At 44.0% G+C, this 115,343-nt stretch carries 94 protein-coding genes, 14 tRNA genes and 9 rRNA genes (2 of these 117 cut by a window edge); 28 read left to right on the plus strand and 89 right to left on the minus strand.

The features are described 5' to 3' along the window. The 7 genes from arsJ to JKJ11_RS14560 all read right to left on the minus strand — a co-directional run. Nucleotides 1-767 carry the 5' portion of an organoarsenical effux MFS transporter ArsJ gene (arsJ, locus tag JKJ11_RS14530; RefSeq protein ID WP_252038379.1) on the minus strand. The gene continues 454 nt to the left of window position 1, outside the view, so the window shows 767 of its 1,221 coding nt (coding positions 1-767); its start codon is at nucleotides 765-767; its stop codon lies off the left edge, out of view. Nucleotides 768-953: 186 nt separating this feature from the next. Continuing rightward, the gene (locus tag JKJ11_RS14535; RefSeq protein WP_038222618.1) at nucleotides 954-1,448 is read right to left on the minus strand and encodes a cyclin-dependent kinase inhibitor 3 family protein; all 495 of its coding nucleotides are present in this window, start codon (nucleotides 1,446-1,448) and stop codon (nucleotides 954-956) included. A 2-nt stretch (nucleotides 1,449-1,450) separates the two neighbouring features. After that, nucleotides 1,451-2,455 carry an ArsJ-associated glyceraldehyde-3-phosphate dehydrogenase gene (locus JKJ11_RS14540; protein WP_252038380.1) on the minus strand — a complete coding sequence of 335 codons (1,005 nt, stop codon included), beginning with the start codon at nucleotides 2,453-2,455 and terminating at the stop codon, nucleotides 1,451-1,453. A 53-nt stretch (nucleotides 2,456-2,508) separates the two neighbouring features. Continuing rightward, the gene (locus JKJ11_RS14545) at nucleotides 2,509-2,832 is read right to left on the minus strand and encodes a metalloregulator ArsR/SmtB family transcription factor (RefSeq protein ID WP_006072614.1); all 324 of its coding nucleotides are present in this window, start codon (nucleotides 2,830-2,832) and stop codon (nucleotides 2,509-2,511) included. Nucleotides 2,833-3,013: 181 nt separating this feature from the next. After that, entirely contained in the window at nucleotides 3,014-3,874 is an 861-nt protein-coding gene (locus JKJ11_RS14550) for an SIS domain-containing protein (protein ID WP_231892984.1), read from the minus strand. An 83-nt stretch (nucleotides 3,875-3,957) separates the two neighbouring features. Then, nucleotides 3,958-5,367 carry a glycoside hydrolase family 32 protein gene (locus JKJ11_RS14555; RefSeq protein WP_252038381.1) on the minus strand — a complete coding sequence of 470 codons (1,410 nt, stop codon included), beginning with the start codon at nucleotides 5,365-5,367 and terminating at the stop codon, nucleotides 3,958-3,960. A 46-nt stretch (nucleotides 5,368-5,413) separates the two neighbouring features. Then, nucleotides 5,414-6,850 carry a sucrose-specific PTS transporter subunit IIBC gene (locus JKJ11_RS14560; protein ID WP_231892981.1) on the minus strand — a complete coding sequence of 479 codons (1,437 nt, stop codon included), beginning with the start codon at nucleotides 6,848-6,850 and terminating at the stop codon, nucleotides 5,414-5,416. A gap of 215 nt (nucleotides 6,851-7,065) precedes the next feature. Between JKJ11_RS14560 and rpiB the strand changes: the two genes are divergently transcribed. The 3 genes from rpiB (at nucleotide 7,066) to JKJ11_RS14575 (ending at nucleotide 9,083) form a co-directional block, all read left to right on the plus strand. After that, entirely contained in the window at nucleotides 7,066-7,518 is a 453-nt protein-coding gene (rpiB, locus tag JKJ11_RS14565) for a ribose 5-phosphate isomerase B (RefSeq protein ID WP_038225066.1), read from the plus strand. After that, complete coding sequence (rpe, locus tag JKJ11_RS14570; protein WP_006075705.1) at nucleotides 7,511-8,188, plus strand: ribulose-phosphate 3-epimerase; 678 nt, start codon at nucleotides 7,511-7,513, stop codon at nucleotides 8,186-8,188. The genes rpiB and rpe overlap by 8 nt, the downstream gene beginning before the upstream one ends. A 145-nt stretch (nucleotides 8,189-8,333) precedes the next feature. Then, a complete protein-coding gene (locus JKJ11_RS14575) occupies nucleotides 8,334-9,083 on the plus strand; it encodes a metalloregulator ArsR/SmtB family transcription factor (RefSeq protein ID WP_006075704.1) in 750 nt (249 codons plus the stop codon). Between the two features lie 15 nt (nucleotides 9,084-9,098). Here the strand turns inward: JKJ11_RS14575 and JKJ11_RS14580 are convergent, their stop codons facing one another. Next, nucleotides 9,099-9,767, minus strand: a complete 669-nt coding sequence (locus JKJ11_RS14580; protein WP_096442808.1) for an HAD-IA family hydrolase — start codon at nucleotides 9,765-9,767, stop codon at nucleotides 9,099-9,101. Between the two features lie 534 nt (nucleotides 9,768-10,301). Here JKJ11_RS14580 and pykF point away from each other — a divergent pair. Both pykF and JKJ11_RS14590 read left to right on the plus strand, forming a co-directional pair. Further along, entirely contained in the window at nucleotides 10,302-11,714 is a 1,413-nt protein-coding gene (gene pykF, locus JKJ11_RS14585) for a pyruvate kinase PykF (RefSeq protein ID WP_006075666.1), read from the plus strand. A 154-nt stretch (nucleotides 11,715-11,868) separates the two neighbouring features. Continuing rightward, nucleotides 11,869-12,552 (plus strand): GntR family transcriptional regulator, encoded by a 684-nt coding sequence (locus JKJ11_RS14590; RefSeq protein WP_031493684.1) that lies wholly within the window; start codon nucleotides 11,869-11,871, stop codon nucleotides 12,550-12,552. Nucleotides 12,553-12,965: 413 nt separating this feature from the next. On the opposite strand, the gene JKJ11_RS14595 is transcribed toward JKJ11_RS14590, so the two are convergent. From JKJ11_RS14595 to JKJ11_RS14645, 11 genes are read right to left on the minus strand one after another with little or no spacing between them, the layout of a single operon-like run. Continuing rightward, complete coding sequence (locus tag JKJ11_RS14595) at nucleotides 12,966-13,601, minus strand: hypothetical protein (protein ID WP_252038382.1); 636 nt, start codon at nucleotides 13,599-13,601, stop codon at nucleotides 12,966-12,968. Next, nucleotides 13,561-14,340, minus strand: a complete 780-nt coding sequence (locus JKJ11_RS14600) for an EAL domain-containing protein (RefSeq protein WP_252039127.1) — start codon at nucleotides 14,338-14,340, stop codon at nucleotides 13,561-13,563. Before JKJ11_RS14600 ends, JKJ11_RS14595 begins: the two co-directional genes overlap by 41 nt. A gap of 25 nt (nucleotides 14,341-14,365) precedes the next feature. After that, complete coding sequence (locus JKJ11_RS14605) at nucleotides 14,366-15,376, minus strand: type II secretion system F family protein (RefSeq protein WP_038225048.1); 1,011 nt, start codon at nucleotides 15,374-15,376, stop codon at nucleotides 14,366-14,368. Nucleotide 15,377: 1 nt separating this feature from the next. After that, on the minus strand, nucleotides 15,378-16,910 hold the full coding sequence (locus JKJ11_RS14610; RefSeq protein WP_198558320.1) for a GspE/PulE family protein: 1,533 nt from the start codon (nucleotides 16,908-16,910) through the stop codon (nucleotides 15,378-15,380). Further along, the gene (locus tag JKJ11_RS14615; protein WP_198558321.1) at nucleotides 16,907-17,458 is read right to left on the minus strand and encodes a hypothetical protein; all 552 of its coding nucleotides are present in this window, start codon (nucleotides 17,456-17,458) and stop codon (nucleotides 16,907-16,909) included. The genes JKJ11_RS14610 and JKJ11_RS14615 overlap by 4 nt, the downstream gene beginning before the upstream one ends. Next, nucleotides 17,451-18,251, minus strand: a complete 801-nt coding sequence (locus JKJ11_RS14620) for a hypothetical protein (protein ID WP_198558322.1) — start codon at nucleotides 18,249-18,251, stop codon at nucleotides 17,451-17,453. The genes JKJ11_RS14615 and JKJ11_RS14620 overlap by 8 nt, the downstream gene beginning before the upstream one ends. Further along, complete coding sequence (locus JKJ11_RS14625; RefSeq protein WP_252038383.1) at nucleotides 18,248-18,760, minus strand: hypothetical protein; 513 nt, start codon at nucleotides 18,758-18,760, stop codon at nucleotides 18,248-18,250. Before JKJ11_RS14625 ends, JKJ11_RS14620 begins: the two co-directional genes overlap by 4 nt. Next, nucleotides 18,757-20,187 carry a type II secretion system protein GspD gene (locus JKJ11_RS14630; protein WP_198558324.1) on the minus strand — a complete coding sequence of 477 codons (1,431 nt, stop codon included), beginning with the start codon at nucleotides 20,185-20,187 and terminating at the stop codon, nucleotides 18,757-18,759. Before JKJ11_RS14630 ends, JKJ11_RS14625 begins: the two co-directional genes overlap by 4 nt. Then, nucleotides 20,150-20,890 carry a TcpQ domain-containing protein gene (locus JKJ11_RS14635; RefSeq protein WP_252038384.1) on the minus strand — a complete coding sequence of 247 codons (741 nt, stop codon included), beginning with the start codon at nucleotides 20,888-20,890 and terminating at the stop codon, nucleotides 20,150-20,152. The genes JKJ11_RS14630 and JKJ11_RS14635 overlap by 38 nt, the downstream gene beginning before the upstream one ends. A gap of 11 nt (nucleotides 20,891-20,901) precedes the next feature. Further along, nucleotides 20,902-21,948: a hypothetical protein gene (locus tag JKJ11_RS14640; protein ID WP_252038385.1), complete on the minus strand. Its 1,047-nt coding sequence runs from the start codon at nucleotides 21,946-21,948 to the stop codon at nucleotides 20,902-20,904. A 55-nt stretch (nucleotides 21,949-22,003) separates the two neighbouring features. Further along, the gene (locus JKJ11_RS14645) at nucleotides 22,004-22,534 is read right to left on the minus strand and encodes a prepilin-type N-terminal cleavage/methylation domain-containing protein (RefSeq protein WP_198558327.1); all 531 of its coding nucleotides are present in this window, start codon (nucleotides 22,532-22,534) and stop codon (nucleotides 22,004-22,006) included. A 331-nt stretch (nucleotides 22,535-22,865) separates the two neighbouring features. Here JKJ11_RS14645 and JKJ11_RS14650 point away from each other — a divergent pair, with 331 nt between their 5' ends. Continuing rightward, nucleotides 22,866-23,363, plus strand: a complete 498-nt coding sequence (locus JKJ11_RS14650) for a winged helix-turn-helix domain-containing protein (RefSeq protein ID WP_198558328.1) — start codon at nucleotides 22,866-22,868, stop codon at nucleotides 23,361-23,363. Nucleotides 23,364-23,461: 98 nt separating this feature from the next. Further along, complete coding sequence (locus JKJ11_RS14655) at nucleotides 23,462-25,057, plus strand: winged helix-turn-helix domain-containing protein (protein ID WP_198558329.1); 1,596 nt, start codon at nucleotides 23,462-23,464, stop codon at nucleotides 25,055-25,057. On the opposite strand, the gene JKJ11_RS14660 is transcribed toward JKJ11_RS14655, so the two are convergent. The 9 genes from JKJ11_RS14660 to zapE all read right to left on the minus strand — a co-directional run bounded on the left by JKJ11_RS14660 (nucleotide 25,054) and on the right by zapE (nucleotide 31,860). Beyond that, nucleotides 25,054-25,305: a hypothetical protein gene (locus tag JKJ11_RS14660; protein WP_198558330.1), complete on the minus strand. Its 252-nt coding sequence runs from the start codon at nucleotides 25,303-25,305 to the stop codon at nucleotides 25,054-25,056. The genes JKJ11_RS14655 and JKJ11_RS14660 overlap by 4 nt on opposite strands. Nucleotides 25,306-25,447: 142 nt before the next feature. Continuing rightward, nucleotides 25,448-25,933 carry a ClpXP protease specificity-enhancing factor gene (gene sspB, locus JKJ11_RS14665; protein ID WP_198558331.1) on the minus strand — a complete coding sequence of 162 codons (486 nt, stop codon included), beginning with the start codon at nucleotides 25,931-25,933 and terminating at the stop codon, nucleotides 25,448-25,450. 6 nt (nucleotides 25,934-25,939) lie between these two features. Next, the gene (gene sspA, locus JKJ11_RS14670; protein ID WP_006075657.1) at nucleotides 25,940-26,575 is read right to left on the minus strand and encodes a stringent starvation protein SspA; all 636 of its coding nucleotides are present in this window, start codon (nucleotides 26,573-26,575) and stop codon (nucleotides 25,940-25,942) included. An 88-nt stretch (nucleotides 26,576-26,663) separates the two neighbouring features. After that, the gene (locus JKJ11_RS14675) at nucleotides 26,664-27,401 is read right to left on the minus strand and encodes a cytochrome c1 (protein ID WP_006075656.1); all 738 of its coding nucleotides are present in this window, start codon (nucleotides 27,399-27,401) and stop codon (nucleotides 26,664-26,666) included. Further along, nucleotides 27,398-28,663 (minus strand): cytochrome b, encoded by a 1,266-nt coding sequence (locus JKJ11_RS14680; RefSeq protein ID WP_252038386.1) that lies wholly within the window; start codon nucleotides 28,661-28,663, stop codon nucleotides 27,398-27,400. Before JKJ11_RS14680 ends, JKJ11_RS14675 begins: the two co-directional genes overlap by 4 nt. Next, complete coding sequence (petA, locus tag JKJ11_RS14685) at nucleotides 28,663-29,253, minus strand: ubiquinol-cytochrome c reductase iron-sulfur subunit (protein ID WP_038224352.1); 591 nt, start codon at nucleotides 29,251-29,253, stop codon at nucleotides 28,663-28,665. The genes JKJ11_RS14680 and petA overlap by 1 nt, the downstream gene beginning before the upstream one ends. Nucleotides 29,254-29,717: 464 nt before the next feature. Continuing rightward, nucleotides 29,718-30,110 carry a 30S ribosomal protein S9 gene (gene rpsI, locus JKJ11_RS14690; RefSeq protein WP_006075740.1) on the minus strand — a complete coding sequence of 131 codons (393 nt, stop codon included), beginning with the start codon at nucleotides 30,108-30,110 and terminating at the stop codon, nucleotides 29,718-29,720. 15 nt (nucleotides 30,111-30,125) lie between these two features. Further along, nucleotides 30,126-30,554 carry a 50S ribosomal protein L13 gene (gene rplM / locus JKJ11_RS14695; protein ID WP_006075739.1) on the minus strand — a complete coding sequence of 143 codons (429 nt, stop codon included), beginning with the start codon at nucleotides 30,552-30,554 and terminating at the stop codon, nucleotides 30,126-30,128. A gap of 202 nt (nucleotides 30,555-30,756) precedes the next feature. Next, nucleotides 30,757-31,860 (minus strand): cell division protein ZapE, encoded by a 1,104-nt coding sequence (zapE, locus tag JKJ11_RS14700; protein ID WP_252038387.1) that lies wholly within the window; start codon nucleotides 31,858-31,860, stop codon nucleotides 30,757-30,759. Between the two features lie 140 nt (nucleotides 31,861-32,000). On the opposite strand from zapE, the gene zapG reads away from it, so the two are divergent. The 3 genes from zapG (at nucleotide 32,001) to degS (ending at nucleotide 35,248) form a co-directional block, all read left to right on the plus strand. Continuing rightward, nucleotides 32,001-32,459, plus strand: coding sequence for a Z-ring associated protein ZapG (zapG, locus tag JKJ11_RS14705; RefSeq protein WP_038224349.1), 459 nt, complete (start codon nucleotides 32,001-32,003; stop codon nucleotides 32,457-32,459). A 115-nt stretch (nucleotides 32,460-32,574) separates the two neighbouring features. After that, nucleotides 32,575-33,942 carry a Do family serine endopeptidase gene (locus JKJ11_RS14710; protein ID WP_006074467.1) on the plus strand — a complete coding sequence of 456 codons (1,368 nt, stop codon included), beginning with the start codon at nucleotides 32,575-32,577 and terminating at the stop codon, nucleotides 33,940-33,942. A gap of 241 nt (nucleotides 33,943-34,183) precedes the next feature. Further along, nucleotides 34,184-35,248 carry an outer membrane-stress sensor serine endopeptidase DegS gene (gene degS / locus JKJ11_RS14715; protein WP_038222997.1) on the plus strand — a complete coding sequence of 355 codons (1,065 nt, stop codon included), beginning with the start codon at nucleotides 34,184-34,186 and terminating at the stop codon, nucleotides 35,246-35,248. Between the two features lie 100 nt (nucleotides 35,249-35,348). On the opposite strand, the gene parC is transcribed toward degS, so the two are convergent. From parC to nudF, 6 genes are all read right to left on the minus strand, one after another. After that, entirely contained in the window at nucleotides 35,349-37,625 is a 2,277-nt protein-coding gene (parC, locus tag JKJ11_RS14720; protein WP_006074464.1) for a DNA topoisomerase IV subunit A, read from the minus strand. A 2-nt stretch (nucleotides 37,626-37,627) separates the two neighbouring features. After that, complete coding sequence (gene parE / locus JKJ11_RS14725; RefSeq protein ID WP_038224343.1) at nucleotides 37,628-39,508, minus strand: DNA topoisomerase IV subunit B; 1,881 nt, start codon at nucleotides 39,506-39,508, stop codon at nucleotides 37,628-37,630. Between the two features lie 237 nt (nucleotides 39,509-39,745). Continuing rightward, entirely contained in the window at nucleotides 39,746-40,333 is a 588-nt protein-coding gene (gene yqiA, locus JKJ11_RS14730) for an esterase YqiA (RefSeq protein WP_252038388.1), read from the minus strand. Continuing rightward, complete coding sequence (cpdA, locus tag JKJ11_RS14735; protein ID WP_252038389.1) at nucleotides 40,333-41,157, minus strand: 3',5'-cyclic-AMP phosphodiesterase; 825 nt, start codon at nucleotides 41,155-41,157, stop codon at nucleotides 40,333-40,335. The genes yqiA and cpdA overlap by 1 nt, the downstream gene beginning before the upstream one ends. Nucleotides 41,158-41,185: 28 nt before the next feature. After that, nucleotides 41,186-41,632: a DUF1249 family protein gene (locus JKJ11_RS14740; protein WP_006074454.1), complete on the minus strand. Its 447-nt coding sequence runs from the start codon at nucleotides 41,630-41,632 to the stop codon at nucleotides 41,186-41,188. 9 nt (nucleotides 41,633-41,641) lie between these two features. Next, complete coding sequence (nudF, locus tag JKJ11_RS14745) at nucleotides 41,642-42,265, minus strand: ADP-ribose diphosphatase (RefSeq protein ID WP_124940283.1); 624 nt, start codon at nucleotides 42,263-42,265, stop codon at nucleotides 41,642-41,644. A 236-nt stretch (nucleotides 42,266-42,501) separates the two neighbouring features. Between nudF and tolC the strand changes: the two genes are divergently transcribed. Further along, nucleotides 42,502-43,815, plus strand: a complete 1,314-nt coding sequence (gene tolC / locus JKJ11_RS14750; RefSeq protein ID WP_038224336.1) for an outer membrane channel protein TolC — start codon at nucleotides 42,502-42,504, stop codon at nucleotides 43,813-43,815. Between the two features lie 65 nt (nucleotides 43,816-43,880). Here the strand turns inward: tolC and hldE are convergent, their stop codons facing one another. The 5 genes from hldE to JKJ11_RS14775 form a co-directional block, all read right to left on the minus strand. Next, on the minus strand, nucleotides 43,881-45,311 hold the full coding sequence (gene hldE, locus JKJ11_RS14755; protein ID WP_006074448.1) for a bifunctional D-glycero-beta-D-manno-heptose-7-phosphate kinase/D-glycero-beta-D-manno-heptose 1-phosphate adenylyltransferase HldE: 1,431 nt from the start codon (nucleotides 45,309-45,311) through the stop codon (nucleotides 43,881-43,883). 121 nt (nucleotides 45,312-45,432) lie between these two features. Continuing rightward, a complete protein-coding gene (gene glnE, locus JKJ11_RS14760) occupies nucleotides 45,433-48,282 on the minus strand; it encodes a bifunctional [glutamate--ammonia ligase]-adenylyl-L-tyrosine phosphorylase/[glutamate--ammonia-ligase] adenylyltransferase (protein WP_252038390.1) in 2,850 nt (949 codons plus the stop codon). 91 nt (nucleotides 48,283-48,373) lie between these two features. Continuing rightward, entirely contained in the window at nucleotides 48,374-49,144 is a 771-nt protein-coding gene (locus tag JKJ11_RS14765) for an ABC transporter permease (protein WP_006074443.1), read from the minus strand. Nucleotides 49,145-49,149: 5 nt separating this feature from the next. Continuing rightward, nucleotides 49,150-50,070, minus strand: a complete 921-nt coding sequence (locus JKJ11_RS14770) for an ABC transporter ATP-binding protein (RefSeq protein WP_038223002.1) — start codon at nucleotides 50,068-50,070, stop codon at nucleotides 49,150-49,152. Nucleotides 50,071-50,235: 165 nt separating this feature from the next. Next, the gene (locus JKJ11_RS14775; RefSeq protein ID WP_006074439.1) at nucleotides 50,236-51,882 is read right to left on the minus strand and encodes a SulP family inorganic anion transporter; all 1,647 of its coding nucleotides are present in this window, start codon (nucleotides 51,880-51,882) and stop codon (nucleotides 50,236-50,238) included. A gap of 232 nt (nucleotides 51,883-52,114) precedes the next feature. On the opposite strand from JKJ11_RS14775, the gene can reads away from it, so the two are divergent. After that, nucleotides 52,115-52,774: a carbonate dehydratase gene (gene can / locus JKJ11_RS14780; RefSeq protein WP_006074438.1), complete on the plus strand. Its 660-nt coding sequence runs from the start codon at nucleotides 52,115-52,117 to the stop codon at nucleotides 52,772-52,774. 64 nt (nucleotides 52,775-52,838) lie between these two features. Here can and hpt read toward each other — a convergent pair whose 3' ends face one another. Then, nucleotides 52,839-53,369 carry a hypoxanthine phosphoribosyltransferase gene (gene hpt, locus JKJ11_RS14785; protein WP_006074437.1) on the minus strand — a complete coding sequence of 177 codons (531 nt, stop codon included), beginning with the start codon at nucleotides 53,367-53,369 and terminating at the stop codon, nucleotides 52,839-52,841. Nucleotides 53,370-53,896: 527 nt separating this feature from the next. On the opposite strand from hpt, the gene JKJ11_RS14790 reads away from it, so the two are divergent. Further along, nucleotides 53,897-54,517: a LuxR/HapR/OpaR family quorum-sensing transcriptional regulator gene (locus JKJ11_RS14790; RefSeq protein WP_252038391.1), complete on the plus strand. Its 621-nt coding sequence runs from the start codon at nucleotides 53,897-53,899 to the stop codon at nucleotides 54,515-54,517. Nucleotides 54,518-54,617: 100 nt separating this feature from the next. Here the strand turns inward: JKJ11_RS14790 and lpdA are convergent, their stop codons facing one another. From lpdA to ampD, 5 genes are all read right to left on the minus strand, one after another. Further along, a complete protein-coding gene (gene lpdA, locus JKJ11_RS14795; RefSeq protein WP_006074435.1) occupies nucleotides 54,618-56,045 on the minus strand; it encodes a dihydrolipoyl dehydrogenase in 1,428 nt (475 codons plus the stop codon). A 273-nt stretch (nucleotides 56,046-56,318) separates the two neighbouring features. Beyond that, on the minus strand, nucleotides 56,319-58,226 hold the full coding sequence (gene aceF / locus JKJ11_RS14800; RefSeq protein ID WP_252038392.1) for a pyruvate dehydrogenase complex dihydrolipoyllysine-residue acetyltransferase: 1,908 nt from the start codon (nucleotides 58,224-58,226) through the stop codon (nucleotides 56,319-56,321). Between the two features lie 30 nt (nucleotides 58,227-58,256). Next, the gene (gene aceE, locus JKJ11_RS14805; RefSeq protein WP_006074433.1) at nucleotides 58,257-60,920 is read right to left on the minus strand and encodes a pyruvate dehydrogenase (acetyl-transferring), homodimeric type; all 2,664 of its coding nucleotides are present in this window, start codon (nucleotides 60,918-60,920) and stop codon (nucleotides 58,257-58,259) included. A 56-nt stretch (nucleotides 60,921-60,976) separates the two neighbouring features. Then, a complete protein-coding gene (gene pdhR, locus JKJ11_RS14810) occupies nucleotides 60,977-61,744 on the minus strand; it encodes a pyruvate dehydrogenase complex transcriptional repressor PdhR (RefSeq protein WP_006074432.1) in 768 nt (255 codons plus the stop codon). A 384-nt stretch (nucleotides 61,745-62,128) separates the two neighbouring features. Next, the gene (ampD, locus tag JKJ11_RS14815; protein ID WP_006074431.1) at nucleotides 62,129-62,713 is read right to left on the minus strand and encodes a 1,6-anhydro-N-acetylmuramyl-L-alanine amidase AmpD; all 585 of its coding nucleotides are present in this window, start codon (nucleotides 62,711-62,713) and stop codon (nucleotides 62,129-62,131) included. 135 nt (nucleotides 62,714-62,848) lie between these two features. Between ampD and nadC the strand changes: the two genes are divergently transcribed. From nadC to yacG, 8 genes are all read left to right on the plus strand, one after another. Then, nucleotides 62,849-63,739, plus strand: a complete 891-nt coding sequence (gene nadC, locus JKJ11_RS14820) for a carboxylating nicotinate-nucleotide diphosphorylase (protein WP_006074430.1) — start codon at nucleotides 62,849-62,851, stop codon at nucleotides 63,737-63,739. Between the two features lie 241 nt (nucleotides 63,740-63,980). Then, nucleotides 63,981-64,460: a pilin gene (locus tag JKJ11_RS14825; RefSeq protein WP_006074427.1), complete on the plus strand. Its 480-nt coding sequence runs from the start codon at nucleotides 63,981-63,983 to the stop codon at nucleotides 64,458-64,460. After that, on the plus strand, nucleotides 64,460-66,151 hold the full coding sequence (gene pilB, locus JKJ11_RS14830) for a type IV-A pilus assembly ATPase PilB (RefSeq protein ID WP_038222999.1): 1,692 nt from the start codon (nucleotides 64,460-64,462) through the stop codon (nucleotides 66,149-66,151). Before JKJ11_RS14825 ends, pilB begins: the two co-directional genes overlap by 1 nt. Before the next feature lie 10 nt (nucleotides 66,152-66,161). Then, nucleotides 66,162-67,388, plus strand: a complete 1,227-nt coding sequence (locus JKJ11_RS14835) for a type II secretion system F family protein (protein ID WP_006074424.1) — start codon at nucleotides 66,162-66,164, stop codon at nucleotides 67,386-67,388. Between the two features lie 42 nt (nucleotides 67,389-67,430). Next, complete coding sequence (locus JKJ11_RS14840; protein ID WP_124940291.1) at nucleotides 67,431-68,300, plus strand: prepilin peptidase; 870 nt, start codon at nucleotides 67,431-67,433, stop codon at nucleotides 68,298-68,300. Nucleotides 68,301-68,302: 2 nt separating this feature from the next. Continuing rightward, complete coding sequence (gene coaE / locus JKJ11_RS14845) at nucleotides 68,303-68,911, plus strand: dephospho-CoA kinase (protein WP_252038393.1); 609 nt, start codon at nucleotides 68,303-68,305, stop codon at nucleotides 68,909-68,911. A gap of 31 nt (nucleotides 68,912-68,942) precedes the next feature. Beyond that, on the plus strand, nucleotides 68,943-69,683 hold the full coding sequence (zapD, locus tag JKJ11_RS14850) for a cell division protein ZapD (protein ID WP_006074420.1): 741 nt from the start codon (nucleotides 68,943-68,945) through the stop codon (nucleotides 69,681-69,683). 21 nt (nucleotides 69,684-69,704) lie between these two features. Next, the gene (gene yacG, locus JKJ11_RS14855; RefSeq protein WP_006074419.1) at nucleotides 69,705-69,899 is read left to right on the plus strand and encodes a DNA gyrase inhibitor YacG; all 195 of its coding nucleotides are present in this window, start codon (nucleotides 69,705-69,707) and stop codon (nucleotides 69,897-69,899) included. Between the two features lie 199 nt (nucleotides 69,900-70,098). Here the strand turns inward: yacG and rplS are convergent, their stop codons facing one another. From rplS to ffh, 5 genes are all read right to left on the minus strand, one after another. Continuing rightward, the gene (gene rplS / locus JKJ11_RS14860) at nucleotides 70,099-70,452 is read right to left on the minus strand and encodes a 50S ribosomal protein L19 (RefSeq protein ID WP_006074418.1); all 354 of its coding nucleotides are present in this window, start codon (nucleotides 70,450-70,452) and stop codon (nucleotides 70,099-70,101) included. 42 nt (nucleotides 70,453-70,494) lie between these two features. Then, nucleotides 70,495-71,244 (minus strand): tRNA (guanosine(37)-N1)-methyltransferase TrmD, encoded by a 750-nt coding sequence (trmD, locus tag JKJ11_RS14865; RefSeq protein WP_038224311.1) that lies wholly within the window; start codon nucleotides 71,242-71,244, stop codon nucleotides 70,495-70,497. Between the two features lie 34 nt (nucleotides 71,245-71,278). Then, nucleotides 71,279-71,836 (minus strand): ribosome maturation factor RimM, encoded by a 558-nt coding sequence (rimM, locus tag JKJ11_RS14870; protein ID WP_031494889.1) that lies wholly within the window; start codon nucleotides 71,834-71,836, stop codon nucleotides 71,279-71,281. A gap of 20 nt (nucleotides 71,837-71,856) precedes the next feature. Beyond that, nucleotides 71,857-72,105 carry a 30S ribosomal protein S16 gene (gene rpsP, locus JKJ11_RS14875; RefSeq protein WP_031494887.1) on the minus strand — a complete coding sequence of 83 codons (249 nt, stop codon included), beginning with the start codon at nucleotides 72,103-72,105 and terminating at the stop codon, nucleotides 71,857-71,859. A gap of 221 nt (nucleotides 72,106-72,326) precedes the next feature. Beyond that, nucleotides 72,327-73,706: a signal recognition particle protein gene (ffh, locus tag JKJ11_RS14880; RefSeq protein WP_006075530.1), complete on the minus strand. Its 1,380-nt coding sequence runs from the start codon at nucleotides 73,704-73,706 to the stop codon at nucleotides 72,327-72,329. A 172-nt stretch (nucleotides 73,707-73,878) separates the two neighbouring features. Between ffh and JKJ11_RS14885 the strand changes: the two genes are divergently transcribed. Both JKJ11_RS14885 and JKJ11_RS14890 read left to right on the plus strand, forming a co-directional pair. Next, nucleotides 73,879-74,673 (plus strand): cytochrome C assembly family protein, encoded by a 795-nt coding sequence (locus JKJ11_RS14885; RefSeq protein ID WP_198558340.1) that lies wholly within the window; start codon nucleotides 73,879-73,881, stop codon nucleotides 74,671-74,673. Between the two features lie 104 nt (nucleotides 74,674-74,777). Then, nucleotides 74,778-76,046 carry an HlyC/CorC family transporter gene (locus JKJ11_RS14890; protein ID WP_006075528.1) on the plus strand — a complete coding sequence of 423 codons (1,269 nt, stop codon included), beginning with the start codon at nucleotides 74,778-74,780 and terminating at the stop codon, nucleotides 76,044-76,046. A 64-nt stretch (nucleotides 76,047-76,110) separates the two neighbouring features. On the opposite strand, the gene metH is transcribed toward JKJ11_RS14890, so the two are convergent. Further along, the gene (gene metH, locus JKJ11_RS14895) at nucleotides 76,111-79,788 is read right to left on the minus strand and encodes a methionine synthase (protein WP_198558341.1); all 3,678 of its coding nucleotides are present in this window, start codon (nucleotides 79,786-79,788) and stop codon (nucleotides 76,111-76,113) included. 300 nt (nucleotides 79,789-80,088) lie between these two features. Here metH and JKJ11_RS14900 point away from each other — a divergent pair, with 300 nt between their 5' ends. Next, nucleotides 80,089-81,411: a cation:proton antiporter gene (locus JKJ11_RS14900; RefSeq protein WP_240207103.1), complete on the plus strand. Its 1,323-nt coding sequence runs from the start codon at nucleotides 80,089-80,091 to the stop codon at nucleotides 81,409-81,411. A gap of 259 nt (nucleotides 81,412-81,670) precedes the next feature. Here JKJ11_RS14900 and JKJ11_RS14905 read toward each other — a convergent pair. The 7 genes from JKJ11_RS14905 to mutY form a co-directional block, all read right to left on the minus strand. Further along, nucleotides 81,671-81,746, minus strand: a tRNA-Asn gene (locus JKJ11_RS14905). Between the two features lie 55 nt (nucleotides 81,747-81,801). After that, a tRNA-Phe gene (locus JKJ11_RS14910) sits at nucleotides 81,802-81,877 on the minus strand. Between the two features lie 7 nt (nucleotides 81,878-81,884). Further along, nucleotides 81,885-81,960: transfer RNA gene (locus JKJ11_RS14915), tRNA-Thr, on the minus strand. A gap of 58 nt (nucleotides 81,961-82,018) precedes the next feature. After that, nucleotides 82,019-82,094, minus strand: a tRNA-Phe gene (locus JKJ11_RS14920). A gap of 125 nt (nucleotides 82,095-82,219) precedes the next feature. Beyond that, nucleotides 82,220-83,353, minus strand: coding sequence for a membrane-bound lytic murein transglycosylase MltC (gene mltC, locus JKJ11_RS14925; protein WP_038224375.1), 1,134 nt, complete (start codon nucleotides 83,351-83,353; stop codon nucleotides 82,220-82,222). A 54-nt stretch (nucleotides 83,354-83,407) separates the two neighbouring features. Beyond that, entirely contained in the window at nucleotides 83,408-83,680 is a 273-nt protein-coding gene (locus JKJ11_RS14930) for an oxidative damage protection protein (protein WP_038224304.1), read from the minus strand. Nucleotides 83,681-83,694: 14 nt separating this feature from the next. After that, nucleotides 83,695-84,741: an A/G-specific adenine glycosylase gene (mutY, locus tag JKJ11_RS14935; RefSeq protein WP_252038395.1), complete on the minus strand. Its 1,047-nt coding sequence runs from the start codon at nucleotides 84,739-84,741 to the stop codon at nucleotides 83,695-83,697. A 153-nt stretch (nucleotides 84,742-84,894) separates the two neighbouring features. Here mutY and trmB point away from each other — a divergent pair, with 153 nt between their 5' ends. Next, complete coding sequence (gene trmB, locus JKJ11_RS14940; protein WP_006075540.1) at nucleotides 84,895-85,614, plus strand: tRNA (guanosine(46)-N7)-methyltransferase TrmB; 720 nt, start codon at nucleotides 84,895-84,897, stop codon at nucleotides 85,612-85,614. 85 nt (nucleotides 85,615-85,699) lie between these two features. Beyond that, the gene (glsB, locus tag JKJ11_RS14945; protein ID WP_062459974.1) at nucleotides 85,700-86,620 is read left to right on the plus strand and encodes a glutaminase B; all 921 of its coding nucleotides are present in this window, start codon (nucleotides 85,700-85,702) and stop codon (nucleotides 86,618-86,620) included. Between the two features lie 38 nt (nucleotides 86,621-86,658). Here glsB and JKJ11_RS14950 read toward each other — a convergent pair whose 3' ends face one another. The 8 genes from JKJ11_RS14950 to JKJ11_RS14985 form a co-directional block, all read right to left on the minus strand. Further along, the gene (locus JKJ11_RS14950; protein ID WP_252038397.1) at nucleotides 86,659-88,518 is read right to left on the minus strand and encodes an LTA synthase family protein; all 1,860 of its coding nucleotides are present in this window, start codon (nucleotides 88,516-88,518) and stop codon (nucleotides 86,659-86,661) included. 105 nt (nucleotides 88,519-88,623) lie between these two features. Next, nucleotides 88,624-89,778 carry a radical SAM family heme chaperone HemW gene (gene hemW, locus JKJ11_RS14955; protein ID WP_252039128.1) on the minus strand — a complete coding sequence of 385 codons (1,155 nt, stop codon included), beginning with the start codon at nucleotides 89,776-89,778 and terminating at the stop codon, nucleotides 88,624-88,626. Between the two features lie 16 nt (nucleotides 89,779-89,794). Beyond that, nucleotides 89,795-90,397, minus strand: coding sequence for an XTP/dITP diphosphatase (locus JKJ11_RS14960; protein WP_252038398.1), 603 nt, complete (start codon nucleotides 90,395-90,397; stop codon nucleotides 89,795-89,797). A 48-nt stretch (nucleotides 90,398-90,445) separates the two neighbouring features. Further along, nucleotides 90,446-90,877, minus strand: a complete 432-nt coding sequence (locus JKJ11_RS14965; protein ID WP_062459978.1) for a DUF4426 domain-containing protein — start codon at nucleotides 90,875-90,877, stop codon at nucleotides 90,446-90,448. 24 nt (nucleotides 90,878-90,901) lie between these two features. Further along, a complete protein-coding gene (yggU, locus tag JKJ11_RS14970) occupies nucleotides 90,902-91,189 on the minus strand; it encodes a DUF167 family protein YggU (RefSeq protein ID WP_006075534.1) in 288 nt (95 codons plus the stop codon). Continuing rightward, nucleotides 91,189-91,746 (minus strand): YggT family protein, encoded by a 558-nt coding sequence (locus JKJ11_RS14975; RefSeq protein WP_006075533.1) that lies wholly within the window; start codon nucleotides 91,744-91,746, stop codon nucleotides 91,189-91,191. Before JKJ11_RS14975 ends, yggU begins: the two co-directional genes overlap by 1 nt. 31 nt (nucleotides 91,747-91,777) lie before the next feature. Then, nucleotides 91,778-92,596, minus strand: a complete 819-nt coding sequence (gene proC / locus JKJ11_RS14980) for a pyrroline-5-carboxylate reductase (protein WP_006075532.1) — start codon at nucleotides 92,594-92,596, stop codon at nucleotides 91,778-91,780. 46 nt (nucleotides 92,597-92,642) lie between these two features. Beyond that, the gene (locus tag JKJ11_RS14985) at nucleotides 92,643-93,353 is read right to left on the minus strand and encodes a YggS family pyridoxal phosphate-dependent enzyme (protein WP_252038400.1); all 711 of its coding nucleotides are present in this window, start codon (nucleotides 93,351-93,353) and stop codon (nucleotides 92,643-92,645) included. 25 nt (nucleotides 93,354-93,378) lie between these two features. Between JKJ11_RS14985 and JKJ11_RS14990 the strand changes: the two genes are divergently transcribed. Further along, nucleotides 93,379-94,419 (plus strand): type IV pilus twitching motility protein PilT, encoded by a 1,041-nt coding sequence (locus tag JKJ11_RS14990; protein WP_252038401.1) that lies wholly within the window; start codon nucleotides 93,379-93,381, stop codon nucleotides 94,417-94,419. 9 nt (nucleotides 94,420-94,428) lie between these two features. Then, nucleotides 94,429-95,538 carry a PilT/PilU family type 4a pilus ATPase gene (locus JKJ11_RS14995; RefSeq protein ID WP_252038403.1) on the plus strand — a complete coding sequence of 370 codons (1,110 nt, stop codon included), beginning with the start codon at nucleotides 94,429-94,431 and terminating at the stop codon, nucleotides 95,536-95,538. Nucleotides 95,539-95,677: 139 nt separating this feature from the next. Here JKJ11_RS14995 and JKJ11_RS15000 read toward each other — a convergent pair. The 23 genes from JKJ11_RS15000 to JKJ11_RS15100 form a co-directional block, all read right to left on the minus strand. Then, a tRNA-Asn gene (locus JKJ11_RS15000) sits at nucleotides 95,678-95,753 on the minus strand. A 19-nt stretch (nucleotides 95,754-95,772) separates the two neighbouring features. After that, nucleotides 95,773-95,848 (minus strand) — tRNA-Thr (locus tag JKJ11_RS15005). Between the two features lie 32 nt (nucleotides 95,849-95,880). Next, nucleotides 95,881-95,956: transfer RNA gene (locus JKJ11_RS15010), tRNA-Asn, on the minus strand. An 18-nt stretch (nucleotides 95,957-95,974) separates the two neighbouring features. Continuing rightward, nucleotides 95,975-96,050: transfer RNA gene (locus JKJ11_RS15015), tRNA-Thr, on the minus strand. Nucleotides 96,051-96,106: 56 nt separating this feature from the next. Next, nucleotides 96,107-96,182, minus strand: a tRNA-Phe gene (locus tag JKJ11_RS15020). Between the two features lie 233 nt (nucleotides 96,183-96,415). After that, nucleotides 96,416-96,556 (minus strand): hypothetical protein, encoded by a 141-nt coding sequence (locus JKJ11_RS15025; RefSeq protein WP_252038404.1) that lies wholly within the window; start codon nucleotides 96,554-96,556, stop codon nucleotides 96,416-96,418. A 120-nt stretch (nucleotides 96,557-96,676) separates the two neighbouring features. Then, a complete protein-coding gene (locus JKJ11_RS26105; protein ID WP_309245327.1) occupies nucleotides 96,677-96,856 on the minus strand; it encodes a methyl-accepting chemotaxis protein in 180 nt (59 codons plus the stop codon). Continuing rightward, a complete protein-coding gene (locus JKJ11_RS26180) occupies nucleotides 96,852-97,151 on the minus strand; it encodes a cache domain-containing protein (RefSeq protein WP_503060941.1) in 300 nt (99 codons plus the stop codon). Before JKJ11_RS26180 ends, JKJ11_RS26105 begins: the two co-directional genes overlap by 5 nt. Before the next feature lie 445 nt (nucleotides 97,152-97,596). Then, nucleotides 97,597-97,673 (minus strand) — tRNA-Asp (locus JKJ11_RS15030). Nucleotides 97,674-97,729: 56 nt separating this feature from the next. Continuing rightward, nucleotides 97,730-97,845, minus strand: a 5S ribosomal RNA gene (gene rrf, locus JKJ11_RS15035). Nucleotides 97,846-97,974: 129 nt separating this feature from the next. After that, a 23S ribosomal RNA gene (locus JKJ11_RS15040) occupies nucleotides 97,975-100,861 on the minus strand. 316 nt (nucleotides 100,862-101,177) lie between these two features. After that, a tRNA-Ala gene (locus JKJ11_RS15045) sits at nucleotides 101,178-101,253 on the minus strand. 79 nt (nucleotides 101,254-101,332) lie between these two features. After that, nucleotides 101,333-102,885: ribosomal RNA gene (locus JKJ11_RS15050) — 16S ribosomal RNA — on the minus strand. A 351-nt stretch (nucleotides 102,886-103,236) separates the two neighbouring features. Continuing rightward, a 5S ribosomal RNA gene (rrf, locus tag JKJ11_RS15055) occupies nucleotides 103,237-103,352 on the minus strand. A 127-nt stretch (nucleotides 103,353-103,479) separates the two neighbouring features. Then, nucleotides 103,480-106,366 (minus strand): 23S ribosomal RNA (locus tag JKJ11_RS15060). A gap of 291 nt (nucleotides 106,367-106,657) precedes the next feature. Continuing rightward, nucleotides 106,658-106,733: transfer RNA gene (locus JKJ11_RS15065), tRNA-Ala, on the minus strand. A gap of 40 nt (nucleotides 106,734-106,773) precedes the next feature. Then, nucleotides 106,774-106,850, minus strand: a tRNA-Ile gene (locus JKJ11_RS15070). Between the two features lie 64 nt (nucleotides 106,851-106,914). Further along, nucleotides 106,915-108,467: ribosomal RNA gene (locus JKJ11_RS15075) — 16S ribosomal RNA — on the minus strand. A gap of 351 nt (nucleotides 108,468-108,818) precedes the next feature. Next, nucleotides 108,819-108,934 (minus strand): 5S ribosomal RNA (gene rrf, locus JKJ11_RS15080). A gap of 129 nt (nucleotides 108,935-109,063) precedes the next feature. Next, a 23S ribosomal RNA gene (locus tag JKJ11_RS15085) occupies nucleotides 109,064-111,950 on the minus strand. 317 nt (nucleotides 111,951-112,267) lie between these two features. Continuing rightward, a tRNA-Glu gene (locus tag JKJ11_RS15090) sits at nucleotides 112,268-112,343 on the minus strand. A 122-nt stretch (nucleotides 112,344-112,465) separates the two neighbouring features. Then, a 16S ribosomal RNA gene (locus JKJ11_RS15095) occupies nucleotides 112,466-114,018 on the minus strand. Together the 16S, 23S and 5S rRNA genes with 5 tRNA genes alongside form the textbook arrangement of a ribosomal RNA operon. A 562-nt stretch (nucleotides 114,019-114,580) precedes the next feature. After that, nucleotides 114,581-115,343 carry the 3' portion of a phosphoadenylyl-sulfate reductase gene (locus JKJ11_RS15100; protein ID WP_124940299.1) on the minus strand. 11 nt of this gene lie beyond the right edge of the window, so the window shows 763 of its 774 coding nt (coding positions 12-774); its start codon lies off the right edge, out of view — the gene reads right to left on this strand; the stop codon is at nucleotides 114,581-114,583.

Genomic DNA, 115,343 nt, shown 5'->3' on the forward strand with positions numbered 1-115,343 from the left:
GCCAGAAAACCACCGACTAATGTATGATCCCAACCGAACACTGAACCAAGGTAAATAGGTAATGCCACGACAAACCAGACATCACGAGCACCAAATAGGAACATGCGTGCCGCTGACAGAATATTGATGCTCTCCGATTTAGAGAAAATCTGCTTAAACTTAGGCTTCGCTTTCGCTTTACCCATATCACTTTCTAGGCTAAGTACGCTGCCGATAAACACCAAACTAAGCACAGCTGCCATGGCAGCAACGGCATATTGGAAACCGAGCACAGAGAGCAGTAATCCACCGATAAAGAAGCCGGCCCCTTTCAGTGCATTCTTAGAGCCAGTTAGAATCGCCACCCACTTGTAGAGTGCACCTTGCTGTTCGTCAGGCACTAACGTCTTAATGGCACTCTTCGCACTCATTTTATTCAGATCTTTGGCGATTCCAGATAGCGCTTGTGCAGCCATCACCCAAGGGATGGTTAGCCAGACACTCGGCACGGCCAACATCAACAAAGCGAAGATCTGCATCCCAAGGCCGATATTCATGGTTCGATTTAGCCCCAAGCGAGCCCCAAGCCAGCCACCAATTAAGTTAGTGACAACACCAAAGAACTCATAGAACAAAAACAGAGAAGCAATAGCTAAGGTGCTATAACCTAGATCATGGAAATACAGCACCACCAACATGCGTAGCGCACCATCAGTAATAGTGAAATTCCAGTAGTTAAAAGTGACCAGCATATACTGGCGAACGCTTTTGCTAAGGTTAGACAACATAATTCTTCTGCCTGAGTAGGGTTTAATTACTCGTGTAAAGTTGAGTGACTTGCGTAAAGCAGAGCCACTCAGTAAAGCAACGTCATCCCTGCTCAAGCAGGGGTCTACCCAATTACTGTTTCAGCGAAAACGAGGCTCCCACTTTCACTAATACAATAATTAGGATAGAAGTTAAACTAGCGACAACTAGAACGTCGCCGCTAACTTCTCTACATAGTCGATTTGTGGCTGTTTGGTAAATGCGCCTGGACGTAATGCCTGCACTTCACGGCGAATCGTCTCAAGATCCCAACCTTTTTCTAGCAGCAAATTGGCCGCTAGAAGACCAGTACGTCCGGAACCACCCATGCAGTGCATTGCAATCTTTTCACCCGCCTCAACCGCTTGATGTAATTCTGGCGAAATTGCTTTCCAATCTGCTGCAAATTCAACACTTGGCGCGCGATCATCTTCAATCGAAGTTTGAAACCATTTGATTCCTAATGACCTTGCTTTCGCACCAAGCTCTGCAACTCCTGCTTCCGCCATCTCGTGATTATCGAGAGCCGTCACGATCACAGTCACACCTTGAGTTTTAAGTTGCGCTAATGAATCATCCAGAGACACATCTTTAGTACCAGGACAAGGCGTTAATACAAGCGCTGCGTTATCTACTTTAAGTTCCCATGTTGGATGCATCATCATTACCCCGCTAGACCGACTTTACGAACCAATTCTGCAGTGCGCGTTGCATAGCCCATTTCATTGTCATACCACGCATAGATTTTCACCATACGAGAGCCGACCACCATTGTAGATTGAGCATCGACAATCGTTGAACGCTGGTCACCTTTATAATCGATGGACACCAATGGTCGTTCTTCAAAGCCAAGAATTCCCTTCAGCTCACCCTCTGACGCTTCTTTCAGTAGCGCGTTAACCTCTTCTGCAGTGGTGTCACGTTTAACGTCAAAGATAATGTCAGTCAAAGATGCATTCGCTAACGGGACACGAACAGCGTGGCCATTAATCTTGCCCTTAAGCTCTGGGAAAATCTCAACGATAGCAGTTGCACTACCTGTCGTTGTTGGAATAAGGCTCATACCACAGGCGCGAGCACGACGTAGATCTTTGTGTGGTGCATCTAGGATAGTTTGCGTATTAGTCAGGTCATGAATCGTAGTAAACGATGACTGCTCAATACCCAATTTTTCGTGAATCACTTTCACAACTGGTGCAATACAGTTAGTCGTACACGATGCTGCCGTAACAATACGATGTGCTTCAGCGTCGAAAATATCGTCGTTAACACCGACGACAATATTAGCAATACCGGCTTCTTTCACTGGCGCAGAAACCACAACACGCTTAACGCCTTGATCTAAGTATTTGTCCAAGAATTCAGTTTTGCGGTGCACACCTGTTGCTTCAATCACCACATCACAGTCAGACCAATCGATCGCGTCGATATCGCGCTCTTGCGTGGTTTTAATGCGTTTACCATCGATGACAAGCTCATTACCTTCGACTGTAACACCATGATGCCAGGTACCTTGAACTGAATCGAATTCAAGCAGGTGACCTAGTGTGGTTGCATCGCCTGCGACATCGTTGATCAATACAAATTCTAATTCTTGCCAATCGAAAGCAGCACGCAGCGCCAAACGACCAATTCGACCAAATCCGTTAATACCTACTTTAATAGCCATAACTCAATCTCTTAATTACTTAATACATTCGGTGATGAACTAACGCCTAATACCTACTTAGAAGGTGGCACAAGTTCGTTAAAGTTTAGTTGATAAGCGCTTTGCAAGCAGTTCGATTGCTCAAGCCCTTTCAAGGTTCTGTATAACCAGCCTGGCAGCCCTTCCGCCAAGCTATAAAAAACATGCTGCCCTTTACGAGTATCTTTTAGTACACCAGCTTGCCTTAACATTGCCAAATGTCTTGAGACTTTTGGTTGGCTCTCTTCCAAGGCCTCAACAAGACTATTCACACAGACTGATTCATTCGCAGACACCCACAACAAGGTTCGGATACGTGTTTCATCAGACATCAATTTGAAAAACTCATGTGGAAGCATAATTAAATACTCATATATGGATATGCGTATATATTAATTTTTACATACTAAGAGTCAAGGATCTTTTTGACCTGTCATAAAACCTTCATAATTAAATGGATAGGGATACATAGAAAAGCCCATCAACTTCTTACGGTCGATGGGCTCAGTTGGCAGAATAAACTATTTATTTAACAAAAATTTAGCGATGTAGCCGTTCTACTGCTCTGATGGTTTTGCTCAAGCTCTCTTCCGCTAAAGATGGCATTTTGCTTGCCATGGTGGCATACAAGCTGTCGATCATCGCCAATTTAACCAAACGTGCAGTGCCGTTTTTGCCAAGTACAGGCTCAGGCGACGCTGGGGCATAAAGTGGGATATCCGACAAGGATGACAGCTCTGCGTGATAGTTATTGGTAATAGAAATCACGGTCGCACCAGACTGTTTTGCCTGACGCACAGCATCCATGAGATCAACCGTCTGGCCAGAGTGAGAGACCACCAATACAACGTCTTGGTCTGTCATAATGCTCGCTGACATCAGCATTAAGTGACGATCTTTAGGCACCGATGATTTAATACCAATACGTAGCAGCTTATGCTGAAAATCTTCACAGATGATGCTTGAACCACCAACTGCAAAAAGCTCGATATTTCTAGCCTTTAGCAGGGCCTCTGCAGCCGCATCGACCATGCTTACATCCACAAAATTGAGGATCTCAGTTAGGGCATTTATGGAGTTTTGCAGTACCTTTGACACAATCTTCTCGGCGCTATCATCAGGCAACAAACGCTCACTTGGCGCATAGGACTGAGTTTCGCTCTGCGCATATAACGACTCTTTCAGTTGTTTAAAGCCGCTAAACCCCAACTTCTTCGATACTTTGACAATCAGCGCCGGAGAGACGCTTAATCGTTCGGCAACCTCATTTATCGAGGTCGACTTTTGCAAAAAATGCGGCTGCAAAAAGTTTTCCGCTATCGACTGTTCCGTCTTAGTCAGCGACGGCATCATCATACGTATATTGGGGATTACCTGATTCGAGTTCACAACTTTCAACACAGCTCTCAAAGTATTTCCTTCATTATAACCCTAAAACTACTGGATTTTCTGCACCTGTCGGTGACGAGTGTGCACTTGAATCGCTAAACTTCTAATGTCCAATGCTGGTAGCTGACTGCTTTATCACTTTCGAACCGGAAACCACATTGCAGCTCACTGCTACTTGCTTGTCCAAACAATCGACTGGTCATTACAGCTTTTCCATCATTGATAAAGACTTCAACGCATGAGTGGTCACGCATCAGCTGCAACGAAGAGGCTTTTCCCTTCCATGCTCTATCTTCCCATAAACCTGTTTTAAGGTTCTTTCGTCGAGTTGTGATACTCGAAGGCGTGACTAACAGTGATAAGTCGTCGGACAGCTCAATCGTGATAGTGGCTCCGTCAATATCTTGCAGCAACAATTCTGCACTTAATCCAACCAAAGAGGTGGATAAGCAGGTGCCCGATTGTGGGTTGCGGCGCAACGTCGTCAATTCTTCAACAGGTTGTTGTAACAGCTCACCGTTGAGAATGGTTAATCTGCGCGGGCAGGTCATTTGGTGAATCCAACCATATTCAATAGTTGGTTGATAAGGTTCAAACTCATCCGGTTTGCCCATCCAACCAAACAAAATACGACGTCCCTTGTTATCTTCGAAGGTTTGGGGCGCATAGAAATCGAACCCGTGGTCCATCAAACGGCTGCCAGTAGCGTTGTAAAGCGCTTGATGGTAATCGAGCTCACCCAAAGTGACCTCAACATCAAATGTTTCTGTCGCTTTGCCTTCTATATCTATCCAAGTCTTTGGACAAGTAATCATGACATCGCAACCATCAAGAGCAAAGAGATCTGGACACTCCAGCATAAAGTTAGCATCTTGCTTGCCGTTAATGTCAGTACCGTAAATGTCACCACATTTCTCCCACTGATACAGGTCAGTAGAACGATACAGAATCACCACGCCACGCCGCTGCAGATCTTCTGCTCCAAGCACCATGTAATAATGATTGCCACGTTTCCAAACTTTAGGATCGCGAACATGACCGCTATAACCATCAGGCAATGACAATACCGGCCCAAGTTTAGTTACCGTGCCCTGCTCATCTAGCTGTGCTCTACATTGATAGGCAGTTCGACCACCCTCTGGGTATTTAACATTACCGGTGTAAAACAGCTCAAGCTTACCATCGACTTCAATAGCGGAACCGGAATAACAACCCGATATCTCATAGTCTTCAGTCGGTGCCAAAGCTAAGGGTTTATGTTGCCAATGGATAAGGTCTGAAGACGTTGCTAGCCCCCAAGCCTTTGCACCATGTTCACATTTGAGTGGGTTCCACTGATAAAACAAATGGTATTCACCATTAAAAAACGACAAGCCGTTGGGATCATTCAATAAACCAACACGTGGAGCGAAGTGCCACACTGGACGATATGGATCACGCTCTCCATGTTTAGGGGCATTAAGCAAAGATTGGATGGTTCGCAGGAAATATTGAGAATCTGTCATAAAAACTCCAAAGCCTCCCATTAAGGGAGGCTTATCATTAAATCGCTTATTTCTTTTCAAGCATCTTGTCAGAGAAGCCCATGGTGTAAGTCAACGAGAACGCCACACCACAACTTACCGCGTGAACGAGTAAGTAAGAGAGAATCTGACCATCTAAATAAAGTAGCGTGCCTGGGATAACGGTTACTGCCATACCGCTCGCTGCTAGACCAAGAATTTGCGCCACAAAACCACCAGCAGCACCACCAACTAGGGCGAATACGAATGGACGATAGTAACGAAGGTTCACACCAAAGATTGCGGGTTCAATAATGCCTAGGAAAGCAGATACCGTTGATGGGAAACACAGCGCTTTAAGCTTCTTACTCTGCGTCTTCATACCAACTGCTAGACACGCTGCACCCTGAGCTGAGATAGCACCAGTGATAAGTGCGTTGAAAACGTTGCTACCTTCGTTCGCTAGTAGCTGGATTTCTAGCAGGTTAAACACGTGGTGAACACCAGTGATAACAATCAAATCCCACACGAAACCGATAATCAGACCACTCAAGCCAAATGGTAGGTCAAGCAAGTACTTAGTTGCCTCTACCATAGTCACTTCAACGATGTGGAACAATGGACCTACAGCAAGAAGTGCAACAGCACTCATAATAAGCAGCGTTAGGAACGGAGTCATCACCAAATCAAACGCTTCTGGCATGATTGAGCGAATGCGGCGTTCCAACTTCGCGGTTAGGAAACCTGCAATAAATGCTGGAATAACAGAACCTTGGTAACCAACGACTGGAATAAAGCCAAAGAACATCAATGGATTTGCTTCACCGAAACCAACCGCCCATGCATTAGGTAATGCAGGAGAAACCAGCATTAGACCAAGCACCAAACCTATCAATGGAGTCCCTCCGAATACGCGGCTTGCCGACCAAGCCACCATCGCAGGTAAGAAAATAAACGCCGTATCCGTGAGAATTTGGGTATAAAGGATAAAGTTTGCAGGGATAGAATCAGGCGTTAGGCCAAATATAGCCAACACTTCAGGTCGCGTCACAAGTCCACGAAGCCCCATGAACAATCCTGTTGCTACCAAGGCAGGTATCAGTGGGACGAATACATCACTGAATGTGCGAATCGCTCGTTGTAGCGCCGTACCTTGTTGGTTTGCTGCTTGTTTAATTTCTGACTTTGAAGACGTCGATAAATCGAGATTCTGAACCGCTTCAAACACACGGTTAACCGTCCCAGTTCCGAAGATAATTTGGTACTGACCACTGTTAAAGAACGCGCCCTTTACCTTGTCTGTATCTTCAATCCTCTCTTTATCGATTTTGGCTTCATCCGCCACCATCACACGTAAGCGTGTTGCACAGTGCGCAACCGATACTATGTTTTGTTCACCGCCTAACGAGTTAACCAACTCTTCTGCAATCAACGAATAAGACATCATTTCATCCTGCGATTTGTTTATTGAGTAATTGCTTTTCAATCTATCACCCCTTTACGTGCTAGACGACGATCTTTATCACAAAATAAATTATTTTATGAAATTTGCACTATTGTGAATTTTATTGTGAATTTTTAATCCTCTATTTTTCAATTGCTTATATTATTATTGGCGATTTTAATGAAATTTAAATATTTACAGGAGTGAATTTTATCGTAAAATTAAAGCCATATTCATCGGTTAAGGTACAGACAAACATGATCATTTCTATTGGTTGTGACCACGTAGGTTTCGAACACAAAGCTCTCGTTATTAGTCACTTAGAACAAAAAGGTCATCAAGTGATCGACTTAGGTGCTCAATCTGCCGAGCGAACAGACTACCCTCAATACGGCAAAGCGGTTGCAAACTCAGTAATTTCAGGTCAAGCCGAGCGCGGTATTTTGATTTGCGGTACAGGTGTTGGCATTTCGCTAGCCGCTAACAAAGTTCCAGGAATTCGCGCAGTGGTTTGCAGCGACCCATACACCGCCCAGCTTTCTCGCGAGCACAACGACACCAACATTCTTTCGTTTGGCTCTCGCGTCGTAGGAATTGAGCTCGCTAAAATGATTGTAGACCGTTGGCTAGAAGGTGAGTTTGAAGGTGGCCGTCACCAGAATCGTATTAACCAAATTGCTGACATCGAAAAGGAGCTCACTCATGGCTAAGTTTTGTCCTTCAATGATGTGTGTGGATTTCTCTAAATTACCTCAAGAGTTGGCTGAGCTAGAGAAAGCCAAAGTAGATATGCTTCATATTGATGTAATGGATGGACACTTTGTTCCTAACTTCGCCCTAGGCCCGGAAGATATTAAGGCTATCCGCAATACAACCGATATTGAATACGATGTGCACCTAATGTTGTCCAATCCAGATCAGTACATTGATATGTTTGCTGATCTCGGTGCAAGCCTAATGTATGTTCATGCGGAGGCACCACCGCACCTACATCGTACGCTTGGTAATATTCAAGCTAAAGGTATTAAATCAGGTCTGGCTATCAATCCAGGCACACCACTGAGTGTGATTGAAGATGTACTTGATGTCACAGACGTAATTTTGGTGATGTCAGTTAACCCAGGATTTGCGGGGCAGAAGTTCATTGCCAATGCTTTCAATCGAATTGATCGCATTATTGACATGATCAACAAACAAGGTACCGATACTAAGCTGGCTATTGATGGTGCGATCAGCCCTGAAGTCATCGATTTGCTTAAGGATAAAATCGAATACTTTATCCTTGGTACTGCTGGCTTATTTGGTAAACCAACTAGTTATGCGGAAACCATGGATAACTTGAGAGCAATTGCAGATGGCAAGCTAGCCACCGCAGCTTAACCCCTACTTTAAAACCGCTCCTGCTATAAAACTCGCGTATAGCTTGATAAGACCTTTCAATGATGAAAGGTCTTTCTTTAGCTGCAAATAACTCTCATAATATTGCCTGTAACCACACCGTGATGCTCAATCTCTTGAGGAAACCATGACTAAAAAGATTCTCTTTGTCTGCCGAGGCAATTCAGCACGTTCGCAACTAGCGGAAGCGATTATAAATCGCGATTATGCTGAGTTTTATCAAGCCTTTAGTGCAGGGAGCAGTCCAAGTCAGGTTGACGCAAGAACAATATCGACATTAAACGATGCAGATTTTCCTACCGATGAACTGTATTCAAAGTCCATCGACGAGTTTAAAGACACGCATTTTGACTATGTAATTACGCTCTGCTCTTCAGCGAAGCGTGAATGTGGTGTATTCGAGAACACTGAAGAAAGTATTTATTGGGATCTTCCTGCGCCAACGTCACTCTCTGATATCTCCTTCGAAGCGTCTTTATATGATCTGCAAAAGCGCATCGACTTGTTTGTTACCGTTCATCAACCGACTAACGATTTAGATTTTGATCCTTTAGTACTACATAAGTGCTTAGGCGATCAGACTCGCCTCATGATCACTTTATTGATCTTTACAGAGGTTGAATTGAGTGTTGGGGAGCTGTGTGAAGCATTACAAGAATCACAGCCTAAGATTTCCCGAGCGCTCGCAGTACTCAGAAATTGCGGGATCGTTTCAGATAGAAGAAAAGGTCAATGGGCGTTTTACTCCATTTCAGGCAAACTACCACTATGGGCAATCGACATTCTAGACGCATCTGTGGTCAGTATGAGAGGAGCATTAGTGGCGGCTAATCAGCTACTCAACCAATCGACCATCCGCCCAGAAAAACATAATTAGCCACTCATTTTCGTATCATCGAATAAAGGTCAGCAGTTGGTGCATTTCAGTAATGCTATGTAAATATGAGCTATTGATTGTGGTCTCTTTATGCGGTTCGGCATGGGAAAAGTACAACGTGGTTACATTGGCTTCAACGCCAGCTTGAATGCCAACCAGAGAATCATCTATGAATAAACACTCTTCTGAGCTCACTTGCATTTTGTCCATCACGTAGTGCAACAGTTTGGGATCGGGCTTCCATGCATTGGCATCCAAAGCACTGAAGACAGTGCCTTCAAAGTACTGGTCTAGTTTAGCCAGCGGCAACGTAAACGCCATCTTTTCATGGGGAGCATTTGATGCGATACATACCGCAATATTATTCGCCTTCAGCTCATCCAATACTTCATAGACACCATCGATAACCGTTAATTGTTCAGCAAACAGCTCCTTACAACGCAGTCGATAGTGGCTAATAAGCTTAGCTAAACCATCATTAGCAAGCTTGGAGTTGTCGTCGACCAGTGCCCCGAAGATCTTTTCCAGTTTCACGCCTTGAAACTGATCTTTGACATCATCATAGTTTACCTCGACGCCAATACTGCTTAGCACCTCTACAATAGCTTGCAAACACAAACGTTCACTATCGATCAGTGTTCCATCACAATCAAAAATCACGCATTTGATTCTCTTTGATGCCATATTTTATTTCACCACCTGATTTCAGTCTGTTGTCTTCGAACAACAAATCGCCATAAAAAGCACACAATATCATCAGGGTTTATTGGCTTCAATGAAGGAAGAACTTGTACCGTATGGACTACTATTTTGAAAAAAAGTTACCAAATGGTGCCCATTCATCCGGATTATTTATTTTGATCCAAAAATTAAATACTAAGCGCCGAAACCTTGCTCTAAAACAAGTTATGCACAGTGAAATCTGATCAATTCGGTGGTAGAATTCGTGCCCGAAAAGAAAAAAAATTACAGAATTAGCGGTTATTTTTTTGCAATCTTACTGAAATATAGTGGATTAGCTCAAAAAAAGTGGCCTAGAAAGCGCCTCAGTTGGTCATAAAATGACTAAACTTGTTGAAAGACTTTCATTTCTAGAAGAAGCAAAATAGGCAAGACATTTGATAGCTCATGTGAATTATTTATGGGCATCCCTAGCCTTCTAGAGAGACTAATACTAACTTTCAAATTGTAATAATATTTACCCGGAGAGTATCTTCCATGAAAAAGACCAAAATCGTATGTACGATTGGCCCTAAAACTGAATCAGTAGAGAAGCTAACTGAACTAGTAAACGCAGGCATGAACGTTATGCGTCTTAACTTCTCTCACGGTGACTACGAAGAGCACGGCACTCGTATTGCTAACTTCCGTGAAGTTATGGCAAACGTTGGTAAGCAACTTGCAATTCTTCTAGACACTAAAGGTCCAGAAATTCGTACTATCAAACTAGAAGGCGGCAATGACGTTGATCTAGTAGCTGGTCAAGAATTCACTTTCACAACAGATATCTCTGTTGTTGGTAACAAAGACACTGTTGCTGTTACTTACGCTGGTTTTGCACAAGACCTTTCTGCTGGTAACACTATCCTAGTAGACGACGGTCTAATCGAGATGGAAGTTATCTCTACTACTGAAACTGAAGTTAAGTGTAAAGTTCTTAACAACGGTGCTCTAGGCGAAAACAAAGGTGTTAACCTACCGGGCGTTTCTGTTCAGCTTCCAGCTCTATCTGAAAAAGATAAGAACGACCTAAAATTTGGTTGTGAGCAAGGCGTTGACTTTGTTGCAGCTTCTTTCATTCGTAAAGCTTCTGACGTTAAAGAAATCCGTGACGTTCTAAACGCAAACGGTGGCGAGAACATCCACATCATTTCTAAGATCGAAAACCAAGAAGGTGTAGATAACTTCGACGAGATCCTAGAGCTTTCTGACGGTATCATGGTTGCTCGTGGTGACCTTGGTGTTGAAATCCCAGCTGAAGAAGTAATCTTCGCTCAGAAAATGATGATTGAGAAGTGTAACCGTGCTCGTAAGACAGTTATCACTGCAACTCAAATGCTTGACTCTATGATCAACAACCCACGTCCAACTCGTGCTGAAGCGGGTGACGTTGCGAACGCAATCATGGACGGTACTGATGCAGTAATGCTTTCAGGTGAGACAGCTAAAGGTAAATACCCTGTTGAAGCGGTAACTATCATGGCTCAAATCGCTAACCGTACTGACGGCGCACTAAAAGCTGAGCTAGGTTCTCGTCTAGACAGCCCGCGCCTGCGCATCACAGAAGCAGTATGTAAAGGTGCAGTAGACACCGCTGAGAAGCTAGCTGCTCCACTAATCATCGTTGCTACTGAAGGTGGTAAGTCTGCACGTTCTGTACGTAAATACTTCCCAACAGCAAGCATCGTTGCGCTAACAACTAACCCTAAGACTGCTGCACAGCTAGTTCTTACTAAGGGTGTTCGCCCAGTTCTTGTTGATTCAATCGACAGCACTGATGAGTTCTACAAAAACGGTAAAGAGTACGCTCTAGAGTCTGGTTTTGGTAAGAAAGGCGACATCGTAGTAATGGTTTCTGGTGCTCTAGTAGCTTCAGGCACAACTAACACAGCTTCTGTTCACGTACTATAATTCTTACAGTACATTCAGAACATCTATAAAAAGAGGGCATACGCCCTCTTTTTTTTATAATTATCTTGCCCAATTTTTCAACACGCTGTACTATCCTTACGTTTTTACAACACAGCATACTGCTGAGTTGCTTTTAGGTAATTCTATTAAGTTAATGAGGTGCATTGTGTCTAGCCCAACTTTGACAGACAAAGTAGCGAAGCTAATCTGTCAGGATATTCTTTCCGGAGAGCTTAAACCAAACCAAAAGCTGGTTGTTGCGGAGCTTAAAGAAAAATATAACGTAGGAGCATCCCCTATCCGAGAGGCACTAATTCAGCTTTCGTGGATTAAGTACGTAAAGCTTGAACCGCAAAAAGGATGCTGGGTTGCACCTGTTTCTAAGGTCGAACTCTACGACCTATATGAAAGCCTCAAGGTTGTGTCCTCTGTGTTACTAGAAAAATCAATCAAAGAAGGCAGTGAAAGCTGGGAGCTGGAAATACTGACTGAGTTCCATAAGCTATCGCGCTTTAAGTTCCAAGCAGAAAACTTCAATTGGCAAGAGTGGGAAGAGCGTCAAGAAGCCTTCTACAGTTCTCTATTAAGTGGTTGCTTCTCTAAGAACATGCTTGAGTTTTTTAGCGATATTATCAGGCAGGTTAAACGTTATCGACGTATCTCGTTAACCCATTCACCAAAAAACTTCTCACAGCTATTCAACCTCGATGAACATGAGAAGATCATGAAGCTAACGCTAGACAAAGATCTTGATGGTGCGAAACAGCAACTTGCTGAACAGCTATATCGAATGATGAAAGAGATTGAGTCAACGGTTGATGAGATAGAAATGGCATAAAAAAATCGGGGCTAGCCCCGATTTTTACCATCCAAAAAACTCTTTGTGGTGCGTATTCAATAGTAGCACCATAGGCAAAAAGTATAATGCACTCAGCTTAATACCTAAAACAACGAGAGTCCCAATGGTAAGTCTTACCAAAAAGTGATTGTACATAACGAACCTCTACCACCCAACTATTTGACTTCCTTGATATATTTTGTCAAAAACTTGAAGAATTCCGTTCTTGAAATAAGAAAAAGTGTTTGTAAAAAAGTGTGACTTATATTCAAGAACTGGTAGTTTACTGATTATTCCTTTTAGGTCAAGTTTTAACCAGCATTAGACTTTAGTCTAATGCTTAGGCACGAATTTTTCCACTCGATCCGAGACGAATCTCAATTTTGAATCTCTCTTACAAATGCATACTCGCTCTAAAAGAAATAGACCGATTCTGTACGCCAAAGTGCTGTTGGTTGTTGTCTTAGCCGAAATCCATAAAAGTTAGGATCCAAAGACAAGTCCTTATAGTACTGACGGTACAAATGTTCGCATTTCATCATCGAAATCTCGTTATCTTGCAAAGGCTTTCCACTGAAAAATCCAATGCGGGAACCCGTTTCAAGCCGAGATGTATTGCCTGCAAGAAAAATGTCCATACCATCAGAAACAGCCACACCACCTTCTACAACGATTATCTCCAACTTGTGTCTATAAATACTGTTAAAAAGCTGGAACTTACTTTCGTTACATTGCTTACCATCAACTTCATATATTTCCAGTATTTTTAGTTCAGGGTACTCTTTTAGTAAGGATAGAAATGCATCTAGAGTACCACGGCAAACCGTGCCATCTAGTGTGGCGACATTGGGGTTCATTACATAAAATGTTGCCGGCTTTTTACGTTGATCAAAATAGTTATTATCACATTCAGAAATAAAGCTATTTTTTAGCCCTGTGGATGAAGCAATCACTAAAGAAGATGAGCACATAAATATAAGCCCTAGAATACGAGCTAATAGTTTATCGCTAGAACCTATTGTTGAAGTAAAATCCTTGAAAGTAAACATTGTCCATTTCCTCATATTTCTCAAGTTGTTCCAGAGACTCAATACCTTCAATAACTAAAGTACAACCAAAAAAAGAACATAGATGAGCTATTGTAAAAGTTATATTGCTACCTTCATTGTCTTTGTCCAACTTTTGAGATATTTTTTTATCTACCTTTATTATATGTGGAAGTATCTTATCTACCAGAAAAATATTGTTATTACCTATACCAAAGTCGTCAACAACAATCACCTTTCCCTTATTTTTTAAAGAAAGGATATTATCTATCACCTGAGGGGTGTAATCGACACTTGAGTCTTCAGTAATTTCTATATATTTTATATTCTCTGCATTTGATAATGTCTTTAGTAGGAACTGACAATACCAACTTCTTAACAAAGATGGGCAAATATTTATACCTACATCTAAGCTTGCATTCATTCTTTGCAAACGTCTAATCTGAAGAAAAGTATGGAAGTATAAAAAACCATTACGGCGAAATAACTCAATCACTTGTATTGGTGTTTTACTAGAACAAAACCTAGAGAGTATTTCAAAATAGACCACTTTGTTTTCTTGGTAGTCTACTACAGGCTGAAGATGATACTTGCAAGTAACCACCAAATAGAATAAATAACTGTAGAAAACTAGCACTATTGATGAAAAAATTATCGAAGACAGCAATATAGCATATTGATATTCCTCTGAAGAAGTATAGAAAGTTAGCAATAACAACATTAGTAGAAAATAGTTTTTCATTATATTCACTATATGTTCCTTTTATCTAGGGAGCTAGGTTATTACTTAGCATCATAATTGATAAGTAGATCCAAACTGCAAAAAGAGAGATTATAATAGTCGCTATAGTTTTCAGCTTCGCAGATAAATTATCTAAGTCCTTACTTAAATGAGTTTGTGAGTTAATGAATATTTTATCTGCTGCCATTGATAGGTCGGCAGACTCCGCATATAACGCTAATTTAGAAACTAATTGTATGGGTAAGAAACCAGTATTCAAAACATCGCCCAATGGAAGGCCTTCGGCTTGCCGATCCTGCATACTGGCCATATGTTTTTGAATCCACCTGGAATTTGTCGTACTTTTAAAATTCATAAAAGTATGTCCAACTGGGACGTTTAATCTTATCATCAAAGATAATACCCCTAAAAATACAGATGCGTAATTTAGAGTAAGGATAGAAACAATAGGCAAATTACTTAACTTTTCTCTAAAGTTGCCAATTCCATTTTTCAAGTACCTATTAAATATAAACAATGATATTACAACTGAGAAAATCAAAACCGGAAACCCGAAGCTAAATATAAAACCACCTAGAGCATATAGTGTCGATGAGACTTTCGGCCATTGTTCAACTGGAAGAACTGCTTCAAACTCTGGAAAAACCTTTATTGAATATCCGCCAATCATCAATAGTACTAAACCAACCATTACAATCGGACCAATCAAAGCAGAGAACATTTTATCAACTGATTTTTTCTTCAGTACGCATATATCATAAGCACGCTGAATACCTATCACCATATCGCCAGCTTCTGAAGAAAGCTTAAGAATTAGCATTTCATCATCTGGAATCTTACCCTCTAATAGTAAAACCAGATCGCCCTTAATATTGTACACCTCAAGTAAATCTGTGTATAACTTCACCATCTCTTTGTTCTTTATGCTTTTGTTGATGGTAATATTACTTTCCAAAAAGCTAACTACCGATACATTATTTTTCAAACAATCAATAAATGCTTCATATATCTCTACTCGTATTTTTGAATTATACATATCAATTTACCCCGTAGATTCGCTCATACTCTTGCGGACAAAGTGTGCCTGCAACAATCTTTGAAAATGCGTTTTCAGACATAGTGTAACCACTTACTCCATCTTCATATCTCTTCCAAGTAGCGAACAGCTCTTGCGTACCAACTGAATCGATTACTTCGTTATAAGGGAATAAGAACTCGACACAAATTTGGCGACCTTTGTAGCCAGAGTAACTACATTTTTCACAACCAGACTCACTCGATATATGAATATCAGCATTCTTATCAATAAGTCTTGTATATAAGCCATGAGAAACACGTGATTTAAGAGTTTCGTCATCAAAGTTGAACGGTAGGGAGCAGTGAGTACAAGTCCTCCTTAGAAGTTTTTGAACAATAATTCCGGCCCAGAAGTCATATGACCGAAGCTTATCCATTTCTATCCCTAGTGAATTTAGGCGAGATATAACACCTGTGACGCTACTAGCATGTAATGTAGTTACAGCTAAATGCCCACTTTCAACAACGTCAGTTAGTGCTTTAGCGGTAGCTGGATCACGAGTCTCTCCAATTAACAACACGTCAGGATCTCGTCTCATTGCCGAATAGATATAACGCATAAATGGGTTCGTATCGTCCCCTTTTAGTTCATTCCTCTTTACGTTTGTCTGAACTGCCCCTCTTATTGAGTACTCTACAGGATCTTCCACAGTTAGGACTGAGATAGACTTATTATGAAAACTCAGATATAGCCACTCCAAAAAACCTTTAATCGTTGTGGACTTTCCGGAGCCGGTTGTTCCAGCAACAACTACTAACCCGAATGGTCTACTTACCATTTTTTTTATCAGATCAGATTCTTCGGGGGAAAAGCCTAAATCTGTTAAATCAGAAATTTCTCCGACGCCTCCGTCTTGAAGCACTCGAAAGACGGCATGATAACCTTGCTCGGTGCGCGTTTTAAGCGGTGAGTGCGCATAACGTAGATTTAGTATCTTCCCTTTAAGGCTAGGAATCGGCCCCATAGCATCCTGAGGAACCTTTCTATTCCATGCACTACCTTTGCTAATTGCTTCTACATTGTAAAAAGTTGATATAGCAGCATCCGCACTATCTGTATCCAATGTCTTGTAAAAACTCTTATTTCCATCTACTCGGAAATAGATGTCACACTGTTGGTCATTTCTAACAAAGTGAATGTCGCTAGAACCATACTCATCAGCGTCACTGAAAACAGAGACTAAAGTTTGTTTAGCTTCGGTAGAGTCTACATGAAGTAAATCTTTAGTAGCCAAACGATCTATTTCAGAAATAACTTTTAAAGGAACAAAATAAGAAAAATTAAAACTGTTTTGAAGAATAAATTTATTTAAACTATCAATGGCTAGTCCCATTCTGCCACTGTCTTCAGGCAGGAATAGATATTTTTCGTTTGATTTAGTTAACTTGCATACGTAGATATTATAGCTGTCTAGATCCGTAGAGTATTTCGTAACAGACAAATCTTCTCTCTCTAATATGTCTTGATAGTCAATGATTACATTGGTAGTCACTTTTTGTACCTCAGTTCTACTGTGCCATTTGATGAAACTACATAACTATACCCACCACCGAAGATCCTGTTTGGCTTAATTCTACTAAATCTGGCACCGTTACTTCTGTTAAGAAAATCAGCGTATGTAGTACCATCTATTACATATATAGTAGAAAGGGTTATTTCATAGTTTGATGTTTTTGGAGACTCTGTAGTCTTAATAGAACTGTTATTTTTAACCTTGATGCTTCCTTTAATAGATGCTTGCTTAGATGTTTCATTCAACTGCTCTAGTATTTTCTTTTGTTCAAGTTGAAGCCTTTTAATCTCAATATTCTGCTCTATTCCCTTAATTAAAATTTGGTTGTCAATGCTTCTTTTTTGGAATTTTCTAAGTCGCTGTTCAATCTCACTGACAGGAGCAACCTCTTCTTGCAAGGTGGTAGTCTTTGATTTTGACTTATCATCAATATTGCTAGCGTAGGATAAAGAAGAAAATAGAGAGCATACCATTATTATTAAGATTTCTGTAACCGTGTGCCTACTATTTATAATAGAATTACCCATTATATATCACTCCTATATCTGCTATATATTTAGAATCTTTAAAAGATAGTTTCTCAAAGAAGACATTAGATGACTCAGGGAATATATCAATCAAAGAGTAGAGTGAATATATATCCCCTTCATAAGATAGATTAATTTTATATATATTCATATCTTCAGAGATATAAATCTCATTCTGAGTAGTCGCTAAAGTGACCTTAATATTGTTATCCATATTTCTATAAAGCTCAGTATAATTATTAATAAGATTTGCCATATCTGATATTGAGTGAGTCTCTTTGACTTTGATGTGTTCAAAATTCATGATCGGTATTGGTTCTGAGGGTATTGGTTCCAACATTAAAGTAGCAATCTTATTTGAGTCACTAAAATTAACCGTATCTTCCTTTTTCATTAACCCTAACCCTACAATTTGATTGACAATATGTTCTATGAAGAATACCTGAGAACCGTTAACATTCTGATAAATGACTGATATTTTAGGTGGAGAACCGCTATCAATACCATAGTCGACACTTTTAATTCTCCAATTAGATATTTCGTTAAAAATTCCGATATTGACGATTGTATGAAAATATAGTGCGGCATCCTTAGCATTAAGTAAGTTTAAATAGGTCAGAACTTGACGTTTTTTGGAGCTTTGACTAGCAATAGCTTCTATACGTTGATTTTCGAGTAATTGTAGATCTTGCTTTTCTTTGTAATCAACATAATTACTGACCGATATATATATGGTACTTAGTAACCCGATAACTATGAAAACCATTAAGAAAGCATTAATTGATAGCTTCATAAGTATATAGACCTAAATATTAAAGATGCTATTAAGGACAAAGAGATTATCAAGCATAAAGCTACCAATTTATAATCTAGCAGAGTTACCTTTTTTAACCTAACTGAACCTTCAATTTTACTACTAATAGCGCTAATTTCATGAAGTTGCCCGCCTAATTTTTCGCACATCCTGACAATCTTATTTATATTTTCAATCGTCATTTTTACTGGTTGAGGAAACATACTCGCTGTATTTAGAAATCTGCCACTTATGTAGATTGCTATATATCCTTCATCTGTTTCCTTGTTATGATAAACCGCAAAATGAGGCTTAGAATTATCGAAATCTTTATTACTTTCTAACAATCTAATTAACTCAGTCTCCAAATTATAGTCGGAATTGCTCCTTACTATATATCTACTTTTTTTATCAATTAAAGAAGAACCTATCATTCTATAGAAGTGACTAAAATTCTTCTTTTCTGACTTTCCTATACCATTATTCGTCCAATATCCAATGTCCATCATATTACCTTCGGTGATATTAAAATGGCAATTTTCCTATTAGCCTTATTCTTATCAATACTTCCCCCTAGTGCGAGAATACCGGGGATAGTACTACCTCTATTATCATTCAAACGATTCTCATCAAATCCTGTTAATACTAAAGTATCACCAGACTGAAGGCGCATTCTTTGAAAAGAGGAGTTCTCCGTTGTTTCCGGCAACTGGATATTTTCATATTTGGTAATTTTCAACAGCTCCTTCTGTTTAATCATTATAGTCATTTCAATATTGTTAAGCTCATCAATTGTTGGAAGCATTAATAATTCAAGTCCCGACTCAACACTATCTATTTCATAACTCTTCGTTTCTGTATTTTTGTCTTTATCATACTCTGACTCAATCGAGCGTACATAATTTCTTTTTGTTGACACATTAAAGGGCAAAGGTGAACCATTTATACCGACAAGATTTATTGAACTGGTAATTGACACGTTTTTATTTCCGTATAAGCTGGACAGTAATATATCTGTTCCATTGAACTTTCCTGATACAATAGTTCCCTTTATCTCGCCTACTGGAGAGTCAGAATTAGTATTTGGTGAAGTTACTGAGTTAGAAAATTCATTATCTTTATATGCTAACTTTCCGGATAATCCAAAAACAGAACTTTCATCCCCTGAGTATTGCACAATCTTAACGTCAATAGAGGTTTGCTTTTCTTGATTCTTTAGTAATCTATCTATAAACCCTCTAACTGAATCTATTTTGTCTGGTCTTGATGTAACTCGTATGTGTCCAGTACGTTTTGATAGTATGATGTCACCTTCCCCTTTTAAGATAGATTCGATTGTAGATACAATAGAGTCCATATCATCCTGATTATGTACCCCAGAAATTGGACTACTAGAAACTACATTTACAGACATATTCATATTGGATGTAAAAGTGTTCCCTGGCAACTGAGCGTTATACACAGAACACTTGTTAAGTCGCAGGTTTTTCCCATCAAAAAGAGCATCATAGTTATAGATTTCTTTAAGATAGTTTAGATACCCAACAATATTACCTTTATAGTTAATTGTTGACTTATGTTCTTCCGAGGGAAAATTACAATTATCCATAACCTCTACTCTTATCCCTTTTGATTTAATAGGGTTTGTTGCCTCTATTAGCGAGATGTCATACATAGAAAACATGGCCACATTGATGCTTTGGTACTTTACTTCGCGATCTAATGCTATCTGCTCACCTCTAAATAAGAAGTCATCAACAAATGAAACGTTGTTTTTTTTCCTAGTATTAGTTTTTGATGAGAGCTGTTCCAATTGCTTTTTTACATTATTTATATCTGCTTTCGTTTCAACATTGCTTGTATTTGAGCATCCAGAAGCAATAAACAAAAATAGAATGTTAATTATTAGTAACCTCAAGCACATTATTCTTCTCATAATATGTAAACCTATATTCTCCGTAGTAGGAAGACAGCTTCTTAAGCGCCACTCTAAAATCATTACCAAAGCTTATATCACTGATAATTCGACTATCCACCTCTGAATTCCACCGTAAAGTACCGTTTATACTATTCATCCATTCTGTAATGTTGTAATACAAGGTCTTATCCTTGTAAATATTAAAACTATTTTTATCCATACTATTTTTATTCGATGTATTTTGGCTATAGCTTTCACTTTTACGCTTCTGATTTTTTCCAGCGAAACCACAGTTAAACCCTTCTGTGTTGGCATAATTATCTGCATTCTTAGGCAATGTGTAGCTACATGTAATTTTAACTTCATCGCGATTCCTATTATTATTTTCTTCATTAAATTCAGTAAATTTAGAATCGTTATTTTCCACATAAGGGAATTCAAAAGTTCCTATAACATCAGGAGCAACACTCGCCATCGATTTACATGTAATAATACTCGGTAAAGATAACCTAGTGCCAACCTTAATGTCTCTAACGTTAGGTATTTTATTAATAGCCACCATGCAAGAAACATTATTAGCGTCACTTCTTATTCCGTTATCCCTAAGTATGCTATAAAGAGTATCTCCATTGCTAACAATTACCACTTTAGAGAGAGCTTTCAAGGGTAATATTATAGCGAACAAGGAAATTATCGATATTCTTATTACTTTTTTACGCATTAAATATAGCCTTATTCATCACACCATATTAACGCCATTGCCAATATCTTAGATTTATCTACGTCTGGGTTATTTGATGCAATATTAATATTCCACTCACTGCCACTAGTTGTCCAACCTAGAGAAAACGCTCCTGGTACCGTGACATTACTGATTATTGGCGAATATCGATCACGACTAGGTAGGCTGCCACTAATACCATATGAGGCCAATGAAAGTGATATATTTGGCCTTAGTCCTGTTGGACAGGTTGGCTTCAATAGTTTATCACCGTCTTGTACAATCCTACTCTCGATAGTTGAACGTTTATTGCCACTTGTATCTTTAGTTATAACAGTGCCTACACTGATGTTTCTTGGATTATTACTTCCATCTAATATTGATATTCCTTCGTCATCACCTTTAAGACAAACATTTAAACCCGAGCTATTCTTCCAACAAATAGTGCCACCGGATTGCATTTTAGTACTGCCGTCTGACGCTAGATACTGTCTTGCTATGGTTGAAGCAGTTAATATTGTTTTGCTACCGTTTTTTACAAAATTGATTGATAAATCATTTGCGTCAAAACCATGTACTCTTATCGTGTTTCTAATCGCTCTTTCTATTAATGATTCATTAACTTTATTTGATATTACTTTTGAATTGATAGGCTGATATTCAAGCTGATACTCAAATTCACTTGAAGTTTTTCTGTTTATTTTCCATGAGAAAAACTCTACTAAACGACTTGAGTCAAATGACAGAGAACAATTAAGGCCTTTTTTCCACGATGCTTCATTTCTCTCTCCTGATGGACAATCTGTGGATTTAAGCTGCTTAAACGATACATCAGTAAACGTTTGGCTATCAGATATATTAAGATCATTTCCTTTTAGGTCTATGTAGTCCAGAATATAACTACTAACCAAGCCTATTGTTTGTCCAACCGATTTTAGTTTTTCTTCCTCAGATTTTCGCATTGCATAATATGAACTTCCGATCATTAAAATGCTAGCAATCATTATTGCTATCATTGTGTCAAGTAAAGCGAACCCCTGATTTAGTTTTCTGCTCATATCTCTTACCAACTATTGCCCCTAGTAACAAGTACTAGAGGCAATAACCATAAAACTAGCGATCGCCTAACCACAGAGGATTTGTAGCAGCATCTTTACATTCAACTGTTTTAAGGTTGCTCGGAGAAAAATCAGAGATACCTCCTGTTCCAATGTCTGAAGGGGCTGCAGCAGCTACCTTAGCAAAGTAATAGTTTTTTCCGATCGATTGAAGTAGATCTACGCATGTATCTACATCCAATCCACCAATGCCTATAGTAAAACCAGCATCAGCATTCGAACCTATCGCAGATTTACTGATATTGAAGGAACCGCCATATGGGTTTTTCTTTAGATCATCAGAAAAATCTGCTGCAGCTAATCCGTTGTATGAGTTTGCATTACTATAAGCTCTTTGAATAGTTGTAGTTAGCTGAGATATATTCGAAATTGTATCCTTCATTTTCTGTTCAGCAAACGCAGATGACGATAAAGCTACTACTGCAGCTGTAATGATTCCTATAATACCGATTGCAATTATCATCTCTAATAATGCAATCCCTTTCTGTTTATTTTTGTGTTGCTTACCTTTGTGAGTAAGTTTCATCGCTGCTCCTAATATATTAGATTTTACTTATCATTGGCTAAAGAGTTGGCCACCGAATTTTTCTATCGCAATTGAATAACTCTACTAAACTAGACTATCGACTGAATAGAAGTTAACTCTTCTTCCGGACACTGCTTTAGTCGGTAGGACATTACACCAACCTACGCAGTTACACCTAAAAACAATACTTAATAAAAGCTAACAGAAAAATCACACGACATAACAAATCTACACATTAGTTAATCAACTTATAATTTAAGACTGACACCAGTATTATTTTCGTAGTTATCTGATAACAATAGAGTTTCTTTTTAAGTTATAAGGATAAGTAATGAAAAATGTATTGGATCAAGCATTGCAGTTAGAATGTGATATAACAATGGGGGAACTAGTCTATAATCCATCAACAAGAGTACTTAAAAATTCTACAGACAAAGTTATCGCTATCGATCAACGTTCATTAGAGGTATTAGAGATTCTATTATCTAATGTCGGTACTCCAGTAGATTCCGAAACAATGTTGTGTCGCGTCTGGAAAAATAAGTTTATATCGAAAAATGTTGTTACAAACCGAGTTTGTTTTCTTAGAGGTATTGTTAGAGAGAATGTTGTGAGCATAGAACCACGAGAATTACTCAAAACATATCCTAAAAAAGGTTACTATTTGTCACCTAACTACGTGGAACTTAGAGTCGAGGATGATGTTAACCGCGTACCTTTAGACTGCACTAGTACTAAAAAACTTTGGATATCCAATATAAGGCATATTTATTATCTCGCCTTGTTTCTTTTTATGCTATGTTCTTACTTAGTATATAGGAACATATAGCTTATAAGTCAGTTGGCTAGTTACATATGAAACAAATTTAATAACTATAGTTTCATAAATCACTATTACATAAATACAGCTGAAATGTATAAAATCTAATGTTAACATTGGGTTATTATCTTGCTCATCTCCTTTGTCATATGACCGATTTACTTCATACAGCGAAAGCCGAAGACTCCTCTATTAGAATTGGAGAGTTAAACTATAATCCTAATTCTAGAGAACTTTCATTCTCAGGGAATGTGGTAAATTTAGAACAACGCACCTTAGATATATTGGAATTGCTTCTTCAAAATGTAGGTAAACCCACATCAGCTGAAGAAATAATCGATGTAGTTTGGGGCAATAAATATATCTCTAAGAATGTAATTTCCAACCGAATTAGTACACTGCGCTCTATTTTAAGAAACTTGGATACTGTCAATGAAGCACATAAATTGTTAGTTACTTATCCTAAAAAGGGTTATTTTTTAAACCGAGAGTTTGTCTCATTAGTTCCAAATAGAACTGATTTAGATATCGCCCCCACTAAGCCTGAAGTATCTCAATTCAAACTTAGAGACTTAGCAAAATTTAACAAGAATGCCATACTCGTGACATTAATTATCGCCGCATTATTTACTTATTATTTTCTTCATATGACCATTAATCAGACTGGATTTTCAGAAAACAATCATGCTAATAGCGAGTATATAAGCACCGCGGACATAGATTTATTGCTGTATAGTATATTGGCAAGCGACGATTATTCAAAACGTTATTTGAAAAACTTGAAATTCCTATTGATGCAATCACAACTGTATAACCCTCAGATAAATGTAGTGAATAAAGAATCTCCTTCTTTCTATCTTTCAGCATTTCAAGAAGACCGATATTGGCCAGGAGCAAAAGATATTAAACATTCAGAATATACTCTTAATGTCAACATTAATCGTTATAAAAGAACAAACGAACTAGTAATAGTAATTAATATAGTAGACAATATGAGTAAAAAATTATCATATCGTTACAAATCAATCATTGACCCTAGAGATATAAAGGAATCCGTTAAGAAAATAAACGCTCATATTGTAAATTTTTTTAGTATAAAGAATGGTAACTGTTATACTCCTCAGTCAAACCTTTATGAACTTACAAATAACCCTCATCGATATTCTATCGATAAAATTCTACAGAGAGGATATGCTGACATTGACGAGATAAATTATCTCACTCCTTATGTGCTTTCTAATACAACTATTTCAAATAAAATTGTTCGTAGATGGGCATATCTACTCGAAGCTAGCAATACTGAATTCCAAAGAGATGTCGATATTTGGCTATCTTTGCTATTTTATCGAGTTAATGACTTCTATAATTCTGAACGTTACTTTATCAAATCTGAATCGATAAAAATGATCGACAATTCATTTTTATATTTAGTCCGGTCAGATATATCAATCCGTTTAGCTGATGAAAACAAGTTCTTGGAGTATTATATGAAATCTCTAATGTCGCTTATCAATGTTGTTTCCGCCAAATATGTTTATCATAGAATCGCTAACTTGAATAATAGCGCTGAATGTCTTTCTCCTTGGAAGGAATTAGATTCTGTATTAGCACTTAATCAAGTGAACCCTTTTTGGATAAATTCTTTCACTAGTTATTGCAAACGCGCTTCACCTTACTTGAACTATTACTCCAAGCCTACTTAACGATATGACAAAGCAATAAGCTTTAGCTCTTTATCAGAAAACGCCACACAGTATGATTGTTCATACTCTTTTTTATCCAGAAAATTTACTTCAATCCAAATCAACTTTTCTTGGATAGCAATAACTTTAGTGAGAAGTTTCCCTCTAATAAGATATTTAATCGCTTTTGCGAGTTCAAAGAACTCAGAAGAGTGATCGAATAAGTCTCTCTGGAGATCTCTTGGCATTTTAATTACTTGAGCATACATGACCACACCTAGTACAATAATCAGCTGGTATAAATTTACTCTATCAGCTTTTATTCCAACTAGCGAATACATCAGAGCCAGTATTTTCTTTTATTATTTTTCGTTTAAGTATTAAAAAAAAAGCTGCCTTTGGCAGCTTTTTTTATTTGATAACACGTAGGCTTGGTCTGCCTTTAGGTTTTGGAGGCTGACTATCATCACCCTCTGATTCATTTGCTTCCTCTTCTACTGAAGCATCTGAAGCAACTGTCAAACCAACCGATGGTGCTGTATCAATATCTTCTTCCTCAATTGAAAGATAAGCATCTTCTGGCTCGAACATTGTTCCAGCACCATTCTCACGAGCATAAATAGCTTGTACAGAATAGAGAGGCACGATGACCGAGTGTGGTCGGCCACCAAATCGAGCGTGGAAGGTAATCGCTTCATTGCCTAATTCGAGTTGACCTACTGCTCTAGGAGCAATATTCAGGATGATTTGACCATCTTGAATAAACTCTTGAGGAACGCGAACACCAGGCAACATTGCATCGACAACAATATGTGGTGTTAGATCATTTTCCACCAGCCAATCATAGAATGCACGCAGCATGTATGGTCGGCGAGGTGTCATTTTTTCAATATCCATGGTCACTTAGCGAACCAAACGCATCTCACGTTCAGCTTCAGTCAGTGAAGCAAGGAATGAATCACGTTCAAATACACGATTCATGTAAACTTTGATCTCTTTAGATCCAGGACCAATTAGCTCGATACCCATTTCAGGTAAGCGCCATAGTAGTGGTGCTAGGTAGCAATCGATCAAGCTGAATTCTTCACTCATGAAGTATTCGTACTCAGCAAAAATCGGTGCAAGAGTCAGAAGATCATTGCGTAGTTTATTGCGAGCCGCCTCAGATTCTTCTGCAGAACCTTTCATAACTTTCTCCGCAAGCGTGTACCAGTTACGCTCAATACGGTAGATCATTAGTCGGCTATTACCACGTGCAACTGGGTAAACAGGCATAAGTGGTGGATGAGGGAAACGCTCATCAAGATATTCCATAATGATCTTTGAATCGTAAAGGGCTAGCTCACGATCAACCAAAGTAGGAACGGTCTTATATGGGTTTAGCTCAGCAAGCTCAGCAGGGATGTTCATTTCATCCACTAACTCAACTTCAACACTGACACCTTTTTCTGCTAGAACGATTCGAACCTGGTGGCTATATAAATCGGTAGCACTTGAGAAAAGAGTCATCACAGAACGTTTATTGGCAGCTACAGCCATGGAGCCCTCCGGGATACTTACAAAAAAACAATGGAGGCAACGCCTCCATTGTGAACAAATTTGGAATTAGCGCGAGATTATAGCACAATTAGTGAACATCACGCCAATACTCTTTCTTGAGCAACACTACGACAATAGTGAAGATGACTAGGAAACCCATCACCCACCAACCTAGCGCATGACGCTCAAGTTTCACTGGGTCACCAGAGTATTCTAGGAAGTTCACCAAGTCTCGAACGGCATCATCATACTCACTCGAACTCAGTTCACCGCGGCCATCAGTTTCTGTACCAACAACCACTTGGACTTCTTGACCATCAACAACTTGTGTCTCATAGATTGGAGTTGGAATGCCTTGAAGCTCTTCAAGAACGTGTGGCATACCTACGTTCGGGAACGTAACGTTATTCACGCCAAATGGACGGCTTGGGTCCACATAGAATGAACGCAGATAGGTATATAGCCAATCAACACCACGAACACGTGCAACAAGTGTTAGATCAGGTGGCGCAGCACCAAACCAAGCCGCAGCTTGCTTCTGTGGCATTGCATTTACCATCAAATCACCAATCTTCGCTTCTGGGTCGAAAACAAGGTTTTCTTTTGCGAGATCTACTGGGATACCTAAGTCATTCGCGACACGCTCATAACGTTGATATTGCGTCGAGTGACATGCAAAGCAGTAATTCATAAACAGCTTTGCGCCATTTTGAAGTGATGCTTGGTCACTAAGATCGTTGTTTGCTTTATCTAGATGTACATTACCACCAGCAGCTAGCGCTAGAGATGGTAGCAATGCGAAAAGTACTACAATCCACTTTTTCATTTGAAAGTCACCCTCTCTGGTAATGGCTTAGTTTTTTCATTCTTACTGTAGAAGTACAACAGAACGAAGAACATGAAGTAACCTAAACTGAAGATCTGAGCCAGCAGCGTATACGTTGGTGTTGCAGGTAGCGCACCAAGAATACCCAAAGCAATGAAGCTGATGGTGAACTGGATGATGTTCATTAGGTGAATCTTACTTCTGTAGCGATAAGAGCGTACTTTACAACGGTCGAACCATGGCAATAGGAATAGGAATACAATCGATAGTCCCATTGCAACAACACCCAGTAACTTGTCCGGTACAGCACGAAGAATCGCGTAGAACGGGGTGAAGTACCATACAGGAGCAATATGCTCAGGCGTTTTCAGAGGGTTTGCTGCTTCAAAGTTAGGTGGCTCAAGGAAATAGCCGCCCATTTCTGGATTGAAGAACAACACGTAACAGAACAAGAAGAAGAAACCTGCGATACCCACCATATCCTTAACAGTTCCATAAGGGTGGAATGGAATGGAATCGATGATGTCATATTTCTTGCTGTAGTAATCGTGGAACTTAAACTGCGTCTTATAATCGTCGCCCATTGTGCCTTTCGGTAGCTTAGTCTCGATACCATCAGGGTTGTTCGAACCCACTTCGTGAAGTGCTAAAACGTGTAAAACGATAAGAAGAAGTAGCACGATAGGCAGAGCAATAACATGCAGAGCAAAGAAGCGGTTGAGCGTCGCTCCAGAGATGATGTAGTCGCCACGAATCCAAAGAGTAAGGTCGTCACCAATAACAGGAATCGCACCAAATAGTGAGATAATAACCTGAGCACCCCAGTATGACATTTGTCCCCATGGTAATAGATAGCCCATGAAAGCTTCTGCCATTAATACTAGGAAGATGAGCATGCCGAATACCCACAGTAGCTCACGAGGCTTTTGGTATGACCCATAAATCAGGCCACGGAACATGTGAAGATATACGACAACAAAGAATGCTGAAGCACCCGTAGAGTGCATGTAACGAAGTAGCCAACCGTATTCCACATCACGCATGATGTATTCAACAGATGCAAATGCACCTTCGCCAGAAGGTACGTAGTTCATAGTTAGCCAAATGCCTGTAAGGATTTGGTTAACCAGGACAAGCATGGCTAGTGAGCCAAATAGATACCAAAAATTAAAGTTCTTTGGCATCGGGTATTCAGATAAATGCTTTTTATAAGCATTCATTGCTGGTATACGTTTTTCTACCCAATCAAGTAACGCTTGCATTATGCATCCCCCTCATCAACACCAATGAGTATTTTCGTGTCACTCAAATACATATGTTTAGGGACCACTAGGTTAAGTGGCGCAGGAACACTCTGGAATACACGTCCCGCCATGTCGAACTTAGAACCGTGGCATGGACAGAAGAATCCAGAACGTACACCTTGAACTTGTTCACTAAAAGTGTCTGGTAGATAAGTAGGTGAACATCCTAGGTGGGTACAGAAACCGACGGCAACAAAATACTCAGGTTTAATTGAGCGGAATTCATTTTGTGCATATTCAGGTTGCTGTTCTTCAACAGATTTAGGATCTCGTAACTGACCATCGATAGTAGTCAGGTTGTCCAAAACTGATTGAGCTCGACGTACGATCCAAACGGGCTTACCCTGCCATTCGACACGGACCATTTGGCCTTCTTCGAGCTTACTGACTTCCACCTCTACAGGGGCACCAGCAGCTTTAGCTTTGGCACTTGGGTTCCAAGATTTAATAAAAGGAACGGCGACTGCAGCTGCCCCCAGACCACCAACAACCGCAGTTGTAGCAGTTAGGAAACGCCTGCGACCGTTATTTAAAGGCGCATTGCTCATCCAACATTTCTCCCATTTGCTCCTTTGGGTCAATACCGAGCGAATCCAAGTTGCTCTTTCATGTTAAATAACCTTACGGGGAACCATTCCTTGGGTTATTTTCCTTGAATTGAACGAGCCAAATCTAGTTTATTATTTTGGCTACTTGAGTCAGCTCAGACATCGATTCCGACCAGCAGAGCATGGCTAACAAAGTACAAATTTTTGTTGTATTTATTTGATAGCAAATGATAAAGAAAACCCTACTTTTTGACAAGATAAAGCTACCTTTTCGTAACATCTATAGCAGGAAATCGCTTGCTAGTTCACAAAAGGGAGGAAAAGGACAGTCTGTTATGAGGAGTTGAGCAATTTTCAGAGGTTAGATAAACGCAATAAACAAAAAAGCCCAGCCATAAGGCTGAGCTTTTTGATCCACAATCCAGTCGAAACTGGAAAGCATAATCTTCTCGATAAGGAGAAAATTAACGCTTAGAGAACTGTGGACGACGACGTGCTTTACGTAGACCAACTTTCTTACGCTCAACGCAACGAGCGTCGCGAGTAACGTAGCCAGCTGCACGTAGAGCAGGACGTAGAGTCTCATCGTATTCCATTAGCGCGCGAGTGATACCGTGACGGATAGCACCTGCTTGACCAGAAATACCGCCACCTTTAACAGTAACGAATAGGTCTAGCTTCTCAGTTAGTTCAGTTAGCTCAAGAGGCTGACGAACTACCATGCAAGAAGTTTCGCGACCGAAGTAAGTTTCTAGATCACGCTTGTTAACTACGATGTTGCCAGTGCCTGGTTTGATGAAAACACGAGCAGCTGAGCTTTTGCGACGGCCAGTGCCGTAGTATTGATTCTCTGCCATTTTCGAAATCCCCGATTAGATGTCTAGTACTTGTGGTTGTTGAGCAACATGGTTGTGCTCAGCGCCAGCGTAAACTTTAAGCTTACGGTACATAGCACGGCCTAGAGGACCACGTGGTAGCATACCTTTAACCGCTAGCTCAAGAGCCATTTCAGGCTTACGATCAATCAGCTTTTCGAAAGTGATTGATTTTAGGCCACCTGGGAACTCAGAGTGACGGTAGTAAACTTTGTTTTTAGCCTTGTTACCAGTTACAGTAACTTTCTCCGCGTTTACAACGATGATGTAATCACCAGTGTCAACGTGTGGAGTGTATTCAGCTTTATGTTTGCCACGTAGGCGAGATGCAATTTCACTTGCTAGACGGCCAAGAGTTTTACCTTCAGCGTCTACAACGTACCAGTCGCGTTTTACAGTTTCTGGTTTAGCAACGAAAGTTTTCATGCTAATAATAACCCGTTAATTAAATTTACACTTAAGGAGCTTTCGCTCCCACTGTCTAAGAGCCCATACATCACCCCTTCGAGTGTTGAAACTCTCGGCTATTTGTTTCAAAGAAACTAGCCTGCAGTAACGGTGGGTCGCAGGATTATAGAGAAGCTCGAAGAAAAAATCATCTATTTTTTGGACAAAATTGGCAAAAACCTCAAGCTAAGTGCTCTGATGCCAAATAGTCATGGCTTTGCATTTCCGTTAATCGCGAAATACAGCGCTTAAATTCAAACTCCAGCTGACCTTTAGTATAGATATTCTCAAGGGCTACCTCAGCAGAAATGATAAGTTTTACCCTTCGCTCGTAAAATTCATCAACTAAGGCAATAAAGCGCCTCGCCGCATCATCTAACTTGGCATCCATCTGCTTAACATCAGCCAGCAATACAGTGTGATAAATTCTCGATATCTCGATGTAATCATTTTGGCTGCGCATGGTTTGACAAAGCTGTGCAAAACTGGCGTAGAGTACATCATCGGCAGAGGCAATCACTTCGATGTCTCGATGATTAATCTCTATTGATTGCTCTTGAACTCGCTCCTCTGTTACTAACTGACCAAAATAACGCTTTAGATTGGCATGCGCAGCGGCATCTAACGGGTAATGATAGATCTCTGCCTGTTCTAATGTTCTCAAACGGTAATCAATACCACTATCGACGTTCAGTACATTACAGTTTTTCTGAATCATAGTAATAGCAGGAAGGAACCTTGCTCGCTGCAAACCGTTTCGATATAGGTTTTCTGGAGGAATATTCGACGTCGCTACCAGTACAACACCACGTTGAAATAGAGCTTGCAATAAAGTGGCTAGAATCATGGCATCCGTAATATCAGAAACATAAAACTCATCAAAGCAGATGATTTTCGCTTCAGAAGCAAACGTATCTGCGACCTGTTCTAGAGGGTCTTGCACATCACCTAAGCGCTTTAGCTCATCATGAACTCGATACATAAAACGGTGGAAATGAACTCGCATCTTTTGAGACGTCGGCAGACTGTCGAAAAATGCGTCCATTAAGTAGGTTTTCCCTCGACCTACCCCACCCCAAAAGTATAACCCTTGTGGCGGAGTAGCTTGCTCGGGTGATTTTCCTAGCAGCTTCTGCATCATACTTAACGCAGGGGCTTCGAAGTTCAAATAATCGACGTACTCATGATGCAAACGGTCTAAGGCTTCAACGGCAGCCCTCTGCGCGGGGTCGCTTTGGAAACCATTTGTTTCAATATCATTATTGTATTTTTCTATGGGCGTCATGGATAACTCGCAACACTGATCCAACTGTTATTATTAGCGTATTTTGCTTTATTGGCTTGAATTCTCATAGTAACATGGCTAAACGACGTGTGTAACCGCTTGGTAACGCACATGTTAATAAACATTATAAAGGAGCTGTTATGCCTTGGATATATGCCATTGTCGGCTTGCTAGTTGGTGCTATTCTAGGAATTGTGATTTCTCGACTGACTACTCCACAATACAAGAAACAAAAGACCATCCAAAAAGACCTTGAGTCCGCGAAGTTTGCACTTGAGCAACAGCGTCAAGAATTGTCTGATCATTTCGCACAAACCGCTGAAATGCTTGATACATTGGGGAAAGACTACACTAAGCTTTATCAACACATGGCGAAGACCTCTTCGGAGCTGCTGCCAAACCTACCCGAGCAAGATAACCCGTTTGTCAAAAAGATTGCTGAACACAATGTAGAAACGATAAACGATGTTAACACTACAGAAGAACCGCCAAAGGATTATGTTAATGGCGCGACAGGACTTCTTAGAGAAGAGAAGAAGGAAGTGATTGAAGCTCCAGAAGCTGTCTCACAAGAGCCCGTCACCGCTAAAGCTTCGTAGCATCCTCATCTATTGGCCAGCAATTACACAAATTGCTGGCTAATTCACCACCCCAAGTGAACTTTATAGAATTCGTTGAGTCATAACCCTTACTGATCCATAGAGGAGTTTTATGATGAAAAAACCATTGCTTGCATTAACTGTTCTATCGTTAAGCTTGAGTTCAATCATCGCCCCACTACCTGCAACCGCTGCTTTACCTTTATCTGTCGATGGCGAACAGCTTCCAAGCCTTGCTCCTATGCTAGAGCAAGTTACGCCCGCAGTTGTTAGTATTGCTGTTGAAGGTACTCAGGTTTCCCGTCAAAGTTTGCCTGAGCAATTCCGTTTTTTCTTCGGCCCTGACTTCCCAACAGAGCAATTACAAGAAAGGCCTTTTAGAGGGTTAGGATCTGGTGTTGTCGTAGATGCGGACAAAGGCTATATCGTTACTAACTATCACGTCATCAATGGCGCAGAAGATATCCGCGTTAAACTTCATGACGGTAAAGAGTACGATGCTGAACTTGTCGGTGGTGATGAAATGTCAGATGTGGCGTTACTAAAAGTTGATGGCGCTAAAAACCTCACAGAAATCAAAATTGCCGACTCAGATCAGCTGCGCGTCGGTGACTTTACGGTAGCAATCGGTAACCCGTTTGGGTTGGGTCAAACTGTTACCTCTGGTATCGTCTCTGCATTGGGTCGTAGTGGACTGAATCTAGAAAATTTTGAGAACTTCATTCAAACCGATGCCGCAATTAACAGTGGTAACTCTGGTGGCGCATTAGTGAACCTGAAAGGTGAACTCATCGGTATCAATACCGCGATCCTTGGCCCTAACGGCGGTAACGTCGGGATAGGCTTCGCAATCCCTTCAAATATGATGAAGAACTTAACCGAACAAATCATCGAGTTTGGCGAAGTAAAACGCGGCATGCTGGGAGTTCAAGGTGGAGAAGTCACTTCGGAACTTGCGGAAGCACTAGGTTACGATTCCAGTAAAGGTGCTTTCGTAAGTCAAGTTGTCCCTGACAGCGCAGCAGATAAAGCTGGACTTGAAGCGGGTGACATCATTGTGTCTGTTAACGGTAAGAAGATCTCGACCTTCAGCGAGCTCAGAGCCAAAGTGGCAACGCTTGGTGCTGGTAAAACAGTTAAGCTCGGCATTATACGTGATGGCAAAGAAAAATCCTTTAATGTCACCCTTACTGAAGCTGCTAAAACCATTACCAAGGCCGATAAACTTCATGAAGGGCTAACAGGCGCGGAATTCGCAAACACTGATAAGAGCGACCCTGTTGAAGGGGTCAAAGTGAAATCGGTAGCGGAAGGGTCTCCAGCTGCTCAATATCAACTTGAGCAAGGCGATATCATTATCGGAGTGAACCGTACTCGAGTGAAGAATGTTGGCGAACTACGTAAGATACTTGAGAAGAAACCTGGCGTTTTAGCTCTCAATATCCAGCGTGATGACCGAAGCATTTACTTAGTTGTACGCTAGAAGCTCACAAAATTGTAAATTCTAAGTGAAAGAGCAGCTCTGATTAGGGCTGCTCTTTTATTATTTAAGTTTTAAATGATATCCTCTGGCTTTATAGCTGTCGTTTCATGTACACGAGTTTTTTAGTTAATATCATGAAATTAACTCGTTTGAGTCGCCTCTCAATACTATGCTTGCAAAGTAGAAGTCATTGAAAGAACACGTTAACGACATCGGTTTTTGCGTTTGAATAGAGGAAATGATGCTGAATTTTCTAATCCGATCGGTATCTATGGGTCTAGTAACCGCACTATTAGTACTATTGGCCGTCCCTTCTCTAAGACAGAACATCATACCTCAAAACTTGACTGCTCAACCTGCAGACAATAGCAGCCTACAGATTTCATTTAACCAAGCTGTGCGTAAAGCCGCTCCTGCGGTTGTGAATATCTACAGTCGACAGTATAAAGAAAATGACCGCACCACTCTATCCACACAAGGACTGGGATCTGGCGTTATTGTTAGCGACAAGGGCTACATCATTACCAACTATCATGTGGTCGCGAATGCCGACCAAATCATAGTCGCGCTGCAAGATGGCCGAGTGGCAGCAGCACAACTGGTTGGTAAAGATCAACGCACGGATATTGCGGTTCTGCGCATTGAAGGTGGTAACCTACCCGTAATCCCACTCAACCCCAATTATTCCCCTAAAGTTGGCGATGTTGTCTTAGCGATTGGTAACCCTTATAACCTGGGACAAACCACTACTTTTGGTATTATTTCGGCAACAGGACGCTCTTCTATTAGTGCCGGTGGAATTCAAGCGTTCATCCAGACAGATGCAGCGATAAACCAAGGTAATTCAGGTGGAGCTCTAGTCAACACACTTGGTGAGCTAGTTGGCATTAATACGGCTTCTTTCCAACAAGCAACCGACCTTGAAACCTATGGTATTTCTTTTGCAATTCCTTACCAGTTAGCCAGCAAAATCATGGAAAAGATTATTGCCGATGGTCGAGTGATCCGTGGCTATATTGGTATCGATGGGCAGGACATAAACTCGGTAACCGCTCGGTTACTAGGAAATGAACATATTGGCGGTATTATTGTTCTTGGCTTAGACCCCGAAGGCCCAGCGGCAAAAGCAGGAATCAAAGTTCAAGACATCGTCCTCATGATAGATGGCAACAAACTCAATGGACGTCAGGGAGTGCTAGATTTAGTAACAGATCTAAGACCTGGCACCACCGTTGACGTTAAGCTACTTCGTGATGGCAAAGAGCTTACCGTACCTGTTACAGTAGGCGAAGATACTCGCGAGTAAAAGGGATTCGTTTAACGACCAGACTATGGATTAATCCTTTGAACTCAAAAAAATCTCCGAGCGAGCTCAGAGATTTTTTTATTTGGTCGTAAAGTTCGAGTTATTCTTGAACTTCTTCTGAGGCACTCTCACCCGAGTCGACTTCAATGCGCGTGACACGCTGCAATCCACGAGGCAACAGACCACCTCTTCTACCGCGCTCACCACGGAAGTTCTCTAAGTCGGCAGGCTTCAAGCCGAGCTTGCGTTTACCTGCATAGAGCGTGATAGTTGCGCCTTGTGGCAACGCCATGAGATGGGAAACAAACTCTTCTCGGGCTTTCGCTTTGGCGGAAGGAATGTTGATGATCTTGTTCCCTTTACCCTTACCAAGTTGAGGTAAGTCTTTAATCGGGAACAGTAGCATACGCCCTTGGTTAGTGATGGCAAGAATCTCGTCTGACTCTAGGTCACCGATCATTGACGGCGTTATCACTTCAGCTCCTTGTGGAAGCGTGACAAGTGCTTTACCGCTACGGTTCTTAGAAAGCAAATCTGAACCCTTACAAACGAAGCCATAGCCTGCATCAGACCCCACAAGCCATAACTGAGACTCTTCACCCATCACTACTTGGCGAATGTTCGTGCCAGCATTAATGTTCAAACGACCAGTAATTGGTTCGCCCTGACTTCTTGCTGATGGCAACGAATGTGACTCAAGCGAATAACTTCGGCCATCACTGCCCAGGAATACCGCAGGCTGGTTGCTCTTACCTCGCGCGCTGGCCAGATACTTATCACCAGCTTTGTAGTTCAAGCTGCTAGCATCCACGTCATGCCCTTTAGCATGACGAATCCAGCCTTTTTCAGACAGTACAACCGTAATTGGTTCACTAGGAACAAGGTCTCGCTCGGTCATTGCTTTTGCTTCTGCACGCTCAACAATTGGCGAGCGGCGGTCATCGCCGTATTTCTCTGCATCCGCTTGAATCTCTTTCTTGAGCAAAGTATTCATGCGACGCTCAGAGCCCAGAAGTTTTTCTAGCTTCTCACGTTCTTTTTCTAATTCTTCTTGCTCGCCACGGATTTTCATTTCCTCAAGCTTAGCAAGATGACGAAGTTTGGTGTCTAAAATAGCATCAGCTTGAATATCTGTGATTCCGAAACGTTCCATAAGCACAGCTTTCGGCTCGTCTTCGGTACGAATGATTTCAATCACTTCATCCAAGTTTAGATACGCGACCAACAAACCTTCTAAGATGTGCAAACGAGCTAGGATTTTATCTAGGCGATATTGAAGGCGTTTACGTACTGTCTCGCGACGGAATTGAATCCATTCAGATAGGATTTGAACCAAACCTTTCACTTGTGGACGATTGTCCAGACCAATCATATTGAGGTTAACTCGGAAGTTCTTCTCAAGATCGGTCGATGCAAACAAGTGATTCATTAGCTGATCACAATCGATGCGGTTTGAACGTGGCACCACGACAATACGAGTCGGGTTCTCATGGTCTGATTCATCGCGCAGATCATCGACCATAGGTAGCTTCTTAGCACGCATCTGGTTGGCAATTTGCTCTAGCAGTTTTGCGCCCGAAACTTGGTGTGGCAAGGCAGTGATAACAATATCAGAGCCCTCTTTATGCCATACAGCGCGCATCTTCACGCTGCCACGACCGGTACGATAAATTTTCTCTAAGTCAGCACTTGGCGAGATAATTTCCGCTTCCGTTGGATAGTCTGGACCTTTAACAAAGTCCATCACTTGCGGCAAATCGGCTTTAGGATTGTCGATAAGATGAATGGTCGCATCCGCAATTTCACGAACATTATGTGGCGGAATATCGGTTGCCATACCAACGGCAATACCGGTAATACCATTGAGCAAGATATGCGGTAAACGAGCGGGAAGAATCTTTGGTTCCTTCATGGTGCCATCGAAGTTTGGTTGCCATTCAACCGTGCCTTGACCAATTTCACCTAACAGGACTTCCGCGAACTTAGACAGTTTTGCTTCGGTATAACGCATTGCAGCGAATGACTTAGGATCGTCAGGCGCACCCCAGTTCCCCTGACCATCAACTAAAGGGTAACGGTAGGAAAACGGCTGAGCCATCAATACCATAGCTTCATAACAAGCCGAGTCGCCGTGCGGGTGATATTTACCTAGAACGTCACCAACGGTACGAGCAGACTTTTTGTACTTGGCTGCGGCTGACAAACCAAGTTCTGACATCGCATAAATAATACGACGTTGAACTGGTTTTAGGCCGTCGCCAATATAAGGCAATGCACGATCCATAATGACGTACATTGAATAATTCAAATAGGCGTCTTCGGTGAACTTTCGCAGAGGCAGTTGTTCTACGCCATCAAAAGACATTTCAGTGGACATTGTTATACCTCAGCCATATCACCGTTGTTTTGCAGCCAACTACGGCGATCATCTGCTCGTTTCTTACCTAGCAGCATATCCATCATTTCGTCGGTCGCTTCATCGTCATCAATTGTCAACTGAACCAGACGACGAGTGTTTGGATCCATCGTAGTTTCGCGAAGTTGAAGCGGGTTCATTTCACCCAGGCCTTTGAATCGCTGTACATTAATTTTCGCTTTCTTCTTACTTAAGCGCTCAAGAATGCCATCTTTTTCATCATCGTCTAGGGCATAGAACACTTCTTTGCCACAGTCGATACGATACAAAGGAGGCATCGCTACATAGACATGGCCAGCAGCAACGAGAGAACGGAAATGCTTGGTGAACAGAGCACACAACAGTGTCGCAATGTGAAGTCCATCCGAGTCCGCATCGGCAAGGATACAGACTTTACCGTAACGCAACCCGTCAAGATTTTCGGTGTCAGGGTCAATGCCCAGTGCTACCGAGATATCATGTACTTCTTGCGATGCTAGCACTTGGTCCGCAGACACTTCCCAAGTATTGAGAATCTTACCACGCAATGGCATCACCGCTTGGAACTCACGGTCACGTGCTTGCTTAGCACTACCACCCGCAGAATCCCCTTCCACAAAGAAGATTTCTGTACGATTTAGATCTTGTTGCGAACAGTCTGTAAGCTTACCCGGAAGCGCTGGGCCTGAAGCCACCTTCTTACGCACGACCTTTTTGCTCGCTCGCATACGGCGGTGCGCATTGGCAATGCAGACTTCCGCTAACTGTTCTGCTAGCTGAGGCTTTTCATTTAGCCATAAGCTGAACGCATCTTTAACGACACCAGATACAAATGCTGCACATTGACGTGAAGAGAGACGCTCTTTAGTCTGCCCAGCGAATTGCGGGTCTTGCATCTTGATAGAGAGAACGTATGAACAACGCTCGAACACGTCATCACCCGTTAGCTTCACACCGCGAGGCAATAAATTACGGAACTCACAGAACTCGCGCATTGCGTCAAGCAAACCTTGGCGAAGACCATTAACATGCGTACCGCCTTGAGCCGTTGGGATCAAGTTGACGTAGCTTTCAGTGATCATCTCACCGCCTTCTGGCTGCCAAATTACTGCCCACGTTGCCGCTTCAGTTTCTGCGGAAAACTCGCCAGTAAATGGTTGCTCAGGAAGAACCGCATAACCTTTTACGCCTTCTGCCAGATAGTCTTTTAAACCATCCTCATAAAACCACTTATAGTCCTTGTTATTCACCTTATCGGTAAAGGTGATTTCAAGACCTGGGCAAAGCACCGCTTTAGCGCGTAGGTTATTGATAAGTCTTGTAACAGAGAAGTTAGCCGAATCAAAATAGCTAGCGTCTGGCCAGAAGTGGACACTGGTGCCTTTATTGCGACGACCACATGTGCCAGTCACGGTCAGTTCTTCAACTTTGTTGCCGTTTTCAAAAGCCATTTCATAGACTTGACCATCACGACGGACAGTAACTTCAACACGCTTGGACAGGGCATTTACAACCGAAATACCTACACCATGTAGACCACCAGAGAACTGGTAGTTTTTGTTTGAGAACTTACCACCCGCGTGCAGCTTACAAAAAATCAGCTCTACGCCTGAAATCTTCTCTTCTGGGTGGATATCAACTGGCATGCCTCGACCATCATCGATGACTTCCAAAGATTGGTCTGCGTGCAGAATTACTTGTACCTTAGAGGCATGTCCGGCTAGCGCTTCATCGACACTGTTATCGATGACTTCTTGGCCCAAGTGGTTTGGGCGCACTGTATCCGTATACATCCCTGGTCGGCGACGTACTGGCTCAAGCCCATTGAGTACCTCAATGGCTCCAGCATTATATTGTTCTGTCATAATACGGAAATTTTACTCAAATAAAGATTGATACTTAGCAGCAAAAATAGAGATTGTGGCTTTATACCACGCCTGTTAGAAGACACTTTACTGTCAAAATATGACAAACTTCCAAGGCTTACGCGTAAGTACAGACACATCATACTCTGGCTCTGAGGAAGTGTTGTCAAGTTTCAAGCCAAAGTTGGGGATAAATTTATGACTGTCTCCTCAAGCAGAGACGAAAAAAGCACCACTTTAAAGCGCTAAGAACTCAATTATCCTTTCTGGATAGCGCTCAAAACCTATAAAGCTATGATCTCCATCGGCTTCCACCGTTTGCTTACTGTGCTGATACTTTGCCACGGCTTGACGATAATCTAAGACTTCATCACCTTCTTGTTGCAATAACCAAAAGTCATCAGGTTTTTTAAGCACCGGCACATCTAATCTCTTAAGCTCATCGATATGCTTATGCTCAAGGGTATAACGTTCGTGAGTATAAGGGTTCTCTTGCTCACCGAGAAAATCGAGCAACAACTCGTAGGGTTTAACAGCAGGATTCACCAACACTGCTTTCAATCCATATTGAGCATTGAGCCAAGTTGACAAATAACCACCAAGAGAGCTACCAACTAACGCAATTTGATAGTCATTGTGATAGCGCTCTATCAATTGCTGTAGTAGTTCAGCGGCTTGTTGAGGAAAACAAGGCATTTGCGGAACTAACACTTTGATATCAGGACGATGCTTCTGGCAGTATTCCGACATTACCTGCGCTTTAACCGATAAAGGCGAGCTGTTAAAACCATGAATATATAAAAGCAGCGGCTTCTTTTTCGTCATCAGTAGCCTTCCGCGTTAAAGTCAGGTCTAAACGAGCCGTTAGCAAGGCGTTTCACTTCTGTGCGTAAGCAGCCATCCTCTCTTAGTTCCAGTTCCCGCCAACCCGGAGAGCGGACGTCTAGCGCGAACTCGTTCGAGTTCGGTTTAAACTGCACACAAGTAGAAGGCGTTGCCAGCACACGCACTCCGCCATGCATTTCATCTAGTTCTTGATGAATATGGCCGCAAAGCACGGCACGAACATTGTCATGCTTTTCGACAACACTCCAAAACTCATCCGCATCTTTTAGCGAGTGTTGATCGAGCCAAGCACTGTTCACTAACAATGGATGGTGATGCAGCAATACTAAGGTATGTCTGTCACAATGCGCAGAAAGCATACGGTCTAAAAACTCGAGTTGACTATCACTCAAGCGACCATGAGGTACTCCTACAACCTGAGAGTCAAGCAGCACTACCTGCCACTTCTCCCCTAGAAGAACGTGGGTAACATCTTGAATAAGCGGTGAGCTCACTACACTATTCATACAAGGTTTGTAATCGTGATTGCCTGGCAACCAGTAGCAAGGAAGAGCTAACGGCTCAATTCCCGCAACAAATTTCTCATATGAAGCTTCTGTGTGGTCTTGCGAAATATCACCAGTCGCAAGCAAGGCATCGAATTGAGTGCCTTGTGCAACGATTTCAGCCACAACAGCATTAAAACTTTCTTGGGTATTAACACTCAGTAGGCAGCCATCTTGCGGCGCAAATAGATGCGTGTCGGTCAATTGCAGCAACCTGACGCTACTTAACTGAGATTCATCACTGGGTGTTGTTTTCAAAATATAGAAACCTGAACATCAAATTCTTTCAGCTTCGATACATAATCGGAGCTCGACTAATTCCATTTTTTAAGCAAAAAGTTAGCCAATCACTTAGAAATTGATTGAACTGAAATTTTTCATCTTTTTGCAGCATTTTGGCGTTGGGATAATCATAACGCGCATTTACTCGCGAAGTTTGCTCACAGTTGCAAACTTCTGCGACCCTAGCATCGTGATAGAGTCGTACCGTCATTTTAGGCAATGGAAAAACAGGAAGCTCATCATCTTGGCAAATTTCGACCAATGTTGTGTACTTCGTCACTTCTAGAACTTCCAATTGATAGGTCAAATTTGCCGCTTGGTAGCAACGGACATCTCCAACCGTCGGTGTTGTTGGAATCAAGCGATTCAATTTAGCGTAATTCGTTTCATAGATCCGCATTAGCTCCGCAAGATCAACATGATACGTATTACTATCGACAACGCCTACCATAGAAAATTCCTACCAACTTGCCTGTAATTTGCGGTAATTAAGCTCTAACCATTGCAATGCAATGATCGAAGCTCCATTTTCAATTTCTCCGCTTTCTACCATCTGATACGCCGCTTCACGAGACACAACGCGAACTCGTATATCCTCTCCCTCTGTCTCCAGGCCATGGACGCCACTAGCGAGTGATGCGTCAACATGCCCGACAAATACAGAGATGCGTTCTGAACATCCACCAGAGGAAGGGTAGTAGCGAGTGATGGGGACTAATGCCTTAACTTCTACTCCAGCTTCTTCTACCGATTCACGACGGACCAGTTCTTCAATCGTTTCATCTTTGTCAACGATGCCTGCGACGATCTCAACCTGCCATGGGTTTTCATGTTCAAGGGCACCAACTCGGATTTGCTCAATTAGTACTACCTCGTCACGAACAGGATCATAAGGCAGCATCGCAGCAGCCCCACCGCGAACTAACATTTCTCTGTCAATTACGGAACTCCAACCGCCTTCAAACAGTCTATGCTTGAAGCGATATAGAACCATTTCGAAGAACCCTTTGAACACCGTTTGTTTTGACATTATTTCTACATCGTCAGATGTAAACTTATCATGCTGTTGTAAAGAGTCTTTCATCACTGACCTCTGGCTGAAGTTAATCTTATAGTCTACTCAAGGAAAGGGGGTTCTACCAACGACAAGGTTCAACTTTTTACGCAATAATTCAAATAAAATTTGCTTTTGGTTAATTATTTGTCGCAATTTTAGGTGAGCTTGCGTAAAAAAGTGCAAAGTTTCGAGTGAATTACGGTCATTTTAAGTTAAACTGTGAATCATACCCTTATCAGTATTATCAGGCAGGATTAGGACAAATGAAAAAACTGCTTCCATTATTTATCACAGCTGCATTAGGAAGCGTAAGTGCAGCGGCATGGGCCGACTCCCTAACGGAAATCTACGATCAAGCTAAACAAAACGATCCTCAGCTATTAAGAGCTGCGGCACAACGTGATCGTGCATTTGAAGCCATTAACTCTGCTCGTGCGACTCTGTTGCCACAAATTAACTTAACGGCTGGCTATAACGCAGTAAGAAGCGATATCGATACTGCCGATAGTGACAAACTGAGTGCTGGTGTTGGGTTCTCACAAGAGCTTTATAACCGTACTAGTTGGATCACTCTAGACAGTGCTGAGAAAACGGCTCGTCAAGCAGATTCACAATACGCTGCAGCACAACAAGACCTAATCCTACGTACTGCACAAGCTTACTTCGAAGTACTACGTTCAAAAGATAACCTTGAATCGGTTCGCGCTAACAAAGCGGCGGTTGCTCGTCAGCTAGAGCAAACTAAGCAACGTTTCGAGGTAGGTCTTTCAGCGATTACTGACGTTCACGATGCACAAGCACAATACGACCGAGTGTTGGCTGATGAAGTTGTTGCAGAAAACAACTTACTTAACCAATATGAAGCGCTTCGCGAAATTACAGGTCAAGAGCACAAGAACATCGATGTTCTTGATACCGACCGCTTCTCCGCAGCACGTCCAGAGCAATCCGTGACTTTCTTCCTCGAAGAAGCCCAGAATAAGAACCTAGATCTACTTTCTGCGCGTATCGGTCAAGACATTGCTAAAGACAACATCACGTTAGCAAGTTCTGGTCACCTTCCAAAACTAACATTGGATGGTGGTTACAACTACGGCAACGAACGTAACAATAACAACGTAGCTAGCCAGTTTGATGGAAGTAACGCTTTCAATGCAGGTATTAACCTATCAGTACCTCTATACACTGGTGGCAACATTACCTCGCAAACCAAACAAGCAGAGTTCGCATACGTTGAAGCAAGTGAACAGCTAGAGCAAACTTACCGCTCAGTTGTGAAGAATGTTCGTGCAAATAACAACAATATCAACTCTTCTATTGGTGCTATTCGCGCTTATGAGCAAACGGTGATTTCTGCTGAGTCTGCACTAGAAGCCACTAAAGCTGGTTTTGATGTTGGTACTCGTACTATCGTTGACGTGTTAGAAGCAACTCAGGCACTTTATAACGCCGAGAGCAACCTTTCTGATTCTCGCTACGACTACATCATTAGTATTCTGAACCTACGTCAATCGGTAGGTACATTAAGCGAGCAAGATATCGTTGATATCAATGCTGGCCTTAAGAAAGCGAAGTAATTGCTAACTGAAATAAAAAGGGACGCGGATGCGTCCCTTTTTATTTGTTTATGCTGACGGAAGGATTATCCACGGCCACCTTTGATAGCCTCAATGATCTCAGTCGTTGAGCAGCCATCTTCAAAGTTCAGTACTTTTACTTCACCACCAGCCGCGATTACCTCTTTACCACCTGCAATCTCTTCTGGCTTATAGTCACCGCCTTTAACAAGCAGACTTGGTAGCACTTCTGAGATCAAGCGTTGTGGCGTTTCTTCAGAGAATGGTACAACCCAATCAACAGCCCCTAGACCAGCAAGAACAGCCATACGGCGATCAGTTGGATTAACCGGACGACCTGGTCCTTTTAACGCTCGAACAGATTCATCTGTGTTCACAGCAACAATTAAGCGATCACCCAGTTCAGCAGCGTGGTTTAGATAAGACACATGTCCTGCGTGAAGAATGTCAAAGCAACCATTCGTCATCACGACGGTTTCACCTTTAGAGCGCGCTTTCGCTACCGCTTCAATCAACGCAGCTTCACTAATCACACCGAAATCAGTATCTTGACTACCGTGAACCGCTTCAGCAAGTTCAATGGTAGATAGTGTTGATGTACCAAGCTTACCAACAACCACTCCAGCTGCTGCATTAGCCAACGCACACGCCTCATCAAGCGGTTTACCTGCTGCTACTGATGCAGCCAATACAGAGATAACCGTATCACCCGCACCAGTAACGTCATACACTTCTTTCGCTTGTGTTGGCAAATGGAACGGCTCCTGATCTTTACGAAGTAAAGTCATACCATGCTCACTACGTGTCACCAATAATGCTTCAAAGTCGAACTCTTTAATTAGCGCATTACCTTTCTCGATAAGCTCTTCTTCGCTTTTCACTTTGCCTACAACATGCTCAAATTCCGCCATGTTTGGTGTTAGCAATGTTGCGCCGCGATAGCGTTCGAAATCAGCCCCTTTAGGGTCGATAAATACAGGAACACCTGCGGCTTTCGCTTTCTGGATATACGCTTGAACATGCTCTAGTGCACCTTTGGCATAATCGGATAGCACCACAGACTTCACGTTTGGTAACGCTTGATCCATCTTTGCGAGTACAAGCTCAGGATCGGTATTCTCGAACTTATCTTCAAAGTCCAAACGAATCAGTTGCTGCCCTCGGCTCAAAACACGAAGTTTGGTGATAGTTGGGTAGTTAGGTAATGCAACAAAATCACAAGTTACTTTCAACGACGTCAGTGTTTCAGTCAGTACTTTTGCTGGTTCATCCATACCAACAAGTCCAATAGTATGTGCATGACCACCTAGCGAAGCGATATTCATAGCAACGTTGGCAGCGCCACCTGGACGTTCTTCGTTATTTTCTACTTTTACTACAGGAACTGGGGCTTCTGGAGAAATACGCCCTGTCGGACCATACCAGTAACGGTCTAACATAAGGTCACCGACAATCAATACGCCAGAGTCGCTGTAATTCGGTAGGATGGGTTTCATTTCTGTACTCCAATATGATGTAAGAGGGCTTAATTATGCCCTCTTGTCTTAAATCTTTTGGCTAAGCCATTGAATGGATAGTAGCACAACTCTTCGTTTCAATACCAAGCTGAAGCAAGAATTACCCTAGCCACTGTTTCCATGCTTCAACGACGATGGCTTTCTCTTGAGTAAACTTACTATCGTCAACATCCGCGTCTAAGTTGAGCAAGTTACGATGATGAATTTCATCACGCAATGTGGTGTAGGCGTGAGTAAGTGCCATCGCTTGCTCTTCTTCCATCACACCTTGTGACATCATTGACTCAAATATACGCACATTATCCGACCAGCGTGTCAGCTTTGGCTTGTCATGACTGTATTGCAACACCAAATACTGGGCTAAAAATTCAATATCAGTAATACCCCCAGCATCTTGTTTAAGCATAAATCGACCCGCTTTTTTACCCCCTAAATGGTCGCGCATTTTTTCTCGCATATCGACCACTTGCTGTTTCAATGTCAATTCATCACGAGCGGTCCGAAGGACGTCATCGCGGGTGTTTTCAAATGCGTGTTGCAGAAATGCATCACCGTATATCATACGTGCTCTGACCAAAGCTTGGTGCTCCCACGTCCAAGCATCATTATGCTGGTATTCATCAAAGGCGTCAGTCGGACTCACTAACAGTCCAGACGCGCCGGAAGGACGCAGTCTAGTATCCACTTCATACAGAATTCCCGATGCTGTTCTGGTTGAGAATATGTGGATAATGCGCTGTGCTAAACGAAGATAGAACTGACGACCGTCGATATCCTTTTTTCCGTCGGTGTACGCGCTTACCGGACAATCATGCATAAACACAATATCCAGATCAGAGTTGTAACCTAGCTCCCAACCCCCTACTTTACCGTAGCCAATCACGGCAAAACCTTTGCTGCCACGATCTTTCAAGTGTGTTGGTTCACCATATTTAGCCGCCATTTGCTGCCAAGCTTGGTTTATGCCCGCCTCTACAATAGCTTCAGCCAAATACGTTAAATGATCACTTACTTTCATAACAGGCAGTACGCCTGCAATATCGGCGGCCGCTATTCTCAGAATACAGGTCTGTTTAAACTGACGCAGCGCCTCCATCTGCTGCTCCATATCCTCTTCTGGAATACGAGCTAGATAATCCCGTAGTTCGGTCTTATAGGACTCAAGAGGTACTGGGTTGTAGAGATGCGCAGGATCAAGCAACTCATCAAGCAAGATCGGATAACGTCCAAGCTGTTCCGAGATCATTGGACTTGCCGTACAGAGCCTCACTAACTGCACAAGTGCGGCTGGGTGCTCATCCAATAGCTCAAGGTAAGTCGTTCGAGTCACAATACGATGCAGAACATGCAGCACTCGCGATAAACCAAACTCTGCATCTTTATGGGCATAAATGGCACTAAAGACTTTAGGCATCAATCGATTAAGTACTTCACGCCCACGAGGGCCTAGTGTTTTCTTGGCAAGATCCGCTTTAAACTGCTGAATGGTTTTCTGTTTGTCGGCTGGATTCTCCACATGAAGATCATGCTCTAGCAAGTGTTCGATCACTTCTGGTCGATCCGCCATATCCCATAACTCATGGAAGTGCTTAGCGATTGGGTTCGCGTCTTCTTCGTCCTCATCTTCGCCAATCAAGTTAGCAAACACCTGATGTACATTTAGCATATGCAACTCAGTTGCTTGAATCATAGCAGACCAGCTTTCAAATTGCATCGCACACGCTAATTTGAGCTGGTCGCATGGCTTATCAGGTAGTGTCTGAGTCTGCTTATCGGCCATGGCTTGCAATAGGTTTTCCAACCGACGCAAGAAACAATAAGCCGAACGCAGCTGCTGGACATTTTCTGACTCTAGTAGAGACAGAGTGTCGATTGCATCAAGCGTTTCCAGTAACCCTCGACCTCTTAAACTCGGTTCACGTCCTCCACGAATAAGCTGAAACACTTGAGCGATAAATTCCACTTCACGAATACCGCCTGGTCCGAGCTTAATATTATTTCCTAATCCGCGTCTGCGAACTTCGCTACTAATCATCGATTTCATGCGCCTTAATGACTGGATGGCACTAAAATCGATATAACGGCGGAACACAAAAGGGCGCAGCATTTTACGCAGCTCTTGGTATTGTGGATACATCTCACTGCCCATTACACGCGCTTTCACCATCGCATAGCGTTCCCAATCACGACCTTGCTCTTGATAGTAATCTTCCAGTGCCGCATAACTCATCACCAATGGTCCACTCTCACCAAATGGGCGTAATCTCATATCCACTCGGTAACAAAAGCCATCAAACGTCTGCTGATCAAGTGCTTTGATGATTCGCTGCCCTAGGCGTGTAAAGAATTGAGCATTAGCAATTGAGCGACGCGTCCCCTGTGTTTCACCGTTTTCTGGATAAGTGAAAATGAGATCGATATCCGATGAGAAATTCAGCTCACCGCCACCGAGCTTCCCCATACCGATAATCAACATTGGCTGCGCTTCACCCTCTGCATTGCAAGGTGTACCCCATTCCAAGCAGCACGCTTTATATTGCCATTGATAAGTCTCAAAGATCATCGCTTCAGCTAACATGGAAAGATGGTGCAGGCTTTGTTCTAGACTCCAGTCACTAGTAAAATCGCGCCACGCGATATATGTCATTTCGCGATTTCGGAATCGACGTAGAACACGATGACCTTCCGTTTCGCTACCACAAGACTCAAGTTGAGTAGCCAATCGCACTCGATAATCCTCAGCTCTACTCTGCTGCGATAGCATGTCAGGTAGATCCGCGAACAGCCCTTCATCTTTCAATAGTGACTCTTCCACAAAACAGCTCATCGCCATGACATACTTTAGCTGTTGTTGTCGCTCTGGAGTCCAATGGGATAGGTCAGAATAGGCTTGTTGAATTCGCTCAAACGCTGATTGAGCATCGTGTTGTAATTTGGCAGGCAGTTGCATTTGTCGTCCTTGTCTCGACTGAAACAAAAAGTGGCAGCTACCGCTACCACTTCATTGATCACATATCAGTGTATTACGCTAGAATCTTGCTCTAGCTTCTAAGGCCAATACCCTTAGTCACCAAATGATGGGCTACTCCATAAAGTACCACGATAAACACCAAGAGTACGCCAAAAGATGTCACAATCCCTACATCCGACACACCTAAGAAACCGTAACGGAAAGCATTGACCATATAAACGATTGGATTGATTTTGGATACACCTTGCCAGAACTCAGGAAGCAGGCTAATGGAATAAAACACACCGCCTAGATATGTCAGCGGTGTCAAAACAAAAGTGGGAATAATCGATATATCATCAAAGGTCTTGGCATACACCGCATTAATAAGACCACCGAGTGAGAACACCACCGACGTCATAAACACAGTCGCGATAATTACTGCCCAATGTTCAACTTGTAAATCAACAAAAAACAGCGAGACAAAAGTTACTATCGTGCCAACCAGCAACCCACGTACAACACCGCCCATGACAAAACCAGCAATGATGACGTAATTGGGAACAGGTGCGACAAGAAGCTCTTCAATATTGCGCTGAAATTTGGCACTAAAGAAGGACGAAGCAACATTCGAATACGAGTTAGTAATCACCGACATCATGATAAGGCCAGGAACAATATATTCCATGTAACTGAAGCCGTTCATTTCACCGATTCGAGATCCAATCAGACTACCGAAGATGATGAAGTAAAGTGTCATGGTAATTGCTGGCGGTACTAGGGTTTGTACCCAAATTCGAGTAAAGCGATTAATTTCTTTCGTCAGAAGGCTTTTAAATGCCGTCCAATACAAACCGTACAAATTCATCAGTTTGCCTCCGTTTGATTACGCACAATAGAAACAAATAACTCTTCAAGTCGGTTGGCTTTGTTCCTCATTGACAGCACTTTAATACCAGCCTCGGAAAGCTGAGTGAAAATGTGGTTCAACCCCTGAGTTTTCTCAATTTCTATCTCCAAAGAGCCATTCACCACATTTTGCGATTTAACCCCTTGTAACTCAGGAATATCAACGCTTGCGTCGATATCGAGAATAAACGTTTCTACATCCAGCTTATTAAGCAAAGCTTTCATCGATGTGTTCTCAATCAGCTCACCGCGTTGGATAATACCGATGTTGCGACAAAGCAGTTCCGCTTCTTCAAGGTAGTGAGTTGTCAGAATAATGGTGATGCCTTGTCGATTAATCTCTTTAAGGAAATCCCACATTGAACGACGAAGTTCAATATCAACCCCAGCAGTCGGTTCATCAAGAATGAGTAGTTTGGGCTCATGCATTAGAGCGCGAGCAATCATAAGTCGACGCTTCATTCCTCCGGATAGGTTTCGTGCTCGCTCGCTACGCTTTTCCCAAAGGTCTAGCTGCGAGAGGTATTTTTGCGCGCGTTGTTTCGCCACATCCTTAGCAACACCGTAATACCCTGCTTGCTGAAGAACAATCTGCTCAACGGTTTCGAACTGGTTAAAGTTGAACTCTTGTGGCACCAGACCAAGTTGTTGCTTCGCCAGTTCAAGTTCATTATCAATATCGTGACCAAACACCGAGACCTTGCCCGATGTTTTGTTGACTAGAGACGTAATGATACCGATGGTGGTCGATTTACCCGCACCATTAGGTCCAAGCAAAGCATAAAAGTCTCCCTGCTCAACTTGAAGACTCACCCCTTTTAGCGCTTCAAAGCCACCCGCATAGGTCTTTCTTAACTGCTCAATTTCTAATGCGATCATAATTTGCACCGAAGAATGCATCATTGGAATAATTTGATATTTCCAATGATATCGAAAAGTTTGAATATACCCTTACACATGATGATGATGGCTCAATTTTTCAAGTGGTGGTGATAAATTGGCTATAAAAAAAACGAGTATGTTAGTACTCGCTTTTTATCCCTTTTAAGCCGTTGCCTTATATGCGGCATCCAATGCGTGTTCTCGCTGCTGATAGATATTGCCATCCGGAACAAGATCAATAACGTGGAATTTATCCAATTGCTGTCGAGTTTGCGTATTTGGACATAACAAGTACACCTGACACTCTGCGTCTTTGGCATCCTTGATGGCATTTTCTAGAGCAAGACCAACCGTTACGTCGATCATAGGAACATCGGTAAGGTCGAGTATCATCGCTTGATAATCGGCAATACTTGAGTGTTGTCTTGAAATTGCTTTAGAGACACTAAAAATCATTGGCCCAGATAAGTAGAAAAACAGTACCTTACCTTGAGTTTGTTCTAGCAACTCTCGCTCATATTCACTTAACGGCACATCGTCGTCATCAGCATCGCTGATCGCTTTTACCTGACGAGCTTGCTCACGGCTCAATCTTTCGATAATGATGATATTCGAGATAAACACACCAAGGCCTACGGCAACGATAAGATCTACAAATACAGTCAGCAGCATAACACCGTACATGATCGCCATACCGGCCAAACTCACCTTATGTGCTCGCTGAATAAAGCTCCAATCCAGTATGTTAAAACCGACATAAACAGCAATGCCTGCCAACACCGCCATTGGAATAGGTTCAGTTAAACCACTTGCTACCAGTACCACCAGCGCCAACACCAATGCCCGCACCACACCAGACAATGGAGAGCGAGCCCCTACTTGGATGTTGGTCACCGTCCCCATCGTCGCACCCGCTCCCGGTAAAGCCCCAAACAAACCTGCGATAAGGTTAGCTAACCCTTGGCCGCGCAATTCCTTATCTGAGTCATGCTCTTTCCGAGTTAGAGAATCACCGATAACAGCTGTTAATAAGGTATCAATACAGCCTAATGTGCCGAGTACAAGCGCATCGATAAGCATGGTAGTCAGCATTTCGGCGTTAAAATGCGGTATGACTAAAGAAGGCAAACCTGCTGGAATCTCGCCAATTCTGCGAATACTCTCACTACTGAAAAACAGCATAGATATCACTGTGACTAACACCAGCGCCACAAGCTGCGGAGGAATATGTTGACGGTATTTTTTAGGGAACAGAAATAGAATCGCTAACGTCAGTAACCCAAGGAATAATTCTGAAAAGTCGATATGGGTCAGCAGTTCAGGTAATGCCCTGATTGTCCCAATAACGCCGCCCGTTGGCGCGGCTTGTCCCAATAGTGGCGCCAGTTGAAGAATCACCAAGATCACACCAATTCCCGACATGAACCCTGAGACAACACTGTATGGCATCAAGGTAACGTATTTTCCGAGTTTTAACGTACCAAGCAAGATTTGAAAAATACCCGCCATCATAACGACAGTGAAGGTCATCGCCATCCCCGTTTCCGGGTACTTAGCCATCATTGCTGTCAATACCGCTGTCATGATGACCGTCATAGGGCCTGTCGGTTCGGAAATAAGGCTAGAAGAACCGCCAAATAGAGAGGCAAACAACCCCACCATGATTGCGCCCCACAGCCCGGCTTCTGCGCCTGCTCCAGATGCCACACCAAACGCCAACGCCAGTGGCAATGAAATAATCGCGGTAGTTACCCCGCCAAATACATCCCCTTTAAGGTTTATATCTTCAAAACGACGTCCTAACTTCATTACTATCCTTGAAAACAACCAAAAAATTGCCTCACCTTAACAAATGTGACAATAAGTTAATAACTAATAAGGGCCATTCAATTTTCATAAGATATAAGTTTTTTTCACTGAATCGTTAAGTCACTGATTTTAGGTACATGAACACGTCAGATGAGTACATTTTGATACTTTTTTTTCGAGATTCAATTTGTAACATTGTGTATAGTATCTCGAATTATTGAAGGGAAGTATCATGCCGGAAATCAAACAACTCTTTGACAACAATTCAAAGTGGTCTGAAGAAATTCGCTCCGAAAGACCAGAGTATTTCGCAAAGCTAGAGGAAGGCCAAAACCCTGGATTCCTTTGGATTGGTTGCTCCGATAGCCGAGTACCAGCAGAGCGTCTAACGGGGTTATATTCAGGCGAACTCTTTGTTCACCGTAATGTTGCCAACCAAGTCATTCATACCGATCTTAACTGCCTATCTGTAGTGCAATACGCGGTGGATGTGCTAAAAGTCAAACACATTATCGTTTGTGGTCACTATGGCTGTGGTGGCGTGAATGCTGCTATTGATAACCCACAGCTTGGGCTCATTAACAACTGGCTTCTACATATACGCGATTTGTACTTAAAGCATCGTAACTGGCTCGGTGAATTGCCACGCGACATGTGGGGTGACAAGCTTTGTGAGATTAACGTTGCTGAGCAGGTGTATAACCTAGGTAACTCAACCATTATGCAAAACGCTTGGGAACGCGGCCAAGAAGTTGAAGTTCATGGTGTGGTCTATGGCATTGGTGATGGTAAGTTGCAAGATCTCGGTGTTCGCTGTTCAAGCAGAGAGAGTCTTGAAGTAAATTACCAAGCTGCCATGTCGAAAATATTGAGTACCGAAGTATTAAAATAATTCAGTATTTAGAAAAATGCCCATCTCACAGAGATGGGCATTTTTTATGTTTGTACGACCAGATTTATTCCTGAGGTACCACTTTACCGATGTATGGTAAGTGACGATATTTCTGAGCGTAATCGATACCAACACCCACTACGAACTCATCCGGGATTTCGAAGCCAATCCATTTAACATCGACATCGACTTCACGGCGTGATGGCTTGTCTAGCAAGGTACAAATCTGAATAGATTTTGGTTCACGTAGCGATAAAATCTCTTTCACTTTATTTAAGGTATTACCAGTATCGATAATATCTTCCACCAGCAGAATATCTTTACCTTTAATATCATCATCAAGATCTTTCAGGATGCGCACATCACGTGAGCTTTCCATGGTATTGCCATAGCTTGATGCCGTCATAAAGTCTACTGAGTGAGTAAGCTCGATGGCACGAGCCAAATCCGCCATAAAGACAAAAGAGCCACGTAGCAAGCCGACCATAACTAAATCTTCGCTACCTTTGTAGTGTTCAGTAATTTCTTTACCTAGCACTTTTACACGCTCATGAACTTCTTGCTCAGAAATCATGACTTCAACAGTATGTTTCATATCTATCTCGATGTTGATTGGTTAACTTGGTCACCACAGCAACAGTAGCTGTGAGTCCTCTCCTAAAACAGACAACACTATTTTAGTGAAGAGATGCCAAGCGTTCACATTTGCGCGGTATGGTATCACTTTCTGACTCAGGATAAAAATCAGGCGAAAATCTGGCGTCAAATTACTCTGTTGGTATAAACCAGAACGAATCTTTGTTAACGCATAGTGTTGAAAGAATATGACGCTTTCAGCGCAAAGTGTGATATGCAGGTAAATTAACGCTAATTATGAAAATTATCAGTGTATGACTATTGACCAAAGCACATATGCACCATTACACTTATCAAACAAAAGAAAAAATAGAGCATGTGATTTCCAAAATGGAAATTGTTAACCAAAAACTAACATTGATATGCCAGTTATTGTGTATAACAGCTTTCATATTGGACCAAATCTCTGACTCTGTATAACAAACAGGGCGCAGTTGGACGTACTCATAGAGTTACCAGCCCTACCAACGTTGGCAAGGAAATATTATGGACTCAATAGTAAAAAGACCTAGAACTCGCTTATCTCCACAAAAGCGCAAGTTACAGCTTATGGAGATTGCACTAGAAGTATTCGCGAAACGCGGCATTGGTCGTGGAGGTCACGCGGATATCGCAGAAATTGCACAAGTTTCAGTAGCAACGGTATTCAACTACTTCCCAACACGAGAAGACTTGGTTGATGAAGTACTTAACCACGTCGTCTGTCAGTATTCCAACTTCTTATCAAATACCATTGACCTTGATGTCGACATCAAAGAAAACCTAACCAACATTCTTGATGGTGTGGTGGATATGGTGATCGAAGACTGTCACTGGAATAAGGTATGGTTTGAATGGAGTACATCTACGCGTGATGAGGTTTGGCCATTGTTTGTTTCATCGAACAAAACTAGCCAAGCACTGATTGAGAACATGTTCATTAAAGCCATTGAACGTGGTGAAGTCTGCTCTCAACACAACACTAAGCATCTTACTAGCCTATTCCACGGTATTTGCTATTCACTGTTTGTTGAAGCTAATCGCAGTAGTGATGGTGAATCAATTAAGTCGTTGACCGACTGCTATATGGATATGGTTTGCATCTACGAGAAAGATAACCGCCACTAAAAAACAGCCCTTGAACAAACATGTTTAAGGGCTCGATTTTAAATAGTATCTATAAAAAACGGCCAGTATGATACTGGCCGTTTTTTTCTTCACTCAGAAATTATTTCTTTTTCTTCGCTTTTGCATTTGGAAGGTCAGTGATAGTGCCTTCAAATACCTCTGCTGCAAGACCAACAGATTCGTGAAGCGTTGGGTGAGCGTGGATAGTCAATGCGATATCTTCTGCATCACAACCCATCTCGATCGCTAGACCGATTTCACCAAGCAGTTCACCACCGTTAGTACCCACGATAGCACCGCCAATTACGCGATGAGTATCTTTATCGAAAATAAGCTTAGTCATACCGTCTGCGCAGTCAGATGCGATTGCACGACCTGACGCTGCCCATGGGAATGTCGCAGTTTCGTAGTTGATGCCTTCTGCTTTCGCTTCTTTCTCAGTCTTACCAACCCAAGCTACTTCTGGTTCAGTGTAAGCAATTGAAGGAATCACTTTCGGGTCAAAGTAGTGCTTCTTACCAGAGATAACCTCTGCCGCTACGTGACCTTCATGCACACCTTTGTGAGCAAGCATTGGTTGACCAACGATATCACCGATTGCATGGATGTGAGGGACGTTTGTGCGCATTTGCTTATCAACATTGATAAAACCACGCTCGTCTACTTCAATACCCGCTTTTTCTGCATCAAGCAGTTTACCGTTTGGTACACGGCCGATAGCCACAAGCACTGCATCGTAACGCTCAGCTTCAGAAGGTGCTTTCTTACCTTCCATTGAAACGTAGATGCCGTCTTCTTTAGCTTCAACTGCCGTCACCTTGGTTTCAAGCATCAAGTTGAACTTGTTCTTAATACGCTTGGTGTAGACTTTAACCATATCTTTGTCCGCAGCTGGGATAAGTTGGTCAAACATTTCTACAACATCAATCTGAGATCCCAGAGAGTGATATACCGTCGCCATTTCTAGACCGATGATACCACCGCCCATGATAAGCAGTTTTCCTGGTACTTCTTTCAGCTCTAGCGCATCAGTAGAATCCCAAATACGTGGGTCTTCATGCGGGATGAATGGCAATTTAATAGGGCGTGAACCCGCAGCTACAATGGCGTTGTCGAAGTTAACAACAGTTTTACCGTCTTCGCCTTCAACTTCAATTGAGTTAGGACCAGTAAACTTACCGAAACCGTTAACCACATTTACTTTACGCATCTTAGCCATACCGCCAAGACCACCAGTAAGTTGGTTAATAACTTTTTCTTTCCATAGACGAATCTTATCGATGTCAGTCTGTGGCTCACCAAATACGATACCGTGGTCAGCAAGCGCTTTTGCTTCTTCGATAACTTTAGCAACGTGAAGTAGTGCTTTAGATGGGATACAACCCACATTCAGACACACACCACCAAGCGTGCTATAACGTTCAATAAGAACGGTTTCTAGGCCTAAATCGGCACAACGGAATGCAGCGGAGTAACCAGCAGGACCGGCACCAAGTACTACCACCTGGGCTTTAATTTCTTTGCTCATTTTGACCTCTTGTAGTCATTATCCCTAACAGGCTGAGTGGGTATTGATTTTTATATGCTTAGACTTCGTTTTAAACAGACGTTCTATTAAACAAATAACTTAAACAATTATGATTTCAGACCGCCAACATTTTACAGAGATGTTAATGGTGTGAAAAGTAAATCAATTTAGCCTGTGAGCTAGACAACAATTCACGTTGGAAATGTTGTATTAATTTGTTTTCCCCTCACTCGCTCCCCTTTGATTAGGGGGAGCGAGAGTGGGAAAGTTATCTTACAGTACTAGACGACGAATATCGCTTAGGCAGCTGTTTAGATAAGTAATGAAACGTGCACCTTCTGCACCATCAATCACACGGTGATCGTATGATAGAGACAGAGGTAGCTGCAGACGTGGTTCGAATTCTTTACCGTTCCACACAGGCTTCATTTCAGACTTAGATACACCAAGGATACCTACTTCAGGCGCATTTACGATAGGCGTAAATGCTGTACCACCGATGCCACCTAGGCTTGAGATAGTGAAACAGCCACCTTGCATGTCAGCCGCAGTTAATTTACCTGCACGTGCTTTCTTAGAAATTACCATTAGCTCTTCAGATAGCTCGTAGATGCCTTTCTTGTTTACATCTTTGAATACTGGAACAACAAGGCCGTTTGGCGTATCAACCGCGATACCAACGTTCACGTACTTCTTAAGAATGATGCTCTCGCCATCTTCTGATAGAGAAGAGTTAAACGCTGGGAATGCTTCTAGTGCTTTTGCAACAGCTTTCATGATGAATACAAGTGGAGTGATCTTCATGCCTGAATCTTTCTTCGCTTCGATAGCGTTTTGCTCTTTACGGAACGCTTCTAGGGCTGTGATATCAGCGTTATCCCACTGTGTAACGTGCGGGATCATTACCCAGTTACGGTGTAGATTAGCACCAGAGATCTTCTTGATCTTAGAAAGCTTCTGAACTTCAGTCTCACCAAACTTGCTGAAGTCAACCTTCGGCCAAGGTAGTAAACCAAGAGCAGAGCCGTCACCGCCTTTGCCAGATGCCGCAGCACCAGACTCAAGACGCTTAAGAGCATCTTTAACGTAAGACTGAACGTCTTCTTTAAGGATACGGCTCTTACGACCAGTACCTTTAACCTTAGAAAGGTTAACGCCAAATTCGCGAGCTAGACGACGAACAACTGGAGACGCGTGTGCGTAATCGTTGTTTTCTTGGAAATCGTTTGCTGCAGGTGCAGCTGCTGAAGCTTCAGCTTTTGGTTCTGGAGCAGGTGCTGCCGCTTGAGCAGGGGCTGCCGCTTGAGCAGGAGCAGGAGCCGCACCAGCAACCGGAGTGCCGGCCACCTCAAATACCATGATTAGAGAGCCAGTCGTTACTTTATCGCCAGCTGCAATTTTAATTTCTTTTACTGTACCTGCAAATGGTGCTGGAACTTCCATTGAAGCCTTGTCGCCTTCCACAGTGATTAGAGATTGCTCTTCTTCTACTGTGTCGCCAACCGCTACCATTACTTCAGTAACTTCAACTTCGTCACCGCCGATATCTGGAACGTTTACTTCTTTCGCCGCAGACGCTGCTGGAGCCGCTGCCACTGGAGCTTCAATTGCCGCTGGAGCGCCAGAGCCTGCTACCGAAGTGCCGGCCACTTCAAATACCATCACTAGAGAGCCAGTAGATACTGAATCACCAGTAGCGATCTTGATCTCTTTAACAGTACCAGCGAATGGTGCTGGTACTTCCATTGATGCTTTGTCGCCTTCAACCGTTAGAAGAGATTGCTCTTCTTCGATGCTGTCGCCAACTGCAACCATGATTTCAGTCACTTCAACTTCATCGCCACCAATATCTGGAACGTGAACTTCTTTAAGTTCAGCCGCCGCTGCTGGAGCTGGAGCCGCTGCTGGAGCCGCTTCTGCCGCAGGAGCAGGTGCAGCGTCAGCTGCACCTTCGGCTTCGAAAATCATAATAAGAGAACCTGTAGTAACAGAATCGCCTTCCGCTACTTTGATTTCTTTAACGATACCTGCTTGAGACGCTGGAACTTCCATAGAAGCTTTGTCGCCTTCAACAGTGATAAGAGACTGCTCTTCTTCTACCTTGTCGCCAACGCTTACAAGAATCTCAGTAACTTCAACCTCATCCGCACCGATGTCAGGTACATTAATTTCGATTGCCATTGCTTATTTACCTTCTAATTAAGCGCTGTATTAAGCGTAAAGTGGGTTAGTTTTTTCAGTGTCGATGTTGAACTTAGCAATTGCTTCAGTCACAACAGACTTCTCAACATCACCGCGCTTCGCTAGTTCAGTTAGTGCTGCAACTACCACGTAGCCTGCGTTAACTTCGAAGTGACGACGTAGGTTTTCACGGCTGTCTGAACGGCCGTAACCATCTGTACCAAGTACTTTATATGACTCTGAAGGCATGAACGCACGAACTTGCTCAGAGTAGTTCTTCATGTAGTCAGTCGCGGCGATTGCAGGCTCAGTACCCATTACTTGTGCAATGTAAGGTACTTTAGCTTCTGCTTCTGGGTGAAGCATGTTGAAACGCTCTGCGTCTTGACCATCTCGAGTTAGCTCGTTGAACGATGTTACAGAGAACACGTCAGATGCGATGCCGTACTCTTCGCTTAGGATAGTCGCTGCTTTACGTACTTCGTTCATGATAGTACCAGAGCCCATTAGCTGAACTTTAGACTTATCACCAGCGTAAGATTCAAGCTTGTAAATACCCTTACGGATGCCTTCTTCAGCGCCTTCTGGCATTGCTGGCATTGCGTAGTTTTCGTTCATCACAGTTAGGTAGTAGAACACGTTCTCTTGGTTCTCACCGTACATGCGACGGATACCGTCTTGCATAATTACCGCAACTTCGTAAGCGAATGTTGGGTCGTAAGAGATACAGTTAGGTACTGTGTTCGCCATGATGTGCGAGTGACCATCTTCGTGCTGTAGACCTTCACCATTTAGTGTTGTACGGCCAGCTGTAGCACCTAGTAGGAAACCACGAGCTTGTTGGTCACCAGCCATCCATGCCATATCACCTACACGTTGGAAACCAAACATTGAGTAGTAGATATAGAACGGAATCATTGGTAGATCGTTAGTGCTGTATGAAGTTGCAGCGGCAACCCAAGAAGCCATTGAGCCTAGCTCGTTGATACCTTCTTGCAGAACCTGACCAGAGGTTGCTTCTTTGTAGTAAGAAACGATGCCTTTATCTTCTGGTGTGTATTCCTGACCGTGTGGGTTGTAGATACCAATCTGACGGAATAGACCTTCCATACCAAACGTACGAGCTTCGTCACAGATGATAGGAACAACGTTCTTACCAATGTTCTTGTTCTTAAGCAGGATATTAAGCGTACGAACGTATGCCATCGTAGTTGAGATGTCACGCTTCTGCTCGCTTAGTAGCGGCGCGAATTCTTCTAGCTCAGGAACTTTAAATTCTTGAGTGAACTTAGGTAGACGCTGTGGCGTGTAACCTTTAAGTGCTTTACGACGAGCGTGTAGGTATTCGTATTCCGCACTACCTTCTTCCAGTTTTAGATATGGAAGCTCTGCTACTTTCTCATCAGTTAGAATGTCTTGAAGACCTAGACGGTCACGTAAGTGTAGTACGTGAGTCATGTCCATCTTCTTAACTTGGTGTGCGATGTTCTTACCTTCAGCTGCATCACCCATACCGTAACCTTTAACTGTCTTAGCTAGGATTACTGTAGGACGGCCTTTAGTTTCTGCCGCATTTTTATACGCTGCATACAGCTTAGAAGAATCGTGACCACCACGCTTAAGCGCGAAGATTTCGTCATCTGTCATGTCAGCAACAAGTGCTGCTGTTTCTGGGTACTTGCCAAAGAAGTGCTCACGTACGTACGCGCCATCTTTAGACTTAAATGTTTGGTAGTCACCATCTACAGTTTCGTTCATTAGCTGCAGTAGTTTGCCTGACGTATCTTTCGCCAGTAGCGCATCCCAGTTGTTACCCCAGATAACTTTAACAACGTTCCAGCCAGCGCCTTTAAATAGACCTTCTAGCTCTTGGATGATGCTACCGTTACCCATTACAGGACCATCTAGGCGCTGAAGGTTACAGTTGATTAGGAAGCATAGGTTATCTAGTTTCTCACGCGCAGCGAAAGACAGTGAACCACGTGATTCTGGCTCATCCATCTCACCATCACCTAGGAAGGCGTAAACACGTTGAGCTGAAGTGTCTTTAAGGCCGCGACCATTTAGGTACTTAAGGAAACGCGCTTGGTAGATCGAAGAAATTGGACCTAGACCCATAGATACTGTTGGGAACTGCCAGAACTCAGGCATCAGTTTAGGGTGTGGGTATGAAGGAATACCTTTACCGTCTACTTCTTGACGGAAGTTATCTAGCTGTTCTTCAGTTAGACGACCTTCAACGAATGCGCGAGAGTAGATACCTGGTGAGATATGACCTTGATAATAAACTAGATCGCCACCGTCTGTTTCGTTAGGAGCACGGAAGAAGTGGTTGAAGCACACTTCATAGAATGCTGCTGCAGACTGGTAAGAAGCCATGTGACCACCAAGGTCTAGGTCTTTCTTAGAAGCACGCAATACGATCATGATTGCGTTCCAGCGAATAATCGAACGAATACGACGCTCAAGCGTGGTATCACCAGGGTAAGCTGGCTCTTGTGCTGCTGGAATAGTGTTGATGTAGTTAGTGTTGATACCTGTTGGCATATCAACGCCGTCTAAACGTGCTTTCTCTAGAACTGTTTCTAGTAGGAACTGCGCGCGTTCTACACCTTCTTCGCGAACAACGGACTCAAGTGCTTGTAGCCAATCTTGAGTTTCCAGTGCATCTACGTCATGCTTCATGTCAGACATGGCGATCTTTCCTTCTGTTGGTTGGATCTACTTAATAAAAGTAAGCGTTTCTAGTTTTAAGAATCACTATCTTGTTGAATTCGTCTTAAAGAGCGCTCACGTCGAGACTCTTCTCTAGTCAAATCCAACAATGTTTCTTCGATATAAGCTAAGTGTGAATGAGACATTTCACGTGCCTTTTCAGGCTTTCCAGAAACAATCGCTTCCACGATATTAGCTCGGTGTTTACTGACTTTCTCCACCACTTCACTTCGGCGGTGCAATAACTTTAAATTCTGTAAAACATTTTGCTCTAGCAGTGGTGCTAGGCTTCGCACGATATGAAGCAAAACAACATTGTGTGCAGCTTCAGTTAACGCAACAAGAAAAGCCATGACCGCAGCAGCTTCTGCTTCGATGTCATCGGTTTCTTGTACTTTACGAATAGTGCCTAAGCAATTTTCAATTTGAGCAAAATCTTCATCGGTACCACGCAATGCTGCGAAATAAGCAGAAATCCCTTCCATAGCATGACGGGCTTCGAGCAAGTCAAGCTGCGTTTCATTATGGGAAGATAGAAGGTCTAGCAACGGATCCGAGAAACTTTTCCAAATATTTTCGCTCACAAACGTACCTCCACCTTGGCGGCGGGTAAGTAGTTTCTTCGCTTCTAAGCGCTGAATCGCTTCTCGAATAGAAGGTCGAGAAACATCAAACTGTTTAGCCAGCTCTCGTTCAGGTGGAAGCTGTTGACCTGCTGAAAGTGTCCCTTCAACAATCAAGCGTTCCAATTCCTGTTCAATCACATCAGAAAGTTTCGGCTGACGAATCCTTTGATAAGCCATATTTATTATTCTACTTTTCTTTCGAAGTTAATTGGTATTACCAATTTCAAATTGGCGTAAAAATTAACACATTTAAAACACCGATGTCTAGTGAAAAATTGATTCAAATCATAGAACCGGCCTTGCATTAACCATTTTGAAACATTTATAGATTAAAACATCAACACTCATGGTCAGACCAATTACATACAAGAAACTTATCGGGCAAATTGCGTGCTATAAAAACACTTATAAATCAATAACAAAGGAATCGTTTTGTCGGACAAGGAAACTTGACCAATATCAATAAAGGAAGGAATAACCCTAGGCCGGGTTATTAATAATTTGAATAACAAAATAAATCTGCAGCGAAACCCAACCGCTCAGTAATTGAACAATGGTTTTTTATGACAATGATTTTCTAAATCGAGCCCAGTCAAAAACAAGACCGGGATCACTCTTTCTCAGCGGGGCAATATATTGGTGCCCTGTAATACGTGGTTGGGTAATTAATGGATACGATTGAATCAAGGCACTACTGAGGCGTTGCAGACTGAGGTACTGTTCATCGGTGTAAGCCACATAGTCCGACCCTTCAAGCTCAATACCGATCGAGTAATCATTGCACTTCTCTCGGCCAGCAAAACTCGATACTCCTGCGTGCCAGGCTCGAGCAAGAAAAGGCACAAACTGGACCACTTCTCCATCACGTCGGATCAAACAGTGCGCAGATACTCGCATGTTCTCTATCACTTTGAAGAAAGGGTGAATTGACGAGTCGAGCTTGCCTAGGAAAAAGTCTTCGATGTAAGAGCCACCAAACTGGCCTGGCGGTAAGCTGATGTTATGAATAACCAGTAGTGATATATCACTAGTGTCTGTTCGGACATCATAGTGAGGAGATGGGACAATTCGCGCATGACAATACCACCCTTGAGCATCAATAAGCTCCAAGCTTTGTTTACCTTCATTTGTATTGCTACTGCGCATACATCTAGACTCCATCTACCTCTATGTCGTTATGATTTTATCCGACAACAAAGAAAATGCGAGAATTGATGCTGAAATTCCGCACAAGCAAGAGTATCATGCGCACTTTGTTACCCCACAAAGACAGTTTTAGCGATGAAGAACACACATAACAGTCAAGAACGCCTCGAATATCTTAAGCAGCAACTACCAGCAGAAATCTCTCGTGCCGTGGCAGATACACTACGCGAAGACCTCGGTGGTACACTAGATGCCACAGCGGATATCACTGCAAGTTTAATTCCGGCTGAGACTCAGAATGTTGCAACGATTATTACTCGTGAGCACGGTGTGTTCTGTGGCCAAATGTGGGCTGATGAAGTCTTTAAGCAACTTGGTGGTGAAGTCGTCATTGAATGGCATGTCCAAGATGGTGACAAGGTGGAACCGAATCAAGTGCTTTGCACACTAACAGGCCCTGCGAGAGTCTTGCTTACCGGCGAACGTAACGCTATGAACTTCATCCAAACTCTGTCTGGCTGCGCCAGCGTGGTTGCGCAGTACGCTGAGAAAATTGCGCATACCGAGTGCCGACTGTTAGATACACGCAAAACCATTCCTGGCCTGCGCAGTGCGTTGAAGTATGCTGTCGCTTGTGGTGGTGGCTTTAATCACCGAATTGGCGTATTTGACGCTTACTTAATTAAAGAAAACCACATCATTGCCTGTGGTGGTATCACTAAAGCTATTGAAACTGCGAAACAGCTTAATCCAGGCAAACCAGTTGAGGTCGAAACGGAATCTCTGGAGGAACTGCAACAAGCTATCGATGCAGGAGCGGATATCATTATGCTCGATAACTTCAGCACCGACATGATGCGCAAGGCGGTTGAAATTAACGCTGGCCGTGCTGCTTTAGAAAACTCAGGAAATGTCACTATGGACACCATCGCTGAGTTTGCGGAAACTGGCGTTGATTATATTTCTGTGGGTGCTTTGACCAAGCACTTGAAAGCAATGGACTTGTCGATGAGATTTAAAGACTAGTCTATTTTTCAATAAGAGAATCTTACTAAAGCGAAGCCTATTTGAGCTTCGCTTTTTTATTTCCAACATTACGCAATCCAGAGTTCTACACCCGAAATCGCCACTTGCTCCGCAACACCATTCTCATTTTTTGCAAGTCTGCTTTTAATTATCCACGCCTCCTCGTAAGCGCTTATCTAGTCGCTTCAACGTCAGCGGTGATGCCTCTACTGTTCAAGCTTTACGTCTCTGAGGACTCACTATGTACCAAGGAATTAACCAAAAAGGGTTTACCTTAATCGAACTGATGATTGTGGTTGCCGTTATCGGTGTACTTGCCGCTGTCGCTCTACCGCAATATCAAAAATACATTGGAAAAAGTGAAGCAGCCTCTGCTTTAGCGACCTTATCGGGGCTTCGCACCAATATCGAAGCGTACACGCTTGAGCAAGGAAGCTTTCCTGATACCGAAACTACACCTGCCTTAAAAACCCGATTAGGTTTCCCCAACGCAATTATTGAAGCCATTGAAGCCGAGGCTGGAGTCAGCAGTGCAGGCAATATTATTTTGTCATTTGATCAAGTCCCCAACGCAAGTCCTTCGGTTAGTAATTATAAATTGGCATTAGCACGAAATGCTCAAGGCGGATGGGCATGTATTAGTACTGCCACGGAAGAATCCGGAGTATTACCAAAGGGCTGTCAATATTCCGAAAGCGTCTCAGTAACGGTACCTGAATGATCCCGTCCACTCTCCCATCTATTTTAAGACAGGCTAACGCCATCGATGAAACGCAAGAAACTGCGTTATATGACCTGTCCATGTTATCTGGTTGCTCCGTTCCAGAAGGAGCAACTGAGCTCAACCTTTGTCAGGCTCAAGAGCTTGTTGCTGTTCTAGCCGACGTTTTTGGACTCCCAATAGTATCGATAAAGGACAACGACTATGCGAGTTTGTGCCAACAACTCGGTTTACGGGACGTCATAACTCAATACCAAGCCTTACCTATTTCACTGCGCGACAACGTTCTAACCGTTGCGGTCAGCGATCCCACCCCCTCGCAGTTAGAAAGTGATTTTAAGTTTGCCTCAGGATTACAAATCGAACTGGGTTTGGCTAACCATCAAGACATAAACGCCGCAATACGCAAAATTTATGGAGAGGGACAAGAGCAATGGAGCCAACAGACTAAGGAACTCACCTCCCACGAACTGGCAAACTTAGTACAAGTGAATGAGAGTGAACTTGAGCATTGCGATGAGCTAATGCTGGATGACTCGCCTGTCAGCCGTTTCATTCACCAAATCCTATTAGAAGCCGTCAGCAAGAAAGCGTCCGATATTCATTTTGAGCCATACGAACACCAGTACCGAATTCGACTTCGCTGTGATGGTATTCTTATTGAGGCACATCAGCCATCGATCCAATTAAGCCGCAGACTATCTGCTCGCCTGAAGATTCTCGCTAAGCTAGATATTGCTGAGCGCCGTCTTCCTCAAGATGGTCGAATCAAACTCAAACTATCACCCCACTCCGCCACCGATATCCGTGTATCAACCCTGCCAACCATGTGGGGAGAAAAGGTAGTACTGAGAATTCTCGACCTAAATTCTGCCCGTTTGGATATCGAGCAATTAGGGTATAACGACACTCAACAAGCTCTTTACTTGCAAGCGTTGCACAAGCCTCAAGGAATGGTGTTAATGACAGGGCCTACTGGAAGTGGCAAAACCGTCTCTCTCTATGCGGGACTCAAACTTCTTAATACCCCAGAGCGAAATATCTCAACTGCCGAAGACCCGATTGAAATACATCTAGATGGGATAAACCAAGTTCAAGTTAACCCTAAGATAGGCTTTGGTTTTTCTGCAGCCTTGCGCACTTTTTTACGCCAAGATCCGGATGTGGTTATGGTGGGAGAAATACGAGATCTCGACACAGCAGAGATTGCGGTTAAAGCGGCTCAAACAGGTCATCTAGTTCTGTCAACTTTACACACTAATTCCGCGCTTGAGACCATTACACGGTTACAAAATATGGGAATAGAGAGCTTCAACATCGTGTCTTCACTTTCGCTAATTATCGCGCAGCGGCTCGCTCGCCGTTTGTGCTCTTTATGTAAGCGCCCAGATCACCTCCGTAAAGATCTGCTCCGCAGTCTCGATATATCCTCCTGCCAGAGGATTTACAAAGCCAATGATGTTGGTTGTAGCAAATGTAATAGAGGCTATTCGGGTCGTATCGGTATTTACGAAGTGCTGGTTTTTTCCAACGAGTTAAGCGCCGCCGTTCTTCAGAAAGCCAGCATTCAAGATCTTGAAGTCATTGCTGTGTCACAAGGAATGATGACACTTAAACAAGCGGGGCTTGAAAAACTCACTCTTGGACTGACAAGCTACCAAGAACTGCAGCGTGTCCTTTATTTCGAATGAGAATGCCCCTATGCCTAACCCGCTTCCTATGCCATTAAGAAAGTTCCGCTGGAGAGGTGTTGATCGATCTGGCGCAAAAGCAAAGGGGCAAATCCTTGCTTTAACCGAAATGGAGGTCAGAAATCAATTAGGTCGGCAGCAAATCCATATCAGAAAAATTTCTCGCCATCGCATTTCGTTTTGGACCAGATTAACCCACAAGATTTCACGCAAAGACATCACTCTATTCACTAGGCAATTGGCTACTTTGCTGACGACAAGAGTTCCTCTTGTTCAAGCCCTTAAGCTTATCTCTGAAAGCCACTCCAAAGCCGAAATGAAATCGGTCCTTAATCAGGTCGCTAGCCGAGTGGAGAGTGGCGTCCCTATCGCTCAAGCGCTACAAGCACTAAGTACACATTTTGACCGCTTCTATATCGATATGATTGCGACGGGCGAATCGTCCGGAAACATTGCGGTGACGTTAGATAGGTTAGCAACATATCGTGAAAAACATGATGCTCTGCAGTCTAAAGTCGTTAAAGCCATGATATATCCAAGTATGGTGCTGATAGTTTCTTGTGCCGTAACCTATTTGATGCTCACGAGTGTGATTCCTGAATTTGAATCGATGTTTAAAGGGTTCAATGCCAATTTACCTTGGTTCACATCCGAGGTGCTGGAGCTATCAAACTGGAGCCAATCATACGGACTGGTTAGCGTTGCTTCTCTAGGTTTATTGATTGCTAGCATTAAGTTTATTAGCCTTAAAAATGCTACTGCCGAATTATATATAAGTAAATTAGCCATCAAACTGCCCGTTGTTGGCGACATCATTACCAAAGCAACCATTGCCAAATTTAGCCGAACATTAGCGACCAGTTTTAGTTCTGGAATACCGATACTCACTGGCATACAAGCGAGCGCAAGAACAACAGAGAACGCTTACTTTCAACAAGCTATTTTTTCTATACACACTCATGTCGTAGCGGGCGTACCTGTTCATTTAGCAATGCGAAACAGTCTCGCTTTCCCTGAGATGGTGCTGCAAATGGTCATGATAGGTGAAGAAACTGGCAAGTTAGATGAAATGCTCAATAAGATCGCTAGCATCTATGAGGCGGATGTCGATAACATCGTAGACAACTTAGGAACAATCATCGAGCCTTTGGTTATTGTCTTCCTTGGTGCAATAATTGGCGGGTTAGTGATTGCAATGTACTTACCTATCTTTAACTTAATGTCGGTAATAGGCTAACATAGGCAATAACTCACTGATTTTACGGTTTCATACTCAAGAATGGACGCATTTTCTTATTATCCTTGGCTCTTCCCTGCTTTTGCGGCTCTCTTCGGCTTGATCGTTGGCAGTTTTTTGAATGTCGTCATTTATCGATTACCGATAATGATGGAGCGTGGTTGGCGCGAAGAATGTGCCGAAGCCTTTCCTGAGTACAAAATTGCCCCTCCAGAAGATAAATTTAACCTTAGCGTGCCGCGCTCGGCATGCCCTAAATGCCATACACCGATTCGAATTATCGATAATATTCCTGTACTCAGCTGGTTGTTACTTAAGGGCAAGTGTCATCATTGCAGTCATAAAATCAGTGCTCGTTACCCACTTATTGAGCTCCTGACGGCAGCCATGTGTGCAACCGTAGCGTGGCAACTTGGGTATAGTGAATATAGCTTAGCGTTAATCGTCTTTACCTTCGTGCTTATCGGTGCCACTTTTATTGACTTCGATACCATGCTGTTGCCAGACCAGCTTACCTTACCTCTGATGTGGTTAGGCATTGCACTAGCATTATTAGGCATCTCTCCAATTTCGTTGACGGATTCTGTAATTGGTGCCATGGCTGGCTACCTCTGCTTATGGTCCATTTTCTGGCTGTTTAAACTACTAACAGGTAAAGAGGGTATGGGCTACGGTGACTTTAAGTTGCTGGCAGCTCTCGGAGCATGGTTAGGCTGGCAACACTTGCCTCTGATCGTCTTAATGTCATCCGTTGTCGGGGTTTTATTTGGTCTCGTTCAATTGCGAATGCAAAAGAAAGGGATTGATGTTGCATTTCCTTTCGGCCCTTATCTCGCTATTGCCGGTTGGATTAGCGCATTGTGGGGCGAGCAGCTTATTCAATACTACCTCACGTCGTATATAGGGATGTAACCATGGGATTTGTTATTGGGCTTACCGGCGGTATTGCCAGCGGAAAAACCACCGTTGCCAACCTTTTTCACGATAACTTCGCCATTGATGTGGTCGATGCAGACCTTGTTGCTCGAGAAGTTGTAGAAGTAGGTTCGGCAGGTCTTGACGCTTTAACGCAACACTTTGGTGTTGCGATCCTCCAAGCAGATGGTTCTCTTAATCGCAGCACACTTCGGGAGCGTATTTTTGCTAATGAGGACGAAAAACTTTGGGTAAATAACTTACTGCACCCGATGATCAGAGAGCGCATGCAATCACAACTGGATGCATCCACCAGCCCTTATACCCTATTCGTAGTTCCACTTCTCATCGAGAATGGGCTGCAAACTATGGCTGACCGTGTTTTAGTTGTAGATGTCTGTGAAGAAACACAAATTTACCGAACAATGACACGTGATGGGGTGCCTGAGTCACAAGTGCGTTCTATACTCAAATCACAAGTAGACCGAGAAACTCGTTTATTGCATGCTGACGATGTGATTGATAATAATACTGATAACGCTCAACTTTTGTCCCAAGTCACAGAATTACACCAAAAGTACCTAGCATTATGCGAACAAAATCGGTGAAAATAGCAGGGAAGCGTTTAAAGGCTAGCAGATGATCACAAATAGATTCGAACACCCTCTTAATGAAAAAACAAGAATGTACCTAAGAGTTGAATCTCTATTGAGACAGCTTCAGCACTCCTCGTCTTTTTCAGATAATTATCAGTATCAAATTTTCTTCAAATCACTGTTTGATTTACTGGAGATCTTTGAACAAATCCAGCTCAAAAGCGAACTTGCTAAAGATCTTGAGAAGCAACGCCAAACTTATCGTGCATGGCTTAATGTCGATGACGTCGATCAGGAAATGCTAGGCTCGATCTTAAGGGATCTAGATGGTGTACATAAAGACTTGATGATGGCCGAACGATTCGGTCAATCCCTGAAAGAAGATCGCTTCCTCAGCGCAATCCGCCAACGATTTGGACTGCCGGGTGGTTCATGCTGTTTCGATCTTCCGTCATTGCATTACTGGTTACATCTGCCGATTGAAAAACGTATGCATGATGCTGAAGCTTGGTTAGCGTCAGTCAAACCACTTATGAATGCCCTTCAGTTATGGCTGAAGCTCACTCGTGAGACTGGTCGCTTTAAGAAACAAATTGCCCGCTCTGGGTTTTATCAAAGTGACGCAGAAGAAGCCAATATCCTTCGTCTAACCATTCCGATGGATTATGGTGTCTACCCAATGATTTCAGGGCACAAAAACCGCTTTGCAGTGAAGTTTATTGCCTTTGAATCAGGTCAAGCCTACCCTAATGATATTGAATTTGAATTAGCTGTTTGCAGCTGAAAGTAACACTCAGGAATCACTATGAGTAAACCAACCGTTGTTCCATGCCCTCAATGTAAAGCTGAAGTTGTATGGAACGAAGACAGCCCTTTTCGCCCGTTTTGCTCAAAGCAGTGCCAAATGATTGATTTTGGTGAGTGGGCCGACGAAGAGAACACCATTCCTGGCGCACCAGATATGTCTGACAGCGATGGCTGGTCTGAAGATAATTATTAACTTCGTCTAGAAATTACCGCCATTTACCTCTCATCATCCCTGCGTAGGCAGGGATCTTACCAAAGCGTACTGACCGGGCTCATAGCTAACAGTTCTAACCGGACACATAAGTAAAAGTGCTAATGTGTTAACTTTAAACATAAAAAAAAGCGGAGCCCTTGGGCTCCGCTTAATACTTGAGAACGCTAGTAAAATAGCATTACTTCTTAGCAAGTTTCTCTTTGATACGAGCAGACTTACCAGAACGCTCACGTAGGTAGTACAGCTTGGCACGACGTACTGCACCACGGCGTTTAACTTCGATGCTATCAACCATTGGAGAGTGAGTTTGGAACGTACGCTCAACACCTTCGCCGTTCGAGATCTTACGAACAGTGAAAGCAGAGTGAAGACCACGGTTACGGATAGCGATTACAACGCCTTCGTAAGCCTGTAGACGCTCACGGTCACCTTCTTTTACTTTAACCTGAACTACAACAGTGTCACCTGGTGCAAATTTAGGTAGGCCTGATTTCATTTGCTCTTCTTCAAGAGCCTTGATGATGTTACTCATGTTCTTAAATTCCTAGAATAAACTGATACTAAATTAAATAGGTTACTTGCTATTAACTCGATGCTCTTTTATGAACTCGGCAAGTAATTGTTCCTGTTCGTCAGTCAGAGCTAGGTTTTCCAGGAGCTCCGGTCTTCTTAGCCAAGTACGGCCTAACGACTGCTTAAGTCGCCAGCGACGAATGTCCTTATGGTTACCAGACTTGAGGACACTTGGTACCTCTAAATCGTCTAGAACTTCAGGGCGCGTATAGTGTGGACAATCTAGTAAGCCATTTGCAAAAGAATCTTCTTCTGCTGAAGCAAAATCGCCTAGTACTCCCGGAACAAACCGTGAGACTGAGTCGATTAGCGTCATGGCTGGGATTTCCCCACCTGTCATCACAAAGTCTCCGATTGACCATTCTTCGTCAACCTCTGTTTGGATGATGCGCTCATCTACCCCTTCGTAGCGTCCACAAATCAACACAAGGTTGTCGTTTTTCGCTAGTTCTTCTACCCCAATCTGGTCGAGCTTACGACCTTGAGGAGAAAGGTAAATAACTTTCGTCTTACCCGGTGATGCCTGTTTGGCTGCGTGAATGGCATCGCGCAATGGCTGAACCATCATCAACATGCCAGGACCACCACCGTAGGGTCTATCATCGACAGTGCGATGTTTGTCGTGAGTGAAATCACGAGGATTCCATGTCTCAATCGACAGTAGACCTTTTTTAACCGCTTGACCTGTTACTCCATAATCAGTAACGCTGCGGAACATGTCTGGAAAAAGGCTAATTACGCCAACCCACATCTGTTCTCTCGCTCTTTCAGTTACCAATTAAGGATTAGAATCCAGGATCCCAGTCAACTTCGATCCGTTGAGCTTCGCGATCAACTTTCTTGATCACTTGCTCTTCAAGGTACGGTATCAACCGTTCCTTTTGCCCAAAAGCATCTTTCAGATTTGCTTTCACAACCAGAACATCGTTCGAACCCGTTTCCAACATGTCGGTTACTTCACCTAGGTCGTAACCTTTTGTGGTCACTACTTTCATGCCGAACAATTCGCGCCAGTAGAACTCATCTTCTGACAGTTCAGGAAGTACAGCTGGATCAATTGCAATTTCAAAGTTAGTTAGTAGGTGAGCTTCTTCACGAACCTCAAGACCTTCAAGTTTACACACCATACCTTTGTTATGGCGCTTCCAACTTTCAACTTTCAATTCGACCCATTCGCCCTTTTGACTAATGTACCAAGGACTGTAATCGAAAATACTTTCAGGATTGTCTGTGTAGGTAAACACTTTAAGCCATCCACGAATGCCATAAGTAGAACCAAATTTACCTACAACAATTCTTTCGGGAGTATTGCTCATAGTTTCTTTACCTTTCATCGACGACATACTGCTAACTAAACTAATAATTAAGCCGCTTTTTGAGCGTCTTTAACTAGCTTAGCAACACGGTCAGAAACTGTTGCGCCTTGACCAACCCAGTGGTTAACGCGCTCTAGGTCTAGACGTAGACCTTCTTCTTGACCAGTAGCAGTTGGGTTAAAGAAACCCACTTTCTCGATGAAACGGCCAGTCGCTGCATTGCGGCTGTCCGCTACTACGATTTGATAGAATGGACGCTTCTTAGCGCCGTGACGTGCCAAACGAATGGTTACCATATCGTCCTCTTTGCTTTCTCAATAATAAAAATGACCTCAGAAGTGTTTCTCTAATGAGCAACCTGAGGTCTCGTGCCAAAATAAAGCCCCGGAATTTTACTCTTATTCCGAGGCATTGCAAGGGGTTTAGCTATTTTTTCACCAGTTTTTGGCTGGCATTTCTCGTGTGACGCAGATAACAGTTTGAAACTTAAGGGACTGAAACCTGAGCCAATCCACGGCTAGCGACCAAATGGATTGAAGCCGCCGCCGCCCATGCCACCCATCATGCCTTGCATGTTGCGCATCATTCCGCGCATGCCGCCTTTCTGCATCTTCTTCATCATTTTTTGCATCTGAGTGAATTGCTTCAAGAGACGGTTAACATCTTGCACTTGAGTACCAGAACCTGCAGCGATACGCTTTTTACGAGAACCTTTAATTAATTCAGGACGTTGACGCTCTTTCATTGTCATTGAGTTGATGATCGCTTCCATCTGCTTAAACATCTTGTCGTCAACTTTGTCTTTAACGTTATCAGGTAAGTTAGACATGCCTGGTAGCTTGTCCATCATTCCCATCATACCGCCCATATTTTGCATCTGACCAAGTTGCTCACGGAAATCTTCTAGGTCGAAACCTTTCTTCTCCTTGAACTTCTTCGCCATCTTTTCTGCTTTATCGGTATCAACATTACGTTGTAAATCTTCGATAAGAGAAAGAACGTCACCCATGCCTAAGATACGTGATGCAACACGATCTGGGTGGAAAGGTTCTAGTGCGTCAGTCTTTTCACCCACACCCAAGAACTTAACTGGTTTACCCGTAATATGACGAACAGAAAGCGCCGCACCACCACGAGCATCACCGTCGACTTTAGTTAAGATGACACCCGTTAACGGCAGCGCATCACCAAAAGCTTTTGCTGTGTTCGCGGCATCCTGACCTGTCATCGCATCGACAACAAACAGCGTTTCGACTGGGTTGATTGCTGAATGGAGATCTTTAATCTCATCCATCATCTCATGATCAACCGCTAAACGACCCGCGGTATCGACAATCAATACGTCATAAAACTTTTTCTTCGCATGATCGATAGCTGCATTGGCGATATCAATTGGCTTTTGATCTGCTGATGAAGGGAAGAAATCAACGCCAATATCGGTAGCAAGTGTTTCTAGCTGTTTGATCGCAGCTGGACGATAAACGTCGGCAGACACCACAAGAACTTTCTTCTTGTCACGCTCATGCAGCAGTTTAGAGAGTTTACCAACACTGGTCGTTTTACCCGCACCTTGCAGACCTGCCATTAAGATGACCGCCGGCGGCTGTGCAGCTAGGTCCAGTGCTTCGTTGGATTCACCCATGACCGACTCAAGCTCAGCTTGAACGATTTTGATGAACTCTTGGCCCGGAGTTAAGGATTTAGAAACTTCAACACCAACGGCACGCTCTTTTACGCCTTTGATGAAATCTCGAACTACTGGCAGAGCAACGTCGGCTTCTAGAAGCGCCATGCGAACTTCGCGCAGAGTATCTTTAATATTGTCGTCGGTCAGACGACCTTTGCCGCTGATATTCTTCAGCGTTTTGGATAGACGATCCGTTAAATTCTCAAACATTTCTTTCTCTTCGCTGTAAATTGCGATCAATTGTAGTGAGTATACCTTAGCCAGCAGTGAGAGTCATACCTAACAAGATCAAATACGAGTCAATACTTTTTACTTCTGCCATGGCTCATTGAGTCGATGCAGGGTATAATTCCAGCTCTAAGCAATCGATTTTTTAGGAAAAATGGACAGTTTAATCGCAATTGCGGCCGCTATTCTTTATGTGCTGGCCATCGTTACAATTATCCCAGGCTTGGTCCACCAGGTCGGGATCCGTACAAAAACTGTTCTCGTCAGTGCGGTTTTAGCACTAGCTTTTCATGCGTGGCTACTCAGTGATCTCATCTTAAGTGGCAGTGGACAAAACCTCAGCATCTTGAATGTCGCTTCATTAATTGGCTTCATTATTTCGCTGTTTATGAGCGTTGCCATGCTTAAAACGCGAATTTGGTTCTTATTGCCTGTGGTTTACGGCTTTGCCGCCATTAATCTCTCCGCCGCCGCTTTTGTTCCAACTGCGTTTATTACTCACTTGGAGCATAATCCAAAACTGCTGATTCATATTTCGTTAGCACTTTTTTCCTATTCTACGCTCTCCATTGGTGCGCTTTACGCAATTCAATTAGCGTGGCTTGACCATAAGCTTAAGAATAAGAAAGCACTGACCATTAATCCTAATCTTCCACCTTTAATGATGGTTGAAAGACAGCTTTTCAAGATCATTTTGATTGGCACTGGTCTGCTTACAGCAACGCTTCTTACTGGTTTTGTGTTTGTTCAAGATATGTTTGCTCAAGGCAAGGCTCACAAAGGTGTACTTTCGTTCTTGGCTTGGATTATCTACTCAGTATTGCTTTGGGGACATTACCGCAAAGGATGGCGCGGCAAAAAAGTGACTTGGTTTGCCGTTGCAGGCGCAACCTTGCTCACTCTAGCTTACTTCGGTAGCCGATTCGTCAGGGAAATCATACTAAGCTAAATGGCTTGATATGCTCTACTTGGCACACTACGAATGTCGCGTTGACAACACAGTATAAATGGTTCATTAATTAACCAGCTATTAACTAAAGGAATTTTGAAGTTTTGGACGACATTTCGACCGGTATTTTGTTTGCAATCCTTGCAGGTCTAATTGTAATTTCCGGCTACTTTTCCGGCTCAGAGACAGGGATGATGTCTCTGAACCGCTATCGACTTAAACATCTTTCTAAGACAGGCCACAAAGGCGCGAAACGCGTCGAGCGCTTACTCAATCGCCCAGATCGGTTGATTGGGTTAATTCTCATCGGTAACAACCTCGTTAATATTCTCGCCTCAGCCATAGCCACCGTCATCGGTTTACGCCTTTATGGTGATATTGGTGTCGCCATTGCCACAGGTGCACTAACTCTGATTATTTTGGTCTTTGCCGAAGTCACACCGAAAACGCTCGCCGCCCTGTATCCAGAACGCGTCTCTTTTATGAGCAGTATCTTGCTGACCATTCTGATGAAGGTTCTGTCTCCTCTGGTTGTTTTAGTTAACTTTATTACTAACGGCTTCATTCGCTTGTTGGGTATTCGCGTTAATCACAATGATGAAGATCATTTAAGCTCGGAGGAGCTGAGAACAGTAGTTAATGAAGCTGGCTCGCTGATCCCACGACGTCACCAAGATATGCTGATTTCTATTCTCGATCTTGAACACGTGACCGTGAATGACATTATGATCCCTCGCAACGAGATTACTGGCATCAATATTAATGATGATTGGAAATCAATTGTTCGTCAGTTAACCCACTCACCTCATGGTCGTGTGGTGCTGTATCGAGATCAGATTGATGAAGTAGTTGGGATGCTGCGTCTACGTGAATCTTATCGTTTAATGTTGGAGAAAAACGAATTCACCAAAGAAACCCTGCTCCGAAGTGCTGATGAGGTTTACTTCATTCCTGAAGGGACGCCACTCAACGTGCAAATGCTAAAGTTCCAACGTAATAAAGAACGCATCGGACTGATCGTTGATGAATACGGTGATATTAATGGCCTCGTCACCCTAGAAGACATTCTCGAGGAAATCGTTGGTGAGTTCACAACTTCAATGGCGCCAACACTCTCTGATGAAATTACGCCACAAGGGGACGGCAGCTTCTTGATCGAAGGCAGCGCCAACATCCGAGACATTAATAAAGGCCTTAAATGGAACCTACCAACAGATGGCCCTAGAACATTGAATGGTTTAATGCTGGAGTATTTGGAAGATATTCCTGAAAGCCACCTGAGTGTTCAAGTTGCAGAGCATCAAATGGAAATTGTTGAACTGGAAGAGAACCGTATCAAGATGGTCAAAGTTTTTCCAAAGAACAAAAAATAACCAACCTGTATTAAAAGAAACGGCACCAAAAGGTGCCGTTTTCTCTACTTCCAAATGGAACAACCTAGTTGATATTAGGCCCTAACCACTTCTCAGCTTCCGTTTGATCCCAACCTTTACGATCAGCATAGCTGTCTACCTGATCTTGTTGAATCTGTGCAATTGCAAAGTATCGAGAGTCAGGGTGTGAGAAATACCATCCGGACACAGAAGCTCCAGGCCACATCGCATAGCTAGAAGTCAGTGACATACCGATAGTTTGCTCGACCTCGAGTAGCTCCCACAACGCACCTTTTTCCGTATGCTCTGGACAGGCTGGGTAGCCAGGGGCTGGTCGGATACCTTGGTACTTTTCACGAATCAGATCGTCATTAGACAGGGCTTCATCTGCTGAGTAACCCCAGATCTCTTTACGAACTTTCTCATGCATGTATTCTGCAAACGCTTCTGCCAAACGATCAGCAACCGCTTGGATCATGATCGCATTGTAATCGTCACCTTGAGCTTTGTACTCGTCAGCCAGTTCACGCTCACCAATACCACCGGTTACCGCAAACGCACCAATCCAATCTTGCTTACCACTTTCTTTTGGTGCTACATAATCAGAAAGACAGTAGTTGAACCCTTTAGGCTTTTCAGTTTGCTGACGCAAGTTATGCAGTACTTTGCGAACTTGGGTGCGAGTTTCATCAGTGTATACTTCAATATCATCTCCGACAGATGCCGCTGGGAACAAGGCACACATGCCACTTGCTTTTAGCAAGCCTTCACGTTCAACTCGGTCTAGCAACTCATTGGCATCATGGAACAATCGTTTAGCTTCTTCACCTACCTCTTCATGCTCTAGTATCGCAGGATACTTGCCCACCAGCGACCAAGTCATAAAGAACGGGGTCCAATCGATATAATTTCTTAGTGTTGCGACCTCAAAGTTCTCGAATACATGCACACCCGGCTTCGCTGGAATTGGTGGCGTGTAGTTTTGCCAATCGATAGCCACCTTGTTTGATCTAGCTTCTTCAAGCGTCACCGGTTTAGTTCTTGGCTTTTTACGGTTGTGCTGATCGCGCACGCGTTCATAATCGATATCAAGCTTTTCAATGAAGGCCGGTTTAAGCTCTTCAGATAACAGTGAAGTACAAACACCAACCGCACGAGAAGCGTTATTCACGTAAACAACGGGTTCACTGTAGTTCTGTTCGATCTTCACCGCCGTGTGCGCTTTGGATGTAGTAGCACCGCCTATCAACAGTGGCAATGTGAAGCCTTGACGCTCCATCTCTTTTGCCACATGGACCATCTCATCAAGAGACGGAGTAATCAGTCCGGACAGACCGATAATATCCACGTTCTCTTCTTTGGCGACTTTAAGAATCGTTTCGCACGGCACCATAACGCCAAGATCAATGATTTCGTAGTTGTTACATTGCAATACAACACCAACGATGTTCTTACCAATATCGTGAACATCGCCTTTAACTGTCGCAAGTAAGATCTTACCGTTTGAAGAACCTGCTTGTTTCTCTGCATTAATAAACGGTTCTAGGTGGGCAACCGCCTGTTTCATAACACGAGCGGATTTTACAACCTGAGGTAAGAACATTTTGCCTTCACCAAACAGATCACCCACCACGTTCATGCCATCCATTAATGGCCCTTCAATGACTTCCAGAGGTTTAGACGCATTAACACGCGCCTCTTCGGTATCTTCAACAATAAACTCAGTGATACCTTTTACCAAAGCATGCTCTAAACGCTTTGAGACCGGCCAAGTGCGCCATTCAAGTGCACTGGCATCCTCCTCTTTGCCCACACCCTTATTGGCATACTCAGCGGCAATATCAAGCAGTCTTTCGGTGCCATCATCACGGCGGTTAAGTACGACATCTTCAACCGCTTCACGCAATTTCTCAGGCACATTGTCGTAAATCTCAAGCTGACCAGCATTTACGATACCCATGTCCATACCATTTTTAAAACAGTGATAAAGGAACACGGCATGAATGGCTTCGCGGACATAGTTGTTACCGCGGAAAGAGAACGAGACATTAGACACACCACCAGAAATCATGGCATGTGGAAGGTCACGTTTAATATCGGCAACGGCTTCAATGAAATCCACAGCGTAGTTGTTGTGCTCTTCTATACCTGTCGCCACTGCGAAAATGTTAGGGTCAAAAATGATATCTTCAGGTGGAAAACCAACCTCATCGACCAGAATATTGTAGGCGTTGGTACAAATTTCTAGCTTACGCTCACGTGTCTCTGCTTGACCAATTTCATCAAACGCCATCACGATAACCGCAGCACCGTAGCGCCTGATTAACTTCGCTTGCTCAACAAATTTCTCTTTGCCTTCCTTCATGGAAATCGAGTTAACGATGCCTTTACCTTGAATACACTTCAGGCCAGCTTCAATCACTTCCCATTTTGATGAGTCAACCATGATTGGTACTTTAGAGATTTCAGGCTCAGAAGCACACAGGTTTAAGAATCGAACCATGCACGCCTCAGCATCAAGCATGCCTTCATCCATATTGATATCGATGATCTGCGCGCCATTTTCAACTTGCTGACGAGCAACCTCCAACGCTTCGTCATATTGCTCTTCTTTAATTAGGCGCTTAAATCGTGCAGAGCCAGTTACGTTAGTACGTTCACCAACGTTAATAAATAAAGAGTCTTTCTCAATCGTCAGTGGCTCTAACCCTGATAGTCGACAAGCTACAGGTAGCTCTGGTAGAGGACGAGGAGTGACGCCTTCAACGGCATTCGCCATTTGACGAATATGCTCAGGTGTCGTACCACAACAGCCACCAACGAGGTTTAGGAAGCCACTGCGCGCCCACTCACCAATGTGCTCTGCCATATCTTCTGGCGACAAGTCATATTCACCAAAGGCGTTAGGTAAGCCTGCATTAGGGTGAGCAGAAACAAAGCTCTCGCCAATACGCGACATTTCTTCAACATATTGCCTAAGCTCATCAGGGCCTAAAGCGCAGTTTAAGCCAAAGGAAAGCGGTCTTACGTGACGTAACGCGTTATAGAAAGCTTCTGTTGTTTGACCTGAAAGAGTTCGTCCGGATGCATCGGTAATTGTGCCCGAAATCATCACTGGCAGTTCATAGCCAAGCTCTTCGAACACAGATTCGACGGCAAAAGCACACGCCTTCGCATTGAGTGTATCGAAGATAGTTTCGATAAGGATGAGGTCTGAGCCACCTTTGATCAGTGCATGTGTTGATTCTGAATACGCTTCTACCAATTCATCAAACGTGACATTACGATAACCAGGATCATTTACATCGGGAGATATTGAACAGGTTCTGTTGGTTGGGCCAAGTACACCAGCAACATAACGAGGTCGGTCTGGCGTTTTAGTCGTCCACTCATCTGCGGCTTCACGAGCCAGCTTTGCCGCTTGGTAGTTAATTTCCTCGCTGAGCGATTCCATATCATAGTCGGCCATTGCTATCGTGGTAGCGTTAAAGGTATTGGTCTCTAAGATGTCCGCGCCGGCTTCCAGATAAGCACTATGGATCTCTTTAATAAGTGCTGGCTGAGTCAATACTAAAAGGTCATTGTTACCCTTCAGATCACTCGGCCAATCAGCAAAGCGCTCACCTCGGTAGTCTTCTTCCTCAAGTTTATAACCCTGAATCATGGTGCCCATACCACCATCAATCAGTAGAATTCGTTGCCTTAGCTGACTCTCTATTTGTTGTCTTACGTTACTTCCCACGATACTGCCTCATTCCTTGCTTATGCCGTCATCGTATCATAGATTTTTTAGAAATCTAGACGTCTAAAAATCTTTCTAGTCTTATTATCTTCCACGTTATCTAACTAAAAGGACTGACACAAGCGCTTCTATATTCTATCCACTGACTACAATTTCATTTCGGTTATGAGAAAAATCCGCAAGTTACCTCATTAAGCTCTAATCTATAAACAAGAGGAATGAATTCAAAAATAGTGATTGATATTCCTGCAAGAGAAGCACAAAATCCCATTAACATTTTTTTACAAACTAGGTGGAGTGATGTCCGTTTATCAGACTTTATGTTTTTTGTCGGCAGCGGCAATGTTAATTGCCTTTGTAAACAGCAAGATAGGAAAAATGCAGACTACGATAGCCATCACAGCTGGTGCAATGATGCTGTCGCTGCTCATCTTGATTGCTGGCCAAAACGATTGGTTTCAACTTACTGAGATTGCCACAGAGACCGTAGCTGATATTGATTTTGAAGACTTCCTTCTACAAGGGATCCTTGGTTTCTTACTCTTTGCAGGTGGTTTGGGTATTAAATTGCCTCACTTAAAAGATCAGAAATGGGAAATCACCGTTCTCGCACTCGGTGCCACACTATTCTCGACCTTCTTCATCGGTTTTGTGCTGTATGGATTTTGTAATGTCATTGGCATTCAGTTTGATCTCATCTACTGCTTGCTATTTGGTGCTCTTATCTCTCCAACGGACCCTATCGCAGTATTGGCAATCGTCAAAAAGCTCAAAGCGCCTGAACGCGTTTCAACGCAGGTTGAAGGTGAGTCACTGTTTAACGATGGTTTCGGTCTGGTTATCTTCGTCACTCTCTTTACGATCGCTTTTGGCAGTGAGACACCAACTGTCGGCAGCGTGACTATGTTGTTCTTACAAGAAGCTCTGGGCGGTATCTTATATGGCTTTGTTTTAGGCTTAGTATTCCACTACCTAATTAGCTCGACCGACGACCACTCTATGGAACTACTACTTACCATAGGTATCCCAACAGCCGGCTATGCTTTTGCAGAAGTGCTTCATGTTTCAGGCCCATTGTCGATGGTGGTGTCAGGCATTATGATCGGTAACTGGACTCGTTATATCGGCTTTTCAAAAGAAACAGAAGACCACCTAGACCACTTCTGGGAGCTTGTTGATGAGTTTTTAAATGGCGTACTGTTCTTACTTATTGGTATGTCGATGCTGCTGTTCCAATTCCATCAAGAAGACTGGATTTTGATGGCCTTCTCTATTCCTCTGGTTCTTGGTGCACGCTATTTAAGTGTCGCACTGGCCTATGTAGGCTTTAAACGCTATCGCACTTATAACCCTTGGTCAGTTCGAATTTTAACGTGGGGAGGCCTACGCGGCGGTCTTGCTTTAGCAATGGCACTCTCTATTCCATCGGGAATTTGGGTTATCGAAGACAAACTTATCGACGTTAAAGAGATAATTCTTGTTATGACCTACTCTGTGGTGGTTTTCTCTATTCTTATTCAAGGCTCCACCATTACACCTATGATTGAAAAAGCGAAGCTTGCAGAGAAGGAAATGGCGGCAAAGAAAGCGGCTCAAGAGCAAACCAACGCCCATCAAGAATAGCGAGTCTTTAATATCTACCAATAGCCTCACCTTATCGGTGGGGCTTTTTTATGAAGATAGTAATGAAGCAGTAATACTAAAACACATCAAAAGCAAAATAGGCCGTATCTTATGATACGGCCTATTTATAAGTGGCTTCACTGACCATGCACTCGTAGCGACATACTACGGGGCTACTTAGGTCAGCGACATCAAGCTTGCAAAGCTTAGGAGCGCAAATGCAAAAAGACCGCATCTTTCGATGCGGTCTTTTTTAAAGTGGCTCCCCCTGCGGGACTCGAACCTGCGACATACGGATTAACAGTCCGCCGTTCTACCAACTGAACTAAGGGGGAATTATTTGTGTAAGCACTGGTCATTAAGACCACTATTTGCTTAAGCACCAAATAATGGTGCCTCGAGGCGGAATCGAACCACCGACACGAGGATTTTCAATCCTCTGCTCTACCGACTGAGCTATCGAGGCAAATAAATGGTGCCGACTACCGGAATCGAACTGGTGACCTACTGATTACAAGTCAGTTGCTCTACCTACTGAGCTAAGTCGGCGACACTTTATTTTGCGTTGCTCGTGCTAATTTATATCAACACCAACAATATCAAATTGTGGTGCCCGGAGGCGGAATCGAACCACCGACACGAGGATTTTCAATCCTCTGCTCTACCGACTGAGCTATCCGGGCAACGGAGCGCTATTAAACGGATTTTCCGGTCTCCCGTCAACGCTTTTTTGAAAAAAACTTCAAAAAAGCGTTCAAGCGCTGCATTTTTCATCGAATCGTATTCGTTTTGCGCAGATCGGGACAAATTAGCCTTTTCCAGCATTAAAATCTTTTTTGAATTTAGTTACTTTCTCCAAATAACGTCGCGCTTCAGCATTCGGGTGTTTTTTAGTCAACGCCCAATAAACTTGATTCGGTTGCAACGAATTGAGGTCGTTCATCGCTCGCTTTCTGTCACTATGGAATGTTTTCAGCACCCCTCCCGTCCCGCCGTTATATGCGGAAATCATACTGTACTCCAACGACAGTGGATGCCTAACATCTTTCAAGTAGCGATTTTTTAGAATGTAGAAGTACGCCGTTCCAGTATCAATATTCTGTTCAGGGTTGAACAAATACTCTGGCGTCGGCTCTCCCGGTTTGTTTTTGACAAGATTAAACACATCTCGACCCGCAGTCTTTGGCACCACCTGCATCAAACCATAGGCATTAGCCCAGCTAACCGCATAAGGGTTAAAGCTACTTTCTGTTTTTATAATCGCGTAGATAAGATCTTCTGGGATGTCATAGCGCTTAGAAGCCCGGCGTACGATATCTGCATACTGGTAACTACGCTGTTTAAAGTGATCCGCTACCATAGGGATCTCAACGTAGTATGCCTTCTTGAAATCTACGTTTTTGGTCTTTAACTTATTCGCAATGAGATAATCGGCAAAACGGTTAGCACGCCATGTCCATTGGATTGGTTTTTTCTCTTGGTCGACAACCTGGTTATAAAGGAATGGCTGACCTTCTAACTTAATGGCCTTAGACGAGAACAAGTCAACGCTTGATGGATCATCAGGCGTCAAAAGCGTTGTCACGATAGCGGCCTTAAGGTGCTTCTCCGGCTCGGTTGGAGACACGGTTTCAATCGTGATAAGACCTTTGCTAAAGTTAACTTCGGCGCGGCTCAAGTAGTTATCAATGTATTTCACATAATTACTTTTACCAGCAACCTTAACTTCGCGACTACCCCAGCGCTTCTGGATATTACCGTTAAAGCTGTTGATCAGCGCGTCCAACGCCTTTGTGTCTTTTACATATTGGCCTGGGAGTTCGGCTAAGTTCTTAGCAAAGCGGTTGGTTGGCTCGTAGTTAACATCATATATCTTCTCGATAAATTCGCGGCTACAGCCCACCAGCAATAGGGGAACCAGAAAGTAGATTAACTTCTTCATAGACAACATTAAAAACACCACCCAAAAGGTGGTGTTTGATTTATTCCTTGTAGATTACTCTGACGGCGGCGTGTAGCCGTCGATGACGACATCCTTTCCTTCAAATAAGAAGTTCACCATTTCAGTTTCAATCAACTTACGATGCTCGGGATCCATCATGTTGAGTTTCTTCTCATTGATCAGCATGGTCTGCTTAGACTGCCATAAAGCCCATGCTTCTTTCGAAATGTTATCGAAGATACGTTTACCCAATTCACCTGGGTACAATTGGAAGTCGAGACCTTCAGCATCTTTCTGTAGGTGAGCACAAAAAACCATACGGCTCATATTGTTATCCTCAATTAATGTCGTTGTAAGGTTTCAATTAGCGACTTAACTGGTGCCGCTAATCCAACCTTTTCTGGATTAGTTATGTTATACCAAAGACCTTTCGACTCTTCCATCACCATTGTTGGAAGCTGGTTAAGCGTCACGACGATTGGCGTTATATCGAGGTGATAATGGCTGAATGTGTGTCGAAAAGCGATTTCAACCTCTCTGGATTTGATATTTCGCTGTTGGATACCATATTGCTCCAACACCTCATCAATATCCGCGCTAGGACTCTCAGGGAAGCAAAACAAACCACCCCAAATCCCCGTTTGAGGCCTTTGAGCCAGCCAGAGTTCATCTTGGTGTTTTAAAATTACAAACCAAGTCTCTTTTTCAGGTTTGGTTTTCTTCGGTTTCTTTCCCGGGTAATCAAGAGGATTCCCCTGCTTATTAGCAACACAGAAGCTTTCTACGGGACACAATGTGCATTTTGGTCGACTTCTGGTACAAACCATCGCCCCCATATCCATCATGGCTTGATTGTACTTATCTGTGTCTTCTGCCGGTGTATGTTGCTCAGCAATTTGCCACAGTTGATTTTCTACTTTTTTTTGCCCAGGCCACCCTTCCACAGCAAAACTGCGAGCAAGAGTGCGCTTTACGTTGCCATCAAGAATTGCATGAGGAAGTTTATATACCGATGACAAGACCGCTGCTGCGGTTGAACGCCCCACCCCGGGAAGTGCATTCATAGCTTCAAGAGACAATGGAAATTCACCACCATGTTGCTCAACCACAACTTGAGCAGCCTTATGAAGGTTACGAGCACGGGCGTAGTACCCTAGTCCCGTCCATAGGTGCAGCACTTCATCTTGAGGCGCTTTAGCTAGAGACTCTACGGTGGGGAAATGCTCCAAAAACCGTTCATAATATGGAATGACGGTGGTCACTTGTGTCTGTTGCAGCATGATTTCCGACAACCACACCTTATAGGCGGTCTTTTGTTGTTGCCACGGTAGCTCTTTGCGACCGTACTTCTCATACCAATCTAATATCGCGCGTGCAAAAGGCGTCACAATTACTCTCATCTCTCTTATAATTTGCTAGAAATTGCACCACACTTAGTAACAGAAGTAAAACTGCGTGAAATTCTGATCCGATAATGCTTGCTTGCGAGCAAATTCTTTGGATAATTCCCGCTCTGATTATTGAATGAACAGGCTAAACCAATGAGTGAAGTGACTACTAACGAATACACAGAAGATGGCAAACTGATTCGCAAAGTTCGCAGTTTTGTTCGTCGTGAAGGACGCCTAACCAAGGGCCAAGAATCGGCGATGGAAGAGTGCTGGCCTACAATGGGTATTGATTACCAAGAGTCACTACTCAACTGGGAACAGGTATTTGGTAACAATAACCCTGTTGTTCTTGAAGTTGGTTTCGGCATGGGCGCTTCTTTGGTCGAAATGGCAAAGAACGCACCAGAAAAGAACTTTATTGGCATTGAAGTACACAGCCCAGGCGTAGGTGCATGTCTATCATCAGCGCGCGATGCTGGTATTACTAACCTGCGTGTTATGTGTCACGATGCGGTTGAAGTCTTTGCCAACATGATTCCGGACAGCAGCCTAAGTACAATGCAGTTGTTCTTCCCTGACCCATGGCATAAAAAGCGTCACCACAAACGTCGTATTGTGCAGTTAGATTTTGCTGAAATGGTAAGAACTAAGCTTATTCCAGAAACAGGCGTATTCCACATGGCTACAGACTGGGAAAACTATGCCGAGCATATGGTCGAGGTAATGAACCAAGCACCTGGCTATGAGAATATTGCTACTGATGGTGACTTTGTACCACGTCCAGATGATCGTCCTTTAACAAAGTTTGAAGCTCGCGGTCACAGACTTGGTCATGGTGTTTGGGATATCAAATATCGCCGCACAGCTTAAGTTTCGATTGCTAATCGAATTCTAATCCTGAAAAGCCAACCTCCCGTTGGCTTTTTTTGGCGCTTACGTTGGGAGAACAACAAATATGAAACCAACTAAACAGATTCTTTCTACTATCCTCAGTGAAGTAAAACCACTGATTGGACAAGGAAAAGTCGCGGACTACATCCCTGCTCTTGCAAAAGTACCTAACAACAAACTAGGCATAGCAGTGTACACCAACGAAGGTGAAGTAATTACCGCTGGAGACGCCGAAGAGTCCTTTTCTATACAGTCAATTTCCAAAGCCCTGAGCCTAACTTTGGCAATGATGCTGTATAAACCAGAGGAAATCTGGCAGCGTGTCGGCAAGGAACCCTCAGGGCAAGCATTTAACTCACTAATTCAGCTTGAGATGGAACAAGGAATACCGAGAAACCCGTTTATTAACGCAGGCGCAATTGTGGTAGCCGACCTACTGCAAAGTCGCTTATCGGCGCCTAGGCAGCGTCTATTGGAGTTTGTTAGAACACTTTCAGGTGACAACCATATTGTCTACGATAAGATCGTGGCAGCTTCAGAAATGATGCACAGTGACCGCAATGCAGCTATCGCTTATCTAATGCGCTCGTTTGGTAACTTTAATAACGATGTTATTCCTGTTCTCAATAACTATTTCCATGCCTGCGCTTTAAAGATGAGCTGTGTTGATCTTGCCAAAACCTTTAGTTATTTAGCCAATCAAGGGCAATCCGTAAATACTAAGAAGCAGATCATCACACCGACACAAACCAAGCAGCTCAATGCGTTATTGGCGACATGCGGCCTCTATGATGGCGCCGGAGAGTTTGCTTACCGTGTCGGCATGCCAGGTAAGTCAGGTGTGGGCGGTGGTATTATTGCGATTGTTCCGGGTGAAATGACTATCGCGGTTTGGTCTCCAGAACTGGATAAATCTGGTAACTCTCTCGCTGGGACGAGAGCGTTGGAGATGCTTTCGGAGCGAATTGGGCGTTCTATATTTTAAGCAAAAAGAAGCTGGTAAATACCAGCTTCTTTTTATGATCAATAGTTTGTCGTTGTCCCTTCAAACAAATGTTGCTGACTATAAAAAAGGTAGTTCAATCCTTTCCGATAAAGCTCATCCGCCCCCAAAAGCTCCTCACATGCAGTTGGTTGTAAGCCATTAGAGTTACTTGCAACACTGAAACACTTTTCTCGTTTTCCCGTTTCAGCATTTATCTGCACCAAGCTGTTTCTTGTCAACCAATAAAACCGGTTGTTAACAGTAAAATCCGCCCCTTCTCGATAATTATTCGATAACAAACTATTTCCAGAGAACCAGCTAACAGCCCCCCCTAACATATCGATAACAGTAGGTGCCACATCCTTGTGCGATGCAGCTACAGGCATTATTCCAGTAGGAATTTTCAGGTTTATTCCATGAATAAGAAATGGAATAAACACATGTCGCAAGTCGTTATTCGAACTTACCATTGTATGGTCAGCAACAAGCACTAAAAGCGTGGGACGGCGTGCTTGTGCCTCTAATTTTGTGACAAATCGACCCAAAGCTCTATCTGCATGATGCAAAACACTACGCCTTGTTTCATCCGTATTTGCTCTGCCAAAAACATAATCTGATTCATTTGGTAGGTAGCTATCATGTGTCGTGCCTGTGTTGATGGCGATAAATTGAGGTTGCTCGCCCGCCTCAGCTAACTTGCCAAGAGCAAAATCGTAAATTCCATCATCCATGTATCCCCAATAATTAGTATCTTGATTAGTATCTAAGTAATCAAATTTGCCATATGAATGAGCAAAACCTAACGACTGAGCGAACGCCCCAACCATCCCTTGACCACTACCTTGAATAAACGAGGTGTTCCAACCTCGCTCTTTCAAAAGTTGTGGTAAGCAATGGTAAGGCATACTCTCAAGTCGTGTTCCAGCTACGCTACCGCCTACAGGGTTGGGCATAGAGCACATTGTTGTAAAGACGCCTTCTACTGTTCTAAAGCCATTAGAATAAAAGGATGTCGTCGATAATGATTTTTCACGCAAAGCATCGAAATTGGGTGTTGAGTCAAATTCTGAACCATAGCCCTTCATATCGAATGCCGTCCAACTCTCTAACAGAACAAACACCAAATCATACTTTTGCAAATCATCTAGCTTCGTCTCAGCTGCAGGGTTAACGACAGTTCGAAGCCTTTCCATTTGTTCTATCGATTGTACAGGTGTCCATCGATGACCAGATTTATCTTCACCAATAATAGAGTAATACGTAATCGCATAAGGAGCACTCCAAGCAATTCTGGCTAATTTTACGTCACCTATCTTATACGCATACATCGGACTTTGTGGCTTATCCGAATAACCACCGCGCACAGCCGTTACGGTAGCGACAATAAGAGCTAAGCCAATCACTACTGTTTTATACCATTTGTCCGAGACTGATATTTTCTGTGGATACTTCACAGCAACAACTGAAAAAACAACAAACAGAGCAACCGCAGTAAATACTAAACCAGAGTATTGAGTAACAACCGTACTTAGCAGCTCTAGCTCCATTCCTTTGCCAAGGTGCATGTCAACAGTAACATGGCGATTAGCCTGACTTAGATAAACCGCATCCCCCATGGTAGAAAAGATGATCCAAGCTCCACATAAGAGAACCCAGATCAAAAACAAGATCTTATAAAGCTTTTTAAATTTTACCAATGGTATAAAGAATAAGAAGCTTAACCCTGTTAGTAAGAAAGATACGGTTAAGTCAAACCGAATTCCCCAAAAAACAGCCTTAATAAACTCAAATAATGAGGTGTCAGAAAAGTGAAGTTCGTACCAACCAAGGAAAGTAACTTTCGAGATTACACATAATGTAACGAAAGTTAGAAGAAGTTTTGCTATCGATAAAAGCATAACACGCCTAGATAATTCAATTAGTTACTGCAAATCTACAGATATATACATCCTAGGCATGAAGTGTAATCAAAATAATAAAAAATACAAAGTAAGATACTGTATTTAAATTAGTTCAAACTGCTCAAGAACATCATTTAAAAACAACTTGCCTTTCTCTGTCACGATCCAGTGCTCTTCCGTCTCCTCTATATAACCTTGCTCAAGACAGCGCTTGATAGGCTCTTGAATAATATCGAGATTGAGTCCCGTTCTTAGAGTAAACTGTACTTTGGGGCATGGTTCCAACAGCCTAAATCGATTAATAAAGAATTCAAAAGGTCGGTCTTTCATATCTACATTGGTTTCACTATCAAGATATGGCTTTAACATATTGAGATAGCCGCGTGGGTGCTTCACTTTAGTCGTTCGAACAATACGACCATCGGCAAAACTCAACTTACCATGGGCACCGCAGCCAATACCTAGGTAATCGCCAAAACGCCAGTAGTTTAAGTTATGCTGACATTGAAAGTCTGGCTTGCTATAGCCCGAAATCTCATACTGCTGATAACCTGCCTCCACCAGCATTTGATGTCCTTGCTCGAAGATATCCCAAAGATCATCATCATCTGGCAATGTAGGTGGTTTAGAGTAGAACAAGGTATTCGGCTCAATTGTGAGTTGGTACCACGAAAGATGCGGTGGCGCCAATTCAATCGCCTGCTTAAGGTCACTTAATGCGTCATCAATAGATTGATCTGGTAATCCATGCATAAGATCCAAGTTAAAGCTGTTTAAGCCAATTTCATGAGCCAGCTTTGCTGCATTGACCGCTTCACTTTCACCATGAATTCGTCCTAAGCGCTCAAGTTTGGTTTGCTGAAAGCTCTGCACACCGATAGAGATGCGTGTAACGCCTACGACTCGGTACTGCTCAAATCGTGCAGCTTCGATCGTTCCTGGATTAGCCTCCATAGTGATTTCTATGTCATCACGAAATGGAATACGTTCCCTTACTCCATCAAGCAACTGCTTAATGTATTCTGGAGCGATTAAACTTGGAGTACCACCACCAATGAAAATTGAGTGCAGCGGGCGAGAATCTGAAGCCAATCCGTATTGGCGAATATCAGTATCTAAATCCTCAAGTAATGCCGTTATGTATGCTTGTTGGGGAATATCTCCCTTTTGGGCATGCGAGTTAAAGTCGCAGTATGGACATTTTTGAACACACCAAGGAATATGGATATAGAGACTCAACGGCGGCGGTACCAGCACAGGTGTTTGCTCCATGTTAAAGACCTTGCGCCTTAATCGTTGCGAAAAGCTCCTTTAACGCTTTACCGCGGTGTGACAGCTGTTTTTTACGTGCAGGTTCTAGGTCAGCAGACGCACAGTTGTCTTCAGGCACAAAGAAAATAGCATCATAACCAAAACCATTGTCGCCACTTGGCTCCGTTAGAATACGACCTTCCCATTTTCCATGGCAAACGATCGGCGTAGGATCAGCGGCATGACGCATTAATACCAACACGCAATGAAACCGTGCTGTCCTCTGTGCTTCAGGAACCCCTTTCAACTCTTCTAGTACTTTATCTAGGTTACGCTTGTCCGTCGCTCCTTCTCCAGAGTAACGAGCAGAGTAGATCCCCGGTGCGCCTTTTAAGTAATCAACTTCTAACCCAGAGTCATCTGCAATCGCAGCTAGTCCTGTTTCTTGAGCGGCATGTCTGGCCTTAATGATGGCATTCTCGATGAATGTCGTACCGGTTTCAGCCACTTCTGAGACACTGAATTCACTTTGGGCATGGACTTCAAAACCAAAATCAGACAGCAAATCAGCCATCTCTTTCACTTTGCCTTGATTGCCGGTTGCAAGTACGATTTTTTTGCTCATGGGGTTCTCTCGAGTTAGTAAGCTTAAGCGTTGGTATTTACTGGAACCTTAAGGTTCTACATACAGTTTCTGACTAAAGGTAATAGGACCGCGACCTTTGTTTCCAGCATCAATATCAATCGTGAATTGGTATTGCTCTTCGTTCACGATAGGAAATTGAGCCAAGTAGTATATCGCATCTCCTTCCTTAATTTCTTTAAACTCGAGCGTTTTGGTTTGGCCAATCAGGTTTTTAGCATTGCCTTTTATCGATACTGGCATGGCAGGCTTGCCCGCGCTTGAACGGTCAAGGACACTGATATTCACCGTTGCAACAAACTCATTACGCTTCAAACCATAGCTACGCGCCACTTGTGGCGTCATAAACGTCGAGTTAAACACCACATAATGCACTTCTGCATCCTTGATTGTTTTGAACTGTTCCGCTTGAGCTAACCCAGTCACCATCAATGCCGAAATCAACAATAACCACTTTTTCATTGTTCTTCTCCTTTAAAAAAGCCCTCATAAGAGGGCCATAAATTCCTTGGGAATCAGTGCAGGTGACACTATTCGAAGTTGTTTGTGCCTTCCAAGCTCACCTTTCTCAATCAACACTTGTCCCTTTGCGACTTTAAATTGTTTAGCAAGGTACTTGCTCAAATGCGCATTGGCCTTTCCATCAACAGGAGGAGCAGTAATCGCCACCTTAAATTCTTCACCATGCTCTCCCACCAGCTTGTCTCGACTGGCTTTAGGTTGAACATAAATACGAAGAATGAGGTCTTCTCCATCCTGTTTTACGGCTGACATTAAAGTCGATACCAAATTGGACCAATAAGATCGCCCATTAGGAAATTAGCAAACTGCAGCACAATAAATAGCACTAACACACTCAAATCAAACCCACCCATCGCTGGAATGATTCGGCGAATTGGTGCCAGCATAGGCTCTGTCAATTGATGGAAAACATACTCGATCGGACTGCGCCCTTGACTGACCCAGCTTAAGATTGCGCGAATTAATAGTACCCAGAACAACAAGCCACCCGCGGCTTTAATCAGAGAAAGCAAACCTAGGAACAAGAAGTCAGCACCGAAGCTAAAGTTGCCACCAGAAGCTATCAGTACCAGAGCTACGTATTTACCAACACATAGAACGTAAGCAAACAGTAACGTCGCCATATCAATAGCGCCAATAGACGGAATCATTCGTCTTAGTGGCGCTACTACAGGTTGGGTTGCTTTCACAATAAACTGTGAAAACGGGTTGTAGAAGTCTGCGCGTGCTGCCTGTAGCCAAATGCGCAAAATCACGACCATAATGTAGAGATCAAACAAGGTCGAAACCAAGAAACTCATTGAATTCATAACTAGCCCTTACGAGTTATCATTGTTGGGATTAAAACAGTTTTTCCATTTCTTCAGCACGGGTCACGGCCGATTGCATCGCTTTAGCAACAATGCCTCGAATATCATTTTCCTCAAGCGTACGAACCGCTTCTGCCGTTGTCCCTCCTTTAGAGGTGACCTGTTGGCGCAGGGTAGCTAAATCAGTATCTGGATTCTCATTAACCATTTTAGCTGCGCCTAATGCGGTTTGTTGCACCAACAGTCGAGCGGTGTCTCCATCAAAGCCACTTGCTATCGCTTGTTGCTGAATCGCTTCCATGAAGAGGAAGAAATACGCCGGAGCACTACCAGCGGCAGCGATAATGTCATTGATGCCGGATTCTTGTTCAACCCAACAAACTTTACCAACAGCCTGCATCAGCTCACCTGCATAGGTTTTATCACTAACTGGTGTTATTGGGGAAGCAAATAGACCACTCATACCCTCACCTAGTAAAGAAGGTGTATTCGGCATTACTCGAATCAGATTTAGTGGGCTGGCAAACATTTGTTGCAGACGCTCTATTGAGATTCCGGCCGCAATTGAAATGACCAGTTTGCCCTGAAAATCAATCGACTGAAGTGGTTTAGCCACTTGTTCCATTAATTGAGGTTTCACAGCCATCACAATCACATCGGCTTGTTGTGCTGCCTCAGTATTGTTCGTCGTCACTTGAATATCATAAGCCTGCTGCAAAGCAACTAACTTTGCTTCGCTAGGATTTGTCGCAGTAATACAATCTGGACGGTAGCCACTGGCCACCAATCCCGCGACGATGGAGCGAGTCATATTGCCCGCACCAATGAATGCGATCTTTCTTTGTTCCATTAACCCTATCCTAAATTAGAGGTACTTTGCGTCACTCTCTTATGTGTTACGCTTTGTTGCTGTAATCTCTCGCACCAAAGATAGCTGTTCCAATTCGAACTATGGTACTTCCAGCTTCTATCGCCGCTTCCATATCACCACTCATACCCATCGATAGCGTATCGACTTGAGAGTGCTTTTCTGCCAGCAAGTTTTTGACCTCTGCCAGTGCTTTAAAAGCAATGAGCTGAGATTGATAGTCACTAACATTCTCTGGAATTGACATTACTCCTCTTAACGTGAGGTTTGGTAATGAGGAAATCAATTGGGCAAGCTCTAAAACTTGCTCGCTATCGACACCAGACTTACTTGCTTCACTGCTAGTGTTCACCTGAATCAGTACTTGAATAGGCTTCATACCTTGAGGGCGCTGATCATTAAGTCGTTGGGCGATTTTGGCACGATCTACAGTATGAACCCAGTCAAAGTGCTCTGCGACTGGTCGTGTTTTATTCGACTGAATAGGTCCAATAAAGTGCCATTCAATATCTATATCACCATGTTGTTCATTGAAATGAACAACTTTAGAAACGCCTTCTTGAACATAGTTTTCGCCAAAACGACGTTGACCTGCCTGACATGCGTCTAAAATTGCCTCAATAGGCTTAGTTTTACTGACCGCGAGCAATTGCACATCACCTTGCGCTCTCCCGCACTTTTGCTCAGCCTGTGCAATTTGGGAGGTGATTAGTTCGATATTTTGTTGAATACTAGTCATAGCTTACAAATTATAAGGAAAATGAATGGATATCACCGAGTTACTAGACTTTAGTGTAAAGCATAACGCTTCAGATCTACACCTTTCTGCTGGTGTCCCACCTATGGTACGTATTGATGGTGAAGTAAGAAAGCTTGGTATCCCTGCTCTAGAGCATTCTGAGGTCCATAAATTAGTTTTTGACATTATGAATGATAAACAGCGCAGCGAATACGAAGAGCATCTCGAAATCGATTTTTCATTTGATGTGCCCGATATCGGTCGTTTTCGTGTCAATGCGTTTAATCAATCTCGTGGCTGCTCTGCCGTTTTTCGTACCATCCCCAGTGAAGTCCCAACACTGGCGCAAATAGACGCACCCGACAAATTTTCCGAGATAGCCGGTTTAGAACGCGGCTTGGTATTAGTAACAGGGCCGACTGGTTCAGGTAAATCGACGACACTAGCAGCCATGGTCGACCACATTAACCAACATCAAAACAAACATATTCTGACCATTGAGGATCCTATTGAGTTTGTTCATCAGAATAAAAAATGTTTGGTTAACCAGCGAGAAGTTCATCGCGACACCCACAGTTTTAAAGCTGCACTCCGCTCTGCACTGCGTGAAGACCCGGACATCATTTTAGTTGGTGAGCTGCGAGATCAAGAGACCATTAGCTTAGCTCTTACCGCAGCCGAAACCGGCCACTTAGTGTTTGGCACTCTGCACACGAGCTCTGCAGCCAAAACCATTGACCGAATTATTGATGTATTTCCAGGCCAAGATAAAGAAATGGTTCGCTCTATGCTCTCAGAATCGTTGCGAGCAGTTATCGCACAAACTCTGTTAAAGCGCGTGGGAGGAGGGCGCATTGCTTGTCATGAAATTATGCTAGCGACACCCGCTATCAGAAACCTAATTCGAGAAGATAAAGTAGCTCAGATGTACTCAATTATCCAAACAGGTGCGGCAAGTGGTATGCAGACCATGGAACAGCACTCTAAACGGTTATTGTCTCAAGGATTGGTTGAACTAGAAGAAGTGAATAAGAAGATTGAACAACATGGTTCAATGTTTCAATAGGACGAGATAATGCACAACATTGATACCATTCTAAATCACATGCTTGACGAAAAAGCCTCTGATCTTTACTTAACAGTCGATGCGCCACTGTTATATCGCGTAGATGGCGAACTGCAAGCAAAAGATGACAAGCTCACTACAGAGGCGATTCAAGCGCTTTTAAGCAGCGTTATGGAGCGTTCTAAGTACTCGGAGTATCAGACAACAAAAGAAGCTAATTTTGCGATAGTGAAGCCATACGGCCGTTTTAGAGTAAGTGCATTCTACCAGCGAGAATTGCCTGGTGCAGTCATCCGAAGAATTGAAACTCAGATACCGACCTTCGAGCAGCTTTCGTTGCCAGAAGTATTGCAAGATCTAGCGATTGCCAAACGTGGCTTAGTCTTAATAGTAGGTGCTACTGGCTCTGGTAAATCTACCACTATGGCAGCGATGACAGGTTATCGAAATCAGCACCGCAGTGGTCATATTCTTACCGTCGAAGATCCCATCGAATTCGTTCATGAGCACGCAAAATGTATCGTGACACAGCGTGAGGTTGGGCTGGATACTGAAAGCTATGAAGTTGCTCTTAAAAATTCACTTCGACAAGCTCCTGATATGATTTTAATTGGTGAGATACGTTCTAGGGAAACGATGGAATACGCCATGTCGTTTGCTGAAACTGGGCACCTTTGTATCGCAACATTGCACGCGAATAATGCTAGCCAAGCTTTAGAGCGAATACTACACCTTACACCGGAAGATAGACGGGAACAGTTCCTCTTTGACTTATCTTCGAATTTAAAAGGCATCGTAGGACAACAGCTCATTCGAGATAAGAATGGACAGGGCCGTCACGGTGTTTTCGAGGTTCTCCTAAATAGTCCTCGTATTTCCGAGCTCATCCGTAAAAGTGATTTACATGAAATCAAAGCTGCAATTGCGAAAGGTAAAGAAGTCGGAATGCAAACCTTTGATCAGGCCTTATTTGATTTGGTTTCAGCTGGCAAAATAAATCAAGAGGACGCTTTGCACAGTGCTGATTCGCGAAATGATCTCAGATTAATGCTAAAGCTGCAAAGTAACGACAATAACAGCTCATCAAACCTTAGCGATATTAAGATTGATATGAGCTAATCACAGGTTCTAACCAGCGTGAGAAAACATTTCGAAAAGATTGTATTACTGCAATACGGTTTTTTTTACAGTTCAGGAGAGGGAAGGCAAACTCAAGATAACAAAAAAGGCTGCATCCTAAGATGCAGCCTTTATAATGTGGCTCCCCCTGCGGGACTCGAACCTGCGACATACGGATTAACAGTCCGCCGTTCTACCAACTGAACTAAGGGGGAATTGCTTTTCGCAATAAAGTGGTGCCGACTACCGGAATCGAACTGGTGACCTACTGATTACAAGTCAGTTGCTCTACCTACTGAGCTAAGTCGGCACTTAAAGTAAGCTTTTGCTTACTTTTAAAAGTGGCTCCCCCTGCGGGACTCGAACCTGCGACATACGGATTAACAGTCCGCCGTTCTACCAACTGAACTAAGGGGGAATTACTTTACGTAATAAATGGTGCCGACTACCGGAATCGAACTGGTGACCTACTGATTACAAGTCAGTTGCTCTACCTACTGAGCTAAGTCGGCGACACTTTATTTGTTATTGCTCGTACTACTGTTAACAGCACCAACAATCTAAATTGTGGTGCCCGGAGGCGGAATCGAACCACCGACACGAGGATTTTCAATCCTCTGCTCTACCGACTGAGCTATCCGGGCGACGAGGTGTATTAAACGGTTTTTCGTCCTTTACGTCAACACTAAATTGCAAAAAAAATATCGTTTGGTGCTTTTCTATACTTAGCGTTCTGTTTTTATTCATTTGGCGCTCAAAAACAAGCCCTAGCAGTCGTTCGGCTCTATTAATGAATATAGATAAACTAGGCTCATTAACTTTTCCAGCACCAAAAAAGTTAAGATTTTGTCCCCTAGTACAAAGAGAAAAACCTTGATTACTGAACCTCAAAGCGAGCTGCTTTGTGGTACAGCTCTAACGACAGTTGATTTAATGAACGAGTGGCCTGCTCAGTTTCTTCTACAACCGAGCGAAGTTCACTGCCACTTTGTTCAATCATGTTGATAGGTATCGTCACTCACCTCTGTTTGTTCTGTTGTCGCTATCGCGATTTGAAGGCAATAGCCTCTAAACGGAGCAACGACTTCTTGCAAAGCAGCCGAGGCATTTTGTAACTCTACAATCTTCGTTTCCTAGTCTACGCGTAACTATTAATACTTCGAATGGCATGTTGTGAGCCTGACTGAAGATTACCCATCATTTCTAGAATCTCTTTTATGCTTTGTTGAGTCCGGCAAACAATATTTCTGACTTCAGCAGCAACAACAAAGCTTCTACCTTGTTCCCCGGCACAAGCAGTCTCGTAGCGGCATTCAATGCAAGTAGATTGATCTGCTCATCGATATGCCGATCACACCCAGAACCCGAGCGATATTGCGGACATCAGAATCAAGCTCAGAAAGGATAATGTTTGTAATACTCTGCCCGACACTATCTTTGAAATTGTAAAAACTCGTACCATAGCGCAGAAGCACAGGATCAAGAGGAACAACAATAAACGTCATATCCCCGTCAGCCATATAAACGTATTCGCTATCTTTGTAGATGTAATGACACCGTATTCTTATGACGATAGCCTTATTGACTTGCTCTGTTAGCTTATCCCTAAGGATGGGTTTTCTAGCTAAACGCTTGTAGAGTAGGTACTAGTAAAAACTTCTGTAACGCGTGCTTTATCATCTGCATTGCATGCTACTCGAAGCGACCACAAGACTACTCAGTCTAATAACCGGTGTGACAGGCAATGACCTTATTTACTATCTTTTAGCTTATTGTCTTCAGCACAACGGTGCACTAGGAGGATAGCAGTAGGCTCATATTAAAAGGAATATCAAAAGCCTTGTGGATATCGATATGGTGGTAGGGAAAGAGCACTTACTCTAGGGTAATGTTCTGCGTGTGAAGCTATCTTTTGAGAAATGTAAAAGTCCCAGTCTTTCGGCAGGAGTGCCTAGTCTAGGGTTGAAATCAACCGGAAGTCGATTTCCTTGAAAAAGGAAGCAATCAAATTTTAGATAATAAAAAACCCGACGCTTTCGCATCGGGTTTTCTAATAAGTGGCGGAGTGGACGGGACTCGAACCCGCGACCCCCGGCGTGACAGGCCGGTATTCTAACCAACTGAACTACCACTCCGCAGTGGTCTATTTAAAGTCTTATCTAAATCGTGCTTTAAACAGATATTGTTCAAAGCCTGGCGATGTCCTACTCTCACATGGGGAAGCCCCACACTACCATCGGCGCTATTGCGTTTCACTTCTGAGTTCGGCATGGAGTCAGGTGGGTCCACAACGCTATGGTCGCCAAGCAAATTCTGCTTTTACTTTCAGCTTTTATTAAAAACTGAAGGCAAAAAATCTGGAAAACTGATTTAAAAGTCTAAATACACATTCAATTTGTTCTTGCTTTGAGCCCATCAAAACCCTTTGGGTGTTGTATGGTTAAGCCTCACGGGCAATTAGTACAGGTTAGCTCAACGCCTCACAACGCTTACACACCCTGCCTATCAACGTTCTAGTCTCGAACAACCCTTTAGGACACTTAAAGTGCCAGGGAAGACTCATCTCAGGGCTCGCTTCCCGCTTAGATGCTTTCAGCGGTTATCGATTCCGAACTTAGCTACCGGGCAATGCGTCTGGCGACACAACCCGAACACCAGAGGTTCGTCCACTCCGGTCCTCTCGTACTAGGAGCAGCCCCCTTCAATCTTCCAACGCCCACGGCAGATAGGGACCGAACTGTCTCACGACGTTCTAAACCCAGCTCGCGTACCACTTTAAATGGCGAACAGCCATACCCTTGGGACCGACTTCAGCCCCAGGATGTGATGAGCCGACATCGAGGTGCCAAACACCGCCGTCGATATGAACTCTTGGGCGGTATCAGCCTGTTATCCCCGGAGTACCTTTTATCCGTTGAGCGATGGCCCTTCCATTCAGAACCACCGGATCACTATGACCTGCTTTCGCACCTGCTCGAATTGTCATTCTCGCAGTCAAGCGGGCTTATGCCATTGCACTAACCTCACGATGTCCAACCGTGATTAGCCCACCTTCGTGCTCCTCCGTTACTCTTTGGGAGGAGACCGCCCCAGTCAAACTACCCACCAGGCACTGTCCTCATTCCCGATTAGGGAACCAAGTTAGAACATCAAACATACAAGGGTGGTATTTCAAGATTGCCTCCACGAATACTGGCGTACTCGCTTCAAAGGCTCCCACCTATCCTACACATGTAGGCTCAATGTTCAGTGCCAAGCTGTAGTAAAGGTTCACGGGGTCTTTCCGTCTAGCCGCGGGTACACTGCATCTTCACAGCGATTTCAATTTCACTGAGTCTCGGGTGGAGACAGCGTGGCCATCATTACGCCATTCGTGCAGGTCGGAACTTACCCGACAAGGAATTTCGCTACCTTAGGACCGTTATAGTTACGGCCGCCGTTTACCGGGGCTTCGATCAAGAGCTTCGTCCGAAAACTAACCCCATCAATTAACCTTCCGGCACCGGGCAGGCGTCACACCGTATACGTCATCTTGCGATTTTGCACAGTGCTGTGTTTTTAATAAACAGTTGCAGCCACCTGGTATCTGCGACTCTCGGTAGCTCCATCCGCGAGGGACTTCACCACTAAGAGCGTACCTTCTCCCGAAGTTACGGTACCATTTTGCCTAGTTCCTTCACCCGAGTTCTCTCAAGCGCCTTGGTATTCTCTACCCGACCACCTGTGTCGGTTTGGGGTACGATTCCTTACAATCTGAAGCTTAGAGGCTTTTCCTGGAAGCATGGCATCAATGACTTCACTACCGTAGTAGCTCGACATCGTGTCTCAGCCTTAAAAAGGTCCGGATTTACCTAAACCTTAAGCCTACGCACTTGAACCTGGACAACCGTCGCCAGGCCCACCTAGCCTTCTCCGTCCCCCCATCGCAATTGTAAGAAGTACGGGAATATTAACCCGTTTCCCATCGACTACGCCTTTCGGCCTCGCCTTAGGGGTCGACTTACCCTGCCCCGATTAACGTTGGACAGGAACCCTTGGTCTTCCGGCGAGGAGGTTTTTCACCCCCTTTATCGTTACTCATGTCAGCATTCGCACTTCTGATACCTCCAGCAGACCTTACAGTCCACCTTCAACAGCTTACAGAACGCTCCCCTACCCAATGTGTAAACACATTGCCGCAGCTTCGGTGTATAGCTTAGCCCCGTTACATCTTCCGCGCAGGCCGACTCGACTAGTGAGCTATTACGCTTTCTTTAAATGATGGCTGCTTCTAAGCCAACATCCTAGCTGTCTAAGCCTTCCCACATCGTTTCCCACTTAGCTATACTTTGGGACCTTAGCTGGCGGTCTGGGTTGTTTCCCTCTCCACGACGGACGTTAGCACCCGCCGTGTGTCTCCCGGATAGTACTTACTGGTATTCGGAGTTTGCAAAGGGTTGGTAAGTCGGGATGACCCCCTAGCCTTAACAGTGCTCTACCCCCAGTAGTATTCGTCCGAGGCTCTACCTAAATAGATTTCGGGGAGAACCAGCTATCTCCAGGTTTGATTGGCCTTTCACCCCTAGCCACAAGTCATCCGCTAATTTTTCAACATTAGTCGGTTCGGTCCTCCAGTTGATGTTACTCAACCTTCAACCTGCCCATGGCTAGATCACCTGGTTTCGGGTCTATATCCAGAGACTGAACGCCCAGTTAAGACTCGGTTTCCCTACGGCTCCCCTAAACGGTTAACCTTGCCACTGAATATAAGTCGCTGACCCATTATACAAAAGGTACGCAGTCACACCACGAAGGTGCTCCTACTGCTTGTACGTACACGGTTTCAGGTTCTATTTCACTCCCCTCACAGGGGTTCTTTTCGCCTTTCCCTCACGGTACTGGTTCACTATCGGTCAGTCAGTAGTATTTAGCCTTGGAGGATGGTCCCCCCATATTCAGACAGGATATCACGTGTCCCGCCCTACTCGATTTCACTGATGATGAGATGTCGGTTACGGGGCTATCACCCTGTATCGCGGCACTTTCCAGAGCCTTCACCTGTCTCATTAAAAGCTTAAGGGCTAATCCAATTTCGCTCGCCGCTACTTTCGGAATCTCGGTTGATTTCTCTTCCTCGGGGTACTTAGATGTTTCAGTTCCCCCGGTTCGCCTCACTAACCTATGTATTCAGTTAGTGATAACTGCTTATGCAGTTGGGTTTCCCCATTCAGGGATCTCAGACTCACAGGTTTTTACTACCTAATCTGAGCTTATCGCAAGTTAATACGCCTTTCATCGCCTCTGACTGCCAAGGCATCCACCGTGTACGCTTAGTCACTTAACCATACAACCCCAAAGGGTCTTTCTATTTGTCTTCACTTTTGAAAAGTGAAAGCAAACGGTCAAACAACCAAAGTTGTCTGCATTTTTATACATGTGCAGACTCGATTTTGCCGGACTCAAATATGAATTACTTTCGTAATTCCCAAGAACACTTGAATGTGTGTTGGTACCTACATCTTTCGATATAGGATTTGAGAACTTTTAATAGATAACAATCAATCAAATTGTTATCTGTCAGCTTTCCAAATTGTTAAAGAGCTAATCACTTCTAATGAAGTAACCATTTCTAAATATTCTCGAGAGAAAACACTTAAAGATGGTGGAGCTATGCGGGATCGAACCGCAGACCTCTTCGCTGCCAGCGAAGCGCTCTCCCAGCTGAGCTATAGCCCCATCTGGAAAAGGTTTCCTTACTCTTAACTTACAAACCTAATCAATCTGTGTGAACACTCATCGCAATAATCTATTCGTATAAGGAGGTGATCCAGCCCCAGGTTCCCCTAGGGCTACCTTGTTACGACTTCACCCCAGTCATGAACCACAAAGTGGTGAGCGTCCTCCCGAAGGTTAAACTACCCACTTCTTTTGCAGCCCACTCCCATGGTGTGACGGGCGGTGTGTACAAGGCCCGGGAACGTATTCACCGTAGCATTCTGATCTACGATTACTAGCGATTCCGACTTCATGGAGTCGAGTTGCAGACTCCAATCCGGACTACGACGCACTTTTTGGGATTCGCTCACTTTCGCAAGTTGGCTGCCCTCTGTATGCGCCATTGTAGCACGTGTGTAGCCCTACTCGTAAGGGCCATGATGACTTGACGTCGTCCCCACCTTCCTCCGGTTTATCACCGGCAGTCTCCCTGGAGTTCCCGACATTACTCGCTGGCAAACAAGGATAAGGGTTGCGCTCGTTGCGGGACTTAACCCAACATTTCACAACACGAGCTGACGACAGCCATGCAGCACCTGTCTCAGAGTTCCCGAAGGCACACCTGCGTCTCCGCTGGCTTCTCTGGATGTCAAGAGTAGGTAAGGTTCTTCGCGTTGCATCGAATTAAACCACATGCTCCACCGCTTGTGCGGGCCCCCGTCAATTCATTTGAGTTTTAATCTTGCGACCGTACTCCCCAGGCGGTCTACTTAACGCGTTAGCTCCGAAAGCCACGGCTCAAGGCCACAACCTCCAAGTAGACATCGTTTACGGCGTGGACTACCAGGGTATCTAATCCTGTTTGCTCCCCACGCTTTCGCATCTGAGTGTCAGTATCTGTCCAGGGGGCCGCCTTCGCCACCGGTATTCCTTCAGATCTCTACGCATTTCACCGCTACACCTGAAATTCTACCCCCCTCTACAGTACTCTAGTCCGCCAGTTTCAAATGCAGTTCCGAGGTTGAGCCCCGGGCTTTCACATCTGACTTAACGAACCACCTGCATGCGCTTTACGCCCAGTAATTCCGATTAACGCTCGCACCCTCCGTATTACCGCGGCTGCTGGCACGGAGTTAGCCGGTGCTTCTTCTGCAGCTAACGTCAAACGAATACGCTATTAACGTACCCGCCTTCCTCACTGCTGAAAGTGCTTTACAACCCGAAGGCCTTCTTCACACACGCGGCATGGCTGCATCAGGCTTGCGCCCATTGTGCAATATTCCCCACTGCTGCCTCCCGTAGGAGTCTGGACCGTGTCTCAGTTCCAGTGTGGCTGATCATCCTCTCAGACCAGCTAGGGATCGTCGCCTTGGTGAGCCATTACCTCACCAACTAGCTAATCCCACCTGGGCATATCCTGACGCGAGAGGCCCGAAGGTCCCCCTCTTTGAGCCGAAGCTATTATGCGGTATTAGCCATCGTTTCCAATGGTTATCCCCCACATCAGGGCAATTTCCCAGGCATTACTCACCCGTCCGCCGCTCGACGCCGTTAACGTCACCCGAAGGGTCAGTTAACTCGTTTCCGCTCGACTTGCATGTGTTAGGCCTGCCGCCAGCGTTCAATCTGAGCCATGATCAAACTCTTCAATTTAAGATTTTGTCGGCTCAATGAATACTGACTTTAAACTACCTTAGTAATCTAAAGCTATTATCGTTCCAACAGAACGATAATGAATTGACTGTGCCAAGTCTTTCGACTTGATTGGTCACTCAGTTCATTGAAAACCTAATTTGAAACCGAAGTTTCTAATTTGATTATCATCAACGAGTGCCCACACAGATTGATAGGTTTATATTGTTAAAGAGCTTTGCTTTCAGTGCCTTAGCACTTAAGCAGGACGCGTATAATACGCTGTCTACTTTGAAAGTCAACATAAAACTCTAAGATTTTCTCTTAAAACTTTATGGTGACTCGTCTACTTAAAGACAAGTCGAATTTAAAGCCTGGCGATGTCCTACTCTCACATGGGGAAGCCCCACACTACCATCGGCGCTATTGCGTTTCACTTCTGAGTTCGGCATGGAATCAGGTGGGTCCACAACGCTATGGTCGCCAAGCAAATTCTGCTTTTACTTTCAGCTTTTATTAAAAACTGAAGGCAAAAAATCTGGAAAACTGATTTAAAAATCTAAATACACATTCAAAGTTCTTGCTTTGAGTCCATCAAAACCCTTTGGGTGTTGTATGGTTAAGCCTCACGGGCAATTAGTACAGGTTAGCTCAACGCCTCACAACGCTTACACACCCTGCCTATCAACGTTCTAGTCTCGAACAACCCTTTAGGACGCTTAAAGCGCCAGGGAAGACTCATCTCAGGGCTCGCTTCCCGCTTAGATGCTTTCAGCGGTTATCGATTCCGAACTTAGCTACCGGGCAATGCGTCTGGCGACACAACCCGAACACCAGAGGTTCGTCCACTCCGGTCCTCTCGTACTAGGAGCAGCCCCCTTCAATCTTCCAACGCCCACGGCAGATAGGGACCGAACTGTCTCACGACGTTCTAAACCCAGCTCGCGTACCACTTTAAATGGCGAACAGCCATACCCTTGGGACCGACTTCAGCCCCAGGATGTGATGAGCCGACATCGAGGTGCCAAACACCGCCGTCGATATGAACTCTTGGGCGGTATCAGCCTGTTATCCCCGGAGTACCTTTTATCCGTTGAGCGATGGCCCTTCCATTCAGAACCACCGGATCACTATGACCTGCTTTCGCACCTGCTCGAATTGTCATTCTCGCAGTCAAGCGGGCTTATGCCATTGCACTAACCTCACGATGTCCAACCGTGATTAGCCCACCTTCGTGCTCCTCCGTTACTCTTTGGGAGGAGACCGCCCCAGTCAAACTACCCACCAGGCACTGTCCTCATTCCCGATTAGGGAACCAAGTTAGAACATCAAACATACAAGGGTGGTATTTCAAGATTGCCTCCACAAACACTGGCGTGCTTGCTTCAAAGGCTCCCACCTATCCTACACATGTAGGCTCAATGTTCAGTGCCAAGCTGTAGTAAAGGTTCACGGGGTCTTTCCGTCTAGCCGCGGGTACACTGCATCTTCACAGCGATTTCAATTTCACTGAGTCTCGGGTGGAGACAGCGTGGCCATCATTACGCCATTCGTGCAGGTCGGAACTTACCCGACAAGGAATTTCGCTACCTTAGGACCGTTATAGTTACGGCCGCCGTTTACCGGGGCTTCGATCAAGAGCTTCGTCCGAAAACTAACCCCATCAATTAACCTTCCGGCACCGGGCAGGCGTCACACCGTATACGTCATCTTGCGATTTTGCACAGTGCTGTGTTTTTAATAAACAGTTGCAGCCACCTGGTATCTGCGACTCTCGGTAGCTCCATCCGCGAGGGACTTCACCACTAAGAGCGTACCTTCTCCCGAAGTTACGGTACCATTTTGCCTAGTTCCTTCACCCGAGTTCTCTCAAGCGCCTTGGTATTCTCTACCCGACCACCTGTGTCGGTTTGGGGTACGATTCCTTACAATCTGAAGCTTAGAGGCTTTTCCTGGAAGCATGGCATCAATGACTTCACTACCGTAGTAGCTCGACATCGTGTCTCAGCCTTAAAAAGGTCCGGATTTACCTAAACCTTAAGCCTACGCACTTGAACCTGGACAACCGTCGCCAGGCCCACCTAGCCTTCTCCGTCCCCCCATCGCAATTGTAAGAAGTACGGGAATATTAACCCGTTTCCCATCGACTACGCCTTTCGGCCTCGCCTTAGGGGTCGACTTACCCTGCCCCGATTAACGTTGGACAGGAACCCTTGGTCTTCCGGCGAGGAGGTTTTTCACCCCCTTTATCGTTACTCATGTCAGCATTCGCACTTCTGATACCTCCAGCAGACCTTACAGTCCACCTTCAACAGCTTACAGAACGCTCCCCTACCCAATGCGTAAACACATTGCCGCAGCTTCGGTGTATAGCTTAGCCCCGTTACATCTTCCGCGCAGGCCGACTCGACTAGTGAGCTATTACGCTTTCTTTAAATGATGGCTGCTTCTAAGCCAACATCCTAGCTGTCTAAGCCTTCCCACATCGTTTCCCACTTAGCTATACTTTGGGACCTTAGCTGGCGGTCTGGGTTGTTTCCCTCTCCACGACGGACGTTAGCACCCGCCGTGTGTCTCCCGGATAGTACTTACTGGTATTCGGAGTTTGCAAAGGGTTGGTAAGTCGGGATGACCCCCTAGCCTTAACAGTGCTCTACCCCCAGTAGTATTCGTCCGAGGCTCTACCTAAATAGATTTCGGGGAGAACCAGCTATCTCCAGGTTTGATTGGCCTTTCACCCCTAGCCACAAGTCATCCGCTAATTTTTCAACATTAGTCGGTTCGGTCCTCCAGTTGATGTTACTCAACCTTCAACCTGCCCATGGCTAGATCACCTGGTTTCGGGTCTATATCCAGAGACTGAACGCCCAGTTAAGACTCGGTTTCCCTACGGCTCCCCTAAACGGTTAACCTTGCCACTGAATATAAGTCGCTGACCCATTATACAAAAGGTACGCAGTCACACCACGAAGGTGCTCCTACTGCTTGTACGTACACGGTTTCAGGTTCTATTTCACTCCCCTCACAGGGGTTCTTTTCGCCTTTCCCTCACGGTACTGGTTCACTATCGGTCAGTCAGTAGTATTTAGCCTTGGAGGATGGTCCCCCCATATTCAGACAGGATATCACGTGTCCCGCCCTACTCGATTTCACTGATTATGATGTGTCGGTTACGGGGCTATCACCCTGTATCGCGAGACTTTCCAGACTCTTCACCTGCATCATTAAAAGCTTAAGGGCTAATCCAATTTCGCTCGCCGCTACTTTCGGAATCTCGGTTGATTTCTCTTCCTCGGGGTACTTAGATGTTTCAGTTCCCCCGGTTCGCCTCGCTGAGCTATGTATTCACTCAGCGATAACTGCTTATGCAGTTGGGTTTCCCCATTCAGGGATCTCAGACTCACAGGTTTTTACTACCTAATCTGAGCTTATCGCAAGTTAATACGCCTTTCATCGCCTCTGACTGCCAAGGCATCCACCGTGTACGCTTAGTCACTTAACCATACAACCCCAAAGGGTCTTTCTATTTGTCTTCACTTTTGAAAAGTGAAAGCAAACGGTCAAACAACCAAAGTTGTCTGCATTTTTATACATGTGCAGACTCGATTTTGCCGGACTCAAATTCCAAGAACACTTGAATGTGTGTTGGTACCTACATCTTTCGATATAGGATTTGAGAACTTTTAAATGAATAACATTAATCAAATGTTATTCGTCAGCTTTCCAAATTGTTAAAGAACGAGATTTCTTTCGAAACCATTTTTAAGAACACTTAAGCAAATGTGCTTAAAGATGGTGGAGCTAAGCAGGATCGAACTGCTGACCTCCTGCGTGCAAGGCAGGCGCTCTCCCAGCTGAGCTATAGCCCCATCAGTGTGATGCTTACCGCCAATCATCTGGGAGGAAGATTGGTGGGTCTGAGTGGACTTGAACCACCGACCTCTCGCTTATCAGGCGAACGCTCTAACCACCTGAGCTACAGACCCAAGCATCGTCTTTAATCTAAACCTAATCAATCTGTGTGAACACTCATCGCAATAATCTTTCGTATAAGGAGGTGATCCAGCCCCAGGTTCCCCTAGGGCTACCTTGTTACGACTTCACCCCAGTCATGAACCACAAAGTGGTGAGCGTCCTCCCGAAGGTTAAACTACCCACTTCTTTTGCAGCCCACTCCCATGGTGTGACGGGCGGTGTGTACAAGGCCCGGGAACGTATTCACCGTAGCATTCTGATCTACGATTACTAGCGATTCCGACTTCATGGAGTCGAGTTGCAGACTCCAATCCGGACTACGACGCACTTTTTGGGATTCGCTCACTTTCGCAAGTTGGCTGCCCTCTGTATGCGCCATTGTAGCACGTGTGTAGCCCTACTCGTAAGGGCCATGATGACTTGACGTCGTCCCCACCTTCCTCCGGTTTATCACCGGCAGTCTCCCTGGAGTTCCCGACATTACTCGCTGGCAAACAAGGATAAGGGTTGCGCTCGTTGCGGGACTTAACCCAACATTTCACAACACGAGCTGACGACAGCCATGCAGCACCTGTCTCAGAGCTCCCGAAGGCACACCTGCGTCTCCGCTGGCTTCTCTGGATGTCAAGAGTAGGTAAGGTTCTTCGCGTTGCATCGAATTAAACCACATGCTCCACCGCTTGTGCGGGCCCCCGTCAATTCATTTGAGTTTTAATCTTGCGACCGTACTCCCCAGGCGGTCTACTTAACGCGTTAGCTCCGAAAGCCACGGCTCAAGGCCACAACCTCCAAGTAGACATCGTTTACGGCGTGGACTACCAGGGTATCTAATCCTGTTTGCTCCCCACGCTTTCGCATCTGAGTGTCAGTATCTGTCCAGGGGGCCGCCTTCGCCACCGGTATTCCTTCAGATCTCTACGCATTTCACCGCTACACCTGAAATTCTACCCCCCTCTACAGTACTCTAGTCCGCCAGTTTCAAATGCAGTTCCGAGGTTGAGCCCCGGGCTTTCACATCTGACTTAACGAACCACCTGCATGCGCTTTACGCCCAGTAATTCCGATTAACGCTCGCACCCTCCGTATTACCGCGGCTGCTGGCACGGAGTTAGCCGGTGCTTCTTCTGCAGCTAACGTCAAACGAGCACGCTATTAACGTACCCGCCTTCCTCACTGCTGAAAGTGCTTTACAACCCGAAGGCCTTCTTCACACACGCGGCATGGCTGCATCAGGCTTGCGCCCATTGTGCAATATTCCCCACTGCTGCCTCCCGTAGGAGTCTGGACCGTGTCTCAGTTCCAGTGTGGCTGATCATCCTCTCAGACCAGCTAGGGATCGTCGCCTTGGTGAGCCATTACCTCACCAACTAGCTAATCCCACCTGGGCATATCCTGACGCGAGAGGCCCGAAGGTCCCCCTCTTTGGCCCGAAGGCATTATGCGGTATTAGCCATCGTTTCCAATGGTTATCCCCCACATCAGGGCAATTTCCCAGGCATTACTCACCCGTCCGCCGCTCGACGCCGTTAACGTCACCCGAAGGGTCAGTTAACTCGTTTCCGCTCGACTTGCATGTGTTAGGCCTGCCGCCAGCGTTCAATCTGAGCCATGATCAAACTCTTCAATTTAAGATTTTGTCGGCTCAATGAATACTGACTTTAAACTACCTTAGTAATCTAAAGCTATTATCGTTCCAACAGAACGATAATGAATTGACTGTGCCAAGTCTTTCGACTTGATTGGTCACTCAGTTCATTGAAAACCTAATTTGAAACCGAAGTTTCTAATTTGATTATCATCAACGAGTGCCCACACAGATTGATAGGTTTATATTGTTAAAGAGCTTTGCTTTCAGTGCCTTAGCACTTAAGCAGGACGCGTATAATACGCTGTCTACTTTGAAAGTCAACATAAAACTCTAAGATTTTCTCTTAAAACTTTATGGTGACTCGTCTACTTAAAGACAAGTCGAATTTAAAGCCTGGCGATGTCCTACTCTCACATGGGGAAGCCCCACACTACCATCGGCGCTATTGCGTTTCACTTCTGAGTTCGGCATGGAGTCAGGTGGGTCCACAACGCTATGGTCGCCAAGCAAATTCTGCTTTTACTTTCAGCTTTTATTAAAAACTGAAGGCAAAAAATCTGGAAAACTGATTTAAAAGTCTAAATACACATTCAATTTGTTCTTGCTTTGAGCCCATCAAAACCCTTTGGGTGTTGTATGGTTAAGCCTCACGGGCAATTAGTACAGGTTAGCTCAACGCCTCACAACGCTTACACACCCTGCCTATCAACGTTCTAGTCTCGAACAACCCTTTAGGACACTTAAAGTGCCAGGGAAGACTCATCTCAGGGCTCGCTTCCCGCTTAGATGCTTTCAGCGGTTATCGATTCCGAACTTAGCTACCGGGCAATGCGTCTGGCGACACAACCCGAACACCAGAGGTTCGTCCACTCCGGTCCTCTCGTACTAGGAGCAGCCCCCTTCAATCTTCCAACGCCCACGGCAGATAGGGACCGAACTGTCTCACGACGTTCTAAACCCAGCTCGCGTACCACTTTAAATGGCGAACAGCCATACCCTTGGGACCGACTTCAGCCCCAGGATGTGATGAGCCGACATCGAGGTGCCAAACACCGCCGTCGATATGAACTCTTGGGCGGTATCAGCCTGTTATCCCCGGAGTACCTTTTATCCGTTGAGCGATGGCCCTTCCATTCAGAACCACCGGATCACTATGACCTGCTTTCGCACCTGCTCGAATTGTCATTCTCGCAGTCAAGCGGGCTTATGCCATTGCACTAACCTCACGATGTCCAACCGTGATTAGCCCACCTTCGTGCTCCTCCGTTACTCTTTGGGAGGAGACCGCCCCAGTCAAACTACCCACCAGGCACTGTCCTCATTCCCGATTAGGGAACCAAGTTAGAACATCAAACATACAAGGGTGGTATTTCAAGATTGCCTCCACGAATACTGGCGTACTCGCTTCAAAGGCTCCCACCTATCCTACACATGTAGGCTCAATGTTCAGTGCCAAGCTGTAGTAAAGGTTCACGGGGTCTTTCCGTCTAGCCGCGGGTACACTGCATCTTCACAGCGATTTCAATTTCACTGAGTCTCGGGTGGAGACAGCGTGGCCATCATTACGCCATTCGTGCAGGTCGGAACTTACCCGACAAGGAATTTCGCTACCTTAGGACCGTTATAGTTACGGCCGCCGTTTACCGGGGCTTCGATCAAGAGCTTCGTCCGAAAACTAACCCCATCAATTAACCTTCCGGCACCGGGCAGGCGTCACACCGTATACGTCATCTTGCGATTTTGCACAGTGCTGTGTTTTTAATAAACAGTTGCAGCCACCTGGTATCTGCGACTCTCGGTAGCTCCATCCGCGAGGGACTTCACCACTAAGAGCGTACCTTCTCCCGAAGTTACGGTACCATTTTGCCTAGTTCCTTCACCCGAGTTCTCTCAAGCGCCTTGGTATTCTCTACCCGACCACCTGTGTCGGTTTGGGGTACGATTCCTTACAATCTGAAGCTTAGAGGCTTTTCCTGGAAGCATGGCATCAATGACTTCACTACCGTAGTAGCTCGACATCGTGTCTCAGCCTTATAAAGGTCCGGATTTACCTAAACCTTAAGCCTACGCACTTGAACCTGGACAACCGTCGCCAGGCCCACCTAGCCTTCTCCGTCCCCCCATCGCAATTGTAAGAAGTACGGGAATATTAACCCGTTTCCCATCGACTACGCCTTTCGGCCTCGCCTTAGGGGTCGACTTACCCTGCCCCGATTAACGTTGGACAGGAACCCTTGGTCTTCCGGCGAGGAGGTTTTTCACCCCCTTTATCGTTACTCATGTCAGCATTCGCACTTCTGATACCTCCAGCAAACCTTACAGTTCACCTTCAACAGCTTACAGAACGCTCCCCTACCCAATGTGTAAACACATTGCCGCAGCTTCGGTGTATAGCTTAGCCCCGTTACATCTTCCGCGCAGGCCGACTCGACTAGTGAGCTATTACGCTTTCTTTAAATGATGGCTGCTTCTAAGCCAACATCCTAGCTGTCTAAGCCTTCCCACATCGTTTCCCACTTAGCTATACTTTGGGACCTTAGCTGGCGGTCTGGGTTGTTTCCCTCTCCACGACGGACGTTAGCACCCGCCGTGTGTCTCCCGGATAGTACTTACTGGTATTCGGAGTTTGCAAAGGGTTGGTAAGTCGGGATGACCCCCTAGCCTTAACAGTGCTCTACCCCCAGTAGTATTCGTCCGAGGCTCTACCTAAATAGATTTCGGGGAGAACCAGCTATCTCCAGGTTTGATTGGCCTTTCACCCCTAGCCACAAGTCATCCGCTAATTTTTCAACATTAGTCGGTTCGGTCCTCCAGTTGATGTTACTCAACCTTCAACCTGCCCATGGCTAGATCACCTGGTTTCGGGTCTATATCCAGAGACTGAACGCCCAGTTAAGACTCGGTTTCCCTACGGCTCCCCTAAACGGTTAACCTTGCCACTGAATATAAGTCGCTGACCCATTATACAAAAGGTACGCAGTCACACCACGAAGGTGCTCCTACTGCTTGTACGTACACGGTTTCAGGTTCTATTTCACTCCCCTCACAGGGGTTCTTTTCGCCTTTCCCTCACGGTACTGGTTCACTATCGGTCAGTCAGTAGTATTTAGCCTTGGAGGATGGTCCCCCCATATTCAGACAGGATATCACGTGTCCCGCCCTACTCGATTTCACTGATGATGAGATGTCGGTTACGGGGCTATCACCCTGTATCGCGGCACTTTCCAGAGCCTTCACCTGTCTCATTAAAAGCTTAAGGGCTAATCCAATTTCGCTCGCCGCTACTTTCGGAATCTCGGTTGATTTCTCTTCCTCGGGGTACTTAGATGTTTCAGTTCCCCCGGTTCGCCTCACTAACCTATGTATTCAGTTAGTGATAACTGCTTATGCAGTTGGGTTTCCCCATTCAGGGATCTCAGACTCACAGGTTTTTACTACCTAATCTGAGCTTATCGCAAGTTAATACGCCTTTCATCGCCTCTGACTGCCAAGGCATCCACCGTGTACGCTTAGTCACTTAACCATACAACCCCAAAGGGTCTTTCTATTTGTCTTCACTTTTGAAAAGTGAAAGCAAACGGTCAAACAACCAAAGTTGTCTGCATTTTTATACATGTGCAGACTCGATTTTGCCGGACTCAAATATGAATTACTTTCGTAATTCCCAAGAACACTTGAATGTGTGTTGGTACCTACATCTTTCGATATAGGATTTGAGAACTTTTAATAGATAACAATCAATCAAATTGTTATCTGTCAGCTTTCCAAATTGTTAAAGAGCTAATCACTTCTAATGAAGTAACCATTTTTAAGAATTCTCAAAGAGAAAATGCTTAAAGATGGTATCCCGTAGGGGAGTCGAACCCCTGTTACCGCCGTGAAAGGGCGGTGTCCTAGGCCTCTAGACGAACGGGACACTAAGCAGTAAGTGTTGGGCACTTACTATTTTCTGCTTTCGCTTTTCAGCAAAAACAAAATCTCTTTATCTTTACAAACCTAATCAATCTGTGTGAACACTCATCGCAATAATCTTTCGTATAAGGAGGTGATCCAGCCCCAGGTTCCCCTAGGGCTACCTTGTTACGACTTCACCCCAGTCATGAACCACAAAGTGGTGAGCGTCCTCCCGAAGGTTAAACTACCCACTTCTTTTGCAGCCCACTCCCATGGTGTGACGGGCGGTGTGTACAAGGCCCGGGAACGTATTCACCGTAGCATTCTGATCTACGATTACTAGCGATTCCGACTTCATGGAGTCGAGTTGCAGACTCCAATCCGGACTACGACGCACTTTTTGGGATTCGCTCACTTTCGCAAGTTGGCTGCCCTCTGTATGCGCCATTGTAGCACGTGTGTAGCCCTACTCGTAAGGGCCATGATGACTTGACGTCGTCCCCACCTTCCTCCGGTTTATCACCGGCAGTCTCCCTGGAGTTCCCGACATTACTCGCTGGCAAACAAGGATAAGGGTTGCGCTCGTTGCGGGACTTAACCCAACATTTCACAACACGAGCTGACGACAGCCATGCAGCACCTGTCTCAGAGCTCCCGAAGGCACACCTGCGTCTCCGCTGGCTTCTCTGGATGTCAAGAGTAGGTAAGGTTCTTCGCGTTGCATCGAATTAAACCACATGCTCCACCGCTTGTGCGGGCCCCCGTCAATTCATTTGAGTTTTAATCTTGCGACCGTACTCCCCAGGCGGTCTACTTAACGCGTTAGCTCCGAAAGCCACGGCTCAAGGCCACAACCTCCAAGTAGACATCGTTTACGGCGTGGACTACCAGGGTATCTAATCCTGTTTGCTCCCCACGCTTTCGCATCTGAGTGTCAGTATCTGTCCAGGGGGCCGCCTTCGCCACCGGTATTCCTTCAGATCTCTACGCATTTCACCGCTACACCTGAAATTCTACCCCCCTCTACAGTACTCTAGTCCGCCAGTTTCAAATGCAGTTCCGAGGTTGAGCCCCGGGCTTTCACATCTGACTTAACGAACCACCTGCATGCGCTTTACGCCCAGTAATTCCGATTAACGCTCGCACCCTCCGTATTACCGCGGCTGCTGGCACGGAGTTAGCCGGTGCTTCTTCTGCAGCTAACGTCAAACGAGCACGCTATTAACGTACCCGCCTTCCTCACTGCTGAAAGTGCTTTACAACCCGAAGGCCTTCTTCACACACGCGGCATGGCTGCATCAGGCTTGCGCCCATTGTGCAATATTCCCCACTGCTGCCTCCCGTAGGAGTCTGGACCGTGTCTCAGTTCCAGTGTGGCTGATCATCCTCTCAGACCAGCTAGGGATCGTCGCCTTGGTGAGCCATTACCTCACCAACTAGCTAATCCCACCTGGGCATATCCTGACGCGAGAGGCCCGAAGGTCCCCCTCTTTGGCCCGAAGGCATTATGCGGTATTAGCCATCGTTTCCAATGGTTATCCCCCACATCAGGGCAATTTCCCAGGCATTACTCACCCGTCCGCCGCTCGACGCCGTTAACGTCACCCGAAGGGTCAGTTAACTCGTTTCCGCTCGACTTGCATGTGTTAGGCCTGCCGCCAGCGTTCAATCTGAGCCATGATCAAACTCTTCAATTTAAGATTTTGTCGGCTCAATGAATACTGAACATTACATAAAGTAATGTTTGAATTGACTGTGCTGAGTCTTTCGACTCAATGGTCACTTCGTTTCATTGAAACCTAATTTGATACAGAAGTATCTAATTTGATTATCATCAACGAGTGCCCACACAGATTGATAGGTTTATATTGTTAAAGAACATTCTCTTCAGAACTCTGCGTTTCGCTTTCCGTTTGAAGAGGCGGCTATTCTAGCGAGATGATTCTCAGTGTCAAACACTTTTTTCTAATTATTTTTGATTTTTTCAAATCTAACTAGAAGACCATCTTATTAACTGAACGCCTTACTGACTCTTGCCTTGAACCCTTGTGGGCTCTGCCGTGTCAGTGAGGACGCATTATAGAGATCCGGATCACATTGGCAAGCGTTTTTTAGGAAAAAATACAAAAATAACGACTAAGCGTTTCTTTTTCATTCAAAGCTTTATTTATCCCACTTTATCCTTATTTTAATTACAAGTTATCCACAGAGTTATTAAAAAAGGAGGGTTTCCCCTCCTTTTTTAATAACCGATTTACTCTAGATTCCTGAACCATCTTGTTCGACGTCATCTTCATGTAAACCACATTCTCGCTTTAAGCCGTTAAAGCGAGTTTCTTCTATCTTCATTCCTGGCTTCCACTTTTCCGTCGAATGAGTATCACCAATAGAAAGATACCCTTGGTCTTTCAACGGATGGTAACTCAAGCCATGTTCCGATAAATAAGTGTCAATCTGGTCGTCACTCCAATCTATAATGGGAAGAAACTTGAATCTGCCATTTTGAATCGCCAGTACGGGCAAGTTAGCCCGACTCTCCGACTGCTCTCTTCTCAATCCTGAGAACCAAGTCTGAACACCCAAATCCTCTAAAGCTCTCCTCATCGGATCCACTTTGTTCATTTGGTTATAACGTTTGATTCCATCAATACCTTGTTCCCACAGCTTTCCGTACCTTGCCTCTTGCCATTGCGGCGACAACTCTGCTTTATATATGTGTAGGTTTAAGTTTAACTTCTCCTTAAGCGCATCAATAAATTGATAGGTTTCAGGAAATAAGTACCCCGTATCTGTTAACACTATCGGGGTTTCCGAACGAACCTGACTAACCAAATGAAGCATAACCGCAGCTTGCATACCAAAACTCGAGCTTAAGATATGCTGTCCCGGTAGATTTTCAAACGCCCATCGAACTCTTTGCTCTGCATTGAGCTGTTCCAACTCTGCATTAAGCTCCGCCAGTTTTAGGATCTGTTCGGTTTTGGTGAGCGAAAGCAAATCTTTCAATGTTGAGTGTTCTTGG

The sequence above is a fragment of the Vibrio sp. SCSIO 43133 genome (genome assembly GCF_023716845.1).
GTDB classification, from domain to species: domain Bacteria; phylum Pseudomonadota; class Gammaproteobacteria; order Enterobacterales; family Vibrionaceae; genus Vibrio; species Vibrio mediterranei.

Coding starts and splice junctions, on each gene's coding strand:
- JKJ11_RS14710 (WP_006074467.1), top strand. CDS start 32,575: ATGAAAAAACCATTGCTTGCATTAACTGTTCTATCGTTAAGCTTGAGT.
- pdhR (WP_006074432.1), bottom strand. CDS start 61,744: ATGGCTTATCAAAGGATTCGTCAGCCGAAACTTTCTGATGTGATTGAA.
- JKJ11_RS14655 (WP_198558329.1), top strand. CDS start 23,462: ATGTTAACATTGGGTTATTATCTTGCTCATCTCCTTTGTCATATGACC.
- lpdA (WP_006074435.1), bottom strand. CDS start 56,045: ATGAGCAAAGAAATTAAAGCCCAGGTGGTAGTACTTGGTGCCGGTCCT.
- aceF (WP_252038392.1), bottom strand. CDS start 58,226: ATGGCAATCGAAATTAATGTACCTGACATCGGTGCGGATGAGGTTGAA.
- JKJ11_RS14680 (WP_252038386.1), bottom strand. CDS start 28,663: ATGCAAGCGTTACTTGATTGGGTAGAAAAACGTATACCAGCAATGAAT.
- JKJ11_RS14825 (WP_006074427.1), top strand. CDS start 63,981: ATGTACCAAGGAATTAACCAAAAAGGGTTTACCTTAATCGAACTGATG.
- glnE (WP_252038390.1), bottom strand. CDS start 48,282: ATGCAACTGCCTGCCAAATTACAACACGATGCTCAATCAGCGTTTGAG.
- JKJ11_RS14885 (WP_198558340.1), top strand. CDS start 73,879: ATGGACAGTTTAATCGCAATTGCGGCCGCTATTCTTTATGTGCTGGCC.
- JKJ11_RS14985 (WP_252038400.1), bottom strand. CDS start 93,353: ATGACTAGTATTCAACAAAATATCGAACTAATCACCTCCCAAATTGCA.
- JKJ11_RS14900 (WP_240207103.1), top strand. CDS start 80,089: ATGTCCGTTTATCAGACTTTATGTTTTTTGTCGGCAGCGGCAATGTTA.
- yqiA (WP_252038388.1), bottom strand. CDS start 40,333: ATGACGAAAAAGAAGCCGCTGCTTTTATATATTCATGGTTTTAACAGC.
- JKJ11_RS14950 (WP_252038397.1), bottom strand. CDS start 88,518: ATGCTTTTATCGATAGCAAAACTTCTTCTAACTTTCGTTACATTATGT.
- JKJ11_RS14775 (WP_006074439.1), bottom strand. CDS start 51,882: ATGAAGTTAGGACGTCGTTTTGAAGATATAAACCTTAAAGGGGATGTA.
- rpsI (WP_006075740.1), bottom strand. CDS start 30,110: ATGGCAGAGAATCAATACTACGGCACTGGCCGTCGCAAAAGCTCAGCT.
- zapG (WP_038224349.1), top strand. CDS start 32,001: ATGCCTTGGATATATGCCATTGTCGGCTTGCTAGTTGGTGCTATTCTA.
- aceE (WP_006074433.1), bottom strand. CDS start 60,920: ATGTCTGACATGAAGCATGACGTAGATGCACTGGAAACTCAAGATTGG.
- JKJ11_RS14995 (WP_252038403.1), top strand. CDS start 94,429: ATGCACAACATTGATACCATTCTAAATCACATGCTTGACGAAAAAGCC.
- trmB (WP_006075540.1), top strand. CDS start 84,895: ATGAGTGAAGTGACTACTAACGAATACACAGAAGATGGCAAACTGATT.
- JKJ11_RS14660 (WP_198558330.1), bottom strand. CDS start 25,305: ATGTATGCTCAAGTAATTAAAATGCCAAGAGATCTCCAGAGAGACTTA.
- glsB (WP_062459974.1), top strand. CDS start 85,700: ATGAAACCAACTAAACAGATTCTTTCTACTATCCTCAGTGAAGTAAAA.
- JKJ11_RS14790 (WP_252038391.1), top strand. CDS start 53,897: ATGGACTCAATAGTAAAAAGACCTAGAACTCGCTTATCTCCACAAAAG.
- hpt (WP_006074437.1), bottom strand. CDS start 53,369: ATGAAACATACTGTTGAAGTCATGATTTCTGAGCAAGAAGTTCATGAG.
- JKJ11_RS14770 (WP_038223002.1), bottom strand. CDS start 50,070: ATGATCGCATTAGAAATTGAGCAGTTAAGAAAGACCTATGCGGGTGGC.
- JKJ11_RS14540 (WP_252038380.1), bottom strand. CDS start 2,455: ATGGCTATTAAAGTAGGTATTAACGGATTTGGTCGAATTGGTCGTTTG.
- JKJ11_RS14630 (WP_198558324.1), bottom strand. CDS start 20,187: ATGAGAAGAATAATGTGCTTGAGGTTACTAATAATTAACATTCTATTT.
- JKJ11_RS14575 (WP_006075704.1), top strand. CDS start 8,334: ATGACTAAAAAGATTCTCTTTGTCTGCCGAGGCAATTCAGCACGTTCG.
- rpe (WP_006075705.1), top strand. CDS start 7,511: ATGGCTAAGTTTTGTCCTTCAATGATGTGTGTGGATTTCTCTAAATTA.
- sspA (WP_006075657.1), bottom strand. CDS start 26,575: ATGGCTGTAGCTGCCAATAAACGTTCTGTGATGACTCTTTTCTCAAGT.
- can (WP_006074438.1), top strand. CDS start 52,115: ATGCCGGAAATCAAACAACTCTTTGACAACAATTCAAAGTGGTCTGAA.
- JKJ11_RS14635 (WP_252038384.1), bottom strand. CDS start 20,890: ATGCGTAAAAAAGTAATAAGAATATCGATAATTTCCTTGTTCGCTATA.
- sspB (WP_198558331.1), bottom strand. CDS start 25,933: ATGGATATTGAAAAAATGACACCTCGCCGACCATACATGCTGCGTGCA.
- zapE (WP_252038387.1), bottom strand. CDS start 31,860: ATGACGCCCATAGAAAAATACAATAATGATATTGAAACAAATGGTTTC.
- JKJ11_RS14535 (WP_038222618.1), bottom strand. CDS start 1,448: ATGATGCATCCAACATGGGAACTTAAAGTAGATAACGCAGCGCTTGTA.
- yacG (WP_006074419.1), top strand. CDS start 69,705: ATGAGTAAACCAACCGTTGTTCCATGCCCTCAATGTAAAGCTGAAGTT.
- JKJ11_RS14625 (WP_252038383.1), bottom strand. CDS start 18,760: ATGATGGACATTGGATATTGGACGAATAATGGTATAGGAAAGTCAGAA.
- nudF (WP_124940283.1), bottom strand. CDS start 42,265: ATGAAAGACTCTTTACAACAGCATGATAAGTTTACATCTGACGATGTA.
- petA (WP_038224352.1), bottom strand. CDS start 29,253: ATGAGCAATGCGCCTTTAAATAACGGTCGCAGGCGTTTCCTAACTGCT.
- JKJ11_RS14645 (WP_198558327.1), bottom strand. CDS start 22,534: ATGAAACTTACTCACAAAGGTAAGCAACACAAAAATAAACAGAAAGGG.
- JKJ11_RS14975 (WP_006075533.1), bottom strand. CDS start 91,746: ATGAATTCAATGAGTTTCTTGGTTTCGACCTTGTTTGATCTCTACATT.
- rimM (WP_031494889.1), bottom strand. CDS start 71,836: ATGTCGTCGATGAAAGGTAAAGAAACTATGAGCAATACTCCCGAAAGA.
- JKJ11_RS14640 (WP_252038385.1), bottom strand. CDS start 21,948: ATGAGCAGAAAACTAAATCAGGGGTTCGCTTTACTTGACACAATGATA.
- rplS (WP_006074418.1), bottom strand. CDS start 70,452: ATGAGTAACATCATCAAGGCTCTTGAAGAAGAGCAAATGAAATCAGGC.
- JKJ11_RS14620 (WP_198558322.1), bottom strand. CDS start 18,251: ATGAAGCTATCAATTAATGCTTTCTTAATGGTTTTCATAGTTATCGGG.
- JKJ11_RS14615 (WP_198558321.1), bottom strand. CDS start 17,458: ATGGGTAATTCTATTATAAATAGTAGGCACACGGTTACAGAAATCTTA.
- parE (WP_038224343.1), bottom strand. CDS start 39,508: ATGACAGAACAATATAATGCTGGAGCCATTGAGGTACTCAATGGGCTT.
- ampD (WP_006074431.1), bottom strand. CDS start 62,713: ATGCGCAGTAGCAATACAAATGAAGGTAAACAAAGCTTGGAGCTTATT.
- JKJ11_RS14840 (WP_124940291.1), top strand. CDS start 67,431: ATGGACGCATTTTCTTATTATCCTTGGCTCTTCCCTGCTTTTGCGGCT.
- mltC (WP_038224375.1), bottom strand. CDS start 83,353: ATGAAGAAGTTAATCTACTTTCTGGTTCCCCTATTGCTGGTGGGCTGT.
- JKJ11_RS14650 (WP_198558328.1), top strand. CDS start 22,866: ATGAAAAATGTATTGGATCAAGCATTGCAGTTAGAATGTGATATAACA.
- pykF (WP_006075666.1), top strand. CDS start 10,302: ATGAAAAAGACCAAAATCGTATGTACGATTGGCCCTAAAACTGAATCA.
- JKJ11_RS14740 (WP_006074454.1), bottom strand. CDS start 41,632: ATGGTAGGCGTTGTCGATAGTAATACGTATCATGTTGATCTTGCGGAG.
- JKJ11_RS14580 (WP_096442808.1), bottom strand. CDS start 9,767: ATGGCATCAAAGAGAATCAAATGCGTGATTTTTGATTGTGATGGAACA.
- ffh (WP_006075530.1), bottom strand. CDS start 73,706: ATGTTTGAGAATTTAACGGATCGTCTATCCAAAACGCTGAAGAATATC.
- tolC (WP_038224336.1), top strand. CDS start 42,502: ATGAAAAAACTGCTTCCATTATTTATCACAGCTGCATTAGGAAGCGTA.
- JKJ11_RS14600 (WP_252039127.1), bottom strand. CDS start 14,340: ATGAAAAACTATTTTCTACTAATGTTGTTATTGCTAACTTTCTATACT.
- rpiB (WP_038225066.1), top strand. CDS start 7,066: ATGATCATTTCTATTGGTTGTGACCACGTAGGTTTCGAACACAAAGCT.
- trmD (WP_038224311.1), bottom strand. CDS start 71,244: ATGTGGGTTGGCGTAATTAGCCTTTTTCCAGACATGTTCCGCAGCGTT.
- coaE (WP_252038393.1), top strand. CDS start 68,303: ATGGGATTTGTTATTGGGCTTACCGGCGGTATTGCCAGCGGAAAAACC.
- JKJ11_RS14605 (WP_038225048.1), bottom strand. CDS start 15,376: ATGTATAATTCAAAAATACGAGTAGAGATATATGAAGCATTTATTGAT.
- JKJ11_RS14960 (WP_252038398.1), bottom strand. CDS start 90,397: ATGAGCAAAAAAATCGTACTTGCAACCGGCAATCAAGGCAAAGTGAAA.
- JKJ11_RS14930 (WP_038224304.1), bottom strand. CDS start 83,680: ATGAGCCGTATGGTTTTTTGTGCTCACCTACAGAAAGATGCTGAAGGT.
- zapD (WP_006074420.1), top strand. CDS start 68,943: ATGATCACAAATAGATTCGAACACCCTCTTAATGAAAAAACAAGAATG.
- rplM (WP_006075739.1), bottom strand. CDS start 30,554: ATGAAAACTTTCGTTGCTAAACCAGAAACTGTAAAACGCGACTGGTAC.
- JKJ11_RS14545 (WP_006072614.1), bottom strand. CDS start 2,832: ATGCTTCCACATGAGTTTTTCAAATTGATGTCTGATGAAACACGTATC.
- JKJ11_RS14990 (WP_252038401.1), top strand. CDS start 93,379: ATGGATATCACCGAGTTACTAGACTTTAGTGTAAAGCATAACGCTTCA.
- JKJ11_RS14595 (WP_252038382.1), bottom strand. CDS start 13,601: ATGTTTACTTTCAAGGATTTTACTTCAACAATAGGTTCTAGCGATAAA.
- JKJ11_RS14835 (WP_006074424.1), top strand. CDS start 66,162: ATGCCTAACCCGCTTCCTATGCCATTAAGAAAGTTCCGCTGGAGAGGT.
- JKJ11_RS14675 (WP_006075656.1), bottom strand. CDS start 27,401: ATGAAAAAGTGGATTGTAGTACTTTTCGCATTGCTACCATCTCTAGCG.
- nadC (WP_006074430.1), top strand. CDS start 62,849: ATGAAGAACACACATAACAGTCAAGAACGCCTCGAATATCTTAAGCAG.
- rpsP (WP_031494887.1), bottom strand. CDS start 72,105: ATGGTAACCATTCGTTTGGCACGTCACGGCGCTAAGAAGCGTCCATTC.
- JKJ11_RS14965 (WP_062459978.1), bottom strand. CDS start 90,877: ATGAAAAAGTGGTTATTGTTGATTTCGGCATTGATGGTGACTGGGTTA.
- degS (WP_038222997.1), top strand. CDS start 34,184: ATGCTGAATTTTCTAATCCGATCGGTATCTATGGGTCTAGTAACCGCA.
- JKJ11_RS14590 (WP_031493684.1), top strand. CDS start 11,869: ATGAGGTGCATTGTGTCTAGCCCAACTTTGACAGACAAAGTAGCGAAG.
- JKJ11_RS14555 (WP_252038381.1), bottom strand. CDS start 5,367: ATGACAGATTCTCAATATTTCCTGCGAACCATCCAATCTTTGCTTAAT.
- parC (WP_006074464.1), bottom strand. CDS start 37,625: ATGTCCACTGAAATGTCTTTTGATGGCGTAGAACAACTGCCTCTGCGA.
- hldE (WP_006074448.1), bottom strand. CDS start 45,311: ATGAAACCCATCCTACCGAATTACAGCGACTCTGGCGTATTGATTGTC.
- yggU (WP_006075534.1), bottom strand. CDS start 91,189: ATGTCAGCCGTAAAACAGGATGGAGAAGACCTCATTCTTCGTATTTAT.
- proC (WP_006075532.1), bottom strand. CDS start 92,596: ATGGAACAAAGAAAGATCGCATTCATTGGTGCGGGCAATATGACTCGC.